The sequence below is a fragment of the Pseudomonas alkylphenolica genome, from assembly GCF_004025535.1.
Classification (GTDB): Bacteria; Pseudomonadota; Gammaproteobacteria; order Pseudomonadales; family Pseudomonadaceae; genus Aquipseudomonas; species Aquipseudomonas alkylphenolica_A.
The window spans coordinates 57,672-171,142 of record NZ_QJRG01000042.1 but is presented as its reverse complement, the minus strand read 5'-3'; the positions used below and the strand labels follow the sequence as shown (position 1 = coordinate 171,142).

General features: G+C 60.6%; 105 protein-coding genes and 1 pseudogene (1 of these 106 only partly in view). 52 read left to right on the top strand and 54 right to left on the bottom strand.

The genetic code is table 11. From position 1 onward, the window contains the following. Window positions 1–212: 212 nt before the first annotated feature. The 3 genes from DM813_RS12030 to DM813_RS12020 form a co-directional block, all read right to left on the bottom strand. On the bottom strand, window positions 213–1,148 hold the full coding sequence (locus DM813_RS12030; protein WP_128323615.1) for a Ppx/GppA family phosphatase: 936 nt from the start codon (window positions 1,146–1,148) through the stop codon (window positions 213–215). Window positions 1,149–1,547: 399 nt separating this feature from the next. After that, complete coding sequence (gene katG, locus DM813_RS12025; protein WP_128323614.1) at window positions 1,548–3,800, bottom strand: catalase/peroxidase HPI; 2,253 nt, start codon at window positions 3,798–3,800, stop codon at window positions 1,548–1,550. A gap of 416 nt (window positions 3,801–4,216) precedes the next feature. Next, window positions 4,217–4,723 carry a GNAT family N-acetyltransferase gene (locus tag DM813_RS12020; RefSeq protein WP_128323613.1) on the bottom strand — a complete coding sequence of 169 codons (507 nt, stop codon included), beginning with the start codon at window positions 4,721–4,723 and terminating at the stop codon, window positions 4,217–4,219. 122 nt (window positions 4,724–4,845) lie between these two features. Here DM813_RS12020 and DM813_RS12015 point away from each other — a divergent pair, with 122 nt between their 5' ends. Beyond that, entirely contained in the window at window positions 4,846–5,487 is a 642-nt protein-coding gene (locus DM813_RS12015; RefSeq protein WP_128323612.1) for a LysE family translocator, read from the top strand. A gap of 15 nt (window positions 5,488–5,502) precedes the next feature. Here the strand turns inward: DM813_RS12015 and DM813_RS12010 are convergent, their stop codons facing one another. After that, on the bottom strand, window positions 5,503–5,949 hold the full coding sequence (locus tag DM813_RS12010) for an NUDIX hydrolase (RefSeq protein ID WP_128323611.1): 447 nt from the start codon (window positions 5,947–5,949) through the stop codon (window positions 5,503–5,505). Between the two features lie 127 nt (window positions 5,950–6,076). On the opposite strand from DM813_RS12010, the gene DM813_RS12005 reads away from it, so the two are divergent. Next, window positions 6,077–6,514, top strand: a complete 438-nt coding sequence (locus DM813_RS12005) for an NUDIX hydrolase (RefSeq protein WP_128323610.1) — start codon at window positions 6,077–6,079, stop codon at window positions 6,512–6,514. Window positions 6,515–6,658: 144 nt separating this feature from the next. Continuing rightward, window positions 6,659–7,900 (top strand): DUF1835 domain-containing protein, encoded by a 1,242-nt coding sequence (locus tag DM813_RS12000; protein WP_128323609.1) that lies wholly within the window; start codon window positions 6,659–6,661, stop codon window positions 7,898–7,900. A 75-nt stretch (window positions 7,901–7,975) separates the two neighbouring features. Here DM813_RS12000 and DM813_RS11995 read toward each other — a convergent pair whose 3' ends face one another. Further along, window positions 7,976–9,226 carry an MFS transporter gene (locus DM813_RS11995; RefSeq protein ID WP_128323608.1) on the bottom strand — a complete coding sequence of 417 codons (1,251 nt, stop codon included), beginning with the start codon at window positions 9,224–9,226 and terminating at the stop codon, window positions 7,976–7,978. Between the two features lie 135 nt (window positions 9,227–9,361). Between DM813_RS11995 and DM813_RS11990 the strand changes: the two genes are divergently transcribed. Then, window positions 9,362–9,832 (top strand): winged helix-turn-helix transcriptional regulator, encoded by a 471-nt coding sequence (locus DM813_RS11990; protein ID WP_128323607.1) that lies wholly within the window; start codon window positions 9,362–9,364, stop codon window positions 9,830–9,832. Window positions 9,833–9,867: 35 nt separating this feature from the next. Here DM813_RS11990 and DM813_RS11985 read toward each other — a convergent pair whose 3' ends face one another. From DM813_RS11985 to hisN, 6 genes are all read right to left on the bottom strand, one after another. Then, the gene (locus DM813_RS11985; protein ID WP_128323606.1) at window positions 9,868–11,193 is read right to left on the bottom strand and encodes an LLM class flavin-dependent oxidoreductase; all 1,326 of its coding nucleotides are present in this window, start codon (window positions 11,191–11,193) and stop codon (window positions 9,868–9,870) included. A 7-nt stretch (window positions 11,194–11,200) separates the two neighbouring features. Continuing rightward, on the bottom strand, window positions 11,201–13,555 hold the full coding sequence (locus tag DM813_RS11980) for a TonB-dependent receptor (protein ID WP_128323605.1): 2,355 nt from the start codon (window positions 13,553–13,555) through the stop codon (window positions 11,201–11,203). A 113-nt stretch (window positions 13,556–13,668) separates the two neighbouring features. Next, complete coding sequence (locus tag DM813_RS11975; RefSeq protein ID WP_128323604.1) at window positions 13,669–14,748, bottom strand: AraC family transcriptional regulator; 1,080 nt, start codon at window positions 14,746–14,748, stop codon at window positions 13,669–13,671. 42 nt (window positions 14,749–14,790) lie between these two features. Continuing rightward, window positions 14,791–15,411 carry a glutathione S-transferase C-terminal domain-containing protein gene (locus DM813_RS11970; RefSeq protein WP_128323603.1) on the bottom strand — a complete coding sequence of 207 codons (621 nt, stop codon included), beginning with the start codon at window positions 15,409–15,411 and terminating at the stop codon, window positions 14,791–14,793. A gap of 15 nt (window positions 15,412–15,426) precedes the next feature. Beyond that, window positions 15,427–16,479 (bottom strand): ABC transporter substrate-binding protein, encoded by a 1,053-nt coding sequence (locus DM813_RS11965; RefSeq protein WP_128323602.1) that lies wholly within the window; start codon window positions 16,477–16,479, stop codon window positions 15,427–15,429. Window positions 16,480–16,718: 239 nt separating this feature from the next. Continuing rightward, window positions 16,719–17,510, bottom strand: a complete 792-nt coding sequence (gene hisN / locus DM813_RS11960) for a histidinol-phosphatase (RefSeq protein ID WP_128323601.1) — start codon at window positions 17,508–17,510, stop codon at window positions 16,719–16,721. Between the two features lie 181 nt (window positions 17,511–17,691). Between hisN and DM813_RS11955 the strand changes: the two genes are divergently transcribed. From DM813_RS11955 to DM813_RS11930, 6 genes are all read left to right on the top strand, one after another. Further along, window positions 17,692–19,392, top strand: a complete 1,701-nt coding sequence (locus tag DM813_RS11955; protein WP_128323600.1) for an FAD-dependent monooxygenase — start codon at window positions 17,692–17,694, stop codon at window positions 19,390–19,392. Between the two features lie 10 nt (window positions 19,393–19,402). Then, window positions 19,403–19,591: a DUF2783 domain-containing protein gene (locus DM813_RS11950; RefSeq protein WP_206617379.1), complete on the top strand. Its 189-nt coding sequence runs from the start codon at window positions 19,403–19,405 to the stop codon at window positions 19,589–19,591. 86 nt (window positions 19,592–19,677) lie between these two features. After that, window positions 19,678–21,018, top strand: coding sequence for an MFS transporter (locus DM813_RS11945; protein ID WP_128323598.1), 1,341 nt, complete (start codon window positions 19,678–19,680; stop codon window positions 21,016–21,018). A gap of 70 nt (window positions 21,019–21,088) precedes the next feature. Beyond that, window positions 21,089–21,898: a helix-turn-helix transcriptional regulator gene (locus DM813_RS11940; RefSeq protein WP_128323597.1), complete on the top strand. Its 810-nt coding sequence runs from the start codon at window positions 21,089–21,091 to the stop codon at window positions 21,896–21,898. A 169-nt stretch (window positions 21,899–22,067) separates the two neighbouring features. Beyond that, window positions 22,068–23,237 carry a p-hydroxyphenylacetate 3-hydroxylase oxygenase component gene (locus DM813_RS11935; protein WP_128323596.1) on the top strand — a complete coding sequence of 390 codons (1,170 nt, stop codon included), beginning with the start codon at window positions 22,068–22,070 and terminating at the stop codon, window positions 23,235–23,237. 70 nt (window positions 23,238–23,307) lie between these two features. After that, window positions 23,308–24,237 (top strand): p-hydroxyphenylacetate 3-hydroxylase reductase component, encoded by a 930-nt coding sequence (locus tag DM813_RS11930; protein WP_128323595.1) that lies wholly within the window; start codon window positions 23,308–23,310, stop codon window positions 24,235–24,237. A 105-nt stretch (window positions 24,238–24,342) separates the two neighbouring features. Here DM813_RS11930 and DM813_RS11925 read toward each other — a convergent pair whose 3' ends face one another. The 6 genes from DM813_RS11925 to DM813_RS11900 all read right to left on the bottom strand — a co-directional run bounded on the left by DM813_RS11925 (window position 24,343) and on the right by DM813_RS11900 (window position 30,019). Further along, window positions 24,343–26,088: an alkyl/aryl-sulfatase gene (locus DM813_RS11925; protein WP_241653167.1), complete on the bottom strand. Its 1,746-nt coding sequence runs from the start codon at window positions 26,086–26,088 to the stop codon at window positions 24,343–24,345. A gap of 469 nt (window positions 26,089–26,557) precedes the next feature. Next, the gene (locus tag DM813_RS11920) at window positions 26,558–27,496 is read right to left on the bottom strand and encodes an autotransporter domain-containing protein (RefSeq protein WP_206617378.1); all 939 of its coding nucleotides are present in this window, start codon (window positions 27,494–27,496) and stop codon (window positions 26,558–26,560) included. A 101-nt stretch (window positions 27,497–27,597) separates the two neighbouring features. Then, the gene (locus DM813_RS11915; protein WP_128323593.1) at window positions 27,598–28,221 is read right to left on the bottom strand and encodes a LysE family translocator; all 624 of its coding nucleotides are present in this window, start codon (window positions 28,219–28,221) and stop codon (window positions 27,598–27,600) included. A 70-nt stretch (window positions 28,222–28,291) separates the two neighbouring features. Continuing rightward, window positions 28,292–28,699, bottom strand: coding sequence for a DUF2000 family protein (locus DM813_RS11910; RefSeq protein WP_128323592.1), 408 nt, complete (start codon window positions 28,697–28,699; stop codon window positions 28,292–28,294). Window positions 28,700–28,745: 46 nt separating this feature from the next. Next, complete coding sequence (locus DM813_RS11905; RefSeq protein WP_128323591.1) at window positions 28,746–29,603, bottom strand: AraC family transcriptional regulator; 858 nt, start codon at window positions 29,601–29,603, stop codon at window positions 28,746–28,748. A 32-nt stretch (window positions 29,604–29,635) separates the two neighbouring features. Further along, window positions 29,636–30,019, bottom strand: coding sequence for a tautomerase family protein (locus tag DM813_RS11900; RefSeq protein WP_128323590.1), 384 nt, complete (start codon window positions 30,017–30,019; stop codon window positions 29,636–29,638). Window positions 30,020–30,133: 114 nt separating this feature from the next. Between DM813_RS11900 and DM813_RS11895 the strand changes: the two genes are divergently transcribed. Both DM813_RS11895 and DM813_RS11890 read left to right on the top strand, forming a co-directional pair. Beyond that, a complete protein-coding gene (locus tag DM813_RS11895) occupies window positions 30,134–30,580 on the top strand; it encodes a MaoC family dehydratase (RefSeq protein WP_128323589.1) in 447 nt (148 codons plus the stop codon). 4 nt (window positions 30,581–30,584) lie between these two features. Next, on the top strand, window positions 30,585–31,184 hold the full coding sequence (locus tag DM813_RS11890) for a TetR/AcrR family transcriptional regulator (protein WP_128323588.1): 600 nt from the start codon (window positions 30,585–30,587) through the stop codon (window positions 31,182–31,184). Window positions 31,185–31,247: 63 nt separating this feature from the next. Here DM813_RS11890 and DM813_RS11885 read toward each other — a convergent pair whose 3' ends face one another. Together DM813_RS11885 and DM813_RS11880 are read right to left on the bottom strand one after the other, a co-directional pair. Then, window positions 31,248–31,796 carry a hypothetical protein gene (locus DM813_RS11885; protein WP_128323587.1) on the bottom strand — a complete coding sequence of 183 codons (549 nt, stop codon included), beginning with the start codon at window positions 31,794–31,796 and terminating at the stop codon, window positions 31,248–31,250. 12 nt (window positions 31,797–31,808) lie between these two features. Then, entirely contained in the window at window positions 31,809–31,997 is a 189-nt protein-coding gene (locus tag DM813_RS11880) for a hypothetical protein (RefSeq protein ID WP_128323586.1), read from the bottom strand. Window positions 31,998–32,088: 91 nt separating this feature from the next. On the opposite strand from DM813_RS11880, the gene DM813_RS11875 reads away from it, so the two are divergent. The 4 genes from DM813_RS11875 to DM813_RS11860 all read left to right on the top strand — a co-directional run bounded on the left by DM813_RS11875 (window position 32,089) and on the right by DM813_RS11860 (window position 36,120). Beyond that, window positions 32,089–33,171 carry a helix-turn-helix transcriptional regulator gene (locus tag DM813_RS11875; RefSeq protein ID WP_128323585.1) on the top strand — a complete coding sequence of 361 codons (1,083 nt, stop codon included), beginning with the start codon at window positions 32,089–32,091 and terminating at the stop codon, window positions 33,169–33,171. A 149-nt stretch (window positions 33,172–33,320) separates the two neighbouring features. Continuing rightward, complete coding sequence (locus DM813_RS11870; RefSeq protein ID WP_128323584.1) at window positions 33,321–33,839, top strand: nuclear transport factor 2 family protein; 519 nt, start codon at window positions 33,321–33,323, stop codon at window positions 33,837–33,839. Further along, entirely contained in the window at window positions 33,832–34,698 is an 867-nt protein-coding gene (locus DM813_RS11865; RefSeq protein ID WP_128323583.1) for an SDR family NAD(P)-dependent oxidoreductase, read from the top strand. Before DM813_RS11870 ends, DM813_RS11865 begins: the two co-directional genes overlap by 8 nt. Before the next feature lie 201 nt (window positions 34,699–34,899). Then, complete coding sequence (locus DM813_RS11860) at window positions 34,900–36,120, top strand: OprD family porin (protein ID WP_241653172.1); 1,221 nt, start codon at window positions 34,900–34,902, stop codon at window positions 36,118–36,120. A 35-nt stretch (window positions 36,121–36,155) separates the two neighbouring features. On the opposite strand, the gene DM813_RS11855 is transcribed toward DM813_RS11860, so the two are convergent. After that, on the bottom strand, window positions 36,156–37,184 hold the full coding sequence (locus DM813_RS11855; RefSeq protein WP_128323581.1) for an AraC family transcriptional regulator: 1,029 nt from the start codon (window positions 37,182–37,184) through the stop codon (window positions 36,156–36,158). A 117-nt stretch (window positions 37,185–37,301) separates the two neighbouring features. Between DM813_RS11855 and DM813_RS11850 the strand changes: the two genes are divergently transcribed. The 3 genes from DM813_RS11850 to DM813_RS11840 are packed head-to-tail and all read left to right on the top strand — an operon-like array spanning window position 37,302 to window position 40,405. Continuing rightward, window positions 37,302–38,240: a 3-keto-5-aminohexanoate cleavage protein gene (locus tag DM813_RS11850; RefSeq protein ID WP_128323580.1), complete on the top strand. Its 939-nt coding sequence runs from the start codon at window positions 37,302–37,304 to the stop codon at window positions 38,238–38,240. 44 nt (window positions 38,241–38,284) lie between these two features. After that, a complete protein-coding gene (locus tag DM813_RS11845; RefSeq protein ID WP_128323579.1) occupies window positions 38,285–39,601 on the top strand; it encodes an MFS transporter in 1,317 nt (438 codons plus the stop codon). A gap of 12 nt (window positions 39,602–39,613) precedes the next feature. Next, window positions 39,614–40,405, top strand: a complete 792-nt coding sequence (locus DM813_RS11840; protein ID WP_128323578.1) for an SDR family oxidoreductase — start codon at window positions 39,614–39,616, stop codon at window positions 40,403–40,405. Between the two features lie 60 nt (window positions 40,406–40,465). Here DM813_RS11840 and DM813_RS11835 read toward each other — a convergent pair whose 3' ends face one another. Beyond that, window positions 40,466–42,325: an ABC transporter ATP-binding protein gene (locus DM813_RS11835; RefSeq protein ID WP_128323577.1), complete on the bottom strand. Its 1,860-nt coding sequence runs from the start codon at window positions 42,323–42,325 to the stop codon at window positions 40,466–40,468. 242 nt (window positions 42,326–42,567) lie between these two features. Here DM813_RS11835 and DM813_RS11830 point away from each other — a divergent pair, with 242 nt between their 5' ends. Beyond that, window positions 42,568–43,374: a lytic transglycosylase domain-containing protein gene (locus DM813_RS11830; protein WP_128323576.1), complete on the top strand. Its 807-nt coding sequence runs from the start codon at window positions 42,568–42,570 to the stop codon at window positions 43,372–43,374. Window positions 43,375–43,390: 16 nt separating this feature from the next. Here the strand turns inward: DM813_RS11830 and DM813_RS11825 are convergent, their stop codons facing one another. After that, window positions 43,391–44,251 (bottom strand): CAP domain-containing protein, encoded by an 861-nt coding sequence (locus DM813_RS11825; RefSeq protein ID WP_128323575.1) that lies wholly within the window; start codon window positions 44,249–44,251, stop codon window positions 43,391–43,393. Between the two features lie 248 nt (window positions 44,252–44,499). Here DM813_RS11825 and DM813_RS11820 point away from each other — a divergent pair, with 248 nt between their 5' ends. From DM813_RS11820 to DM813_RS11795, 6 genes are all read left to right on the top strand, one after another. After that, window positions 44,500–45,969, top strand: a complete 1,470-nt coding sequence (locus DM813_RS11820) for a DUF1254 domain-containing protein (RefSeq protein ID WP_241653166.1) — start codon at window positions 44,500–44,502, stop codon at window positions 45,967–45,969. Window positions 45,970–46,091: 122 nt separating this feature from the next. After that, window positions 46,092–46,634, top strand: coding sequence for an adenylate kinase (locus tag DM813_RS11815; RefSeq protein WP_128323750.1), 543 nt, complete (start codon window positions 46,092–46,094; stop codon window positions 46,632–46,634). 149 nt (window positions 46,635–46,783) lie between these two features. Continuing rightward, window positions 46,784–47,713 (top strand): malate dehydrogenase, encoded by a 930-nt coding sequence (locus tag DM813_RS11810; protein ID WP_128323573.1) that lies wholly within the window; start codon window positions 46,784–46,786, stop codon window positions 47,711–47,713. A gap of 299 nt (window positions 47,714–48,012) precedes the next feature. After that, window positions 48,013–48,528: a sigma-70 family RNA polymerase sigma factor gene (locus DM813_RS11805; RefSeq protein ID WP_128323572.1), complete on the top strand. Its 516-nt coding sequence runs from the start codon at window positions 48,013–48,015 to the stop codon at window positions 48,526–48,528. After that, on the top strand, window positions 48,515–49,501 hold the full coding sequence (locus tag DM813_RS11800; protein ID WP_128323571.1) for a FecR domain-containing protein: 987 nt from the start codon (window positions 48,515–48,517) through the stop codon (window positions 49,499–49,501). Before DM813_RS11805 ends, DM813_RS11800 begins: the two co-directional genes overlap by 14 nt. Before the next feature lie 120 nt (window positions 49,502–49,621). Continuing rightward, window positions 49,622–52,033 (top strand): TonB-dependent siderophore receptor, encoded by a 2,412-nt coding sequence (locus tag DM813_RS11795; protein WP_128323570.1) that lies wholly within the window; start codon window positions 49,622–49,624, stop codon window positions 52,031–52,033. Window positions 52,034–52,104: 71 nt separating this feature from the next. Here the strand turns inward: DM813_RS11795 and DM813_RS11790 are convergent, their stop codons facing one another. Further along, a complete protein-coding gene (locus DM813_RS11790; protein ID WP_241653165.1) occupies window positions 52,105–53,367 on the bottom strand; it encodes a serine hydrolase domain-containing protein in 1,263 nt (420 codons plus the stop codon). Window positions 53,368–53,639: 272 nt separating this feature from the next. On the opposite strand from DM813_RS11790, the gene DM813_RS11785 reads away from it, so the two are divergent. Further along, window positions 53,640–54,476, top strand: coding sequence for an SDR family NAD(P)-dependent oxidoreductase (locus DM813_RS11785; protein WP_128323569.1), 837 nt, complete (start codon window positions 53,640–53,642; stop codon window positions 54,474–54,476). Between the two features lie 69 nt (window positions 54,477–54,545). Here the strand turns inward: DM813_RS11785 and DM813_RS11780 are convergent, their stop codons facing one another. From DM813_RS11780 to DM813_RS11770, 3 genes and pseudogenes are all read right to left on the bottom strand, one after another. Then, on the bottom strand, window positions 54,546–55,484 hold the full coding sequence (locus DM813_RS11780; protein ID WP_197875016.1) for a cyclase family protein: 939 nt from the start codon (window positions 55,482–55,484) through the stop codon (window positions 54,546–54,548). A gap of 67 nt (window positions 55,485–55,551) precedes the next feature. Next, a pseudogene (locus DM813_RS11775) lies at window positions 55,552–55,737 on the bottom strand (MFS transporter); the annotation flags it as partial. 168 nt (window positions 55,738–55,905) lie between these two features. Continuing rightward, on the bottom strand, window positions 55,906–56,634 hold the full coding sequence (locus DM813_RS11770) for a tellurite resistance TerB family protein (RefSeq protein ID WP_128323567.1): 729 nt from the start codon (window positions 56,632–56,634) through the stop codon (window positions 55,906–55,908). Between the two features lie 169 nt (window positions 56,635–56,803). Between DM813_RS11770 and DM813_RS11765 the strand changes: the two genes are divergently transcribed. Then, window positions 56,804–57,421, top strand: a complete 618-nt coding sequence (locus DM813_RS11765; protein WP_128323566.1) for a hypothetical protein — start codon at window positions 56,804–56,806, stop codon at window positions 57,419–57,421. Between the two features lie 87 nt (window positions 57,422–57,508). On the opposite strand, the gene DM813_RS11760 is transcribed toward DM813_RS11765, so the two are convergent. The 5 genes from DM813_RS11760 to DM813_RS11740 form a co-directional block, all read right to left on the bottom strand. Beyond that, on the bottom strand, window positions 57,509–58,417 hold the full coding sequence (locus tag DM813_RS11760) for a DMT family transporter (protein ID WP_128323565.1): 909 nt from the start codon (window positions 58,415–58,417) through the stop codon (window positions 57,509–57,511). A 200-nt stretch (window positions 58,418–58,617) separates the two neighbouring features. Beyond that, window positions 58,618–60,108 (bottom strand): aldehyde dehydrogenase, encoded by a 1,491-nt coding sequence (locus DM813_RS11755; RefSeq protein ID WP_128323564.1) that lies wholly within the window; start codon window positions 60,106–60,108, stop codon window positions 58,618–58,620. Between the two features lies 1 nt (window position 60,109). Next, the gene (locus tag DM813_RS11750; protein ID WP_128323563.1) at window positions 60,110–61,012 is read right to left on the bottom strand and encodes a dihydrodipicolinate synthase family protein; all 903 of its coding nucleotides are present in this window, start codon (window positions 61,010–61,012) and stop codon (window positions 60,110–60,112) included. A 49-nt stretch (window positions 61,013–61,061) separates the two neighbouring features. Next, complete coding sequence (locus DM813_RS11745) at window positions 61,062–62,390, bottom strand: MFS transporter (protein ID WP_128323562.1); 1,329 nt, start codon at window positions 62,388–62,390, stop codon at window positions 61,062–61,064. A gap of 30 nt (window positions 62,391–62,420) precedes the next feature. Then, window positions 62,421–63,740 carry an NAD(P)/FAD-dependent oxidoreductase gene (locus tag DM813_RS11740; RefSeq protein ID WP_128323561.1) on the bottom strand — a complete coding sequence of 440 codons (1,320 nt, stop codon included), beginning with the start codon at window positions 63,738–63,740 and terminating at the stop codon, window positions 62,421–62,423. A gap of 470 nt (window positions 63,741–64,210) precedes the next feature. On the opposite strand from DM813_RS11740, the gene DM813_RS11735 reads away from it, so the two are divergent. The 6 genes from DM813_RS11735 to DM813_RS11710 all read left to right on the top strand — a co-directional run bounded on the left by DM813_RS11735 (window position 64,211) and on the right by DM813_RS11710 (window position 69,841). Further along, the gene (locus DM813_RS11735) at window positions 64,211–65,062 is read left to right on the top strand and encodes a glycine betaine ABC transporter substrate-binding protein (RefSeq protein ID WP_128323560.1); all 852 of its coding nucleotides are present in this window, start codon (window positions 64,211–64,213) and stop codon (window positions 65,060–65,062) included. Between the two features lie 75 nt (window positions 65,063–65,137). Further along, window positions 65,138–66,256 carry a quaternary amine ABC transporter ATP-binding protein gene (locus DM813_RS11730; protein ID WP_128323559.1) on the top strand — a complete coding sequence of 373 codons (1,119 nt, stop codon included), beginning with the start codon at window positions 65,138–65,140 and terminating at the stop codon, window positions 66,254–66,256. Beyond that, window positions 66,253–67,113: an ABC transporter permease gene (locus tag DM813_RS11725; protein WP_128323558.1), complete on the top strand. Its 861-nt coding sequence runs from the start codon at window positions 66,253–66,255 to the stop codon at window positions 67,111–67,113. Before DM813_RS11730 ends, DM813_RS11725 begins: the two co-directional genes overlap by 4 nt. Further along, window positions 67,100–67,951 (top strand): ABC transporter permease, encoded by an 852-nt coding sequence (locus DM813_RS11720; RefSeq protein WP_128323557.1) that lies wholly within the window; start codon window positions 67,100–67,102, stop codon window positions 67,949–67,951. The genes DM813_RS11725 and DM813_RS11720 overlap by 14 nt, the downstream gene beginning before the upstream one ends. Window positions 67,952–68,022: 71 nt before the next feature. Further along, complete coding sequence (locus DM813_RS11715) at window positions 68,023–69,054, top strand: GlxA family transcriptional regulator (protein ID WP_128323556.1); 1,032 nt, start codon at window positions 68,023–68,025, stop codon at window positions 69,052–69,054. Window positions 69,055–69,124: 70 nt separating this feature from the next. Next, the gene (locus DM813_RS11710) at window positions 69,125–69,841 is read left to right on the top strand and encodes a GntR family transcriptional regulator (protein ID WP_128323555.1); all 717 of its coding nucleotides are present in this window, start codon (window positions 69,125–69,127) and stop codon (window positions 69,839–69,841) included. 51 nt (window positions 69,842–69,892) lie between these two features. On the opposite strand, the gene DM813_RS11705 is transcribed toward DM813_RS11710, so the two are convergent. Then, window positions 69,893–70,402, bottom strand: a complete 510-nt coding sequence (locus DM813_RS11705) for a ProQ/FinO family protein (protein WP_128323554.1) — start codon at window positions 70,400–70,402, stop codon at window positions 69,893–69,895. Between the two features lie 223 nt (window positions 70,403–70,625). Here DM813_RS11705 and DM813_RS11700 point away from each other — a divergent pair, with 223 nt between their 5' ends. Both DM813_RS11700 and DM813_RS11695 read left to right on the top strand, forming a co-directional pair. Continuing rightward, entirely contained in the window at window positions 70,626–71,297 is a 672-nt protein-coding gene (locus DM813_RS11700; protein WP_164897236.1) for an SOS response-associated peptidase family protein, read from the top strand. 29 nt (window positions 71,298–71,326) lie between these two features. Continuing rightward, window positions 71,327–71,767: a CopD family copper resistance protein gene (locus tag DM813_RS11695; protein WP_128323552.1), complete on the top strand. Its 441-nt coding sequence runs from the start codon at window positions 71,327–71,329 to the stop codon at window positions 71,765–71,767. A 276-nt stretch (window positions 71,768–72,043) separates the two neighbouring features. Here the strand turns inward: DM813_RS11695 and DM813_RS28555 are convergent, their stop codons facing one another. After that, window positions 72,044–72,184 carry a hypothetical protein gene (locus DM813_RS28555; RefSeq protein ID WP_206617377.1) on the bottom strand — a complete coding sequence of 47 codons (141 nt, stop codon included), beginning with the start codon at window positions 72,182–72,184 and terminating at the stop codon, window positions 72,044–72,046. Window positions 72,185–72,208: 24 nt separating this feature from the next. Between DM813_RS28555 and DM813_RS11690 the strand changes: the two genes are divergently transcribed. Further along, window positions 72,209–73,033, top strand: a complete 825-nt coding sequence (locus tag DM813_RS11690) for a GGDEF domain-containing protein (protein WP_206617376.1) — start codon at window positions 72,209–72,211, stop codon at window positions 73,031–73,033. A gap of 90 nt (window positions 73,034–73,123) precedes the next feature. On the opposite strand, the gene DM813_RS11685 is transcribed toward DM813_RS11690, so the two are convergent. The 6 genes from DM813_RS11685 to DM813_RS11660 all read right to left on the bottom strand — a co-directional run bounded on the left by DM813_RS11685 (window position 73,124) and on the right by DM813_RS11660 (window position 81,480). Next, entirely contained in the window at window positions 73,124–75,532 is a 2,409-nt protein-coding gene (locus DM813_RS11685) for a TonB-dependent siderophore receptor (RefSeq protein ID WP_128323550.1), read from the bottom strand. Between the two features lie 81 nt (window positions 75,533–75,613). Then, window positions 75,614–76,639, bottom strand: coding sequence for a FecR domain-containing protein (locus tag DM813_RS11680; protein ID WP_128323549.1), 1,026 nt, complete (start codon window positions 76,637–76,639; stop codon window positions 75,614–75,616). After that, window positions 76,609–77,115 carry a sigma-70 family RNA polymerase sigma factor gene (locus tag DM813_RS11675; protein ID WP_128323548.1) on the bottom strand — a complete coding sequence of 169 codons (507 nt, stop codon included), beginning with the start codon at window positions 77,113–77,115 and terminating at the stop codon, window positions 76,609–76,611. The genes DM813_RS11680 and DM813_RS11675 overlap by 31 nt, the downstream gene beginning before the upstream one ends. A gap of 145 nt (window positions 77,116–77,260) precedes the next feature. After that, window positions 77,261–78,565, bottom strand: a complete 1,305-nt coding sequence (locus tag DM813_RS11670; RefSeq protein ID WP_128323547.1) for an OprD family outer membrane porin — start codon at window positions 78,563–78,565, stop codon at window positions 77,261–77,263. A gap of 125 nt (window positions 78,566–78,690) precedes the next feature. Further along, window positions 78,691–80,145: an amidase gene (locus DM813_RS11665; RefSeq protein WP_128323546.1), complete on the bottom strand. Its 1,455-nt coding sequence runs from the start codon at window positions 80,143–80,145 to the stop codon at window positions 78,691–78,693. 15 nt (window positions 80,146–80,160) lie between these two features. After that, on the bottom strand, window positions 80,161–81,480 hold the full coding sequence (locus DM813_RS11660; RefSeq protein ID WP_128323545.1) for an MFS transporter: 1,320 nt from the start codon (window positions 81,478–81,480) through the stop codon (window positions 80,161–80,163). A 154-nt stretch (window positions 81,481–81,634) separates the two neighbouring features. Between DM813_RS11660 and DM813_RS11655 the strand changes: the two genes are divergently transcribed. Beyond that, window positions 81,635–82,558 (top strand): LysR family transcriptional regulator, encoded by a 924-nt coding sequence (locus DM813_RS11655; RefSeq protein ID WP_128323544.1) that lies wholly within the window; start codon window positions 81,635–81,637, stop codon window positions 82,556–82,558. A gap of 304 nt (window positions 82,559–82,862) precedes the next feature. Continuing rightward, complete coding sequence (locus DM813_RS11650; RefSeq protein WP_128323543.1) at window positions 82,863–83,867, top strand: sensor domain-containing diguanylate cyclase; 1,005 nt, start codon at window positions 82,863–82,865, stop codon at window positions 83,865–83,867. Window positions 83,868–83,970: 103 nt separating this feature from the next. On the opposite strand, the gene DM813_RS11645 is transcribed toward DM813_RS11650, so the two are convergent. From DM813_RS11645 to DM813_RS11620, 6 genes are all read right to left on the bottom strand, one after another. After that, a complete protein-coding gene (locus tag DM813_RS11645; protein WP_128323542.1) occupies window positions 83,971–84,414 on the bottom strand; it encodes a potassium channel family protein in 444 nt (147 codons plus the stop codon). Continuing rightward, window positions 84,408–85,460, bottom strand: coding sequence for a DUF2955 domain-containing protein (locus DM813_RS11640; protein ID WP_128323541.1), 1,053 nt, complete (start codon window positions 85,458–85,460; stop codon window positions 84,408–84,410). Before DM813_RS11640 ends, DM813_RS11645 begins: the two co-directional genes overlap by 7 nt. Next, entirely contained in the window at window positions 85,450–86,547 is a 1,098-nt protein-coding gene (locus DM813_RS11635; RefSeq protein ID WP_128323748.1) for an HlyD family secretion protein, read from the bottom strand. Before DM813_RS11635 ends, DM813_RS11640 begins: the two co-directional genes overlap by 11 nt. A 17-nt stretch (window positions 86,548–86,564) precedes the next feature. Continuing rightward, on the bottom strand, window positions 86,565–88,073 hold the full coding sequence (locus tag DM813_RS11630; protein WP_128323540.1) for an efflux transporter outer membrane subunit: 1,509 nt from the start codon (window positions 88,071–88,073) through the stop codon (window positions 86,565–86,567). Window positions 88,074–88,087: 14 nt separating this feature from the next. Then, a complete protein-coding gene (locus tag DM813_RS11625; RefSeq protein WP_128323539.1) occupies window positions 88,088–89,233 on the bottom strand; it encodes an AI-2E family transporter in 1,146 nt (381 codons plus the stop codon). A 163-nt stretch (window positions 89,234–89,396) separates the two neighbouring features. Then, window positions 89,397–90,530 (bottom strand): aminotransferase class V-fold PLP-dependent enzyme, encoded by a 1,134-nt coding sequence (locus DM813_RS11620; protein ID WP_128323538.1) that lies wholly within the window; start codon window positions 90,528–90,530, stop codon window positions 89,397–89,399. A gap of 213 nt (window positions 90,531–90,743) precedes the next feature. Here DM813_RS11620 and DM813_RS11615 point away from each other — a divergent pair, with 213 nt between their 5' ends. Then, a complete protein-coding gene (locus DM813_RS11615) occupies window positions 90,744–93,449 on the top strand; it encodes an AAA domain-containing protein (RefSeq protein WP_128323537.1) in 2,706 nt (901 codons plus the stop codon). Between the two features lie 14 nt (window positions 93,450–93,463). On the opposite strand, the gene DM813_RS11610 is transcribed toward DM813_RS11615, so the two are convergent. The 3 genes from DM813_RS11610 to DM813_RS11600 all read right to left on the bottom strand — a co-directional run bounded on the left by DM813_RS11610 (window position 93,464) and on the right by DM813_RS11600 (window position 96,205). Next, on the bottom strand, window positions 93,464–94,018 hold the full coding sequence (locus DM813_RS11610) for a YdeI/OmpD-associated family protein (protein WP_128323536.1): 555 nt from the start codon (window positions 94,016–94,018) through the stop codon (window positions 93,464–93,466). Window positions 94,019–94,112: 94 nt separating this feature from the next. Next, window positions 94,113–95,249 carry a polyamine ABC transporter substrate-binding protein gene (locus DM813_RS11605; RefSeq protein WP_128323535.1) on the bottom strand — a complete coding sequence of 379 codons (1,137 nt, stop codon included), beginning with the start codon at window positions 95,247–95,249 and terminating at the stop codon, window positions 94,113–94,115. Between the two features lie 38 nt (window positions 95,250–95,287). Continuing rightward, on the bottom strand, window positions 95,288–96,205 hold the full coding sequence (locus DM813_RS11600; RefSeq protein WP_128323534.1) for a LysR family transcriptional regulator: 918 nt from the start codon (window positions 96,203–96,205) through the stop codon (window positions 95,288–95,290). 103 nt (window positions 96,206–96,308) lie between these two features. Here DM813_RS11600 and DM813_RS11595 point away from each other — a divergent pair, with 103 nt between their 5' ends. The 5 genes from DM813_RS11595 to DM813_RS11575 all read left to right on the top strand — a co-directional run bounded on the left by DM813_RS11595 (window position 96,309) and on the right by DM813_RS11575 (window position 103,759). Beyond that, window positions 96,309–98,051: an amidohydrolase gene (locus DM813_RS11595; protein WP_128323533.1), complete on the top strand. Its 1,743-nt coding sequence runs from the start codon at window positions 96,309–96,311 to the stop codon at window positions 98,049–98,051. Between the two features lie 98 nt (window positions 98,052–98,149). Next, window positions 98,150–98,902, top strand: a complete 753-nt coding sequence (locus DM813_RS11590; RefSeq protein ID WP_128323532.1) for a TorF family putative porin — start codon at window positions 98,150–98,152, stop codon at window positions 98,900–98,902. A 96-nt stretch (window positions 98,903–98,998) separates the two neighbouring features. Continuing rightward, entirely contained in the window at window positions 98,999–100,348 is a 1,350-nt protein-coding gene (locus tag DM813_RS11585) for an MFS transporter (protein ID WP_128323531.1), read from the top strand. Between the two features lie 391 nt (window positions 100,349–100,739). After that, entirely contained in the window at window positions 100,740–102,080 is a 1,341-nt protein-coding gene (locus tag DM813_RS11580) for an alpha/beta hydrolase (RefSeq protein ID WP_128323530.1), read from the top strand. A 260-nt stretch (window positions 102,081–102,340) separates the two neighbouring features. Beyond that, entirely contained in the window at window positions 102,341–103,759 is a 1,419-nt protein-coding gene (locus tag DM813_RS11575) for a DUF1254 domain-containing protein (protein WP_128323529.1), read from the top strand. Window positions 103,760–104,091: 332 nt separating this feature from the next. Here DM813_RS11575 and DM813_RS11565 read toward each other — a convergent pair whose 3' ends face one another. Next, the gene (locus DM813_RS11565) at window positions 104,092–104,532 is read right to left on the bottom strand and encodes a helix-turn-helix domain-containing protein (RefSeq protein ID WP_128323528.1); all 441 of its coding nucleotides are present in this window, start codon (window positions 104,530–104,532) and stop codon (window positions 104,092–104,094) included. A gap of 79 nt (window positions 104,533–104,611) precedes the next feature. On the opposite strand from DM813_RS11565, the gene DM813_RS11560 reads away from it, so the two are divergent. Both DM813_RS11560 and DM813_RS11555 read left to right on the top strand, forming a co-directional pair. Continuing rightward, window positions 104,612–105,121, top strand: coding sequence for a DUF2938 domain-containing protein (locus DM813_RS11560; protein WP_128323527.1), 510 nt, complete (start codon window positions 104,612–104,614; stop codon window positions 105,119–105,121). Between the two features lie 36 nt (window positions 105,122–105,157). Next, window positions 105,158–105,553 (top strand): DUF6632 domain-containing protein, encoded by a 396-nt coding sequence (locus tag DM813_RS11555; RefSeq protein WP_128323526.1) that lies wholly within the window; start codon window positions 105,158–105,160, stop codon window positions 105,551–105,553. Here the strand turns inward: DM813_RS11555 and DM813_RS11550 are convergent. The 3 genes from DM813_RS11550 to DM813_RS11540 form a co-directional block, all read right to left on the bottom strand. Next, the gene (locus tag DM813_RS11550) at window positions 105,546–106,586 is read right to left on the bottom strand and encodes a DUF1254 domain-containing protein (RefSeq protein ID WP_128323525.1); all 1,041 of its coding nucleotides are present in this window, start codon (window positions 106,584–106,586) and stop codon (window positions 105,546–105,548) included. The two genes, DM813_RS11555 and DM813_RS11550, sit on opposite strands and share 8 nt — an antisense overlap. Before the next feature lie 349 nt (window positions 106,587–106,935). Further along, the gene (locus DM813_RS11545; RefSeq protein WP_206617375.1) at window positions 106,936–107,391 is read right to left on the bottom strand and encodes a DUF5990 family protein; all 456 of its coding nucleotides are present in this window, start codon (window positions 107,389–107,391) and stop codon (window positions 106,936–106,938) included. A 520-nt stretch (window positions 107,392–107,911) separates the two neighbouring features. Next, window positions 107,912–109,018 (bottom strand): tRNA-dihydrouridine synthase, encoded by a 1,107-nt coding sequence (locus DM813_RS11540; RefSeq protein WP_128323524.1) that lies wholly within the window; start codon window positions 109,016–109,018, stop codon window positions 107,912–107,914. Between the two features lie 121 nt (window positions 109,019–109,139). Between DM813_RS11540 and DM813_RS11535 the strand changes: the two genes are divergently transcribed. Beyond that, window positions 109,140–110,015: a LysR family transcriptional regulator gene (locus DM813_RS11535; protein ID WP_128323746.1), complete on the top strand. Its 876-nt coding sequence runs from the start codon at window positions 109,140–109,142 to the stop codon at window positions 110,013–110,015. A 407-nt stretch (window positions 110,016–110,422) separates the two neighbouring features. On the opposite strand, the gene DM813_RS11525 is transcribed toward DM813_RS11535, so the two are convergent. Next, window positions 110,423–110,677, bottom strand: coding sequence for a hypothetical protein (locus DM813_RS11525; protein WP_128323523.1), 255 nt, complete (start codon window positions 110,675–110,677; stop codon window positions 110,423–110,425). A 195-nt stretch (window positions 110,678–110,872) separates the two neighbouring features. Here DM813_RS11525 and DM813_RS11520 point away from each other — a divergent pair, with 195 nt between their 5' ends. From DM813_RS11520 to DM813_RS11510, 3 genes are all read left to right on the top strand, one after another. Further along, window positions 110,873–111,322, top strand: a complete 450-nt coding sequence (locus DM813_RS11520) for a GNAT family N-acetyltransferase (protein WP_128323745.1) — start codon at window positions 110,873–110,875, stop codon at window positions 111,320–111,322. A gap of 5 nt (window positions 111,323–111,327) precedes the next feature. Continuing rightward, entirely contained in the window at window positions 111,328–111,849 is a 522-nt protein-coding gene (locus DM813_RS11515) for an HIT family protein (RefSeq protein WP_128323522.1), read from the top strand. 159 nt (window positions 111,850–112,008) lie between these two features. Then, a complete protein-coding gene (locus DM813_RS11510; RefSeq protein WP_128323521.1) occupies window positions 112,009–112,527 on the top strand; it encodes an isochorismatase family protein in 519 nt (172 codons plus the stop codon). Window positions 112,528–112,575: 48 nt separating this feature from the next. On the opposite strand, the gene DM813_RS11505 is transcribed toward DM813_RS11510, so the two are convergent. After that, complete coding sequence (locus tag DM813_RS11505; protein ID WP_128323520.1) at window positions 112,576–113,094, bottom strand: RNA polymerase factor sigma-70; 519 nt, start codon at window positions 113,092–113,094, stop codon at window positions 112,576–112,578. On the opposite strand from DM813_RS11505, the gene DM813_RS11500 reads away from it, so the two are divergent. Next, window positions 113,093–113,471: the 5' portion of a FecR family protein gene (locus DM813_RS11500; protein WP_241653164.1), read on the top strand. It continues 767 nt past the right edge of the window; the window shows 379 of its 1,146 coding nt (coding positions 1–379); it begins with the start codon at window positions 113,093–113,095; its stop codon lies beyond the right edge, outside the window. The two genes, DM813_RS11505 and DM813_RS11500, sit on opposite strands and share 2 nt — an antisense overlap.

The following is a 113,471-nucleotide window of genomic DNA, read 5'->3' as shown; positions in this document are numbered from 1 at the left end:
TTCGAATCCTGGCGAGCGTATGCGCGGTTTCCACGGTGCGCAGCAGTCGTTATATAGCGCTATTGATCAGCAGCCAGTCAGGGGAGTGAAGGAATAGAAATAACCGTAGATGGTTATCGCCAAGTTACAAGCTGTGGCAAAGGACAACCGTGCAATTTTTCGGCAGGCGATGACGGCGCGGCGGGGAGGGATAACCGGCCGCGCAGTGCTGTTCAGCGCTGTTGCATCAAGCCGTGCAATACGCCGAAACGCAGGCCTGGTTCGGAGGGGGTCATGTCGCGGATGGCGAATACCTTGAACGCGGCCAGCATCACTGCAAGCCCGCCCGGCAACACGCTCTGGCGATGCGCTTGCAGGCCGCCCAGCTTGATGTTGCCGACGTGCCCGGCCTCAAGCAGCAGCAACGACAGGCGCAGCAGGCCGCTGTAGGTGATGCCACCTTCGCCATAGTCGTTCAGGGCATTGGCCCTGAGCACCTTGGCCAGCATGCGTGCGGTGCCAGAGGAACCGATCGCCTGCTGCCAGCCCAGCTGGCGGTAGCGGCGGGCGACCGTCTCAAATTGCAGGATGGCATTGCGCTCGGCCTGCTGCAGCGCCTGCGGCGAGACATGGCCGCCAGGAAAGAAGCGCGTGCTCCAGGTACCGCTGCCGACGTTGATGCTCTCGGTCAGCAAGGGCTGGTCACCCCAGCCCAGGATCAATTCGGTGGAGCCGCCACCGATATCCACCACCAGGCGCATCTTGTCGGGAGAGGGGCTGCGGTGGGTGACGCCGGTGTACACCAGGCGGGCTTCTTCCTGGCCGGAGATGACGTCGATGGGAAAACCCAGGTGACGCTCGGCGTCACCGAGAAACACCTGGGCATTGGCTGCCTCGCGTACGGCGCTGGTGGCTACCGCGCGTACACGGCCGGCCTCGAAGCCACGCAGCTTTTTGCCAAATCGCGCCAGGGCCTGCCAGCCCCGGTCCAGCGCCGAGTCGTCGAGGGCACCGTCTTGCAAACCTTCGGCCAGACGGACGGGTTCGCGCAAGGATTTCACCTCCTCGATCACGAACTGGCGATTGCGCCTGGCCGGCTGACCGATCATCAGACGAAACGCGTTCGAGCCCAGGTCGATGGCCGCAAAAAGAGAGGTGTCTCCTTTCATTGGGTGTGTCCTTGCAAGTTCATCCGTCAGCAGACAGAGGCTCTCTGGCGAGTTGCGGAGATCTTCCACCCGGTTGATGACATAAAGATGACAGCCGATGACAGAGGTCCGGCTGTCATCGCTGATTTTTTACAAAGACTTCAGGTGCTTACGCCTTACAACGGCGAAATGGTCCCCAAGGCGCCAATGCCGATGGCGAGCAGCAGAAAACCGACCACGAAAATCGCAAGCTTGCCCATATGAACTCCGAACGGTGAGGGTGCTTTATTGTCGGAGTGTGCGGGCATTCATTACAGATGCAGATAGCGCATAAAAATACGGATCAGAATGAAAACGCCCCGAGCTGAGCGAACAGGTCGGGGCGTTTTTCTACGCGGCGGTATGGCCGGGGCGGTGGTGTTACGCCAGGTCGAAACGGTCCAGGTTCATGACTTTGTGCCAGGCGGCGACGAAGTCATTGACGAACTTCTGTTGCGCATCGCTGCTGGCGTATACCTCGGCCAGCGCGCGCAGTTGCGCATGCGAGCCAAACACCAGATCAACGCGGGTACCGGTCCACTTCGGCGCACCGGTTTTGCGGTCGTGGCCCTGGAAGCTGTCGTTGGCGCTGGAGGTGGGTTTCCATTCCACGTTCATGTCCAGCAGGTTCTTGAAGAAGTCGTTGGTCAACTGCCCAGGCCGCTGGGTGAACACGCCATGTGCGCTTTGCCCGGCGTTGGCCCCCAGTACGCGCAGGCCGCCGATCAATACCGTCAGTTCCGGTGCGGTGAGCGTCAGCAGTTGTGCTTTGTCCAGCAACAGCGCTTCGGGGCGAACCTTGACCCCGGCTTTGACAAAGTTGCGGAAACCGTCGGCAACCGGTTCCAGGAAGCCGAACGACTCGACGTCGGTCTGCTCCTGGCTGGCATCGGCACGGCCGGGCGAGAAGGGCACGGTGACGTTGAAACCGGCATCTTTCGCAGCCTTTTCGACACCGGCGCCACCGGCCAGCACGATCAGGTCGGCCAGGGAAATCTGCTTGCCGCCACTGTTGAACTCACCCTGGATGTTTTGCAGCACACCCAGCACCTTGGCCACTTGCGCGGGTTGGTTGGCTTCCCAGTCCTTTTGCGGAGCCAGGCGCAGGCGCCCGCCGTTGGCGCCACCGCGTTTGTCAGAACCGCGGAAGCACGATGCCGCTGCCCATGCGGTAGACACCAACTCGCCAACAGAAAGCCCCGAAGCCAGCACCTTGCTTTTCAGCGCTGCCACGTCGGCGTCGTTGACCAGGGCATGGCTGACGGCCGGGATCGGGTCTTGCCAGAGCAGTTCTTCGGTGGGATTTTCCGGGCCCAGGTAGCGCGACAGCGGGCCCATGTCACGGTGGATGAGCTTGTACCAGGCCCGTGCGAAGGCGTCGGCCAACTGCTCGGGGTTGTCTTTGAAGCGTCGGGCGATGGGTTCGTAGATCGGGTCGAAGCGCAGGGCCAGGTCAGAGGTCAGCATCCTCGGTTCCTGCTTTTTCGACGTGTCGAAGGCGTGCGGAATCTCACCTGCACCGGCACCGTTTTTAGGCTTCCACTGGTGGGCGCCGGCCGGGCTCTTGGTCAGTTCCCACTCGAAGCCGAAGAGGTTTTCCAGGAAGTGGTTGCTCCACTGCGTGGGTGTCTGGGTCCAGGTCACTTCCAGGCCGCTGGTGATCGCGTCGGCGCCCTTGCCGGAACCAAATGAGTTTCGCCAGCCCAGGCCCTGTTCCTCCAGACCTGCCGCTTCCGGCTCGGGGCCGACGTTGTCAGCGGGGCCTGCGCCGTGGGTTTTGCCGAAGGCATGACCGCCGGCGATCAGCGCCACGGTTTCTTCATCATCCATGGCCATACGGCCAAAGGTGTCGCGGATGTCCTTGGCCGAGGCGATCGGGTCGGGGTTGCCTTCGGGGCCTTCGGGGTTAACGTAAATCAGGCCCATCTGCACGGCAGCCAGCGGGTTTTCCAGGTTGCGCTCGCCACTGAGGTTGCGGCTTTCTTCCTCGCCATGTTTCGACGGGTCGGCCACCACCGGTGCATCCCCGGGAGGCTGGGCTTTGCCGTAGCGGGCGTCGCCGCCCAGCCAGACGGTTTCGGTACCCCAGTACACGTCTTCATCCGGTTCCCATACATCGGCGCGACCGCCGGAGAAGCCGAATGTCTTGAAGCCCATGGATTCAAGGGCAACGTTACCGGCCAGCACGATCAGGTCGGCCCATGAAATGTTGCGGCCATACTTTTGCTTGATCGGCCAGAGCAGGCGCCGGGCCTTGTCCAGGCTGACGTTGTCGGGCCAGCTGTTGAGCGGGGCGAAGCGCTGCTGGCCGGAGCCGGCGCCGCCACGGCCATCACCGGTACGGTAGGTCCCGGCACTGTGCCAGGACATGCGGATGAACAGTGGGCCATAGTGACCGAAGTCGGCCGGCCACCAGTCCTGGGAATCGGTCATCAGGGCCCGCAGGTCCTGCTTGAGAGCAGCGAAGTCGAGGCTCTTGAAGGCCTTGGCGTAGTCAAAGTCCTTGTCCATCGGATCGGACAGAGACGAGTGTTGATGCAGGATCTTCAGGTTCAGCTGGTCGGGCCACCAGTCTCGGTTGGTGGTGCCGCCGCCAGCGCTGTGGTTGAACGGGCATTTTGACTCGTTTGACATGACTGTTTCACCTCTGGATGGACTCACCCCACAATCCGACCCGTCGTGCCAACCGGGTAGAGATGAGTGAAATCAATGACATCGGTTCAAGGCCAGCGGTTCGATCAACGAATCGGTGATGGCCATCACGGACAATGGAGCATAGCGGCAATCTCGTTATCGGACAGTTGCAACACGGCGAAGAGGACGGCTGTAGCCGCTTTATTACCGCCTCCCCAGAAGCCAGCCGGCCGGTTCAGTGCAGCGATAAATATAGGCTAGACCTGGGTAAGCGCGAGGGCTAATAGCGCCAGTATTGGGTGTTGATAGAGGCGCTCTTTCAATGTGGGGGGTGGTTTGGGAAATCTGCGAGTGCTTCGCACTCGATCGCAGGCTGCGCCAGCTCCCACAAAGGTCCCACCTGCACCGCCCCTTGATCAACAGGTGGCGTCAAACGCCGGGTGATACTTGACCGTACCTGTCGGCACCTCGCCGGCAAACGCCAGTGCCTGAAAGTACTCCGCAGGAACGCCGGGCAACTCAAGGCCCGGGTGAGCCTTGAAGCCGAAGCGGCCATAGTAGCCAGGGTCGCCCAGCAGCACGCAACCGGCAGCGCCCATCTGGCGCAGCGCGTCCAGAGCCGCGTTCATCAACGCTGCGCCTATGCCTTGACCCTGACGATCCGGCCGCACCGAAATCGGGCCCAGGCCATACCAGCCGCGTGCACCCGAAGAAACGGTCACCGGTGACACGGCCACATGACCGATGATCTCGCCATTCTCCACGGCCACCAGCGAGATGCTCAACTGCTCGGCGTTGCGCAACGCATTGACGATGAACTGCTCGGTATGACTGCTGTGTTCGGTGTGCTCGAATGCAGCCTCGGTCAGCTGTGTAATGCTATCGATGTCTTCAGGCTGCTCGTTGCGAATCAAGATATTCATGCGCTCTGTCATTCCGGGGTGGTGAGTGGTGTTTGAAAGCCAGCCCTCGCCAGGCTTGGCGTGCTCTGCGGGCATTGTCCTTGTAACATGCCTCACTTGCCCATCATGTTCGAGCCTGAAAAATGGATGTTCACGTGTTGCTCACCTATGTTCTGGTTGCCGCGATTGCCATCGCCAGCCCCGGCCCGGCCACGTTGATGGCGATCAACAACAGCCTGGCCTATGGCCCGCGGGCTGCGCTGTGGTCGTCCATTGGCAACGCCTGCGGGCTGTTTTGTCTGTCGGCTGCGGCGATGCTTGGGCTGGGTGCCTTGCTGGCCAGTTCCGAGTGGATGTTCAACGTCGTGAAGATCGCCGGTGCCGGCTACCTGTTTTACCTGGGCGCCAAACAGCTGTTGCGCAAAGCGCCGATGCTGGCGGCCGAGGGGCTGGCCGATCAGACCGCCAGCCGGCCGTCCCGCCTTAAACTGTTCAAATCGGCGTTCCTGACTGCCGCGACCAACCCCAAGGCGACCATGTTCTTCTCGGCACTGTTCCCGCAGTTCCTCGACCAGAGCGCCGCCTTGCTTCCACAGTTCCTGTTGCTCACATCGATCTTCATGGGCCTGTCGCTGACCTCGCTGACGCTGTATGCCGCGTTGGCTTCACGCGCCAAGGGCGTACTGACACGGCCACGGTTCTCGCTGTGGGTGAGCAGGGTGGTGGGGTCGACCTTCATCGGCTTTGGCGCAGCCATCCTGGCCATGCGCAGGCAAACGGCCTGAGGGGAGGGGCCGTCTTCACTGCAGCAACGAAGCGGCCTTAAGCAGATCGAACAGCCCTTCAGGGACCAGTGGTGAGTCATCGGTGAAACTGCCGCCGTCGAGCCACATGGCCTTGAACGCCGCACCATCGGATTCGTGGCCGATCAGCCAGGGCTCTGCATAGAGACTCATGTCGCTGAAACGTGCGTCGTATACCTGGACGATCTCGTGACCGGGTTTGCCGTCGTAGGTGAAGATGCTCTCCAGCGTTCCGATCAGGCGAATATCGGTGATCACCTGGTTCAGTTCTTCCTGAACTTCCCTGGCGACGGCGTCGATGCTGCGCTCACCGAATTCGATGCCGCCACCGAGAGGGCGGTGGAGCGTTTGCAGGGTTTGCGTGTCGACAAAGCGGTTGACCAGGATCTTGCCCTGATGATGAAAAATACACAGGGCGAGGGCGCGAATGCGGGGGGCTGACACGGGCCAAATTCCTTTTGCGAGTGAGCGGCGCGCGAAGATACGTGAAGGGCCCAGCTTCGGCAATTATTTGGCGTACGCGCCCGAGTGGGTATGATGGCCGGCCGTCATTGCTGATAAGGAAATCGCCATGCGCCCTGACAAGGCCTGCCCCGTGGTGCTCTCACGCGCGCAGGTTCCCGGAATCCTGTTGTTCCGCCATCCGTTGGCAGGGGTGCAACTGGTCAAAGGCACCATAGAACAGGGCGAATCACCGCGTGAGGCCGCCTTGCGTGAACTGAGAGAAGAGTCCGGCATCGGCCCGGCTACGATCAGCGATGACCTGGGCTGCTGGGAGGCGGGACATCGTGGCCAGGTCTGGTCGTTCCACCTGTGTGAGACAGGGGAGGCACTACCTGAGCAGTGGTCGCACCAGACCACGGACGACTACGGTCACCGGTTCGCGTTTTTCTGGGCGCCGCTCGATCAGTTGCCCTATGCCGATTGCCACCCCGTCTTTCAGCGCGCGCTGGACTTTTTATCTGCCGCACTGAAAGCGCGTGGCCACTGGGTTGAGGCGCAGCGTTGATTCATCCAGCGCTTGGCGCTAAAGTTCGGCCTCGGGCGTACGCTGCGCCCGCGGTCCGCGCGAAGGGGTAACCCAGGCATGCTTGAACCCTATTTCATTCCAACTCCCGGCTTGTCGGCGGACCGAGCCCTGTAAGGAGTTGGCATGCCTGCCACCTATACTTCCCGTCATCACGGACTGCTCGATTTACCTTCACTGCGCAAGCGCGCCAAGCGTCTTCTCAAGGCCCTGAAAAACAACGAGGCAGATGATGCCCGTGCGCAACTGTCCGCACTGGGGTTGCCCGGTCCTGACTATCGCCTCGCCGACACGCAGTGGCTGGTGGCGCGCGAGGCGGGTTTTGCCAGCTGGCCGAAGCTGATCGCTCATGCCGATCGCGTTGCTTTCACCGCCCGCCATCCCGATTTTGCCGCGACGGGGGAGGCCACCGTTCAGCACTGGCGTTGTGGTAACGACATCGAGCACAGGCTGCGCACCGCAGGTTTTTCGGGGGCGTTTCAAATGTTCGATGACCCGATGGTGATGGGCCCGGTGCCTGCGCTGCCCGATGATGAGTACTGGGCGGTGCGGGCCGCTTATGCACAACAGGCGTTCGCGCTGTCTGCCCGCGATATTGCCCAGCGACAGGCGCCGCAGCGTGAGGCACTGGCGCGATTGAACGCAGACAGTGAGTTGGTGCTGTGGTGCGAGGCTGACGCCTACGATCAGCTGTTTCTGATCCGGGTACTGGCAAGCCTGCCCCGTGTGCCGCGTCGGCTGGAACTGATTGAAACCAACCAGGTACCCGGGGTGCAGCGCTTCATCGGCATTGGCCAACTGGCGCCGGACCTGCTTGCCTGGCTCTGGCCGCAACGTCGCGCACTGGGTGAGGACGCGCTGGCGCTCGCGCGTGAGGCGTGGGCAGCGTACACCGCCTCAGACCCAAGCGACTGGGCGAACCTGGCTGCGCGACAGCATCCCGTACTGCCTTTGCTGGGCCCCGCGCTGGCGCGGCAGTTGCAGGAGCTTCCCGGCGTCGACGATGGCTTGAGCCTGACGCTACGGCTGGTGCTGCGTATCCTCGCCGCCGAGGGGGAGCTGGCGGCCGGTAAGGTGTTTGACCATTTGATGATGAGCTACGATCCCTTGCCTTGTTTGGGTGACCTGATGTTTCACGCACTGCTGCAGCCATTGATCCATGCCCCCAGGCCGCTGCTGGCCGAAACACCGGGCAACGATTGGCGACAGCGCCACCTGCGACTGACTGAACTCGGCGAGCAGGTGCTGCTCGGGCGCTCGAACTGGCTCGACCTGTCGCCGGCAGATCGCTGGGTGGGCGGTGTGCATGTCGTTGCCGATCAGTCGCCGTGGGTGGTAAGTGTGAAAGGTGAAGTAAGGCGTCGCTGAGGCGCATCTTCCGGGGCGCGGCGCTGTACCTGCAGGAGCGGCTTCAGCCGCGAACTCGGGCGCAGCCCGCGGCATTCACCTCGCAGCACGAACATCCTTGCGTCGGGCATGCAATTGTCTATCTCCACGGCGCAAGCTCCAAACAACCAGAGCACTGGCGCTGATCAAGGCGCCCAGCAGGCTGACAGCCATCCACCCCCATCGGGCATAGACCAGTGTCGCAGCAGCGGCACCCAATGCGCTCCCGATCGAGTAGAAGCACATGTAGGCGCCCACCAGGCGGCTGTGGGCGTCGGGCCGTGCGGCGAAGATGATGTGCTGATTGGTGACATGCACGGCCTGCACCGCGAAGTCGAGCAGGATCACGCCACCCACCAGTGCAACCAGTGAGGTCTCGGCAAACAGGATGGGCAGCCACGACAGCGTCAGCAGCCCTAATGCGATGCCGGTCACGCGTTGCCCCAAGCCCCGGTCGGCCCAGCGGCCGGCGCCTCTGGCCGCCAGCGCACCGGCGACACCCGCCAGGCCAAACAGGCCGATGGCCGTGTGCGAAAGCGACAGCGGCGGGGCGCTCAGGGGCAGTACCATGGCGGTCCACAGTATGGAAAACGCAGCGAAAATCAGCAACGCCAGCAGGCCGCGGGCGCGCAAGGTGGGCTCAGTGATGAACAGGGTGAACAGCGACCTGATCAGCGCCGGGTACGAGGCACGATGCCTGGGCTCTGTGGCGGCAGGCACCATTCTCCACAACACCATGGCGAGGGTCAGCATCAGCGCTGAAGACGCAAAGTAAACGGCACGCCAACTTGCAATGTCCGCAATCAGCCCTGCGGTAAATCGCGCCAGCAGGATGCCCAGAACGATGCCACTGGTCACGGTGCCCACGGCCTGCCCGCGTTGCGATGGTGTAGCCAGCGCCGCGGCAAAGGCCACCAGCACCTGAACGACCACGGCCAGCAAACCCACAACGGTCATGGCACCGAGCAGGGCCAGCCATTGTTGTGATGCACCGACTGCTGCCAGCGCACCGGCAGAGAGCACGACTTGCGTCAGGATCAGCCGTCTACGGTTGAGCAAATCACCGAGCGGAACGATGAACAGCAACCCCAGGGCGTAACCTGCCTGAGTCGCGGTCACCACCACCCCGATCATGGACGGGGCTACACCCAGGCTCTGCGCCATTGAGTCGAGCAAGGGTTGTGCGAAGTAAACGTTGGCGACGGCTAGCGCACAGGTGACAGAGAACAAAAACGTCAGCGACGCAGAAAGCCCCGGAGCTTGCTGACGGGGGCCGTGTTGGATAGCTGAGTCGGCATCGGCTGTCATGTACGCCTCCATGGCGCTAAACTGGTTTCAATTCAGAACTGGATTCATTGTTACGGTTTCTGGTTTCAAATTGCAACCACTTTACCCGGTCCGCTGCAAAGCGCTGGCGCATCAGTCGTCTGGAAGGTCAACACGATGGTCGAAGAAACTTCACTGCAACGTACGGAATGCCCGGTGGCCAGAACGCTTGAGGCAATCGGCGATCGCTGGTCGCTGATGATCATTCGTGACGCGTTTGATGGGATCCGCCGTTTCAGCGAATTTCAGAAGAGCCTGGGCGTGGCCAGGAATATTCTGGCAACACGGCTGAAAACACTGGTCGAGGTCGGCGTATTCGTCGTTCAACCGGCATCCGATGGCAGCGCCTACAAGGAGTACGTGCTGACGGAAAAAGGCCGGGAGGTGTTTCCGGTGGTCATCAGCCTGCGGCAGTGGGGCGAGCGCTTTTTGTTCCAGCCGGGCGAGGTACGTTCTGTGCTGTTGGACAATGCGTCGGGCCAGCCGCTGATGCCGCTGGAAGTTCGCTCATCAAGCGGTGAAAAGCTCGAGCCCGCGCAGTGCCACAGGGTGAGGTGCGTCGATGGCGGGCCCCTCGTCGCTGACTGACAAGGGGCCCGCTATTGCGTTCAACGAATGATCTTTTATCGCTCGTAACGACTGCCCGGTCGTTGCAGCCCTAGGTGATCGCGCAAGGTGGTGCCGCTGTATTCACGGCGGAACAGCCCGCGCTGTTGCAGCAGCGGCACCACACCCTCGACGAAGTCATCCAGCCCTTCGGGCAGGAACGGCGGCATGATGTTGAAGCCGTCGGCGGCCTCTTCAAGGAACCATTGCTCCAGCGTATCGGCGATAGTCTCGGGCGTGCCGATCACGGTGTGGTGCCCGCGGGCACCGGCGACCTTCAGGTACAGCTGGCGGATGCTGAGGTTCTCCCGGCGGGCCAGGTCGATGAACAACGCCTGGCGGCTTTGCATCGAGTTGCTCAGCGGCAACTCCGGCAACGGCCCGTCCAGGTCATAGCCGGACAGGTCGAAGCCACCGGCCATGCCCGCAAGCATCCCGAGCCCGACACGCGGCTCGATCAGGTCCTGCAGCTGTTGGTATTTATCTTCCGCTTCGCTTTGCGTGCGCCCGATCACCGGTGAAATCCCCGGCATGACTTTCAGTTGCTCCGGGCGCCGTCCGTAGCCGGCGAGGCGGCCTTTGACGTCGGCATAAAAGGCCTGGGCATTACCCAGCGTCTGCTGTGCGGTGAACACCACTTCGGCAGTGCGTGCCGCCAGTGCCTTGCCCGGTTCCGAAGAGCCCGCCTGAATCAGCACCGGGTAGCCCTGTGGCGTGCGTGGAATGTTCAGCGGCCCACGCACGCGATAGTGTTCGCCCTGGTGATTGAGTACGTGCAGCTTTTCGGGCTGAAAAAATACCCCGCTGGCTTTGTCGCGGACAAAGGCGTTGTCTTCGAAGCTGTCCCATAGCCCGGTCACCACGTCGATAAATTCTTCGGCACGCTGATAGCGGTCGCCGTGGTCGAAGTGCCTGTCGCGGCCAAAGTTCAACGCTTCCAGGTCGGTCGCCGAGGTCACCAGGTTCCAGCCGCTGCGGCCGTTGCTCAGGTGGTCGAGGGAGGCGAACTTGCGTGCCAGCAAATACGGCTCGTTGTAGCTGGTCGACACGGTCGAGACCAGGCCGATGCGCTCGGTTACAGCCGCCAGCCCCGAGAGCAGCACCAGCGGGTCGAAGACATCACCGGCGGTGGTGTACTGGCCGAGCTCCGGCGAGCCCATCAGCGCCAGGTTGTCGGCGAAGAATATCGCATCGAACTTGCCGCGCTCTGCAGTTTTCGCCAAGTGCCTGAAGTGCTGGAAATCCAGGCCACCGCCAGCCCACGCACGCGGGTGGCGCCACGCCGCCAGGTGATGGCCGCTGCTCATCAGAAACGCGCCAAGGCTCATTGTTTTAGCTGTCATACGCACCTCAGAAGTCATAACGCAAGGTCGCACCGGCAGTGCGGGGTTGGCCCGGGGAGGCGGTGTACAGGCCGTTGGAACCCGTGCCGACCGCCAGGTAATACTCTTTGTCGAAGGCGTTCTTGACCCAGAGTGAGGCGTCCAGCAAGCCGTCACCAACGTCAACACGAGCACCTACCGAGAAGTTAGCCAGGCCATAGCCGTCGATCTTCGCCAGGTCGGAGTTGTCCAGGGTGCCTTCGCTGTCGGAGCGATAGGCGTAGCTGCCGGTGGCATAGGGTTCGATGCCATTGATGCGCGGCCACTTGTATTCACCGTTGACGTTGCCGATCCAGCGCGAAGCACCGGCCACGCGTTCGCCGCTCAGGTCGCAGTTGGTCGCGCCGGGTGTTTCGGCGGGGCAGGGTGCGTCTTTGAACGAGAGGTAGGTGACATCGTTGAACGAGCCGTTGATGTTCAGGGTCAGGCCGCGCACCGGCACGGTGGTCGCCTCGAACTCGACGCCGCGCGAGCGCACCGTGCCGGCGTTGGTCAGCAGCTGGTAGCCGGTCAATGATCCTGGCGGTTGGTAGTAAGTGGTCGCCTGGTAGCCGTTCACGCCAGTCCAGAACACGTTGGCGTTAAGCTGCAGGCGCTGGTCGAACAACTGGCTTTTGATGCCCAGCTCGGCATCGTTGGCGCGCTCCGGGCCGACCAGCAGCGATTCTGCGCCGGCGCTGGGCGCGGAGCCGACCGCCAGGTTGACGCCACCGGATTTCTCGCCGTGAGACAGCGAGGCATAGCCGAGCACATCATCGTTGAAGTGGTAGCTCAGGCTGGCCAGAAACGACGGCGCGGCGTTGTGCATGTTGAGGTCGCCGGTGTCATAGGCGCCGACCTGGCTCTCGCGTATCGCATTGCCGTCGACCACGCCGGGAATCACCACCGCAGTACCGCCACCGGTGGGCGCAAAGCGCTGGACGTTGGCGGCTTTCTCTTCATAGGTGCCGCGTATGCCGGCGCTGAAATCCAGGCGCTCGCTCAGGTGCCAAGTTCCTTGGGCAAACAAGGCATAGCTCTCGGTGTCGATCTTGCCGTTGGTCTTGCTGTTGACGTTGTTGAGGGCGTTGAGGTTGACGCCGATCAGGTTGAGATCCGCCAGCGGGCCGAGGTTGGTGAAGATCCGGTTACCCAGGTCTTGCTTGAACGCGTAGGCGCCCACGACGTAGTCGAAGAACTCACCCTTGGGCGAGGCCAGGCGGACTTCCTGGGAGAACTGGCGGTCGTGCACTTCGTAGCCAAAGTCCTTGATCACCGGCACCTCAAGCTGGTCACCGTCGTTGGCAGGGTTGAAGTGCCAGCTGCGGTAGGCGCTGATCGAGGTCAGGGTGTAGCCGCCGGCCAGGTTCCAGTTGGCTTCGACGGAGCTGGCGTTCTGGTGCACGCTGACGTTCTGGCGGCCATCAATGTTGGTTTTGCCTTCTTGCGGGTGGGCGCCGACCAGCGCCGCGCGCCGCCAGAATTGCGGACCGGCGCCATAGATCACGCTGCTGCCGCTGCTGGAGTTCTCGGTGTTGTATTCGTTGATCCAGCGCAGGCTGAAATCCTCGTTCGGCTTGAACAGCAATTGCCCGCGCAGGCCTTCGCGCTCACCGCCCAGCAGGGTGCGGTCGTCATGGAGGTTGTTCAGGTAGCCGTCATCGCGGGTGCGGTAGAACGACAGCCGGCCGGCAACGGTATCGGTCAACGGCCCGGAGACACTGCCTTTGCCTTGAAAGTAGCCGTCTTGCCCGCCGGACACCTCGAAGCTGCGTTCCGGAGTGAAGGTGGGGCTGCGGGTGGTGATGTTCAGTACCCCGGCGGTGGTGTTCTTGCCGAACAGGGTGCCTTGCGGGCCGCGCAACAGCTCCAGCTGCTCGACGTCGAGCATGTCGAACGCAGCCATGCCGGGGCGGCCCAGGTAGACGTTGTCCAGGTAAATGCCGGCGCTGCCTTCCAGGCCGTCACTGGCCGGGTTGTTGCCGATCCCGCGCACGGCAAAGCTGGACACGCGAGCGTGGACGTAGGCGACGTTGACGCTGGGCAACGCCTGCTGGAGGTCCTGGATCTTGTAGATGCGCTGGCTTTCCAGATTCTCGCCACTGAGGGTGGTGATCGGCGTCGGTACGTCTTGCGACTGTTCTTCGCGGCGGCGAGCGGTGACGGTGACCTGCTCAAGGCGCGGGGTGGTGTCATCGACCTGGGCGGTGGTGGCAGGCGTGTTGGTTTCATCGGCGGCAAAACTCTGGGTTGTTGCGCACAGGACACCGGGCAGCGCCAGCCAGAGGGAAAAGCTCAGGGGCTTGAGGCGATGGGCCGTAGTGGCCGGGTAACGTAATAGCATGGACAGGGGGCTCCTCATTGCCGCGCGACGCGGTATGAGGGCCATGCTAGAGCGTGCGATGCCGGGAAAAGGGGCCTGCGCGGACAACCTATGGTCCGCGGCAGACACGCAATTCAGACCGCGATGGCGAATGCCTGGTCAAGCGCCGCAGGCGCAGGCAGTGACCGTGGCAGAAAGCGCTCGGGCAACGCTGGCACATCGTCACGGCGCCACTTGCCGGGGCTCTCGCCGGTCCAGCGGCGGAACGCGCGGTTGAAGCTGCTCGGCTCGTTGAACCCCAGGCGATAGCAGATCTCGTTGATCGAGCAGTCGGTCTGGCGCAGATAACTGAACGCCAGTTGCCGGCGGCAATCGTCGAGCAGTGCCTTGAAGCTTGTAGCGTGCTTGAGCAAGTACCGGTGCATGTTGCGCACACTCATGCCCAGTTCCTCCGCAACCCGGCTTTGCTGCACCTCGCCCAGCGGCAGGTAGCGAATGATGGCGCTGCGCACCTGTTGCGGCAGGTTGAGGCGTTGCTGGCGCTCCAGGTAATCGTTGAGCACACTGTCCAGCCCCTGGGCCACCGCCTGGTTGGCGGTGGTCAGGGGGGCATCGAGCCAGCGGCTGTTGTACTCGATGGCGTTTTCGCCGGCGTCGAAGCGTACCGGACAACCGAGCAAGCGTGCCCAGCGCTGCGGATCCTGCGGGGCAGGGCGAGCCAGGCGCACACCGTGCACGATCGGCAGGTCGACCCAGGTCTGGCGGGTGAAACGTACCGCACAGGCTATCGACGCCTCGGTGGCAACTTGCTCCACCTCGGCGCCGGCGGCCACCCCGTAGATCATCCGCGTGGTGTGCGGTCCACGCACCAGGCGCAGCGCCGCCGAGGTGGTGATCACCGGGGCGAAACGCACGCCGCGCTCCAGCGCCTCGATCACCGTCGCGCTGCTTTGCGCGGCGAAAAACAGGCCGTGAAAGTCGGTCGGGTAACTGTGCTGCGCCGCCAGCAGGCCGAAGCACTCGTCAGCGCTGACACGCTGCGCCGCCCGCCAGAACGCACTCATGGCCTGGAGGGCGATGCGCTGGTTGGGATCATGCAGGTTACAACGGCTGATACCGGCCTCGCGCAGCAGCGGGGCAGCGGCAATGCCCCGTGCTTCGAGCGTGCGGGCGATGACCTGGGCCCAGGTGGCAATGGTATCGATGGTAGGCATGGGGGTTCTCCGGCTCGCTCAGGTTTCGGTCCTCGGTGGGGCTCAGGCCAGGCCTTCGGCGCTCAGGGCCTGCGCCACCGATTCGTGCGCGCGGTAGCGGCCCAGAAACGCCTGCAGTGCCGGGAAATCCGCCAGCAATGCACCGGCGCGGGCACTCCAGCCGACGAACACGCCGAGGTAGATATCCGCCAGGGTGAAGCGGTTGCCCACCAGGTACGGCGTGGTTGCCAGGTGCGCTTCGATAGGCTTCAAGGCGTTCGCCAGCTGTTGCAAACCGCGCTGGCGGATGCCCGGAAACGCCGCTTCATCGGTGCTGAAACGCTCGGGGCGGTTGATCAGACGAAACGCGCCGACATGCACCTCGGTGGCCAGGTAACCGAGCCAGCTCTGAATCTGCGCGCGCTCCACCGAACCTGCCGGTGCGAACAAAGACGTGCCGGGTTTGAGGTCGGCCAGGTACGGCAGGATCGCTGTGTTTTCACTCAGCAGGGTGCGGTCATCCAGAAGCAGCGCGGGCACGCGGCCGGCCGGGTTGATCTGGCGATAGGGCGAATCCTCGCGATTGAGCAGCACCTGCTCGACGGTAATGGGCAATTGCAATTCACGCACGACAACGTGGGCGGCGAACGAGCAGGCACCTGGAGCAATGAACAGCGTGGTCATGTGAAATCCTTGTTATCAGCGGCTGGCTTGTGGGGATTGGGTGGCAGTGACTGGCTGTTGCAGGGCGGCATCGAGAAAGCGCGGGTCAGCCCACGGCTTTACCTCAAAACCCTTGCGGATCAATTTAGCTTCAAGTGCCAGATTTACACTGTGCTGCAGGTTGTCGAGGAACGGCGCGTCGAGTTGCGGCGCGAAAATTTTCACCAGCGACTGATCTTCAGCGTCGGTCTCGAGCAATTGCGCCGGGAAGCTGGCGAGTCGCGAAACCAGGTTGATATAGTCCTGCTTGTGGGCGTCGTTGCGCAGCCATTCAATGGCCGGCTGCTGCGCCTTGATCAGGCGGGCGACCAGTTCCGGGTGCGCATCGACAAAGGCGCCACGCCCCAGCAACACCGCCTGCATGCTGCCGGCGCCGTTCAGGTCGACGGTGGTCAGCGGCACTTCGGCCAGGCCGCGCGCCTTCAGGGCGATTACGTTGGCGCCGGCCCATGTTGCGTCGATCTGCTTGGCGGCCAATGCCGCGTTGGCGGCGTTGTAGTCGAGGTTGACCACCTTGAAGTCGCTCTCTTTCAGGCCCTGGTGGGCCAGCGCCGAAGCAAATGAAAGCTGGGTGGCGGTACCACGGAAAATGGCCACGCGCTTGCCTTTGAGGGCTTCGAATGTGGTGATGCCGGAACCCGGTTGCACCGCCAGGTAGAGTTTCACGTCACGGGCGACGGCACTGAGCAAACGGGTGTCCAGGCCACTGGCCTTGCCGATGATGGCCGGGAAGTCGCCGAGGTAGGCAAAGTCCTCCTGGCCATTGGCCAAGGCTTCGTTGATTGCCGGGCCGGCGCCTTTGAAAAAGTCCCAGCGTATCTTGATGCCGTCTTTGGCAAATTCCTTTTCCAGGTCCTGCCGCTCGCGCAGCACGTCGACAATCCCGGCCCCGCTGGGTGTCGGGCCGGCGCTGATGTCAGGCACGGCAATACGAATCTCTTTGACCGTATCCGCCCAGGCCAGGCTGGATACCAGTAACGCCGCCAGGGTAAGTGCTGCCTTGGGAAGGAATGATTTCGCTCGACTCATGCGGATGCTCCTGCAAATGCCAGCGGGGGTGCTGGATAGAGGACGCAGGTATAACGGGCTACAGTTTGAGAAATAAAATAATTAAAAAATTATTTTTAGTCGTTTTGGGTATATATGCGGAAGTACAAAGCCTGCGTGTGCAATGCCTGCAAGGCATAAAAATTATGCACGGCAGCGAGCGCTGGCAAATCAGCCCCGGCGTGGACTGACTGCCAGTATCGAGCGGTAATTTCTATCGTTTACGCCGCGTGACGCAGCAACTCGACCAGCTGCGCATGCAGGGCACGATCGCCACAGGCAATCACGGCGCCACCGTTGTGGGCCGGCGAGCCGTCCCAGGCGGTCATGACGCCGCCGGCGCCTTCGATGATCGGGATCAACGCCTGCACGTCGTAAGGTTGCAGGCTGGCCTCGATAATCACGTCAACGAAGCCCGAGGCCAGCATGCAGTAGGCATAGCAGTCGCCGCCAAAGCGCAGCAGTTGCGCCTGGGACGATACCGCGTCGAACGCCGCGCGTTGTTCTGGCTTGTCGAACATGTCCGGGGTGGTGCACATCAACCGTGCCGAGGCGAGGCCGGCGCAAGCGCGGGTCTTGAGCGCCGCGCCATTGCGCCAGGCACCCGCCGGCGTGCCGATGTAGCGTTCGCCGGTGAAAGGCTGGTTCATGACGCCCAATACCGGACGCTGACCATCATTCAGGGCGATCAGCGTGCCCCACAGCGGCAAACCGGTGATGAAGGCGCGCGTGCCGTCGATGGGGTCAAGCACCCAGGTCAGCTCGCTGCTGCCGACGGTGGCCGCTTCTTCTTCACCGAGAATGCCGTGGGTCGGGTAGCGCGCGCGGATCAACTCGCGCATGGCCCGTTCGGCGGCCTTGTCGGCCACGGTAACCGGGTCGAACAGGCGACTGCCTTTGTCCTCGACCTCCAGGGTGGCGCGAAAATACGGGGCAATGGCCTCGGCTGCGGCGTCCGCCAGTTGTTCGGCGAAGGCCTGGAATTCTGCGAGTTGATCTGCGGTCAGCGGCATCGAATGTGTCCTCGGGTCGGTGCAATGGCAGCGATCATAGCCGATGCGCAGCCCGCCCACGATTGGCGCCGGTGCAAAGTTGTCTCCTCAAGGGGACATCGATTTGTCGTGCAGCGCTTACAGTCCTCTGCAATTCCGAACGGCTCAGGCCAATAAACATAAAAACCGGAGATGCACTGCGATGCACACACCGCTCGCCGAGCCTCGTCGCTCAATCTATTTCGATTATCAGGTTTACCCTGCCCATACTGCCAGCGTGAACGCCGCACAGGTCGAGCGTCGCCCCGTGGTGATCGTCGGTGCCGGCCCCATCGGCCTGACCACGGCACTGGACCTGGCCCGCTATGGCATTCCGTCGATCGTGCTGGAGGCCGAACGCCAGGTCAGCGAAGGTAGTCGCGCGATCGTCTTCACTCGCCGCTCCCTGGAGATCCTCCAGCAGGTCGGTGTTGCCGAGCAGGTTACGGCGGCGGGGCTGGGCTGGCGTTTCGGCAACTCCTTCTACCGCAACCAGCGCGTGTTCCGCATGGAAGCGCCCCACGACGCGGACGACCGCTTTCCGCCGATGACCAACCTGCAACAGCCTTGCCTGGAGCAGTTCCTGGTCGACGCCTGCCAGGCCAACCCGTTGATCGAGTTGCGCTGGGGCAACAAGGTCACTGCACTGGTTCAAGCCGGCGACTACGCGACGCTGGACATCGATACGCCGGTCGGTGACTACAGGCTCGAAGCCAACTGGGTGATTGCCGCCGACGGTGCGCGCTCGGCCATTCGCGGGCTGCTCGGCTTGCAACTGGAAGGCGCCGCCTATGAAGGGCGCTTTGTGATTGCCGACATCAAGATCGAACTCGACTTGCCCACCGAGCGCCTGGCCTACTTCGACCCGAACTGGAACCCGGGCAACACCGTGCTCATGCACCGGGAACCGGGCAACATCTGGCGCATCGACTATCAGTTGCCGCGCGACGAAACGCCGGAGCAGGCATTGTCTGCCGACTCCCTGCGCGAGCGCATCAATGCCCAGCTGGCCATCGTCGGGGTACAGAACCCGCAATGGGAACTGGACTGGTGCTCGGTATACTCGGCGCGGGCGCTCACCCTGCCGAAATACATCCACGATCGGGTGATTTTTACCGGTGATGCCGCGCACTTGTTGCCGATCTTCGGCGTTCGTGGGGCCAATACCGGTTTTCAGGACTGCCATGACCTGGGCTGGAAACTGGCCCTGACCATCAAGGGCGTAGCCGGTCCCGGCCTGCTGGCTTCCTACAGCGCGGAGCGGGTAGGGGCCGCGCGCGAGATCATTGCCGAAGCCGGTAAAAGCACGCGCTTCATGACGCCGCCAACGCCGGGCCATTGCCTGGTGCGCGATGCGGTGCTGTCGCTGTCACTGACCCAGGAATTTGTGCGTCCCCTGTATCACTGGCGCACCTCCCGGCCCCATGACTACGTTGACTCGGCGCTTAACTGCAAGGGTGACGACAACGGCCTGTACACCAGCGGCCCTCACCAGGGCGCACCGCTGTTGAACATTCGACTTGGCGATGACCAGTTCCTTTTCGACTGCCTGGGCGCGTCGTTCTACCTGCTGTATTTCACCGATGCCAATGAGGTGCCGGGTGACATTCAGGCGCAGGTGCAAGCGTTGCGCGAGCAGGGTGTGCCGCTGCAGGTACTGGCGGTGACCGGCAATCGGCAAGGCGCAATCAGCGGTGCGGATGGAGTGATCGACGACCACAGCGGTCACCTGCGCAGCAAATACGGCGCGAGAGCGGGCAGTGCCTATCTGGTGCGGCCGGACCAGCACGTGTGCGCACGCTGGCAGCAACTCGGCGGCCAGGCACTGCGCGCGGCCATCGTAACGGCCCTGGGCAATGAGTGAGGACAACCGCATGGACAATAAACAACTGACCATCACCGATCTTGAAACGGTTTACGACCAACTCGCCGACGCGCTGGATCAGGCCGCTGAAGGCAAGCGCGAACTGTTTCTTGTGAAGCTGGCGCTGCTCAGTGCCCAGGCCCTGGGCGATGCCGAGCAGTTCATGACGTTGACCCGTACCGCGTTGCTCGACCTGTAATCAACAGACTGCCTTATGTGCAATTGCCACCGGCTTGGACAACCAGGCCGGTGCGCCTACCTATAACAATAATCAGGAAGTCCCCAATGACTCGCAGCCCCCTTGTCAGTGCTGCCACCTCGAGCGTGGACGGTGCGCAAGATCGCTACCAGCAGGTGTGCAAGAAGGTCTCGAAAAGGCTGATCGGCTTTTTGTTTGTCTGCTTTGTGCTGTCGTTTCTGGACCGCATCAACATCGGCTTCGCCGGCCTGACGATGATGGGCGACCTGGGCTTGAGCGGCACCCAGTTCGGTCTGGCCAGCACCTTTTTCTACGTCGCCTACATTGCCTGTGGCATCCCCAGCAACATGGCCCTGGCACGTATCGGCGCACGGCGCTGGATCGGCAGCCTGATGATTGCCTGGGGCCTGGCTTCCACCTGCACGCTGTTTGCCACCGATGCCACCTCGCTCTACCTGTTGCGTATTCTGGTCGGGGTGACCGAGGCAGGGTTTCTGCCCGGCGTGCTGCTGTACCTGACTTTCTGGTTCCCGACGGCCTACCGGGCCCGGGCCAATGCGCTGTTCATGATCGCCATGCCCTTCACGGCGGGCTTCAGTGCCGCGCTGTCGGGCCTGATTCTGGGGCTGGACGGCGTGTGGGGGTTGAAGGGCTGGCAATGGTTGTTCCTGCTCGAAGGCCTGCCTTCGGTGCTGATGGGCTGCGTTGTGTTTGGTTACCTGGATGACCGCCCGCAACAGGCGAAGTGGCTCGATAACGAAGAAAAAGCGTTGCTGCAAACGGCGCTGGATAACGATCGGCAGGCGTCAGCGCCAAGTACTGCGCAGCCTGCGCGCAGTGTCTGGGCCGAACTGGCTTCACCGCAAATCCTGCTGTTCTGCCTGGTGTATTTTTGCCTGGTCAACACCCTGGCAATGATCGCAGTGTGGACGCCACTGATCGTCAAAAGCTTCAACACCGGGAGCAGTAACGCATCGATCGGTCTTCTGGCCGCCATTCCGCAAGTCTGCACCATCATTCTCATGGTCGTCTGGGGCCTGCACTCGGACCGTACCCGTGAGCGTCGCTGGCACCTGGTGCTGCCGATGCTGCTGGCAGCGGCAGGCTGGGTATTTACCGCGCTCTCGAACGTTGCCGTGGTGCAACTGCTGGGCGTGTGCATGGCGGCCAGCGGCTCCTACAGCGCCATGTCGATCTTCTGGACCACACCGGACCAGGCCTTGAGTTTGCGTGCACGTGCCGTGGGCATTGCAGTGATCAATGCGGTGGGCAATATCGGCTCGGCCGTCAATCCGCTGGTGATCGGCTGGCTGAAAGACCTGACCTCAAACTTCGGCTCGGGTTTTGTCTACGCGGCCGTGTTGATGATCGTCGGGGCGCTGTTGGCGCTGCGACTGCCCATCGCCGGGCCAGAGACTTCGCGCTGAACGATGATAAAGTGCCGGGCAGGTGGCAATCACCACACCACCTGCGCCCGACACCCGGAGAGAACCTGTCATGCAGTACTGGCCCTTGCGTCCCGGCAGCAGCGAACACAGCCTCAACCTCGGCCACACCGCCAACCTGCTGGCCAGGATCGGGGTGAACCGCAGCCGGTTTCTGGCCGCCGATCTGCTGCAGGTTATCGGCCCGGGTGTACCCCTGGCGCAGTGCACCATCTTTGCCTACCCAAAGCGGCGCAACCCGGAGGTGTTCTCCTTCGCGGACCGGGCGCGGGAAGTGTCGCTGCCGGTGATTTCCAACAAATATGTGCAGCGCTTCTTTGGCCTGGATGGCAACCAGCAGGCCATGAACCAGAGCAGCGCCGTGCACAACACCATCGTCCAGCGCCAGTCCATCGATGACATTGCCCATGGCGAGTACCGGCGCATCTGCTACGAACAGCCACAGATTTCCGAGCGGGTGGCCTTGCTTACCCATTGCGAAAGCAACCGCTGGCTGTCGGTGAACTTCTACCGGGGCCGCGAACACGGACGCTTCTCGGAACGTGAAGTGAACTACCTGGAAACCCTCGCGCCGCTGCTGATCCAGGCCGTGCGCCTGCACTACCACGCCTACGTGCAGGCTAACGAGATGCCGCTGTTGCTCGCCGAGCGGGTGATCAGGCAGCAGCACGTGGAGCTGACCTTGCGCGAACAGGAGTTGTTGCGCCTGATGCTCAGCGGCCTGGAGGTTGACGACATCGCCGAACACCTGGGCGTTCGCCCGGTCAGCGCTGCCACCTACGTCAAACGCCTGTACCGCAAGCTGGGCATCAATGGTTTGCGTGAGTTGTTCGGGCTGGCCACGCGGGCCGAGTGGGCCTGACCACGGAAAGTACAATTTTCCGTCCGGAACGTGCATTTTTCATCGCGGCCTGGCTACGCATACTGACCCGGTAAACAGGACGGATCGCCGTTACTCCCTGCGCCGCAAGCGACAACGGTGCGCGGGGCTGCACGGGATTTGCAGACGCCACAATAACAAGAGTCACGCCATGAAAAAGCCAAACCCTCTGCTCGAAGACCTCAAGCCCCTGCTGCCTGCCATTGCCGCCAAAGCGTTCCAGGCCGAGCAGGATCGAACCGTGCCTGCCGAGAACATCGCGCTGCTGAAAAGCATCGGCATGCACCGCGCCTTCCAGCCAAAAGCCTTCGGCGGGATGGAAATTTCCCTGCCGCAGTTCGCCGACTGCATTGCCTTGCTGGCAGGCGCTTGCGCCAGCACCGCCTGGGCCATGAGTCTGCTCTGCACCCACAGCCATCAACTGGCAATGTTCGCCGCCAGCGCCCAGCAGGAAATCTGGGGCGACAACCCGGATGCCACCGCCAGTAGCAGCATCGCCCCCTTCGGCCGCACCGAAGAGGTGGAGGGCGGGGTGATGTTCAGTGGCGAGATGGGCTGGAGCAGCGGTTGCGATCACGCCGAGTGGGCCATCGTCGGTTTTCGCCGCCCCAACGCTGAAGGCACCCAGGACTATTGCTTTGCCGTGCTGCCCCGTCGCGACTACGAAATCCGCGATGACTGGTACGCCGTCGGCATGCGTGGCAGTGGCAGCAAAACCCTGATCATCGACCAGGCTTTCGTGCCCGAACACCGCATCCAGAAAGCCAAGGACATGATGGAAGGCAAGTCGGCCGGGTTTGGCCTGTACCCCGACAGCAAGATTTTCTATTCGCCTTACCGGCCGTATTTCGCCAGCGGCTTCGCCACCGTCAGCCTCGGTGTAGCAGAGCGCATGCTCGAGGTGTTCCGCGAAAAAACCAGGAACCGCGTGCGCGCCTACACCGGCGCTGCGGTCGGTGCGGCGACGCCGGCGCTGATGCGCCTGGCCGAATCCACCCATCAGGTGGCGGCCGCGCGCGCCTTCCTGGAGAAAACCTGGCAGGAGCACGCCGAGCATGGCGAGCGCCACCAATACCCGAGCCGGGAAACCCTGGCGTTCTGGCGAACCAACCAGGGTTACGCGACCAAAATGTGCATCCAGGCGGTGGATCGCCTCATGGAGGCAGCCGGCGGTGGTGCCTGGTTCGAAACCAACGAACTGCAACGGCTGTTCCGCGACGCGCACCTCACCGGCGCCCATGCCTATACCGACTATGACGTTTGCGCGCAGATCCTCGGCCGTGAGCTGATGGGCCTGGAGCCTGATCCGACGATGGTCTGATCTGCTGATACGCTCAATCCTGTGCCTATAACAATAACTGCGGCCTTCAGCGAAGGCCCAGGAGTCTTGCATGTCTACTGCTTTGGATACCCGCGCGTTTCGCCGCGCCCTGGGCAACTTTGCCACCGGCGTCACGGTGGTGACCGCCGCGAGCGCGGATGGCCGCAAGGTCGGCGTCACGGCCAACAGTTTCAACTCGGTGTCGCTGGAGCCGCCGCTGATTCTCTGGAGTATCGACAAGCGCTCCAGCAGCCACGAGGTATTTGAAGCCGCCAGTCACTTTGCGGTGAATGTGCTGGCGGCCGATCAGATTGACCTGTCGAACAATTTTGCCAAGCCCAAAGATGATCGGTTCGCAGGCATTGAGTTCGAGGTGGGCGAGGGCGGTGCGCCGCTGCTTGTCGACTGCGCCGCACGTTTTCACTGTGAAAAGTACCAGCAGGTCGACGGTGGCGATCACTGGATCATGATCGGCAAGGTGGTAGCCTTTGATGATTGCGGGCGCTCGCCGTTGCTCTATCACCAGGGTGCCTATTCCATGGTCTTGCCGCACACGCGCATGACCCGCCGCGAAGAAGGCCAGCCGCCCAGCAGCCATTTCCAGGGCCGCCTGAGCCATAACCTGTATTACCTGATGACCCAGGCACTGCGCACCTATCAGGCGAGTTACCAGCCGCGTCAGTTGTCCACCGGGCTGCGTACCAGCGAAGCACGCATGCTGATGGTGCTGGAAAACGATGCGGGCCTGAACATGACTGACCTGCAGCGCGAAGTGGCGATGCCGGCGCGGGAAATTGTCGAGGCGGTTGCCAACCTCAAGCGCAAGGGCCTGCTCACTGACGAAGGGGATCGGGTGCGGCTCACCGTCAAGGGCATCGATGAAACCGAAGGCCTGTGGACGATTGCCCATGAGCAGCAGCAAAAAGTGTTCGCCCAGTTTGACGCGGCGCAGATCGAGGCGTTCAAAGCGGTGCTAAAGGGTGTGATTCAAGGGGCTTGATGGGGCGAGGGATGAGCGTCAATTGCATCGGTATTGAAGAAAACAGGCAAGCCACTGGCAACTGCCAGTGGCTTGCCTTGATGTCATCAGGCATCAGTAAGAGCGCTAGGGCGTGACGATCGGGAACCAGAAATCGAAGTTGTCCATGTAGCTCATCAACTCCTCAAGCTTGCCCTCGTTGCCGTTCACCTTCACGTCGCCTTTGCTGACAGCGTCCTTGAGCGTGGTCTGCTTGAGCATGATGTTGTTCAAGGTGTCACGGGTCAGCGTGATGGTCGCGTCGGCGTCCTTCGCTTGCGCGCCCTCGGTGTGGTTGAGTACACCGTTGACCATCTCCAGGGTGTACTTCTGCTTCAGGTCAGTGAAGTCCAGGTTCAAGGTGATGTGCTTGTCGCCCACCTCAGGCCCTTTCAGACGCATGGCCAGGAAGTCGAAGAACAGGTCCAGGTCCATCGCCTTGACGGTGTCGGGGCTGGCGGTGTCCGGTGTTGGCAGCTTCTGCACGCCATTGCGCAACTCTTGCGCACCGGTCAGGTAGAAGTTGCGCCACGGTCCGCTCTCGGCCTGGTACCCCAGTTGCTCCAGGGTGTCGGCTTGCAGGTTCTTCGCCGCCTGGTTGTTCGGGTCGGCGAACACCACATGGTTGACCACTTCGGCCACCCAGCGGTAGTCACCCTTGTCGTAGTATTCCTTGGCCTTTTTCAGCACGGCATCGGCGCCGCCCATCATGTCGACATAGCGTTTGGCCTGTTCATCCGGTGGCAGCTCCCACAGGGTTGCCGGGTTGCCGATAAACCAGCCCAGGTGCAGCACATAGGTGGCCTTGACGTTGTGGTTCAGCGAGCCGTAGTAGCCACGGTTGGAGAAGCGGTCGGCAATCGACTTGGGCAGTTTCACCTGTTCGGCGATTTCGGTCATGGTGTACCCCTTGTTGGCCAGACGCAGGGTTTCATCGTTGATGTAGCGGTACATGTCGCGTTGCGACGACAGCTGATCCTTGACTTCCTTGTTGCCCCAGACCGGCCAGTGGTGCATTGCGTACATCACCTGGACGTCGTCGCCCCACATCTTCAGCGCTTCGTTGAGGTACTTGGACCACGGCAGCGGCTCGCGAATTTTCGCGCCGCGCAGCGAGTAGGTGTTGTGCATGGTGTGGGTGGAGTCTTCGGCCGTGTTCAGGGCCTTTTTTTCCTTGATGTAGTAGAGCATCTCGGCCGGCGCTTCGCTGCCCGGCGCGTAGAGGAACTCATAGGTGAGGCCGTCGATGACATGCTTCTCGCCGGTCTTCTCGATGATGTCGGTTGGCGGGATGAGGGTGACGGTACCGGCCGAAGTGGTGGTGCCCAGACCGGCGCCCAGTTGACCGGTCTCGTTCGGCGGCAGCAGGTTGCCGTACATGTAGCTGGCGCGACGGCTCATGGCTGTACCGGCCATGACGTTCTCGGCTACCGCATGCTCGAGGAAGCCTTTTGGTGCGTAGACCTTGACCTTGCCGGCCTTGACGTCTTCTTCATTGATCACGCCGCGTACGCCACCGTAGTGGTCAACGTGACTGTGGGTGTAGATCACCGCGACCACGGGCTTTTTCGGCCGGTGTTTGTAGTAGAGATCGAGTGCTGCCTTGGCGGTTTCGCTGGAGATCAGCGGGTCGAAGATGGTGATGCCTTCCTTGCCTTCGACGATGGTCATGTTCGACAGGTCGTAGTTGCGCACCTGGTAGATGCCATCGGTGACTTCGAACAGTCCGGAGATGTTGATCAGCTGCGATTGGCGCCACAGGCTGGGGTTGGTGCTGGCCGGTGCGGTTTCGCCTTCCTTGATGAAACCGTACTTGTTCGGGTCCCAGATCATGTTGCCGTTCGGGCCCTTGATCGGCTCGGAGGGCAATGGGGCGATAAAGCCTTTGTGCGCCAGCTCGAACGAAGTCTTGTCGTTGAACGGCAGCTCTTTGAGCAGTGCATCGTTAGCCGCTTTGGTGGCCTCGGTGGCGGGTTTTGGCGATTCAGCAGCCTAGGCCTGGCTACTCATGGCAATGGCCGCTGCGAGCAGGACCGAGGAACTGAGTTTCCAGATTCCCGTCGAGGCGTTAGTGGCAGGCGAGGATCGAGCGATCACTTTCATTTCAAGTTCCTTCTTGCTTGATGCGCTGTACCCTTTGAGGCAACTGCCAGCACTGGAAAATTTCTGGTGCGTACGTTCAGCCCGGTATTGACTAGCAAGAGCCTAGTAGTGAACCTAATGATTTCAACTTGTTGTGCGCGGAAACTGCGTTTTAGCGCTCATTTCAAGACGCTGGGAATGGGCTCGGATCAAGGTCGCTTCAGAAACTGCAAGCCAGTCCCACGGACACGCCGGACACGTGATCGCCCATGACATGCCTGACCACCAGGCGCGTACGGGTGATGAAAACGTCATACGCACTGGAGTCCAGTTCCAGCCCCAGCCCTACGGTTGAAAGCCGATCAAACCCCAGCACTCCACGCTGATCGCCGAGGTACTCGGAGTGAGACACTTCCACCACATAACGTAACGGCCGCTGCAGTGCGGTGATTCCGGTGGGCGCCCGCCATCGCGTGTAGAGGTTGACCGAGTCGGCAATGGCCTGGCCGTCAATATCGTTCTTGCCCCCCACGTTGCGCAGGTTCATGTAGCTGTAGCGCAATTCGACATCCAGTTCGTAGTCAGGCCTGACGCGCTCAAGGTCGAGCATCAGCGCACCGCCCAGCCCTACGGCGGTCATGTGCCCGTTGTCGAGAAACTGGATGTCCCGGTCAAAGCGCCGGTTGATGAACAGGCGCGCGGCGTTGATGTCGCTGGTCAGGTAACCTGCGGCAAAATTGAATATCGGCCGCAGGGCCAGTTCATCGGTCAGCGCAAAGTCCCAGCCGATACCGCCAGTGGCGGAAATCGAGTTCCATTTCACCGGAATGGTTTGTGTCTGCTCACCATTGGTGGCGACAAAGCGCGGGTCATAGCGGCTGTAGGCGACGGCGCCTTCCAGATAAAGCGGCATCTCCTTGCTCATGGTCGCGCCGCCGCCAGCCTGCGTCATGGTCAGGCTCGGATTGCCGGCGCTGTTGTCGTTGATGCTCAGCGAGCTGGAAGTCAGGTCGGGCGTCATGGAGTAGGACATCAAAGCCAGCATGCCGTTGGCGCGTTCTTCCAGTTTTACGTCGCGCAGGCGCAAGGTGTCGTCGGCATTTGCTCCGGTTGCCATGAGCAGCCCAAGCAGGTGCACGGTGTAACGCGATTTGCCCATAAAAGCCCCTCCAGCGAATCGCTACCTGACTGCGCTTTCAGCGGAGGTATCGAGTCAGGCAAGCGTAGATCCCGTAGTGGGAAGTGCCAGCGCCCAGGTGCTTACAGGGCTCCGATTGCCCGATACAACAGCAACGTCGCCAGCACCAGCATGATCGCACCGGAAATCCGCCCGATAGCCCGGGCAGCGCCGGGGCGCGCTCGCAACGTGGCATTGGCGCCGAAACCCACCATCAGGTAGACCACCGCGCAACTGGCGGTATACACCACGCCCAGCGCCAGGATCTGTAGGCCAATGCTCCAGCTGGCAGCGGTCGAGGTCCACGGCGGCAGGAACGCCAGATAGAACATGAACGCCTTGGGGTTGAGCCCGCTGACCAGCGTGCCGTTGATAAAGCTCCGCACCTGGCTGCTGCCCGGGCCTTGACTGGCAGCGGCCTGCGGTACCGGTGGGTTGCGCAGCATGGCGATGCCCAGCCAGCCGAGGTAGCCTGCGCCAGCGATGCTCAGCGTCACCATCAGCACCGGGCTTGCGGCCAACAGCGTGCCGATGCCCGCCGCTACGATAACGGTCAACAGCACGTAGCCGGTCACCAGCCCGAGCACGGCGCTGAAAATGCCCTTGCCGCGTATTCCCGCCCCGATGGCGTAAGCCCAGTCTGCGCCTGGTGTGATGACGAACAGCAGGGCAAACGCCCAGAAGCTGAGGAGGGTGGCGGCACTCATTGGCCGACCTGCGGTACACACATGGTTGATCTCCGGGGGAATGAGGAATCGACAAACACAGGGGCGGGCATTACGGGTGCAACGACAGCCCTTTGATGGCTTTGTCGACGGCTTTCTTCGCACCGCGCAGCACTATGCCGACCAGGTCCATGTTGTCTGGCGCCTGTTCCAGGAACACCTGGCGGTTGGCCGCGTCATGGCCGGTGGAGAACATCGGGAACACGTAGGGCAGCAGGGTGAGGTCGCGCTCAAGGCCGATGCGATGGGCCTTTTGCAGCCCCGCGAGGTCGGCTTCGAACACCACCATGGGCTGGCCCGACATGTTCCCGTAGTGGTGACCATCGGCGTCGATGTAAGGCTCGCCCATGATCTCTGGCGCCGCCGAGGCGATGCCGGTGGCCAGGAAGGCAACGACGTTCATGCGCTGCCAGGTGGCAAGGTCGTTGCGGACGATAAAGGCGATTTTGGTGTCGAACATGGGCAGCTCCATAAGTACCGGAGCGCCATCATCGGGTGGGGCGGGGTTAGCGGTCTGTAAGATTTGTGCACTGGCGCTGATAACTCGCCGGTGTGAGCCGGTAAGCGCGACGAAACCACAGGCCCAGATGGCTCTGGTCAGCGAATCCCACCTGCGCAGCGACTTCGGCGGGCGCCTCGCCGCGGGCGAGCAAGGCCCGGGCGGCACGCAGGCGTAGCCTCACCAGGTAGGCATGCGGGGTCTGGCCGAAGGCGCGCTTGAACTGCCGGGTGAGCCGGAAACGGTCAATACCCGAGTGCGCGGCCAGTTCATCCAGGCCCACGTCATCGGCCATGTGGGCGTGCAGGTATTCCCTGGCCCGGTTAAGTACCAGATCGTGTTCCATTCGCGGTGAAGGCGGCGTGCGGTACAGGTGCCGGGACAGCATCGCCAGCAACTGGTCGAGCGTCTGGTCGCGGGCGAGCTTGCCTTCATTCTGGTGGATCGCCATGAACGCCTGGTAGATGGCGGCGCTCAGTGGCGGGTCGTCGGCCAGGGTGCTGTGAAACGCCGCTTCGAGCGCCGAGGCATCGCCCAGCCCAAGCCGGCCGGTCATGCCCGTTACCCATGGCTGTGGCAAATACAGCATTGCGTAGGTGAAACCTTCGGGCTCCGGTGCATGGCCGTCATGCACCGCACCCGGTTCGATGAGCATGGCCCGGCCCACTGTGCTGGTGTGCAGAGAACGGTGGCAGCTGAAGCGCTGCACACCTTGCAGGGTGACCCCGACCAGCACTTCGTCATGGTCATGGGGATCGTAGGCGTGGCCCTGAAAATGCGCGTGCACGCTTTCGATGCCGGTATCGAGGTCGCGGCCGATGTTGATCCAGTCGCTGTCGGCAGGCTTTTCGGTGGAGTGGGTCATGTGCACTACCTTGACCGGTTCGCCGCCGCCATTCAAGTGGCGTACTGGGCGATGCCGTTACCGAACGACCAGTTCTCCTTGCGAACCTCGACCAGGCTGATGAACACATCCTCCAGGCGCACTCCGGCTTCGCGGTTGAGCCCTTCGGCGATGGCCTGGTACAGCGCCTTCTTCTGCTCCGTCGTTCGCCCCTCGCTGAGGGTGATCTGGATGAACACCTGGCCATCGGTGCGCTGGATTCCCAGGTACTGCGGGTCGTACACCAGGCGGTCGCCGTCGTGCTCGGTCAGGACCTGGAAGTTGTCGTGCTCCGGGACATTGATCGTATGCCGCAGTGCGGCATAAACGACCTTGCCGAGGGTTTGCAGATGAGCGGGGTCGGGGTGTCTTTTGATGTCGATGCGTACCAGAGGCATGGGAGGCTCCTTGGACAGGTGATCAGACGAGACGCTAAACCGGGGTTGCGAAAATTAAGATAATGGACGTAATCTATTTGCGCAAGCCTCTGCAATTTCCCAAGGAGCCAAGCCATGAGCGAGCCGATCTATCTGGAAGACCTGGCCCCAGGCGATACCTTTACCAGCGAACCGTACCCGCTGGATGCCGAGCAGATCATCCGCTTTGCCCGCGAATTCGATCCGCAACCGTTTCACCTGGACGAGACGCTGGCCAAGGACACGTTTTTCGAAGGGCTGGCGGCGAGCGGTTGGCACACCAGCGCGATCACCATGAGGTTGCTGGTGGCCAGCCTGCCGTTTGCCCGTGGCGTGATCGGAGCGAATGCCGACGTCACCTGGCCACAACCGACGCGCCCCGGCGACCAGTTGCGTGCGCACAGCACCATTGTCAGCGTGACGCCGTCGCGCTCGCGGCCCGACAGGGGCATGGTGGTGGTTGAGTGTGTTACCTCGAACCAGCGCGGCGAGGCGCTGCAGCGTATGACCAGCAGGATCCTGTGCTTCAAGCGGGAGGCGTAAGGCCGTGGGACGTTCGTCGCAGGTAAAAGCCCAGGAAAACCGGGCGAAAATCGTCGAGACTGCCTGCCGGCTGTTTCGCGAGTCGGGTGTCGAGAACGTCTCGGTGGCCCAGGTCATGGCGGCCAATGCCATGACCGTGGGTGGCTTCTACAAGCATTTCGACTCCAAGGATGCGCTGGTAGCCGAGGCGTTTGCGCTGGCTTTCGATCAGTCGCAGCAGGCGTGGGAGCAGGTTTACCAGCGTGCCGACGCGGCGGCCGAAAGCCGTTGTGCGGCACTGGTACGCCAATACCTGCGCAATCGCGCAACCAGCAACCGTTGCCCGCTGGTGGCGTTTGCAGCGCCGGTGGTAACCGGTGAGGTCAATGAGGCGTGCGCCGAGGCGTATGTGTCGGGGACGGAGAAGCTGTTCGAAACCTTTGTCAGCGAGATGACCGGTGCCGATGGCAGCCCTCCCGACGCTGAGGATGAGGACAAGGCCAGGGTGCTGTTTGCCGCGATGGTGGGGGCGCGACTGCTGGCGCAGGCAGTGGGCGATGCGCCCTGGGTCAAACAGATGGAGGCTGCTGTGAACAAGGCGGCCAGCCGGCCTCATCGCGGCTGAAGCCGCACCTGTGGGAGCGGCTTCAGCCGCGAACACGGGCGAAGCCCGTGCCATACGCCGCCGTCAGTCGCGCATCTGCCAGAGTATGAAATCCACTTTCTTCAGATCGGTCAGCTTGCCGTGCTCGGGTACCTGTTCATTGAACTGGGTGACCCAGCTGACGCCTTCATCAGACGGCAGGAAGCGTTGGTACCAGCGCTCGATGTCCGCGTAGCGCTCCTTGGCGTCCTCGACCTTGGTTTTGGACTTATAGTCGGGCGCCTTCTCGCCGACGTTGCGCAGCACATGAATGTCCCAAACAGGCTTGTCCGGACGTAGCGTCGCGACCAGTTTGCTGGAGAACGACGGTTCGTAGCGCTCGGTGGCGGCGTACAGATGATCGAGAATCTGAGCAAACGTGGGCTGGGTTCCCTTCAACTGCTCCATGAGGCTGTAGTAGGTGTCGTACCAGTCGGGCGCTCGCCGCTGCACCCGATAAAACCCGTTGTAGGCCCGCCGAAAATCGGCATCCGTCGAGACATTCACCTTGTTCACCCGATCCATCAGGGCCAGGTATTTCTGGATGCCCCGCTTGGCGTTGATAATCGCCGACTTCACATCTTTACTTGCCACAGCTTCCACTCCTTATTCGTTGCGCGCTCGCGCTTTTGCGATCATGGCATCAAGTTGGCTGATCAGCTCGTCCACATCGATCTCATGAAACTCCTCACGCGATGCTGCGATAATCTTTTCTGCAAATTCCGCGCTGTATTCCAGCGGGCTATCTTCAGGGGGCGGAAAAATCAGCGTTTGCAACCGCTTGATGTCGCTCATGGTCATGCTTCCTTCGAGTGCCTTGCCAATGAGGAACATCTTGAACTTCAATAGGGACACTTCTTGTCCCGAATTGCCTTGAACCTAAAAAATGATCAACCGTACTCACCGTCGCGATTACTTGCGACAAATTCTTCGCGCCGCCGGCAAACCCGTTTCTACCGCAGACATTCACAAGAAGCTCGCCAGCTGGGTTGAGCGCCACGGTGATGAGGGTGAAATCCATCATGAAAAAACCACCAATCGGGATTTGAAGGTCCTGAAGGAACTCAAGTACGTTCAGTCCGAAAAAAGCACGACAGACAAGCGGGAGCTGCTCTGGAAAGCGGTGGGACGAAGCCATTCGCTGGTCCTTTCACCGTCGGACGCGATGTCGCTGACGGCGATCTTCCAGCATGCCGAGCGCTTTGGCCTGCAGTCAGCCACCCAGGAGCTTCAGGGCCTGCGGGACTACGCCGAACTGGTCATGCACGATGGCGCCAAGCGCAAGCTGGATTTCGGCAAGCGTATCACCACCGGAACCCGCTTTACCGTGCTGCAGCCGGGCAAGCACGACCCCGAGCACCTCAAGTGTCTGCAGGACGCCATCCTTGAAGACAGGCCCCTGGAAGTCTGGTACCGGCCGCGCGACACCGACGACGTTGAGTGTGTCTACCAACTCAAGCCACTGGGGTTGTCGCACCAGGACTCCAACATTTATCTCTCCGCTTTTGTTGCCGAAGAACAGTGGCTGGGCAAGGCGCCAGATGCTGACGCCCCGCGAGGCAAGTACAGCAGCAACGGGCCCAACCGGCTGTGTGCGCTGATGCTCCACCGCATCACCAGGGTCGAGCCTGGCAAGCGCACGATCGATGACCCGCAGGGTTACGATATTCACTCGGACGAAGCCCAGAAAGACCTCGTGAGCCTGCACACGCCGCCCCAGCTAACGCGGCTTCGTCTGAGTGACAATCTGTACAACCGGCTTTCGGAAAACCCGCTCGACAAGGACCAGACGCTGGCCCCTGACGGAGACAAATGGGTGCTGACCTGCACGGTCCGCGACACCCAGGGCCTGCGGTTGTTTCTGATGGCCAATGCGGCAGACATCGAGGTGTTGGCACCCCAGCCCCTGAGGGATCATGTCCACCAGAAACTCGCTGCTGCGCTGAGCACCTACGAAGCTTGCCTGTAGGAGCGGCTTCAGCCGCGAACACGGGCGCAGCCCGTGCCATTCACTGCGGATTGAAAAAACCACATCGTCTGTTTGGGTGATAAGCCACCGCGCCCGCGCTTGTACCATGGAGCCCGGATACACGGGCCGGTACCACTCAAGGAGACGCCATGACCGCGATCGATCAACTGGAAGCGCGTTTGCGCACGCTCGAAGACGCCGAGGCGATTCGTCGGCTCAAAGCGCGGTACCTGGCTTGTTGCGACGAGAAAAATCCGCAGGGTATGCGCGACTGCTTCGCGCCTGGCCCGGTGCATATCGACTACGGCCGCATCGGTGTGTTCGAAGACCGCGACCAACTCGTCGCAATTTTCGAGGCGCTGGGCTGCCATCCTCACGTGGTCGAGATGCACCACGGTGTCAACCCGCAGATCGAAGTGCTCGATGACACGCGGGCCAACGGCACCTGGGGCCTGCACTACCAGATGATCGACACCCGCGAGCGCACTATCACGCAACTCGGCGCGCACTACGAAGACGCCTACCGCAAGATCGATGGCCAGTGGAAGATCTGCGCCACACGCTGCGTAGTAACCTCCACCTTGGTGGCCAGTTACGAAGACACTGCACCCGGCGTGCGTTTTGCCGGGGTTCAACCGAGCGCAGCACAGGAGAGCGCCGATGAGTAGCCACCACAGCAAACCGGTCGCCGTCGTCACCGGCGCCTCGCGCGGTGCCGGCAAAGGCATTGCCCTTGCGCTCGGCGCGGCAGGAGCGACGGTGTACGTTACCGGCCGCTCGCAGAACGAGGGCGATGCGCCGCTGCCAGGCACGATCCACGCGACCGCGCGCGAGATCGACGCGTTGGGCGGCAAAGGCATCGCCGTAGCCTGTGATCATGCTGATGACGCGCAAGTGCGATCGCTGTTTGAACGGGTCGAACGCGAAAGCGGGCGGCTCGATATCCTGGTCAATAACGCGACGTTTCTACACGATCAACTGATCGAGCCCGGCCCGTTCTGGGAGAAGTCGCTCGATCTGGTCAACATCCTCGACGTCGGCTTGCGCTCGGCCTATGTGGCAAGCTGGTATGCCGCACCGCTGATGGCCAGGCAGCGCGGCGGGCTGATCGCCTTTACCTCCTCGTTCGGCTCGAACTGCTACATGCATGGCGCGGCGTATGGCGCGCAGAAGGCCGGTGTCGACAAGTTCGCCAAAGACATGGCGGTAGACCTGCGCCCCTACGACGTCGCAGTGGTGTCCCTGTGGATGGGCCCGCTGCGCACCGAGCGCACTACCCGCGCACTGCAAGACCATCCGGAACGCTACGAGGAGTTTTCGTTCGTGATGGAAAGCCCGGAATTCACCGGCAAGGTCATTCACGCGCTGTATGCCGACCCCGATCGCATGACGCAATCCGGGCAAGTGCTGATCGGCGCAGAAGTGGCCTTGGCCTATGGCATTGCCGACCTCGACGGCCAGCAACCTCCTTCGTATCGCGATGTGCTGGGTAGCCCGGTGCAGGCTCACCCGGCGATTGTCGAGTAACGGCGTGGCACGGCCGGCAACCGGCCGTGCCACCTGTTTGCGCTGAAATGTCCCTTTAGGATCTCATGCTGTCTGCTATTGATCTTTGCATCAACGGGATTCCCATTAGTATCGCTTGACTCTGCTTGCTCCCAATAAAAACAAAAGAGAGTCCACATGCGATATTGCGCCCTGATCAATACCCAGGCTGTTTCGACGTCGATGAAGTTGCTGGTCGTCAGCAGCGCGTTGACGAGTCTTCCGGTGTTTGCCGAAGGCTTTTTTGACGATGCCCATGTCAACGCCAACTTCCGTAACTACTACATCAATCGTAACTTTACCGAGAGCGCCTACCCGCAAGGCAAGGCCGAGGAGTGGACGCAAAGTGTGATCCTCGACGCCCGTTCCGGTTTTACCCCGGGGGTGGTCGGTTTTGGCGTCGATGCGCTGGGGCTCTATTCGCAAAAGCTCGATGGCGGCAAGGGTACGACCAACACGCAGTTGCTGCCGGTTCACGATGATGGCCGGCCTGCCGACAATTTCGGCCGCCTGGCGGTGGCCGCCAAAATGCGGTTTGCCAACACCCAGGCCAAGGTCGGTGAATGGGTGGTGGCATTGCCGGTGATTCGTTCCGACGACGGTCGCTCGCTGCCGCAGACGTTCCGGGGCGCGCAAATCACCTCCAAAGACCTCGACAACTTCACTTTTTACGGCGGGCAGTTTCGCGGTAACAGCCCGCGCAACGATGCCAGCATGGAGCGCATGTCGATGTTCAATCGCCCGGACGTGACGTCGGACCGGTTCAACTTTGCCGGTGCGGAGTACGCGTTCAACAACAATCAAAGCCAGGTCGGCGCCTGGTATGCGCAACTGGAAGACATCTACCACCAGCGCTACTTCAACTTCACCCACAACCAGAAAGTCGGCGATTGGCTGTTAGGGGCGAACCTGGGCTTTTTCAGTGGCGAGGATGACGGTAACAAGCTCGCAGGGGAACTGGATAACAAGACCTATTCGGCGTTGCTGTCTGCACGTTTTCGCGCCAGTACGTTCTATCTCGGCCTGCAAAAGGTTGATGGCGATAACTGGATGCGCCTGAACGGGACGAGCGGGGCGACGCTGGCCAACGACAGTTTCAGCAACAGTTATGACTTTGCGGACGAACGTTCCTGGCAACTGCGCCACGACTTTGACTTTGCCGCCCTGGGCGTTCCGGGCCTGACCCTGATGAACCGCTACATCCGTGGCTCGAATGTGCATTCTGGCGGCGTTACCGATGGCAAGGAATGGGGGCGCGAGTCCGAGTTGGCCTATGTCGTGCAAAGCGGTGCTTTGAAGCAGCTGTCGCTGCGCTGGCGCAACTCGGTGATCAAACGCGATTTCAGCCTGGCTGACTTCAATGAAAACCGCTTGATCGTCAGTTACCCGTTGTCGATTTTCTAAGCCTGCCAGACCCACGTCAGGGGTGAAGCATGGCTTCAGCCCTGACGGTATTCCTTGGTGGTTTTCCCGGTCCAGCGCTTGAACGCCCGGCGAAAGTTGGTCGGCTCGGAAAAGCCCAGCAGCAGGGCAATGTCGTCGGTGCTCATGATCGTGGTCTTGAGGTATTCCATGGCCAGCGAGCAGCGCACGTCATCGGTGATGGTCACGAACGAGGTGTCTTCATCCTGGAGTTTGCGGCGCAGGCTGCGGGTGGTCATGTGCAGTTTTTCTGCCACCGCTTCCATGCTGGGAAACTCGCCAGGTGTTTGCATCATCATCTGGTACACCTCGCCGGAAATACCCGAAGACACCTTGGCCTGGCCGATCAGGCGATCGCACGTCTCTTGCAGCACGGTCGCCGTCAGCCGGTGAGCCAGGTGCGGCTTCTGATCGAGGATCGCACTGTCGTAATGCAGTTCGCACTGGTCGTGATCGAAAATGCACGGGCAGCCCAGGTACTGCGCATAGATCGCTGCGTGGGCCGGCGCCGGGTATGAAAAACAGGCTTTGGTGGGCGGGCAGCTTTTGCCGAACACATCCTGCAGGTGGGTCACGTGTTGGGTGAACTGCTGCTCGATCAGGAACTGTTTGATTTCCCGCGAAGGGCTCGGGGTGGAGGCGTCCGGGAATGTCCATACCGCTTCGTCTTCGTACTCATGCCATTCGATGGTCAGCGTTGGCGTGGCCAGCGAGTGGTACTTCACGCCAAGGCGGAAGTAGTCGCGCAGCGACAGGCAGGACATCAGCGCATAACCGTACATGCCATACGCGGACAGGTGCAGGCGCGAGCCGGTCTTGAACGGTGTTTCGGGATCGCTGGACAGCGACAGCGCATTGCCGCACACCGTTGCGTACTGGCGCACCGAGGTCAGTGCCGTGGCGTCGTAGATGTCGGCCTCGTCGACACCACTGCCTTTCAAGCTGTCGGCAGGTGCGATGCCCTGTTCGCTGAGTACTTCCACCAGCGCGGCAATCTTGTACGGCGCGTAGATGCGTTCGTTGAATAACGGCATTTTCGGTGGCATGCGGGCTGTCCCTTAAGGATTCATTGCTGTCCGCTAATGATCTTACCGGTGCGCAGAAAATTCAATAAGCTGGGTACCACGCAACTGCAAAGCCCAATAACAATACAGGTCAGCCCCATGAGTCAGCCAAGCCGAAAAGTCATCATTTCCTGCGCGATCACCGGTGCGACGCACACCCCATCGATGTCCGAATACCTGCCGCTGACGCCTGCCGACATCGAGCGCCAATCCATCGAAGCTGCCGAAGCCGGTGCGGCGATTTTGCACCTGCATGCCCGCGACCCTCTGGATGGCCGGCCGACCCCGGACCCGGCGGTGTTCAGCCAGTTTGTTCCGGCCATTGCCCAGGCCACCGATGCCATCATCAACATCACCACCGGCGGCAGCACCCGCATGACCCTGGCGCAGCGGCTGGCCTACCCGCTGCTGGCCAAACCGGAGCTGTGCTCGCTGAACATGGGCTCGATGAACTTCTCCATCCACCCGATCGCGCGCAAGATTTCCACCTGGGAGCATGCCTGGGAGAAGGAGCACATCGAAGGCATGGAAGACGTGGTGTTCAAGAACACCTTCAAGGACATCAAGGGCATCATGCAGGAGCTGGGTGAGTATGGCACCCGCTTCGAGTTCGAATGCTACGACGTCGGCCATCTCTACAACCTGGCGTACTTTGTTGAACAAGGGCTGGTCAAGCCGCCGCTGTTTATTCAGTCCTGCTTCGGTATCCTCGGCGGCCTCGGTGCCGACCCGGAAAACATGACCATCATGCGCGCCACGGCGGATCGCCTGTTCGGCCGCGAGAACTATGAGTTTTCCATTCTGGGCGCTGGCCGTCATCAGCTGCCGTTCGTGACCATGGGCGTGATCATGGGCGGCAATGTGCGCGTCGGCCTGGAAGACAGCATCTACCTGGCCAAAGGCGTCAAGGCCAAGACCAACGCCGAGCAGGTGCGCAAGGTCCGTCACATTCTCGAAGAGCTGTCCTATGAAATCGCCACACCTGACGAAGCCCGGAAAATGCTCGGGCTCAAGGGCAAGCACAACGTTCACCTGTAAGCGTTTTGCCAAAACCCAGAAAAATAACAACAAGAGGTTCCACTATGACGATCATGCTCAGTACCGCTGAGACGCATTGGCTCGCCACCCGGCGGGCAATGACCCGGCTGATCCCCCTGATGTGCGCGATCTACTTCATGTCGTATCTGGATCGCACCAACGTTGCGCTGGCCAAAACCGCGCTGAGCGTCGACCTCGGCATCAGTGCTGCCGCCTATGGCTTGGGCGCGGGGATTTTCTTTATTGGCTATGCCTTGCTGGAGGTGCCGAGCAACCTGCTGGCCCACCGCATCGGGCCGCGGCGCTGGATCGCCCGGATTGCCGTGAGCTGGGGCACCTTGTCGTCGGCGATGATGTTCGTGCAGGGCGAGTGGTCGTTCTACGTGCTGCGCTTGCTGTTGGGCATCGCCGAAGCCGGCCTGTTTCCCGCGCTGATGTACATGGTCACGCTGTGGTTTGCGCCCAAGGACCGTGCAATTGCCATCGGCTGGATCTACCTGGCGCCGGCCCTGGCATTGGTTATCGGCAACCCCATCGGCGGTGCGCTGATGAAGATGGATGGCATCGGCGGGCTGCACGGCTGGCAATGGATGTTTCTGCTTGAGGGCCTGCCGAGCATTGTTGTCGGGGTGATCCTCTGGTTCAAGCTGCCGGAGCGCCCACGCGATGCCCGCTGGTTGACCAAGGCCGAGGCCGATTCCCTCGAGGCTCACGCGTTGCTGCCGGGCCATGCCGACTCGCACGAGTACTCGGGGCATTGGGTCAAGGCACTGAAACGCCCGACGACGATCCTCATCGGCCTGATTTACTTCCTCAACCAGGTCGCGTTCGTGGGGCTGGTGTTCTTCACGCCGTCGATCATCCAGCAAATGCAGATTACCTCGCCACTGACCGTCGGGCTGTTGTCCAGCAGCGTCGGGATCGGGTTTCTGGCCGGCGTATTGGTCCTGCCGCGGATTCACCGGCGTATCGCCCGCGATTGCTACTGCCTGGGTCTGTTTACCTGCGGCCTGATCGCAAGCTCCCTGGCATTCACCCTGATCGATGAGGCTGCGGCACGTATCGCACTGTTTACCGCCACGGCGTTTTTTGCCGGTGGGGTGTTGCCGATCTACTGGGCCATTGCCATGAAACGCCTGCAAGGCATTCAGGCGGCGGCCGGGCTGGCTTTCATCAACACCATCGGTTTGCTTGGCGGCTTTGCCGGCCCTTACCTGTTCGGCCTGGCGGAAAAGGCCACAGGCTTGAGCTCATCGGGTTTTTACGTGATCGTGGGCGCCGCGATTCTGGGGCTGCTGCTGGTGCCGCTGCTGGCCCGGGCGATTACTGCCGAACCGACGCCGCAACCGGTCAATGAATAAGAGGAGTTGATCATGAAGATTGTTGATTTGCTGACACCACCGCCAAACCTGAAGGTGATCATCACCGGCGGCGCCGCCGGGATCGGCGCGGTCATCGCCAAGGCGTTTCATGAGGTGGGTGCGCATATCTATATTTGCGATATCAACGCCAGCGCCGTTGAGCGCATGAAACGTGAATACCCCGGCATGCACGGCGGCGTTGCAGATGTCGGCGACAAGCCACAGGTCGACCGGATCATGGATGAAGCGATTGCGTTGCTCGGTGGCCTCGATGTGCTGGTCAACAACGCCGGTATTGCCGGGCCCACCGGTAACATTGAGGACCTGGATGCAGCGGCGTGGGAACAGACGGTTTCGACCAATCTCAACAGCCAGTACTACTTCCTCAGCAAAGCGGTACCGTACCTGAAACAGTCGGAGCAGAACCCGCACATCATCGCCATGTCATCGGTGGCCGGACGCTTGGGCTATCCGTTCCGCACGCCGTATGCCGCGACCAAATGGGCGATTGTCGGTTTGATGAAATCGTTGGCCAACGAGCTGGGCCCGGACAACATTCGCGTCAATGCCATCCTGCCCGGCGTGGTGGCAGGGGAGCGCATGGACCGGGTGATCGATGCGCGCGCCAAGGCGCTGGACATCAGCTTCGAGTCCATGCGTGAGCAGTACCTGGAAAAAATCTCGTTGCGCCGGATGGTGACGATGGAAGACGTCGCCGCCATGGCGCTGTTTCTGTCTTCGCAAGCCGCCAGCAACATCACCGGGCAGGCCATCAGCGTCGACGGCAATGTCGAGTACCTCTGACTGATCGTGTTTGACCCGACGTCGGGACTGCCGCCTCGGTAGGCGGCAGTTGCCGATTGCTTACGCCTGATCCATCGCCTCGGCCACCCCGCGGTCCTCACCGAGAAACCCGCCACTCTGGTGGTGCCACAGCTGTGCATAGACGCCGTTCCTGGCCAGCAGTTCGGCGTGTGTGCCTTGTTCGATGATGCGCCCTTCATCCATGACGATCAGCCGGTCCATTGCCGCAATCGTCGACAGCCGATGGGCGATGGCAATCACGGTTTTGCCCTGCATCATCTCGTCGAGGCTTTCCTGAATGGCGACTTCGACTTCGGAGTCCAGCGCGCTGGTCGCCTCGTCGAGCAGCAGGATGGGCGCGTTCTTGAGCATCACCCGGGCAATCGCGACGCGCTGACGCTGGCCGCCCGACAGTTTGATGCCACGTTCACCCACCAGGGTGTCGTAGCCAGTGTGGCCCTGGCGGTCGCTGAGCTGGCTGATGAACTCATCGGCCTGGGCACTGGCGGCGGCACTGCGCACTTGTGCGTCGGTGGCATCGGGGCGGCCGTAGGCGATGTTGTCGCGAATGGAGCGGTGCAACAGTGAGGTGTCCTGGGTAACCATGCCGATGGCGCTGCGCAGGCTGTCTTGCGTCACGTGGGCGATGTCCTGGCCGTCGATGCGGATCTGCCCGCTGTCGACATCGTAGAAGCGCAGCAGCAGGTTGATGAGCGTGGACTTGCCCGCGCCGGAGCGGCCGACCAGGCCGATTTTTTCGCCCGGGCGAATGTTCAGGCTCAGACCGTCGAGCACCTGGCGTTCGCCGCTGTAGTTGAAGCTGACATTGTCGAACGTCACCGCGCCGCCCGTGGTCACCAGCACGCCGGCATCCGGCGCATCCTTGACCTTGGGGCCGCGGGTGAGGGTGGCCATGCCGTCCTGCACGGTGCCGATGCTCTCGAACAGCGAGGTCATCTGCCACATGATCCAGTGCGACATGCCGTTGATGCGCAACGCCATGGCGGTGATAGCCGCCACTGCACCGGCACCGACCTCACCCTGGTGCCACAGCCACAGGGCATAGCCACCTGCAGCCATGATCAACGCCACCACCAGGGCCTGGTTGACGATCTCGAACTGGCTGACCAGGCGCATCTGGCGAAAACCGGTTTGCTTGAAGTCTTCCATCGCGGCGCGGGCGAAATGCGCTTCACGGTTGGAGTGGGAGAACAGCTTCACCGTGGTGATGTTGGTGTAGGCGTCGGAGATACGTCCGGTCATCATCGAGCGCGCATTGGCCTGCTCCTGCCCGACTTTGCCTAGGCGCGGCACGAAATACAGCATCGCCAGCCCGAACAACGCTACCCAGATAACGAACGGCAGCATCAGCTTCAGCGCGAAACCGCCGGCCAGGGCGATGATTGCAATGAAATACACGCCGATCCCGGGGGCGATCTCGATCAGGGTGAACAGCAGGTCGCGCACGGCCAGTGCCGTCTGCATCACCTTGGTGGTCACCCGGCCGGAAAACTCATCGGAAAAGAACGACAGGCTTTGCCGCAGCATCAAGCGGTGGAAGTCCCAACGCAGGCGCAACGGCAGGTTAATCGCCAATATCTGGTGCTGCACCATGGTTCGCAACGCCACCAGCCCGATGCTGCACACCATCACGATACCCATGCCCCACAACACGCGGCTTTCCTGCGCCGCCGCCTCACCCCCGGCCTGCCAGGTGGCGAGCAGATCGACGACCTGGCCGAGGAACGAAAACAGCCAGGCTTCGTAGATCGACACGCTGGCGCTGAGCAGCGCAAATGCGAGGATGTAGCCGCGCGCCCCCCGTGTGCACGCCCACAGGAACCGCGCCAGGCCCACGGGCGGTGGCGGTACCTCGTCAGGCGGGAAGGGGTCGAGCCTTCGCTCAAATGCTCCAAGCATGGTGATCTCCAGAACGGTCAAATTGTGGAGATTCTGCCACTGAACGGGGGGCTTGAGGGATTTGTGAGGCTGGGGAGTGGAGCTGTTGACCTGGCAGTCCGTACGTCAACGCACCCTCCAAGGCCGGTTACACGGGGTGTTACAAGGGGTATAACTACCAGAACAACTGACGGGTCACCTGCAATGGGCCATCTAACTGTAGCGCCCATTCCAGATCGGTGCCTGCGGCGCGGAGCGATGTGATGAGTTGCAGAGCATGGCGGTGGGCTCTCAAGGGTCTTCCTGGCAGCATCGCGCTGGCCTTGCTGGTCGCGCCGCTGTGCGCCAGCGCCATGTTCAAATGCCAAGCCAGCGACGGGACCGTCAGCTACACCAGCCAGGCCATCGCCAGCGCCCGCTGCTCGCGCGTGAATGGCACGGCGGGCGCCGCTGCCGGCGCCAAGGCCATGGCCCAGCCACGGGTAGTGCGGGGCGACGACCCAGGCGCGGTACGGGTGCGAGTGTTCACCTTCATGCACCGTGGCGTTCGCCAATATGTAAGCCGGCGCCCGGTCGGGATCTCCGCACGGGTCGATGTTCTTGAGCTCTATTACATCAAGGGCTGCTACCTGTGCATGGCACCGAAGGACTTCAAGGTTGCCTCGCTGCGTCTGGACACCCAGTCCTATCGCCGCGAGATCGAGGCCGCTGCGGGTTTGTATGGCGTCGACAGGGCACTGGTGCGCGCCGTGATACACGCCGAATCGGCGTTTCGCCCCAACGCCATTTCCGTCGCCGGTGCCCAGGGGCTGATGCAGTTGATGCCCGCCACCGCCGAGCGCTTCGCCGTGGTCGATCCGTTCGACGCACGGCAGAACATACGTGGCGGCGTGCGCTACCTGGCCTGGCTGCTCAAGCGCTTCAACGGCAACCAGATGCTGGCGTTGGCAGGTTACAACGCCGGCGAAGCGTCGGTGGTCGAGTACAACGGGGTGCCGCCCTACGCCGAGACACAGACCTACGTCACCCGCGTGCAGTCATTGACCGAACGCTATCGCAACCAGCGCTAGTACCGCAGGGCGCCCCTCAAGGCGCGCCGAACAGCATCGTCCAGTACACGCCTTTATCGCTGCGCGGGTTCGCGGCATAGGCCGCACCCACTTGGGTAAACACCGGGTTCATCAGGTTGGCGCAATGCCCGGGGCTGGCCAGCCAGCCTGCCATTGCCTTGCTAGGGGAGCCTTGCCCGGCGGCGATGTTCTCGCCGATCTGACGGCCACGGTAGCCGGCATCCCAGGCTCGGTCTGCCGGCATATCACCGTCGGGGTCACGGTGCGCGAAGTAATTGCGGTTGGCCATTGTCCGGCTGTGCTGCTGCGCCGCCGCCCCCAGAGCGGTATTCCAGGTCAACGGGCGTGCTGCGGCGAAGCGTTGGCGGCCGCACAGGCGCGGCTTCGCCCGTGCCGCGTTGACCTGTGCCAGCAAGGCTTTGCTCGCGGATCGTCCATCGCCGAGCTGGGCATCGAGCACGGGGCGCGCCAGCACCACCCGCCATTCGTTGCGGGCGCGAGTCACGCCGATATCGGCAAATTGCGTATCGAGCAGGGCGGCGCAGTAGTCGCTCTGGAGCATGTCAAAGGCCTCCTCGGCATCGTACGCGCCGACCAGGCGGATGGACCGCACTGTCACTGCCTGATAACCGGCAGCCTTCAGCCTTTCGCGTAAACCGCCGCCATAGCCGACTGGCAACGCGAGGTTCGGCTTCAACACCAGCGGCGTCGAGACCTTGACCATGCGCCGCTCGCAGCGCTGGGGCTGGGCGCGGTAGTCGTTGATGGCCTCCACCAGTTGCCGTTCCCCGCTGGCATGCACGGGGAGGGCAAACAGGGGGAGCAGGGGAATCAGGCACAGCGAGACAACGCGGGAGCAGCGAACGGCTTGACGCATGGGCGAACAGCTCGGAGGGGAAGAGGGTGGTTATGCCGATAAATGGGCTCGGCTAGGACTGCGGTCCTCAACACAAAGTTCACAGCGGGCGTTCACTGCCCTCCTGAAAACCTCAACTACACTGCCTGCAAATTCACTGTAGTGCTCACTTATACGCCTGCCGCCGACAAACGAGTGGCCAGGTGCTCGGTCTTCTGAATTTTTTGCTTGTCCTCCAGGAGTTTCCAATGAGAGCCGTAGAGGGATTGATGACTCGTATGACCACCCGCCTGTTGCCTTGTCTGCTGGCCTGCGCGATCGCCACCTGTGTCATGGCCACCGCGCAGGCGGCAACCGAGCCGCTGGGTGGGCAACCGCCACAGGGCTCGGCGCCGTCGGTCAAGGACTTCGACTACCAGATCAAATACCAGCGTGCCTTCGAAGCCATCCTCTGGAACATGCCGGCAATCGCCATTTACTCGTTCCGCCGTGCCGCCGAGAAGGATCTCGGCTACAAGGACAACGACATCATTGCCTATTCGGCAACGGCCACCCCGCAACTCGAAGCCATTACCGCTAACAGCACCACGCCTTATATCGCCGCCTACACGGATCTGCGCAAAGGCCCGGTAGTCCTGGAGATTCCTGCTGCGGGTGCTGATGGCAGTCTTTACGGCCAGGTGGTGGATGCCTGGCAGCTCACTATCGCAGACGTCGGCCCGGCCGGACTCGACAAAGGCAAAGGTGGCAAGTACCTGTTCACGGCACCTGACTACAAGGGTGAAGTCCCCAAGGGTTATATCCACGTCAGCTCGCCGAACTACCGCATCGCCCTGGCCTTCCGCTCGGTGCCGCCAGCGGGCAAGACCGCCAAGGATGCCTACGCCTACGCCAAACGGCTGCGCATGTACTACCTGTCTGAAGCCAAGTCGCCACCCCGGCAGACGTTCATCGACCCTGCACATGAACGCTACCCGACGCTGCCGTTCTACGACGAACGTCACTTTGAAGACATGCACGCGATCATGAGCGTTGAGCCGGTGCGCGAACAAGACAAAGTCATGATGGGCATGTTGTCGTCTCTGGGCATCGTGAAAGGCAAGCCCTTCGCACCCGACGACACGGCTAAGCGGGCCATGCACCAGGCCGCGATCGATGCCTGGTTCTATCTCCAGCAATGGTTCGACACGGAGATGGCCAAGCGCGTGTATTGGCCGGACCGGCACTACGTCTCGCTGTTGCAGACAGACGCCAACAGCGAGTTCAAGTTTGTCTACAACGATCGCATCGACCTGATCGAGCGCGCAGCGGAATACTTCTGGTGCACTTACATGCCCAAGGTACTCAGTGCCTCGCCGGCGACTTCGTACCAGATGGCGATGGCCGACAAGGACGGAAAACCGCTGGAAGCCGGCCAGCTCTACAAAATTGAAGTGCCCAAGGATATGCCGGTCAAGCAGTTCTGGGCGCTGACGGTGTATGACCGCGCAACCTTCTCGTTTATCTACAGCGACAGCAACCGCACCACGCTGTCGTCGTTCGATGTCGACAAGATGAAGAAGAATGCCGATGGCGGCGTGACGATCTATGTCGGGCCGCAGGCCCCGCTAGGCGAGGAAGCCAACTGGATTCCCACCTCGGGCAAGCGCCCGCTGCCGGCAATGCGCTTCTATGGCCCCACCGAAGCGTTCAACAGCAAGACCTTCAAACTGCCCGACTTCGAGCGGGTCAACCCTTGAGTACGGAGTGCGATTAACGGAACGACCTGCCGTGGCCCCGCGTGCGCAGATAACGGTGAGAACAGCCGGGAAACAGGGTATCTTCCCGCCCCCTTAACCGGCTTGCATTCATGGAGGAAGCAGTGCGGATCTACATTACAGGCGCGTCGTGCGCGGGCGTGACCACCTTGGGCCAGAACCTGGCCACGCAGCTTGGCGTACGGCATGCCGACGTCGATGATTATTTCTGGATGCCTACCAATCCTCCCTTCACCACCAAGCGGCCTGTCAGTGAGCGCGTGCCATTGATCCAGCAAGCCCTCGGTGGCGACCATTGGGTGCTGACCGGCTCGTGTATGGTCTGGGGCGATGCGCTACTGGCTCAGGTCGATCTGACCGTGTTCGTTGTGACGCCGACAGTCGTTCGCCTGGAACGGCTGGCCGCGCGTGAAAAAGCGCGCTTTGGCGATCGTATTGCCCCCGGGGGTGACATGCATGAAATACACATGGCCTTCAGGGAATGGGCTTCGCAGTATGACAATCCGGACTTTTCAGGCCGCAATCGGGCGTGGCACGAGCGCTGGTTGGCGGGGCAAACGTCTCCGGTCTCGCAGATTGACGGGGCAGGCCGTGCTGAAGAGATGGTTGAGGCAGTCATCCAGGCGTTGTCGCACGCGGCGCAGTAGCCAACGCTGTACGGCCCGGCGCCTGGCATTGGCAAAAAGCACGCAACACTGCAGCAGGTCGCCTTGAGTGGCCTTTTAGCGTATGCGGGCAATACTTCTCTCTATACGCGGGCGTGTAGCTGATGACGCGGGCCGCGGGGAGGTGTCAGGTGAACAAGCTATCCATTGTAGGTGCCGGAATAGTGGGTGAAGCGGCGGCTCAGGTCATCGCTCGCGACGAGTTCTGTCGTGAGTTGATGCTCATTGATGTGCAGGGCGAGTTGGCGCAGGGCAAGGCGCTGGATGTCTGGCAGGCGGCGGTCGAGTCCGGTTCGGATACCCGGGTGTACGGCGGCGCCAAAGCCGAACTGCTGCAGGACTCCGACCTGGTGGTGATCACTGCGGGTGTGCCGCGCAAGCCGGGCCAGTCGCGTCAGGATGTGCTGAGTATCAACCTGCCGATTCTCGACGGCATCATGGGCGATATCAAGCGCCATGCGCCGGCGGCGACGGTGCTGGTGGTGTCGAACCCGGTCGACGTGCTGACCTATCGGGCCTGGAGCCTCAGTGGGCTGGGGCGCAACAAGGTGTTCGGGCAGGCGGGGGTGCTGGATACCGCGCGCATGAAGTGCTTCATCGCCGAAGAGACCGGGTTCTCTGCACGGGATATCACCGCGCTGGTGCTGGGCGGGCATGGCGACAGCATGGTGCCGCTGATGCGCTACTGTGCGGTCGGTTCGGTACCGCTGTCGCACTTCCTGTCCGATGAGCAGATAGAGCGGATTGTGCAGCGCACACGTCAGGGTGGCGGCGAGATTCTTGGCTTGAAGAAGGTCGGCAGCGCCTGCGATGCGCCGGGCGTGGCGATTGCGCAGATGGTCGATGCCATCGCCAATGGGCGAAACAGCATTTTGCCGACGGTGGCGATTCTCGAAGGGGAGTACGGGCGCACCGACATTGCCATGGGTGTTCCCTGCGTGCTGGCAGCGGAGGGGCTTGCGCGGGTGATCGAGATGCCGCTGGATGCGCAGGAACAGGCGATGTTTGATCGTTCTGCCGACCAGGTGGCGCGGGATATTGCTGAGATGAAAGCGTTGTGAGCGCGGCACTATGGGGCGTTACGGGTAGCTCGCCATAAAGCATCGTTGTCCGCCCTCGGGGCTGCTACGCAGCCCATCGCAGGCTACGCCAGCTCCTACAGGTACATCACTGTCCTCAAAATCCCTGCAGCACCTGTAGGAGCGGGTTTACCCGCGATGAATTTCGGAAATTGGCGCGTGTCGAATTAAGCCTGCTGAAGAGACCCACGGAGATAGAACAAAGGTCAGATTCATTGCTTGAGGCTTATCGTCTGAGTAGAATGCGATTAATTATCAATCATGTACTCACCGGGATGCCGATGCGCAGCGACGATACACTAGGTATTGCAGATCTAGGGCTGCTCTATCGCACCCACCACTCCTGGTTACACGGTTGGTTGAGCCGACGTATCGGGTGCCGTGAAAACGCGGCAGATCTGGCCCAGGACACCTTCGTACGTCTGCTCAAATCCCGTCAGTCCAGCCCGTTGCGCGAACCGCGTGCCTACCTGAGCAGCATCGCCCGTGGTCTGATGATCGATCAGTACCGTCGTCGCGAACTCGAACGTGCCTACCTGGAGAGCGTCTCGTTACTGCCTCAACAAGAGGTGCCCTCGGAAGAAAGCCGGCTGCTGATTCTGGATGCGCTCGAACGTATAGATCGCATGCTCGATATGCTCAAACCGCGAGTTCGCCAGGCATTTCTATTGGCTCAGCTCGACGGTTTGACCTGCCCGCAAATTGCCGAAAAGCTGGGTGTTTCCCGCGCGACGGTGGAACGCGACCTGGCCAAGGCCCTGCAGCACTGCTATCGCTTGCGTTATGTCGAAGGTTGAGCCTCAGGCGCTGGATCCGGCCGTTGTCGACCAGGCCATTCACTGGCAGGTCTGCCTGCGCTTCAATCAGGCCGATGAGCAAACCCGGCGCACGTTCGAGCACTGGTTGCAGCAGCGCCCGGAGCATGTGCTGGCGTGGCAGCGTCTGGAAGCACTCGGGGATGAGTTCGCCGGCATTCCAGCGCAATTGGCCCGGCACACCCTCAACGGCACAAACCATGGCATGCGTCGACGGGAAAGCCTGAAACTACTGGGCCTGTTGGCCACTGTTGGCGGAGCAGCGTGGCTCGGCCGCGATTACACACCGCTGCCGGCCATGCTTGCACAGCAGAGCAGCAGCACCGGCGAGCAACGCAGCTTCCAGCTCGATGATGGCAGCCTTGTCCAGCTCAATAGCGACAGCGCTGTCGACAGCGATTTCGACGCACAACGACGCCTGATCATTCTGCGGCGCGGTGAAATCATCGTGAATGTCGGCACGGATGAAAACCGGGCGCAACCCCGACCCTTCTGGGTACAGACACGCGACGGGGTCATGCGCGCCCAGAGTCCCCGCTTCCTGGCGCGCGAGCGTGACGACGGCACCTTGCTCGCGGTTCAAGGGGGGGCAGTTACCGTGTTTCCAGGATCCGGTCAAACCCTTGCCGATGGCAGCAGCAGCGTCCAGGCCAGTGATCAGCTGCTGTTCACATCAAGCGGTGCCCGTGAGTTCCGGGATAACGGCCTTGACCTATGGAGTTGGAGTGACGGGGTGATCAGCGCGCGCAATATGCGCCTGGGTGATTTCATTGTGGAGTTGTCGCGCTATCGCCCGGGTGTGTTGCGATGCGCCGAAGCGGTTGCTGGTCGTCGCGTTTCCGGCACCTTTCAGCTCGCCGACAACGATCAGGTGCTGGCATTGGTCGCGCAGTCACTGCACTTGCGCGTTGATTATCGAACCCGTTTTTGGGTGACATTGAGCGCCACCAGCTGAGTTCTCGTGCACCTTGTGCCTACCTGAAAAAATAATGAGGTGATTTCTCATTCTCGTTCGACCTGTAAGGAAAGCCCACAGACAGGCCTCCCTGCCGAACCCCTTACACGGAGCGAGAAAATGAGTTCGTCCCCGGTTTCACAGCGCCATCCTTTGAATCGTGCCTTACGCGGTGCGCTCTTGGGGTTGATCGTCAGCAGCTACGCACTGCCGTCGCTGGCGCAATCTGCGAGCGCTGACCAGAGTAACCAGCTCCGGCAATGGAACATCACTGCCGGACCACTGGCGCCGGCGCTCGACCGTTTTGCGCGCGAAGCCGGCATCAGTCTTTCCTTCGATGCATCGAGCGTAGCCAACCGCACGACGCAGGGTGTCAATGGCACGTTCGAAACCTCGGCAGCACTGTCAGCGTTGTTGCAGGGCAGCGAGTTGCAAAGCGAGCAGCAAGGCCCGAATGCGTACCTGCTAATACCGCAACAAAAACCCGCCGGCCCGCTTGAACTGGACGCCACCGACGTCGAGGACTACCGCCTGGCGCCGCTTATCATCAATGCCAAGGTCAAGGTCAATGCCGACGACGACACCAACTCGGTCGTCGCCAAAGAACTCTGGGTTGGCGGCAAAGTGGCGACCAGCATTCTCAACACACCGGCATCCGTGTCGGTTGTTACCCGCAAGGAAATGGAACAACGCAGTGTCAGTACCACGGAAGAGGCGCTGCAATACACCCCGGGTGTGGTCAGCGACTTTTATGGTACGGACGATCGCAACGACTATTTCCAGATCCGCGGCTTCCAGGCCACCACCTACCGCGACGGCTTGACCCTGAGTTCGATGCGCGGCGTCCGCGAAGACCCGTTCGCCTATGAGCGCATCGAGATTCTGCGTGGCGCCAACTCCACACTGTTTGGCCCGGCGGACCCAGGTGGTTCGGTGAACTTCGTAACCAAACAGCCGCGCTTCGAGCAGTTTGGCCAGGGCTATGTGACCTACGGTTCCTTCAACCATGTCGAGACCGGCATCGATGTCGGCGATGCGCTTAATGAAGAAAAAACCGTGGCCGGCCGCTTTACTGCCAAAGGGCAGAACAGCGATCGCGAATACGACCACTCGCAGGACGACAACCAGCTGTTTATGGGAGGGCTGACCTGGGCGCCAACCGATTACACGTCGGCGACGATGGTGCTGGACTACCTGAAAACCGAAAGCTCGCCCAACAGCGGTGGTTACCCGCTGGACAAGGAATACGACCGCAGCGACTTTTTCGGTGAGCCGAGCTACAACTTTCACGATGTCGAGCGCACCAGTATCAGCGGTAACGTCACCCACGACTTCGACAACGGCTTCGTGTTACGCAGCAACCTGCGTTACAGCGAGTTGAGCGATGACTATGGCTACGTTTACCTGAGCGATAACGCCTCACGCGTCGGCACCACGATTCCACGCTACCTGCTGGGCACGGACAGCGACGCCAACCAGTTCAACGGCAACCTGATGCTGCAGTACGATGCCCGCTTCGAGCACATCGACAGCAGCACCTTGGTGGGCGTGGAGTATCTCGATTCGTCGACCAAAGAAAGCTCGGTGTATGACCTGGCGTCGCCAATCGACATTGCCAACCCGGTGTTCACCGGGGTTTCAAGCGCATTCACGCCGTATACCGCGAAAAAGAACGACGCAACGACCAAGGCTGTATTTCTCCAGCAGAACCTGTCGTTCTACGAGCGTTTCATCGTCACCGCTGGCATGCGCAACGACTCGATGGAGCTGTCCAGCAAGGGTTACAACCTGTACTCCAGCCCGGTGCAGTTTGATGATAACGACAGCTTTTCCGAAACCTCCTACCGCGGTGCGTTGACCTATATCGTCAACGATGAGGTTTCCACCTACGTGAGCATGGTGGAATCCGTCTCGCCGCCCCAGGTGGGCGTAACTCCGCAGACAGGCAGGCAGTACGAAGTGGGCGTGAAGTATTCGCCTATGGGAATGGACGCGCTGTTCTCTGCAGCCGTTTATGACCTGACCCAGGAAAACGTCACCATCGCCGTGGTTCTGCCGAGCGGCATCATTGAGCAGCAGACGGTGGGCGAGTCGCGGGTGCGCGGCCTCGACCTGGAGGCCAAAGCGCAAGTCACGCAGAACCTCAGCCTGATTGGTGGCTACTCCTACATGGAGTCCGAAGTGCTGCGTGGTTCGTTGTACGACGGCAGCTCCCTCAAGGGTAATGAGTTCACCACGGCGCCGAAGCACTCCGCTTCGCTGTGGAGTTACTACGATGTGCCCGGCACCGACGTGAGCGTTGGCCTGGGCGCACGCTACGTCGGTGCCTATTATTTGAATGCCGCCAACACCGATAAAAGCGATGGCACGACGTTGTTCGACGCCGCCTTCAACTACCAGATTGCCAAGGGCACCGACCTGGCGGTAAACGTCAGCAATCTGCTCGATGAGCAACACGTGGTCGGTTCCGGCACGGCAAACTATTACAACCCGGGGCGCGAAATTACCGCCAAGGTGAGTTACAGCTGGTAAGCCTTCATTTCATTTAGATGTGGCGCCCGCTGCGGCGGGCAACACCAACCCTCGGCACATGCAGTCCAGGCTTACCGGCTCATCAAGTACCTGGCGACAGCATCGTAGGCGGGCAAAGTTGTCGCATCGTTAGCCGCGTTGGCGGCAGTCGGGTGGCTGGCGAATCGCGCGATCACCACTTCGGCCTTGGGATCAACATACAGCGACTGGCCAAAGACACCCCGGGCCATGAAGGCACCGTGCTCGTTATGGGTGTGCCACCACATGGCGTGGTAGCTCCAGCCAGCCAGCTGCGGGTAGCCCGCTTTGGCAAAGTCCTCTTTGCTGGCACCGCGACGAATGTCGTCGATGGCCGCTTTTGGCAGGATTTGCTGGCCGTTATAGCGCCCATCGTTGCGGATCATTTCTCCAAACCGGGCCAGGTCACGCAGCCCGGCATTAAGGCCGCCGCCAGCAAACGGCGTACCGGTGGAGTCGACTGTCATATAAGCGTCCTGCTCCGCCCCGAGTTTGCTCCAGATACGCTCGGAAAGCAGTTGTGCAACGTTTTTACCACTCACCCTCGCCAACACCCAACCCAGTGCGTCGGTATTGACCGTGCGGTAATGAAACGCCTCGCCGTGAGCCCCTTCTGGCTGCACGGTTTGCAGGTACTCATGGTATGAACGCGGCCCGGTGTAGTCTTGCGGCTTTGGCAGCGGGTTGCCGGCGGCGGCATGTGCCCAGACGTCAGCCTTCGGGTCGGCATAGTTCTCGCTGAAGCGTATGCCTGTGGTCATGTCCATCAGCTGGCGTACCGTCGCACTGCCAAACGCCGACTTGCCCAGCTCGGGTACGTATTCAACTACCTTGCGTTCAGGGTCGAGCGTGCCTTCGGCCACCATCATCGCCGCCAGCGTGCCGACAAACGTCTTGGTCACCGACATCGCTGCATGCTGGCCATCCGGTTTCAGCGCGCCGAAAAAGCGTTCATACACCACGCGGCCTTTGTGCAGCACGACGATACCATCGGTGTAGTTCACCAGCAGCGAATCACCCCAGGTCATCGGGCGCTCACTGCCCGTTGGAACAAAGCTCACCTTATCGATACCCGGCTGCAGCGCACGCGCCAGTGTGCTGGGTGCGCCAAGGCCACGCGAGACGTTGGTTGTCGGCATCAACTCCCTGAAGTGCGCGACACTCCAGCGCATCTGCGGAAACTGAAAATAACTGCCGTCCTCGAAGCGAATCATGCGCTCCGGTGGTGGTGGCGAACCGATCATCCAGCCCATTTTTACCGGGTCGCTTTCCAGTGCATCGGGGGGAGGTGAGCTACTGAATGCGGCGCTCGGCATCAGGATTGCCAGCACTGCAAAAACTAGGGGCAAAGGAACAGCGCGTTGCATCCGACCAGGCTTCATAGCTCAACTCCCTTTTGATTGATCGTCACCATGGTAACCCGTGGTCACATGCTCAAAACACGGCCGTTTGGATTAGGACCGCGGATGAAAATGAATCGTCCCTTAGTCCTGTCGGACGATGTTCTCTTGCGGGATAAAGAATCTTCTTGCTGCGGCGACTCGCCTGACGGGCGAGCACGATTCCTGTTCAATGGAGAGGAAGTGATATGTCGTACATATTGACCGGTTTTGAGGGCAAGGTCGCGGTCGTTACCGGTGCAGGCCGAATGCGCAGCATCGGCCGACCGATTGCGCTGGCATTGGCCAAGGCGGGGTGTGACATCGTGTTGACCGGCACGGGGCGGCCTGCGGAGCAGTATCCGGAGGATGAACGCGCGGTGAACTGGCGGGATATCGAATCGGTGGCCGACGAAGTTCGCCAACTCGGTCGGCGCGCCTTGCCGGTGGTGTCCGATGTCAGCAGCCCGGAGGCGGTGGAGGCGTTACTGGAGCGGGTGGTAGCCGAATTCGGTCGAGTGGACTTTCTGGTGAACAACGCAGGCGCAACGCGCGGCGGTGATCGCGTGCCGGCAACGCAGATGTCGATCGAAACCTGGCAACGGGTGATGAACACCAACCTGAACGGTACGTTTTACATGTCCCGGGCGTTTGCCAGGCGCATGGGGGAACAGGGGGAGGGGGGCGCAATCATCAATATTTCGTCGCTGGCGGCGCAACTGCTGGCCCCCGATACCAGCGCCTACGCTACCACGAAAGTCGCCATCAACGGGCTGACGACCATCATGGCGCGGGAACTGGGGCCAAAAAAAATCCGGGTCAACGTCGTTGCCCCCGGGATCGTCGAGACGAGCCGCCTGGACGACGTACCGCGGGGTAAGGTATGGGATGACATGGTGGCGGCCTACATCTCGCTGGGGCGCGCAGGTACGGGCGACGATATCGCGCACCTGGTCACGTTCCTGTGCAGTGATCAAGGCGAGTGGATCACCGGGCAGAATATCTATGTTGACGGCGGGCATCTGCCAACGCCTCGACGTCAGTGAGCCTTTCAAGGTGAGCCAGGCCCGTTGCGAGAGCGCTCGCAGCGGGCAGGGATCCCGCTGGTAGCGCGATCAGTGAATGGCAACCGGATTGATGTTTACTTGAGTGGAGCCAACATACAGCGGCTGGCCGAGCACGAACAGGAACTCCCAAACCTTGTCGTGCACCAATGCACGGCTGTCGATCAGCTCGAGGTTGTAGATACCGCGCTTGGCCAGCATGTACTGGTTGACCGGGAATTCGTCCTTGCCTTGCGGGCTCGGATAAACCTCGGAAGCCCAGGTGTCACCGCCGAAGGCGACGATGCCCTGATCGGCCAGCCACTGCGCTGCTTCCATGCCGATACCGGGTTCCACGTCCAGAAACTGCTTGTTGTCCTTACCGATCAATTCCAGCCAGCCGGTGTTGAACAGCACCACATCGCCCTTGCGCAGGGTGATGCCTTGCTTTTTCAACACCGCCTGGATGTCGGCCACGCTGAACTCGGTGCCACCGGGCACGATGGCCTGGTTGTAGTAGGCGGTCATGTCCAGCACAACGCCACGGGTCACCATCGGCGGCACTTTCTCTACGCCGAGCTTGGTGACGCCATCGACCGTCACAAAGTCGGCCGCCTTGTTGCCGTTGTAATACACGTTGTCGATGCCGATATGGCCAATCCCGTTGAGTTGGGTGCCAACACCGGTCCAGGCATTCACCAGTTCATCGTTGAAGGTGAACTTGTTCGGCCCCAGCGACTTGCCGGCCTGCTGCCCGACCTGCACGTTGTACAAGCGGAAACTGCGATGGCGGTATGCTGGAAGACTCTTGTCCACGGGCACAGCCAAGGGGTATGTCTTGCCCGTCTTGACCAGAGCGACCGCCTGTTTCACCACATCCGGGGTCAACAGATTGGCAGCGCCGATCTCATCGTTCGGACCATAGGCAGACGGGTACCAGTCAGCTGCGCTGGCAGCCTGCATGGTAAGCGGTAGCAGGGCCGCCAGGGCGAGCGTTGAAAAGGATTTCATCATGTATCTCCAGTATTACAACGAACAAATAACGTGCTCAGGCTTGAACGGGCTGGGCCGTGGGTGCGCGCCGATCCAGCCGGCCAGTCAACCGGCGGGCTACGCCAAGTGCATAAAGACTGACCAGTAAGCCCGCGGAAGGTAGTGAAACACTCAGGTCTGCAGCGATGGTCGGGATGAGGCCGACGACAACGAATTCAGTAGTACCGATGGCGAAGGCCGCCAAGGTAAGGGCGAGGGGTGCAAGGGGCATGATGCGATCCAGTGGGGTAAGCAATGGTTCGCAGTGTGCGGGGCTTACACATGCAGATTAAGCCTTGAAATAGCCAAACTTATTTGCGTTGAGGTCAAGAATGGCAATTTGCGGGGGCCCTGCCTGCGCGGGCTTCAGGTGATGAAGCGCGCAGGCATCTTGGCCTGGTCAGGCAGTGCCCTTGGCCTGCTGTTCCAGGTGCAGTTGCAATGTCGGGTCGATTTGCAGTGCGCCGGCCAGTTCGTCAAGGTAAGCCCGCTCGGCGTCCTGCTGGTCATCCACCAGCATCACGCTGGCCAGGTACATTTCCGCGGCCATGGCCGGGTCCTGGGCCGACTGCGCCACCTCGGCCGCATCGAGGGGCTTGCTGACCTCCTCATCCAGCCATTGCTGCAGCTGCGGGTCGTCGGTTTGACGTTTGATTTCAGCGTAGATCAACTGTTCTTCCTGCTTGTCGATGCGCCCGTCAGCCTTGGCTGCCGCAATCAGCGCGCGCAAGATGGCGTGGCTGTGATCCTCGGCCTCGGGGCCGGACAATTGATCGACTGTACGTACTGCCTGTTGCGGGGCTGCCGCCTGGCTGCGCTGCCAGCTTTGATAGGCCTGGAACGCCATCATGCCCAACGACGCCAGGGCGGCGTAGTTGGTGCCACCCCCGGAGCGCCCCTGGGTATAGCCGCCAGCGCTGGCGCCACCACCACCGCCACCCAACAGGCCGCCCAGTAAACCACCCAGGCCACCACTGCCACCCGCTGCACCGCCGCCGCCCAGCAGCCCGCCGAGCAAACCGCCCAAACCGCCCAGGCCGTCTTGCGATGACATGCCGCCGCTCCCTTGTTGCGCTTGCGAGCCTTGCCCGGCCCGAAGTAATTGTTCGAGTAGATCACTGGTGTTCATGGCGCCTCCCTCGGTCGGTAGTCGTTGCCCAGACAAGCAACGATAGCCCCCTCAAGGCGATCTGCCATGACCGTCTGGCCGACGGGAAACCCGGGGCTTACTGCGCAGGTCAGGTTTGTGTGAGCATATCCACCCTGTGCCCCCTGTCCGATGCCCACTGAGAGGCTGTATGTCGATTTTCAACAAAAGAACCCTGACGCTGACCCTGGCCGTTGTCGGCCTGTTGGGGCTGTCGAATCTGCATGCCGCCAGCAAACCCGCCACCAAGCCGAAACCTGAAGTTCAGGTCGCAGTGCTCGGCGGCAAGTTCAGCTTCAAGCTGCCGGCAGGCTTCGAGGCCAGCCCGTTGAGCGCCGATGAACAGAGCAGCGAAGGCGCCGACGCTGTGGGCACCCTGTATGCCAATGCGCAGGAAAAGCGCGTGGTCATGGTGATCGAGAAACCGCTCCCCGAAGCGTCGCGCCCGGGTGACAACGACGATGCCTTCCTCGACGGCGCCGTCACTGGCTTCGTCGACCGCCAGAGCGCCGGGCTACCGGACTTTCGCCAAACCGGCGAATTGCGCCTTAGCCGCAATGGCCTGGGTGTGCGACAGGTCGACAGCACAGCAACCCTGGGTGGCGGCAAAACCTTGAACAGCACCTTTATCGCAGGCTCCGGCGATCGCATGGCCGTCATCCAGGTCATCTCCCGTAGCGACGACGCCAGCGGTCATGCGGCGCTGGTCAGGCGAATCGCGGGTGAGTCCTCGACGCCGATGTCGGAGCCGACGAAAAAAGCACGGTAGACAGCATGCAAGCCGCTATGGCTTGCAACGCCTTGGCAATGTCCGGCATTTACTTCTTTTGGGGGATCGCCCTCGATCAGCTTCACCTCAATGCCCGCAGGCTTGCCCCGAACTGCTCCATGCCGACACAATCGTCGCCACGATGATCAGTACCGCCCCCAGCACCATTCGCAACGACGGCTGCTCACCGAACAGCCACCAGGCGCAGGCGATCGCATACACCGGCTCCAGCGCGATGATCATCCCAGCACTACGGGCCTCCAGGCCTTCCAGGCTCTTGACGAACAGGTACTGTGACAGCCCGGTGCACACCACCCCGAGCACGCCCAGGTAAACCCAGTCGTTCACCGTCAGCCCCTGCACCGCGAAGTGCGACACGACAAACGGTGCCACCAGCACAGCCACGATCAGGTTCTGCCAGAAGGCTACCCGAATCGCATCCATGCCCCGCGCTGCACGGCGGTTGGCGATGGCGAGCAGGGCGAACGACAGGCCCGAGGCCAAGCCCCAGAGCAGACCGACCGTGCCCTGGTCGAGCAGGTCGAACGATGGCACCACCAGCACCAGACCTAGAGTCACCAGCATCAGCAACAGGCCTTCGCCAGCCTTGATCCGCGCGCGGAACACCAGCAAGTCGATGACCGCGATGAACGCCGGAAAGCTGGCGAAACCCAGGGTGGCGACGGCGATGCCGCCCACTTTGATGGCAATGAAGAAGGTCACCCAGTGCGACGCCAGCAGCGTCCCGGTCAGGCCCATCAGCCCGAACTCGCGCAAGCGCAAGCCGGTGAAGAGTGAACGTCCCTGCAACTGGGCGACGAGGCCCAGGGCGATAAAGGCGAAGGCCGCACGGCCGAAGGTGATCACTGTGGCGTCGGCATGGATCAGCACACCGAGGATCCCGGTGAGGCCGAACAGCACCGCAGCGATATGGGCATTGATCAAGGCATTGCGATGGACGAGCGTAGACGCCGTCCCGGTTTGTGTGGCGAACATGGCAGTTTCCGGATATCCGTAGAAATCAGTGTTTGGATAGGTGTGGCTGCCGAGGATTCGGCCGCCGAAAGCGCCGCAGCGTTGTTGTGCTCATCGAGCCTTGCTGCTTATTCGCCGTAAAACAGGTTGGCCCCCGCTTGCGTGGAGCGGGGGCCGGTTTCGGTGCCGAACGCCGTCAGAACAGCACCTGTCCATGCAGCCTACGCAGCGTTGATCCAGATGGTCTTCAGCTCCGTGTACTGGTCATGGGCCCAGATGGACTTGTCGCGCCCACCGAACCCGGACTCTTTATAGCCACCGAACGGCGTCGAGGCATCGCCCTCGCCGAAGCAGTTCACCGTCACCACTCCCGCGCGGATCTCCCGCGACAAGCGCAGGGCGTTGCGCAGGCTACCGGTATAAGCGGACGCCGCCAGGCCGTAAATGGTGTCGTTGGCCAGTTCGATGGCCTCGTCAATCGTCGAGAAACTGGTCACGCTCAGTACCGGTCCGAAGATCTCCTCGACGAACAGGCGGCTGTCGCGGGTCACACCGTCGATGATGGTCGGCTGCACGAATACGCCCAATTCGGTCTCGCCACCCTGGACGACGCTGAGCTTCTGCTCGGTGGCATACTCCAGGTAGGCGCGTACCTTGTCGAAATGCGCCTTGCTGACCATGGCACCCAGACGGTTCTGCGGGTCGAGTGGGTCGCCCAGCTTCCAGTCCTTCAGGTGCTTTTCGATCAGTACCAGCAGCTCGTCCTTAACGTCCTTGTGGACGATCAGGCGCGAGGACGCCGAGCAGTTCTCGCCCATGTTCCAGAACGCGCCAGCGGTGACGAACTGGGCGACTTCGTCCAGGTCTTCGCAATCGTTCATCACCACGGCCGGGTTTTTGCCACCCAGTTCCAGTACCACGCGCTTGAGGTTGGACTCGGCAGCGTATTTGAGGAACAGCCGCCCGGTGTCAGTAGAGCCGGTGAAGCTGACCATGGCGATGTCCATGTGCCGGCCAATGGCTTCACCGGCTTCGCGACCGCCCCCGGGCACGATATTGAACACCCCCGGCGGAATGCCGGCCTGGTGCGCCAGCTCCACCACGCGCAAGGCGCTGAGGGTGGTTTCCTTGGCCGGCTTGACCACGATCGAGCAGCCGGCGGCCAGCGACGGTGCGATTTTCCAGGCGAGCATCAGCAGCGGGAAGTTCCACGGCAGTACCAGGCCGACCACGCCGATGGCTTCGCGTACTACCATGGTCACCGCCGCCGCACCGGTCGGCGCGGTACTGTCGTAGATCTTGTCGATCAATTCGGCGTGCCAGCGAATGGTGTGGATGGTCTCCGGCACGTCGACGTTCTGGCATTCGCTGACCGGCTTGCCGCTGTCCAGGCTTTCCAGCACGGCCAGCTCATGGGCGTTTTCTTCCAGCAGGCGGGCGAAGTCCAGCAGGATGTGCTTGCGCTCACCCGGCGACAACCTGGCCCAGCGGCCGCCCTCAAAGGCTTGCTTGGCAGCGGCCACGGCCAGGTCGACATCCTGCACGTCGCAGGCGGCGACTTCTGCCAGCTGCTCGCCAGTGGCGGGGTTGGTGGTGACGAAGGTACGGCCCGAAATGGCATCGCGAAACTCGCCGTCGATGAATGCCCGGGTGCGCAACTCGAGCTTCGAGGCCAGCGCTGCGTACTGTTCCTTGCTGAGCAATTCGGCCATGTCAGGCTTCTCCAGTGATCTGCGCGATAGTGCGCTTGAGGGTGGCGACCACGTCCTTCAGTGCTTCTTTCTCTGCGCCATCCAGGCCTTGCAACGGGGCGCGTACACCGCCGGTGCGCAGGCCCTGCAGCTCGCTGCCGTACTTGATTGACTGGACGAACTTGCCGCCTTCGAGGAAATCCATCAGTGGCATCATCGCTGCCATGATCCGGCGGCCCTTGGCGAAGTCTTTCTCCAGCACGCAGGCTTCATAAAGCGCCACGTGCTCGCGCGGGATGAAGTTGGAGCCGGCACATACCCAGCTTTGTGCGCCCCAGGCGAAGAACTCCAGGGCCTGGTCATCCCAGCCGCAGGACAGGGCGATGTTCGGCCGCTGGATAGCCAGGCGGTGCAGCTGGGCCATGTCACCGGAGCTTTCCTTGATGGCAACGATGTTCTTCACGTCGGCGACCGCGTCGAAGAATTCTTCGCCCATGCTTACGCCCATGCGGCCCGGGTAGTTGTAGAGCATGATCGGCAGGTCGGCGGCCCGGTCCACAGCCTTCACGTGGATCGCGATCTCTTGCTGGGTCGGCAGCGCGTAGGGCGGGGTGCCCACGAGCAGCGCATCGGCCTTGATTTCACGGGCGTGGCTGGCGAACGCCACCGCGTCTTCGGTGCGGATGCCACCGGTGCCGATGATCAGCGGCAAGCGGCCGTTCAATACGTCCTTGGCCTGGGCGGCCAGTTCGATGCGCTCCTGGGCGGTGTGGGCATAGTACTCGCCGGTAGAGCCGCCAATGATGACGCCATGGATCTTTGACTCGACGAGGAAGTCCAGGACGTTGGCGAAGGCCGCCTTGTCGATGGAGCCGTCAGCGGCCAGGGGAGTGATTGCCGGGGTGTAGATGCCTTCGAATTTCACGGTTGATTCTCCAGTGCAACGGTCAATTGGGGTTGGTTCAGATTCAGCTTCAGCCCAGCGAAGCGGCTTGCTGCAGGTTCAGCGAACGGGTTTCCGGGGCCAGTGCCCAGGCGAAGGCCAGGCCTACGAAGGTGACGACGGCGGCAGCCAGCATGGTGTTGGCAATGCCCAGCGACTCCAGCGACATCGGCACCAGCCAGGTGCCCACGGCCGCACCGATGCGCGACAGCGACGTGCCGACGCCGACGGCCTGGGCGCGGATTTCGGTGGGGAACAGTTCGTTCGGGTAGACCAGTTGCAGCACCTGGGCGCCGCCAATGAACAGCGCGTAGGCGCCGAACAGCACCAGGATCAGCAGCGGTGCACTGTCGTGGAAGGCGCCCAGGCCGAGCAGGGCCAGGCCGGAGAACAGGAAGCTGTAGATCAGCATGCTGCGCCGGCCCATGCTGTTGATCAGGCGGGTGGCAATGACACAGCCGATGACGAACAACAGGGTGATCGCCACCGAGCCGAACGAAGCCCATTCGCCATTGAGGTTCAGCGCCTGCAGTACCTTCGGTGCGAAGGCGTACACGGCGAACACCGGGATCACCGAGCAGCTCCAGAACATGGTCACGAACAGCATCCGCTTGCCGTAGCCGGAATGCAGCAGGTTCCACACCGAGACCTTCTGCTCCTTGGGCTGTTCAGGCAGGTTGGCCAGCGAGAAGTCTGCGCCGTACACCTGCTTGATGATCTGCTCGGCTTCGGCGCTGCGGCCCTTGCTCAACAACCAGCGTGGCGACTCGGGCGTGCCCAGGCGCACGATGAACAGGGCAACACCGATCAGCGCGGAGCTGGCCAGCACCAGGCGCCAGCCATTTTCGCCACCGACGTTAAGGATGAAATTGCCGAGCACGTAGGCGAACGCGGCACCCGCGAACCACATGATCGTCAGCATCGCCAGGCGCGGGCCGCGGTATTTCTTCGGCAGGAACTCCACCAGCAGGGACGTCGCCACCGGGTATTCGATGCCCACTGCGATACCGATCAGAAAGCGCAGCAGGAACAGCGCCACGGCCGATTCCACCCAGTACTGCGCCACCGACGACAACACGAACAGGGCAGGGCCGATGAAAAACACCCGCTTGCGCCCCAGGCGCCCGGTGAGCCAGCCGCCGAGGAAGCCGCCGAAGAAGATGCCGATCAGCGCCGAGGCGGCGATCATGCCTTGCCAGAAGCCGCTCAGGCCAAGGGCATTGGTCATGTAAATGAGCGATACGCCGATGATGCTCAGCACATAGCCGTCGACGAACGAGCCGCCCGCCGAGCGCACGGTCAGAAGTTTGTGGAAGCTGTTGAGCGGTACGTCTTCGATGGAGCGATTATTTATTGTCATGGTAACTCCGCTTCTTCGTGGATCTTGTTTTTAGCTTTCCTTGCCGGCCCGGTATTGCCCCCACGCCAGGTTCAGGTTCACCCCCATGGAGAGGAATGGCTGTGGCGGGTTGCTGTTGGGGCCGGGGGAATCCAGCAGGAAATCAATCAGCGTGTTGCGCTCGCCGGCCAGCCAGTCGGCCAGCAGCTTGCCGGTGGCGGTGCCGCGGGTTACGCCCAGGCCGTTGCAGCACAGTGCGCCGTAGACGTTGCGCGCCAGCTGGCCGAACTGGCTGGTGTGGTTGCGCGACAGGGCCAGCGAGCCGCCCCAGGTGTAGTCGAAAGTGACTTCTGGCAGCATCGGGAAGCGCTGGGCGAAAGAGGCCCGGTGGCGGCTCGCAAAGCGCTCCAGGTACTTGGCGTTGCTGCGCCCGTCGGGGTTGAAGCTGAAGCTGTTGCGGATCAACAGGCGCTGGTCCGGCGTGCGCCGCACCGTGGTGCCGAACGGGTCGGCCGGAATCACGCCCCAGTAGGGTTTGCCGCCCAGGCGCGCCTGCTCCTCGCGGGTCAGCTTCCGGGTCAGGCTGGCGTAGGTGAAGATCGGCAGCATGCGGCCTTGGAGGAAGCCGAAGCTCATGCCGAAGGCGTTGTTGGCCAGGATCAGCTTATTGGCGGTGATGCTGCCGCTTGCGTGTGTCAGGCGCACCTTGTCGCCGTACTCCACGTCGAGGATCGGCGTGTTCTCGCATAGCCGGACGTTCGCCGGCAGGCTGTCGGCCAGGCCCTTGACCAGCGCGGCCGGCTGCACCAGGGCAGTGCCCGGGGTGAACAGCGCCTGGCGGTAGAAGGCGGTGCCGATATGCCCCGGCAGGTCCTGCTCCTCGATCATTTCCCAAGGCTGGCCGAGCTTGTCCAGGCCACGGCGGTAGGCGTCGAGTACGGCGATGCCGCGTGGTTCGATGGCCGCCTGGTACTTGCCGCAGTGCTTGAACTGGCAGTCGATGTCGAACTGGCTGACCAGTTCCTTGAGCGACGATTGCCCGGTGAGATTGAGCTGCATCGACTTCTTGGCAATCTCGATATCACCGATGTAGTCCTCGGCACCAATGTCGTGGGGCAGGTCGATGGCAAAGCCGGCGTTGCGCCCGGAGGTGCCGAAGCCCACCTCCTGGGCCTCCACCAGCAGGATCTGCTCATCGGGGAAATGCAGTGCCAGCTGGCGGGCAGCGGCAAGGCCGGTGAAGCCGGCACCGACGATGCACCAGCGAACCTCGCTGTGGCCGCTGTGCCGCGGTGTGGGCGTGCGCGGCGGGCTGAGGTGATACCAACCGCAGGTGCGGTCATCGGCAGGTAAAGACGTGATTTTTGTCATTGTTAACGGCTCGACTTCAGTACCGGTTTGAAGGGCACGGCCCGGTGGATATGCTCCGCTCCAAGGCTATGTCTACAATTCGTCTACTGAATATATTGCTCGATATACAATATGTCTATCGGCATTTCGACGAGCGGCATCGTGCTGTTTTCAACGATGTCAATAAGCGACTTCGGCATGTCAAAAGACGACGTTTTTGTGGACTGAAAGCTGCTAGCCATCTAAATAAATCGTTATAAATCAATTAGATAAAATTAATTCACATTGATTTTTATAAGTATACAGTTAGAAGACAATTGCGTTGACGGTGACCGGATCTCATGCCAGCCTCTTGAGAAACCACACTGCCAACAGGGGTGTGGCCAGGGATTCCGGTGCTTTGTGTCGGGGAAGGGATTTACTCAATAACAATAACGAAGCCCGTCTCCTGTAAAGCGGGCTTGCTCTCGATCTGCGAGCGAGGAAGGGATATGAGCATCATGCGTAAGGCGTTGTGTGCGTTGGCGGTGGTCGCGATGACGATCTTTCAGGCGCAGGCCGAAGAGAAGGTCATCAACATGGGCACGCTGTCCTGGGAAGACCTCACGCCGATCAGCGGCATCACCAAAAAGGTACTCGAAGATTCCGGCTACACCGTGAAGGTAACCTCCTTCTCCGAATGGGGCATCGCCTACGCCGCCCTGGGCAAGGGCGACATCCAGATTCTCGCCTCGCAGATCGACTACGTGGCCCAGGACTACTGGAACAAGAACAAGAACAAGCTGGAGAAGATCTCACCTGTTTCCCATGGCCTGTACCAGGCCATCGCCGTGCCCAGCTACGTACCCATCGACTCCCTCGAACAGCTCAATGAGAACGCCGACAAGTTCAACGGCAAGATCATCGGCATCGAGCCCGGCTCGGGCCTGATGAGCGAGGCGGCCGAGGCGGTGAAGCAGTATGGCCTCACGCTTGACCTGCTCGAAGGCAGCACGGCGGCCATGACCGCTGCGCTGAAGTCCGCCGTGGACCGCAAGGACTGGATCGCCGTCACCGTCTGGGAGCCGTCGTGGATGGCGCAGAAGTTCGACATCAAATTCCTCAAGGACCCCAAAGGCGTTTTCGCGCCACCGCAGGGCTACTACTGGATCGCCAGGAAGGGGTTCAGCGCCGAGAACCCCCAGGCCCGCGAAGCCATTGCCAGCGTCTACGTGCCGCTGACCGCCATCACCTCGATCAACGGCGCGGTGAAGGATGGCAAGAGCATGGACGAAGCGGTGAAGGACTGGACCGACAAGAACGCCGAGCTGCTCAAGCGTTGGGAAAACATCAAGAAGTACTGATACGCCTTTGTTAGTTGCTGCTGCCGAACTTGGATTATTCAAACAACCAGAAACTTCTGGTTCGACGGGTGCGATATGAAAACGACAAATGACACGCCTGGCGACGTCTTGGTGAGCTGCCAGTCCGTCTGGAAAGTGTTTGGCAAAAGGGCGCCGGAGGCGATGCGTGCTTACCTGGAACGTGGCCTGTCCAAGAGCCAGATCCTGCAGGACTTTGGCTGTGTGGTCGGTGTCTCCGACGTCAGCATGGAACTGCGGCGCGGCGAGATCTTTTGCATCATGGGGCTTTCCGGAAGTGGCAAGTCCACCCTTATCCGCCTGCTCAACCGGCTGATCACCCCCACTTCCGGGCACGTGCGGGTCAAGGGCCTGGACCTGGCCAGCCTCGAAGCCAAGGCCCTGCGCGAAGTGCGTGCCAAGCATATCGGCATGGTGTTCCAGAGCGTCGCCCTGTTGCCCCATCGCACGGTGCTGGAGAACGCCGCATTCGGGCTGGAAGTGCAGGGCGTGGGCAAGGCCGAACGGCACAAAGTGGCCGAGCAGGCGCTAACCAAGGTCGGCCTGGCCGAGTGGGCAGGTCGCTACCCGGACGAGCTGTCCGGCGGCATGCAGCAGCGTGTCGGTTTGGCCCGGGCGATTACCTCAGACCCTGAGGTGATCCTGATGGACGAACCCTTCAGCGCCCTCGACCCGTTGATTCGCCGCCAGTTGCAGGACGAGTTCCGCCAGTTGACCAAGTCCCTGGGCAAGTCGGCGGTGTTCATCACCCACGACCTGGAGGAGGCGATCCGCATCGGCGACCGCATCGCGATCATGAAAGACGGGGTGATCATCCAGGAGGGCACGGCCGAAGACATCGTGCTCAACCCGAAGGACGCCTACGTGGCCGAATTCGTTGCCGGCATCTCGCGCCTGCACCTGGTGCGTGCCCATTCGATCATGACGGCGGTACACGCCTGGCGCGCGTCCCGGCCGGGGGCAGAGGCGGAAAGCCTGGCGCGGGTTGAGGCCCAGGCCGACCTGGATGAGCTGATCAACCTGATGGTCGGCTCTGGCAGCGATGCGCTGGCGGTGGTGCAGAAAGGCGCGATTGTCGGTGTGGTCACCCAGAGCGACCTGTTGCGTGGCGTGCAGGGGCAGGCCCAGGAGGTGCCGGCCGTTCACGCTGCACCGATAGGGGAGGCATCGCTATGAACGAGCCGACCTTTGCCACGCACTTCGATGAAACGGTCGACGGCGCGCTGGAGTGGGTGTCCGAACATTGCGCCGGTTTCTTCGACGGCCTGAATGCCGTGCTCACGGGCCTGTACGAGGCGGTGTTCTGGGGGCTGAAGGTGGTGCCGTACCCCGGGTTGGCGGTGCTCATCGGGCTGCTGGCCTGGCGGCTTACCGCCAGCCGCGGCTTTGCGCTCGGTGCCACCCTGGCACTGCTGCTGTGTGCCTTCATGGGGCTGTGGCAGGAGACCATCAGCACCCTGGCACTGGTGCTGACCGCGACCACCCTGGCCCTGGCGGTCGGCATTCCGCTCGGCGTCGCGGCCGGGCTGTCGCCGGCACTGAACCGCACCTTTGAACCCTTGCTGGACCTGATCCAGACGTTGCCACCGTATATCTACCTGCTGCCGGCCATCGCGCTGCTGGGCTATGGCACGGCCACTGCGCTGGTTGCCACCTTCATCGTCGCCGTGCCCCCGGTGCTGCGCCTGACGGCCCTGGGCATCAGCCGCACACCCCGGCAGTTTATCGAGCTGGGCGAGGCCAGCGGCACGAGCACGGCGCAGCTGTTTTTCAAGATCCGTGTGCCGTTCGCGTTGCCGAGCATCATGACCGGGGTCAACCAGAGCCTGATGATGGCCTTCGGCATGGTGGTGATTGCCGGCATTGTCGGCTCCGGCGGGCTGGGGGAGGTGATCTACGGGGCGATCCGTACCCTGGACATCGCCCGCTCGATCAACGGCGCCATTGCCATTGTGATCCTTACCCTGATCCTCGACCGGCTGGCGCAGAGCGCAACCCGCGCCGGCAAGGAGGCGCTGCATGAATCTCACTGACCTCAAGCTGTCGCCCGGTGCCTGGCTGGCCCCGGCGGTCGACTGGCTCAACGCCAACTGGCACCCCTTGTTCGCCGTCATCAGCAAGGTCATCGAGGCCATGCTCGGCGGTGTCGAGGCGGCGCTGCTGTGGCTACCGTTCTACCTGATGATTCCGCTGGTGGCGCTACTCGCGTTCTTGGCCATCGGCGTGCGCGCCGCGCTGCTGGCGGCCTGCATGCTGGGCTTCTGCTGGCTGTCGGGGCTGTGGGTGTCGTCGATGCAGACCCTGGCGCTGGTCTCCGTCTCGGTGCTGATTTCGGTGGCCATCGCCTTTCCTCTGGGCGTTCTGGCCTCGCGCATCAAGCGCCTGGAGCGGGCCCTGGGGCCGCTGATGAACGTGATGCAGACGGTGCCACCCTGGGTCTACCTGATCCCGGCGGTGATGGTGTTCAGCCTGGGTAAGGTGCCGGCAATCATCGCCACCATCGTCTACGGCATTCCGCCGATGCTCAGGCTTACCACTCTGGCCTTCAACCAGGTGCGCAAAGACCTGCTGGAGCTGGGGAGTGCCAGTGGTGCCTCGCCGGGCACCATCCTGCTGAAGATTGAACTGCCCACGGCCATGCCGACGCTGTTGTTGGGTCTGAACCAGTGCATCCTGCTGTCGCTGGCGATGGTGGTGCTGGCCGGGTTGGTGGGCGCGGGCGGGCTGGGTGCGGAGGTCACCCGCGGGCTGACCCGCATGGAAATGGGGCCGGGGCTGCGCGCGGGGCTGGCGATCGTGGCGGTGGCGTTGCTGCTTGACCGGCTGTCGCGTGGAGCATTGCAGCGCAGGCATCGCCAGCCTGAGGTGTAACTGTGTTGAGCCTGCTGGCTTCGGTTGGCAGGCGTCAGTCCCGAGCAAGAACAGCGTCGACGAGGCACGCCGTGGTCCAGAGAAGGCAATTCTGCAACACCCTGCAAGGGCGCAACCTGCGTTTCACCGGTGACAACGGGCAACCGGCGGTGTTCAGCCGGGTAGGGTTCCTGTTGCTGGAGCATTTCTCCCTGCCGGCCTTCACCCAGGCGCTGGATACCCTGGTCACCGGCAACCTGATCCTCGCCGACTCCTTCCAAACCCGCACGTTCAGCCTGGGCGGCAAGGTCGTCACCAGTGACCTGGGCCTGGTGATCTGCCCCGACGCGGCCCTCGACCCGGCGCCCCTGGCGCTGGACTTGCTGGTGGTGTGTGGCGGCCTGCGCACGGTGCTGCGCGCGGTGCCCGAACTCAACGAGGTACTCAAGGCCGCCGCCGCGCAAGGTATCGCCCTGGCCGGCCTGTGGAACGGTGCCTGGTTCCTCGGCCAGGCCGGCCTGCTCGACGGCTACCAGTGCGCCGTGCATCCCGAACATCGCGCCGCCGTGGCGGAGATCGCCAGGGAAAGCCGGGTGGTCTGCGAAAGCTTCGTCGAGGACCGCGACCGGCTCACCGCCGCCAGCCCGTCCGGCGCCCTGAGCCTGGTGCTCGGCTGGATCGAGAAACGCCATGGTCGCGGGTTGTCGGATGCCATCGTCGACATCCTGAATTTCGAGGAATCGCGCTACCGCCGTCAAAGCCCGGCCCTGCACGAAAAGGTCAGCGAGCCGTTGCGCGAAGCCATCAGCCTGATGAGTGCGAACATAGAGGAGCCCCTGAGCCTGGACCAACTCTCGCAGCTGGTCGGCCGCTCCAAGCGCCAGCTGGAGCGCCTGTTCCAGTTGCAACTGGGCGCCACGCCGGTGCGCTATTACCTGGAGCTGCGCATCACTGAAAGCCGGCGTCTGCTCCAGCACTCGGACCTGGCACTGATCGACGTGTCGGTGGCTTGCGGTTTCGTCTCGCCGAGCCACTTCAGCAAATGCTACACCTCGTTCTACGGCTACGCGCCGTCGAAGGAAATCCGCCATGGCTGCGTGAAAGCGGCCCGGCAAGCCTTGTAGACCACAAACGGGCTACCGCTCTGAAGTCTACAGATTGTAGTATTGGGGCCGGTCAACCAGGGAGCAAGCCATGAAAGCGGTAGTGGTAAACGAGGGCGAAGGGCCCGCAGTCGATCGCAAGACGGCCTTGGGCCAGACATTGCGCAAGCGGATCCTGAGCATGGAGCTCGCCCCCGGCGCGGTGCTCGACGAAGTCGCTCTGAGCGAGGAGTTCGGCCTGTCGCGCCCGCCGGTGCGTGAATTGCTGCGGCAAATGGCCGCCGAAGGCTACATCGACCTGGAGGCCAATCGCGCGCCACGGGTATCGCTGATGAGCCACCAGACGTTGCGCAGCTTCTTTCTTGCCGCGCCGCTGATCTACGTGGCAACCACCAAGCTTGCCGCACTGCACGCCACCCCGGCGCAGATCGAGGGCCTCAAGCGCATCCAGCAGCGTTTCCGCCAGGCGGTGGACGCCGGTGATGTCGATGGCCGGGTGCTGTACAACGATGAATTTCACCTGGAAATCGGCCGCATGGCCGACAACCCCTACCTGATGCCCAGCCTGTGCCGCCTGCTGATCGACCATGCGCGGCTGGGCAAAACCTTCTACAAGGTTCAGGTAGACCCTGACCTTCAGGCAGACCTGGAAACGGCGGCCAACCAGCATGACCAGATAATCGACGCCATCGAACGCCGCGACGTGGACGATGCCGAGCGGCTGATCCGCGCGCACATGGACCTGTCGCGTCGGCGCATGGCGATGTTCGCAGCGCCCGAAGGCCTGGATGTGCAGTTCGACGCCTGAACGGCATCGCCGACGGCTATGGTCGGCGACGCGGTGCTGGGCGCGTGGGGTTCAGTCCGTAGTCTGTTCCACGGCTGTGGTTGCGGTTGGGGCCTGCACAGGTGCTTTTGACTTCGCACGATTGCGCCGGTCCTGGCTGCGTTGCCGCGCCGCTTGCTGCTTTGCATGAATCGCCTGGGCGGCGGTCACCGTGCCCGCGGCTTGACCGTTCAGGTCCAGGCGCGGTGCATTCTCCACCATGCAGGTCCAGTAACGGGCGCCCTTGCACCAGGTGGCGATGCCCAGCTTGAGCTGTTCGCGGGTTATACCAAGCAGCTCAAGGTGCTGCTCGGCATCCTTGAAAATGCCTTCCTTGAGCGGCACCTTGGGGGCCGGGCTGACAGGGAATGCCAATGGAAAATGCTTCTGCAATGGCCAGATCGCTGCCACCGCCGGATCTTGCTCACGAGGCTGCGCCTTCGGGGCGGATTTGCGTTTGGGGGCGGGCGCAGTCTCGGCCTTTGCCTGCTCTTTTTCAGCCCGCAGGCGGTCGCGTAGCCCAGCTAGTTGTTCAAAACCCATCGTTAATTCACTGCTTCGAAGTTGATTGCGTGGCGCAAGGATATTCCATCAAGCACAAAGATGGCTATGAATAGGGTGGTGCTTATCCCCATAAAGGCTGGCATGGATCAATAAAACCGGTACCTCACGCCGTTGCCCTCGAGTCCGAAAACAGCAATGATCCATGCTTGTAGCGCTCATGGATTGTCAGCGCGCTGGCCACAGTGCGCAGAGGAGACCAGGTATGTGTGAACGACTGGCTCAATTCAGCTCGCCTGTCCAGTTGATCTCGACTTTAGGTTGGCACAAGGAGGTTCGTCAGCAGCAACCGCTGCAACCGCGAACCAGCATTGCACCAGAAGGCGCAGTGGGGCTTGTGCATGGCCAGAGCGATTGTCTGGTCTTCGACCCAGTCCGCTGGGGCTGGTTTCCGCGCTGGGCCAAGGTTAAATCGCCCCAGTTCCATGCGCCGGTCGACAAGGTCACGCACAGTCCTTACTGGAAAGCCGTTTGGCAGCATCGAGCCTTGTGTCCGGTTGATGGCTGGTTCGAATGGAGTAGCAGGGGAACGGATCTTCCTCGCCCCCACTATGTGCGGCGCCGCGACGGCCAGGCTTGCCTGATTGCCGCCGTTGGCCAGTTTCCGCGTACCGGGCGCGAAGCCACTGCCGACGATGGCTTTGTTCTGCTTGTGGGTGAAAAGCGGGGCGGTTTAGTGGACGAGCGGGGTGTTCGGCCATTGATTCTGTCCCCCGAAGTGGCCCTGGAGTGGATCGATGTATCCACTGAAAAAGGCCGGCCACACGAGATTGTCCAGGCTCAAGCCGCGTCTGATGACATTTTCGAATGGTTTCCCGTCGACTACGAGGCGGTCATGCAGGAAACCGTAAGCATCCAGCTACTGAACAATCGCTGAGGTGTTTCCCTCCCGGAAGAGGCGTTGACATGACCTATCTGCTGCTGAAATTCGCCCACCTGGCCGCTGCCGCCTTCTTCGTCGGTGGGGTGTTCTTCGAAGTGATGATCTTGAGCCGGGCAGTGCGCAGCCTGGAGCCCGGGCCGCGTGAGCAGCTGTCCAGGGCGCTGGGGCAGCGGGCACGCAAGGTCATGCACTGGGTGGTACTGGTGCTGTTTGGCGCAGGGCTGGGGTTGGCCTGGCATTACCGCGCCGCGCTGGCCGAGCCCTCTGCCAGCAGTTTCGGCGTGCTGTTGACGCTGAAGATCTGCCTGGCCTTGAGCATCCTCGGGCATTTCCTCGGCGTGGTGTTCCTTATGCGTACAGGACGCATGACGCCGGCACGTTCACGGCTGATCCACCTCAGCGTGCTGGTGCAGATGCTGGGCATTCTGTTTCTGGCCAAGGCGATGTTTCTGCTGAGCTGGTAGGTGTCATCTGCCGCGGCTTTCAGCGCCTGCAGTGACTCACCCGGCAAATCCGGCCCGGCCGTCACTGGCCTATAGCCAGTAGACATTAGGGGCTGCGTCTCGTACCGTGTGGTGCGCGCACGGGGTGTCAGCCTTTTTTTACACCGCGGCGCACGGGTATAAGGAACTACCTAGAAAGCAGGACTCATAAGCGGCTACCAGGAAGCAAGGGATATGCAAGCAAGGCATTCAAACAGCCTGTACAAGCGCGATGCTCGTCCCGAGTTCTGGCAGCTTTCAATGCGTTGCTGCGTATTGGCTGGCAGTATTGACGTAGCCTTTTTCTTTATCTTCCTTTTGCTTGGCTCCCCCATTCTGGCCTGGATAAACGTTATCAGTGTGGCCATGTATGTGTGCGCCTATCGTGCGTTCGTCCATCGGCGAAATCGCCTTGGTTTCGCATTGATCCAAACAGAAGTGCTGGTACATGCCGGGCTGGGAACGGTGCTGGTGGGTTGGGAAAGTGGCTTTCACTATTATCTGCTGATGTTCATCCCCGCCCTGTTCGTCAGCACGCGAGCCCGCATCGCGTGGATCCTTGCTGCACACCTGTGGATCTACTATGCAGGGCTGTATGTCCTCATGTGGTACATGCAGCCGCTGCAACCCATTTCCTCCAATGCCTTGCTGGGCGTGAACATCTTCAACCTGACCGTGGTGTTCTGCATGTTCAGCTATCTGGCGCTGTTCTATGCAGTCACGGTAACTCGCGCGCACACCAGCCTGTCGCGGATGGCAATGACCGACTCGCTGACCGGCCTGTTCAATCGCCGGCAGATCGTTGCCCTGACCGAGAAGGTGCTGGCACGCCACCACAGGTGTCCCACCAACCTCACCTTGATGTTGATGGATATCGATCACTTCAAACAGATCAATGATGAGTACGGGCACGATATTGGCGATCGGGTACTCATTGCCGTGAGCCAGCACCTGCAAAGCCTGATGCGCGAGCAGGATTTTATCGGCCGCTGGGGCGGTGAAGAGTTTCTGGGGGTATTGCCGGACACCGATCTTGAGCAGGCGGCGGAAACGGCTGAGCGTTTACGCAAGGCCATTCAGGTGCTGGAAATTGACAATGACGGCAAGAAAATCCAGGTGACGCTGTCTATCGGCATCACCCAGTACCGTGCTGACGAAGTGCTCAGCAATGCCATTGCACGGGCCGATTACGCGCTCTACAAGGGCAAGTCATCGGGTCGAAACAGGGTAGAAGCCATTCAGGCCTGAATACCTTGTTTTAAGCGAACGCTTGCGAGCCATCGATTTCCAGCAGTGATTGAAACCGATGGCCCAGGTTCTGCACGGAGCGTGCGAACGTCAGAAGCTGTATTTGATACCCGTCATGATGTTTCTTGGCGCGCCGTACATACCATGGTCACCGGCGTAGCTGAGGTATTCGCGGTCGAACACGTTGTTCAGATTGACTGACGCACTCAGATGCTGGTTGAAGTCGTAGCGAGCCAAGAGGTTGGTGACGGCGTAGCTGCCCTGAGTGAAGGTATGCAGGTCGGCACCGGTTTTACTCTGCCAGTTCACACCGCCGCCAAGGGTGACCTTGTCCAGGATTCCTGGCAGGCGATAGCTGGTGAAGGTCTTGAGACTGTGGCGAGGCAGGGTGGTCACGATACGCTGGTCGTCAGCATCGGTGCTGACCGCGTAGGCATAACCGGCGGATGCCTGCCAGCCTTCGGCCAGTTCGCCGTCCAGGGTGAATTCAGCGCCCTTGGTCGTGGTTCCCTGCTCCGACTTGTAGGTGTTGCCGCCCGGGGTATCGATCCAGATCGCCAGGTTGTCCTGCTCGATCTTGAACAGCGCGACGCTGGAGTTCAGCCTGCCGTCAAAGTGGCTGCCCTTGACTCCGACTTCATAACCGGTGCCCTCCATCGGATCCAGTGGTTTGTTGTCGATGTCGCGAACCCAGGACGACTGAGGGTTGAAGATTTTCGTGTAGCTGGCATACAGCGACCACGTTTCGTTGACGTCATACACCACGCCGGCATACGGAATGTAGACGCCGGTTTCCGACTCCTTGGTCTTCGTGTGTTCTGCGTCGTAGGGTTTATCCTCGATGTCACGATGCCAGTCGATCAAGCGGCTGCCCAGCAAGATACTGAGATCGTCGGTGGCGTGCAGGCGCGTGGCGAGGTAGGCGGCGTATTGGGTTTCGTCGGTAGTGGATTTACCCGTGACGTTGAATTCCGGTTTCAGCGAATCACCGTTCCAGTTCAGCAGGTTGTCGATCGCGCCGGCCGGAGAGCCGGAATAGTCGTATTTCCAACCGCCGTAGGCGGGCACGTTCTCGTAGTAGTTGGACAAGGTCACGCCGGCGATCAATTCGTGCTCGCGGCCCAACAGGTCGAACGGGCCGGTCAGGTAGGCGTCGATGTTGTTCTGGCGCGGGATACCGGAGAAACGCACTGGCAACTGCGTGGTGCCACTGCCGTCCGGGTTGAGGCTGCCGTTGACGTAGTTGAAGACTTCGTCAAACTTGTTTTCGGAGTGGGTCAGTTCGATCTTCCCGCTCCAGCCATTGGCAAACTGCTGTTCGATCGAGGTGAAAAAACTGGTTTGTTCATGGTCGTTGTATGACCAGGTCTGAGCCGAATTGAGCGAGCGTTTGAGGTTGGTGCGCGAGCCGTCGGTGAAGCGGGTCGGCAGGCCGGAGCGCATGGGGGAGTCGACGTCGGTGCGTTGATAACTGAAGCCCATGGTCAGCAGGGTGTCTTCAGTCAGGTCAAACTCGGTAATGCCGTAGATCAGTTGCGAGTCCTGCTTGTAGCGATCGACCCAGGACTGCTCGGTCTTGAAGTCGGCGACCAGGCGACCGCGTACGTTGCCGGTTTCGGTCAGCGGGCCGGATACATCAAAGCCGGTGCCGTAGCGGTCCCAGTTGCCGGCTTCAGCGGTGATGCTGGCCTGCGCCTCGGCGGTCGGACGCTTGCGGATCAGGTTGATGGTCGCTGAAGGGCTGCCCAGGCCGCTGATCAGGCCGGTCGCACCGCGTACCACCTCCACACGGTCATACATGGCCATGCTCTGGGTGTAATTGTCCATGCGCTTGACGGTGGGCACACCATCGATTTCAAAGTTCTGAATCTCGAAACCGCGGGAGAAATAGCCGTCGGATTCGGCACCCAGTCCGTCGCGCAACACGATGATGCCCGGTGTGGCATCGAGGGTATCGCTGAGATTGGTCAGGCGCTGGTCATCCAGACGCTGGCGGGTCATGACGGTCAGCGACTGCGGGGTTTCTTTTGGGGTCAGGTTCAGGCGGGTCGAACTGCTGGATGAGTAAGTGGTGTAAAGCCCGGTGCCCTCTGTGGTCGACCCGGGCGCTTTGCCCGAAATGGAAATGCTCTGAAGCTCCACACCGGTAGTGACCGGCGCCCGCTCGAGGGTGTATCGCCCATCCGGCTGGCGAACCGCAACGAGTTGGCTGCCCTCAAGTAGCGCCTGTAAAGCACCGTCGACCGTGTAATCACCACTGACGCCAGGGCTGTTTTGTCCGGCAATCAAGTCATTGGGAAAGGACAACAGCAAATGGGCTTGCTGGCCCAGTTGATTGAGCGCGGTGCCCAGTGACGCCGGGGGAATTTCGTAGTGTTGCACGCTGCTATCGGCAGCTGCCAACACCGGCGATGAAGTGGCGATCAGTACCGCTGCGGCGCAACCAAGGGGGGTGGCGAGCGAGGTTGCGGAGTAGGACGAAACACTGCGGTGATGCATGTGGAGTTTCCCGATGATTTTTGATGTATGGCCTATGAGTCTCGCCAGAAATCAAAACGGCTCATCGAGGACGAAAAAACTTCAAACGTTAGCGGGCGAAGGGCGCAAGTTGATCCACAGGCGAGTGAAGCGCTGCACATCCAGCTTCAGTGTCTGGGCGACGGCATCGATGATTCGATCGCTGTCTGCCAGTGGGTAGGTACCCCATACGCGCAGATTGGCCAATGCAGGGTCGCACCCGAGATGGCCATGACGATACCGGCCAAGTTCATCGAGGAACGCCTGAAGCGGCTGGCCGTTGGCGACGATCATGCCTTCGGCCCAGGCGGGAGCGGATGCTTGCATTGCACCCTGATCGAGCATCCCGAGCGGCCCGAAACGAGCCAGCTGTCCGGCCTGCAGGGCAGTCCAGGTGCTGGCTTGAGCCGGGATTACTTGAAGCGAGCCACGATAGACCGCCAACTGGGTTGAGCCATTGTCAAACTGCCGTACCGTGAAGCGCGCCGAGGTTGTTTGCGCCCGAATCTGAGCGGTATCGATAAAGAGAGCCGGGTTCACGGCAGTGTCGATCAAGACCTCGCCGCTGAGTAATCGAAGGTGCCAGCGATCGTCAGTCACGTTGGCATTTATCGCACTACGGGTATTGAGTTCAACCGACAGATCCGGGGCCAGCGCCACACGTCGTTGCTCGCCCACACCCGTGGTGTAATCGGCACTCATGCGCGACATCATTTCGCTGTCCCGACCCGACCAGGCGCCGGCACTCACCGTCAGCAGCAACGCCAGGCCCTTGATTGCCCTACGCCTGCTCAGCCCTTCCTGGGCGGGGAGCAACAGGGCCTGTCGGGCAAGGTTTCGATCGCTTCGGGTGCGCAATGATTCGAGCTGCTCCCCCAGGGCCAAGGCTTTTTCCCAGGCCATCTCATGCAAGGGGTGTTCACTACGCCATGCCAAAAAGGCGGCCTGTGTGGGTGAATCGAAACTGGCCTCCTGCATGTCGAGCCACCACGCCATCGCCTCCTCACACATTTTCGGTGAGAGTGATGGTTCGCGAGTAACGGCGTTTGCGGTGATAGTCATTTCAGCGCTTCCATCACCAGCATGCATTGAGCACCCGCCTTGATGATATGGCGTTTGACGGTAGCGATCGAAATACCCAGGCGCTCGGCAATTTCCCCGTGGCTGAGCCCATCGAGTTGCGACCAGAGAAACGCTTTTTTGACGGCGACATCCAGTTCGCAGAGTGCCTGGTCGAGTCGAACCAGCGTCTCGAAAATAATCAATTGGGTCGCCAGGTCCGGCAGCACGCTTTGGTCTTCGGTCTGGAGCGCATCCAGATAGGCTTTTTCCAAGCGTGCGCGGCGGTAGTGGTTGGACAGGACACTGCGCGCCACCTTGGCCAGAAAGGGGCGAGGCTGGCGGACTTCAAACGTCTCGTTGCTGACCAGCAGGCGCATGAAGGTGTCCTGCATCAAATCAGCAGCGCGGTGTGAGCAGCTCAACTGCCGATACAGCCAGCTACGCAACCAGCGGTGTTGCTGTTCGTAGAGCGCAGTGAGCTGAGCGGTATCGACGGAGGTCATGAATTGCCACAGAATCGATGCAAATGAGACGTAGTATCATATTTGACTAATGAAGTGGCGACAAGAACGCAGAAGGATGCAGTGCATGACTGGCCGCATCCTGCTTACGTTGGACAGGATCGTGGTGACCTTCCGGTTGGCGGAGTCAGAAGTTGTACTGGTAGCTGAAGTACAGTCGGTCGGCATCCTGAGTCAGGATACCTGCGGGTCCACGGCTTGCGATAAATCGCGTGACACCATCAGGTGAACCCTGGGTCTCGAACTCTTCGTGCAACCATATGGCACTCAAACCTTTGAGAGGCCCCTGGAAGGCATATTGCAATACGGTCTGAAGATCGTTACGCGAAAAGCCGTTGTAGCCTGCCGCATGGGTGGACATTGCATAATAGGTATCAAAGGTGAGGCCTGGCATGCCAAGTCCTGCGAAATTCACACCCGCGCTGACCTTGTACATCTCTTCATCTTTCAAGCCGAAGTAGTAAAACGCTTTGGCACTGCTATCCCACGTGCCATGATCCTTTGCAAAAAACAGACGATCATAGTCATCCCCCCAAACTTTGTTGTAGTTAAACCCGACGTAGTAGGGGCCGGTACGGTACTTTACCGAGAGGTCCATGTAGCGTGCGTCATGGGACTGTTCAGGCTCGTACAGGCCTTTCACGCCACCATATTCGAACAACTTGCCGGCATCCTGCTGGTTACCGACGGTTGCATAAACATCAATACCCCGACCTGAACCGAGGTTGAAGGTATGCTCGACTTTTGCCATCGCTTCGCGCAAATAGTCGGCGGACTCTGCATATTCTGCACGCAGGGTGCTACCGACTGGCGTTTTCCAGGAAAGTGCATAGAGGCGAAGATCATCGATTTTATCGCCGCGGAAGTTGGTCAGTTCATCCCCCCAGCCGTTTTCCTGACGTGGGCTGAATGCATGAATGCGGCTGTAGCGCGCCTCGACTGCATTCACTCGATACGCGAGGTCGTAACCGACCGTGGCGGCAGGAAGGATACGCGTAATGTCATCGCGATATTGGCCGTAGCGGCGGATCTTTTTGCCCGCGCCGACATTCAATTCGCCCGCACCTGCGGTGAACTTGCTACGCAGATAGGCCTCCAGCGGTTTGGCGGTGCCGTGCGGGTCTGTCACCGAACGTCTTGCTTCGAGGTTGCTGATGCTGGTGGTGTTTTCGCCAATATTCAGGTCATTGGCCAAGCCGTAGCTGTAGTCGACACCAAACATGTCGTTGTACCAGCCCGAGTTAAAACTCAACTGGGCAGCTTGCACCCATTCGTCCCGGGTCTGACCTACGCCACCACTGTCGTTTTCATTCCAATAGAACTGGCTGTAACGCAGTGATGTTTTGCTGTCCTCGATAAATCCGGCAGCCTGGGTGCCCGTAGCCAGCATGCAGCACCCCAATCCAGCCAGAACGTTCCGTTTAATCAGCATGAATCTACCTCTTGTTATTAGATTTTTAGGGCAAGTCAAAGCCCGGGCGAAGTGCGCACACCTCGCCCGTCGATCCTTGGCGGATCGCAATCAGTTTGTTTTTTGGCTAAACCGCAGTAGCTGCGTTACAGAGCGTTTGCCGGTGCCTGGAAGGCTTGCCACTCCAGCTCAAGCCACTGGGCGAAGTGCATCGCCGCATGGTCGGCAAACGCCGGGGCGATAATCTGCGCTCCGAAAGGCAGCCCGCGCGGGTCGAGGCCCAATGGAATCGCTGTTGCCGGTAGCCCTACGACACCGGGGTAGCCCGCCCAGAACATGGAGTCGGTGCTTTCCTGAGGCTGCCCATTGACGTCGAGCATTCGCTCCCAGCGTTCGCCCTGCTGGTTGTGCGCGAAGGCTGGGGTGGTAGCAACCGGGCAGATCAGCAGGTCGAAATCCTCGAAGAACGCCTCCCATTGCTGACACAGTCTGGCCCGGCGCTGATCCCAGGCGAACCAGTCCCGGTGCGTGAGCGTAACCCCCCGGTAGTGGCAGGCCCGGTAGCTCATATCGGCCGGATCCAGCCCGCTGGCGACTTTCTGGGCCGCTTCATAGTCCTCGTCGGAGAAGAATGCGCCGGTCGCCGCCCGCACCTGGTGCAGGTACACGGCGCGGGCCTCCACGCTATCCACCGGGCGGCGGCTTTCGCTGACATGGGCTACTTTCTGGCGCAGGAATGCCGCCAGCTCCTGCAATCGGTCGACGATTACGTTAGAAACGCGAGCCACCGGGTCGTCGCACATGACGGCGATGCGCAGCGCTGTGACCGGTCGCCCGCCGCGTTTCCAGTCCGTATTGCGCCAGCCGTGGCGGCCAAAGCTTTGGGCGCGCGGTGCGAGGATGTCCATGGCCACCTCGAGGTCAAATGCACTGCGCGCCATGGGCCCGGCTACACCGATATCCAAGGAGTCGATACAGGCGATACCCGGTAGCGCATGGCCGGCCATGGGGACCAGGCCCCATGTGGGCTTGTGGCCATAGACGCCACAATAATGTGCCGGATTGCGGATGGATGCGCCGATATCGCTGCCCAGTTCGAGCGAGGTATAGCCGGCGGCCAGCGCAGCCGCTGATCCTCCTGAAGAACCGCCCGGGCTAAGGTTCACGTCCCACGGGTTGCTGGTTGTCCCATAGACCGGATTGAAGGTCTGCCAGTCCGCCAGTGAGACAGGTACGTTGGTCTTGCCGAAGATGATCGCACCGGCATCGATCAGACGCTGGACGGCCACGGCGTTAGTGCTGGCGATATTGTTCCTGAACGCCTCATAGCCCCAGGTAGTGGGCAGTCCTGCGACGTCGAACGATTCCTTCACGGTGATCGGCAAGCCATGCAAGGGCCCCCAGCTCACACCTCGAGCCCGGTCTGCGTCCGCTTCGGCGGCACGCGCCAAAGCACGCTCGCTATCCAGCACGGCAACCGCATTGACTGTCGCGTCGGCCACCGAGACACGGGCTAACTGGGTACGCAGTAGCTCGACACTGGTGATTTCGTTGTGGTCCAGGTGCTTCAAAAGCTGGCGGACCGATTGATAGTGATTCATTTGCTGCTCCTGTGTTCAGCGATTGACTAACGGCTTGGGAATCAGGAGCACCGCGATGCCGCCCAGAGCGAGGCATGTGGAGAGAAGCCCCAGCCCGAGTGACACACTGCCCGTGGTCGAAGACAGCCAGCCAAACAACGACGGGCCGCTGAATCCGGCCAGTTGCCCGAACGCGTTGACAAAGGCGAGACCGACAGTGGCCGCGACGCCCGACATGACTGCTGTCGGCAGATTCCAATACAGCGCGTTGGCGATCACATTGCCGCCGATGGCGCCGACACTGGCGATAACTAGCAGTGTCGGGTTTTGCAGGGCGAACGGCATGACGGCCACGCTCAGCGCACCGACTAAAGCGGGCACAGCGCAGTGCCAGCGGCGCTCGACGAACGCATCAGAGGTGCGGCCGAGGACGAGCATGCCAATGATCGCCAGTACATACGGCATTGCTACCATCAAGCCGATGTCCACGGTGCTGGTCACGCCTGCGGTGCGCAACATGGAAGGCATCCAGAACGCCAGCGTGATACCGGCGAGGAAAGCGAAGTTGATGAACGCCAGCAGCCAGACCAGCGGTGTACGGAAGATATCGCGCACGCGGTGAGCACTGGAGTGCTTCACATCCTCGGCGATTCGCTGCTCAAGCAACTGCTGCTCTTCAAAACTGAGCCACTTTGTCTGCTTGATCGAGTCGGGTAACAGACGCAGGGTGAGCAGGCCAAGAATCACTGCCGGTACCCCCTCGATCAGGTAGAGCCACTGCCACGCCGCCAGGTCTCCCTGATTGGCAAAGGCTTTCATGATCCAGCCCGACAGCGGGCTGCCGAGAATGCAGGAAACAGGAATCGCCGCCATGAACAGGGTGATCACGCGGCTGCGTCGGGCGGCCGGATACCATTGGGTCAGGTACAGCATGACGCCGGGGAAAAAGCCTGCCTCAGCTGCGCCGAGCAGTAGTCGCACGACATAAAACTGGGTGGGCGTCTGCACGAACAGGGTGCAGATGGACAGCAGTCCCCAGGTCACCATGATGCGGGCAATCCAGCGCCGTGCACCGAAGCGTGCCAGCAACAGATTGCTCGGCACCTCCAGAAGGAAGTAGGTCAGGAAGAAAATGCCCGCACCCAACCCGAAAACAGCTTCGCTGAAACCGAGATCAGCCTGCATGCCGAGCTTGGCGAAACCGACGTTGATACGGTCAAGGAAGGCAAAGATGAAGCAGACGAAGAGGAAGCTGACAATGCGCCGCGTCACTTTGGTATAGAGGGCATCCTCACTGACTGGAAGTCTGTGGATGACCGGTTCGGATGTGGCCTGGTTGCAGATCTGGGATTGCATGACATCTCCTTTCTTATTCGATAGCCAGAGGTCTCGGCATCCCGCCATCGTAGAAACTCACTCCTGGTTTAACTACTGAATAGATTTCATAGCGAACACTTTTAGAGTTCACTAAAGTCTCCGTTAATTGGATGCTGCCAAGGGGGCCAACCAGATGAAGAACAGCCAACTACGGGTTTTTGTCGCGATTGCCGAGCACGGCACCATCCGAGCGGCAGCCCGGTCCTTGGCGCTGTCCCAGACAGCCGTGACGAAGTCGTTGAGGGAACTGGAGCTCGATCTCCAGACACCGCTGATGAGTCGAAGCCCACAGGGCGTACGCCTTAATGAAGCCGGGCTGGAGCTGCTCAGGCGTGCCAAGCTCATCCTGGCCGAGGTGGGGGACGCACGGGCAGCAATCCAGAGCCTGTCAGGCCAGGGTGTGGCGCGCGTCCATGCAGCGGTGACGCCCGCATTCTCACTGCTGTGCCTGCCCGATGCGCTACAGCGCTTTCACAACCGTTACCCCGATGCCCGGCTGACCATCCGTGACGCCTTCGTGTCAGAAATGCTGCCGATGCTGCGCGATGGGACGATTGATGTGGCCATTACATCCTTGTTACCGGAAGTGCTCGGCGCGGACCTGAGCTTCGAGCCGCTGGGGGAAGTTGCTGTAGCGATCTGTGCCCGAGCAGGCACTTTCAGCCGGGATGCTTATCGTCTGGTCGATTTGACCGAGTCGGTCTGGCTGCTCGACCATTCGCACGGCGGAACCAGCGAAAGGGTTCGTCGGTGGTTCACCGAACACGATGTGCCTTTGCCGCGGCAGATGATCGAATGCCCGTCATCCATGGCCTCGCTTGTGCTTACAACCCAAGGCAAGGCGATCGCCCCGGTTCCGCAGGCCATACTCTCACTACCCTGGCTGGCGCCTTTGTTGTGTGAGATCCCCTTGGAGGAGCCTCTGCCGACCTTGCCGATCGGGTTCGTTAAGCGCAAAGGGTATGTGCTCGATGCACCCGTCAGTTGGTTCGTCGAATCTGCTCGCCTGGCAATCGCGGCAATGCCCGGACTGAACATTGGCAGGCGGAGCGGATGAGGTCGATAACACCGAGTCAGGGGGAGGGCGAGTGAGGTCCTTTGATCATTGGGTTTAAAAAAGCCAGTCAATCTCAAAACGCAGGCGTTCGATCTAGTCATCCTCGTCGGGAGCGATTGTCTTGCCCGATTTCTGATGCATTCGCCATTTCTGTGGGAGCGTACTGGGCAAGTAGCCGCGTTGGGTCGGTAGCTGCTCTTCGCCACAGGCAGCTATCGGCCAGAAGCGATCGTTCAGTAATTACCCACGGCTGACTGCTTCAGGCTAGAGTGGCTTATTGATATCGATCTGAGGGCTATTGCCTATGTCCGATGTAAGCGAGTTTGTTAATGACAGTGGGGTGTACAGAACCTTGCTGGAGTCGACCAAGGCGATTCCCTGGAAGATTGATTGGGCCACGATGAAATTCGCTTATATCGGTCCTCAAATCGAAGCGTTGCTGGGCTGGAGTCCTGAAAGCTGGGTGAGCGTGGAAGACTGGGCTATGCGCATGCATCCAGAAGATCGCGAATATGTGGTGAATTTCTGCGTGTCCCAATCCCAGGCTGGCGTGGACCATGAGGCGGACTACCGAGCGCTGACCAAGGACAACGGCTATGTGTGGATTCGCGACGTTGTGCACGTGGTGCGCAATGACAGGGGCGAGGTCGAAGCACTGATCGGTTTCATGTTTGACATCAGCGAACGCAAGAAGACCGAGGACCAACTGCTGAGCTTGCAGAAAGAGCTAGAGGTGCTTTCGTTCAAGGACGGTTTGACGAATATCGCCAACCGCCGCCGCTTCGATAGCTGTTTTGAGTTGGAGTGGGAACGTGCGCGCCGCGAGCGCCAGCCACTGTCCCTGTTATTGCTGGACGTCGATTTCTTCAAGCAGTACAACGATTTGTACGGCCATATCCAAGGCGATAAATGTTTGATAGCGATCGCCCAGACGCTGAGTTTGGCGTTGGATGGTCCTCGCGATCTTGTCGCTCGCTATGGAGGCGAAGAGTTTGTCGTGCTGCTGCCCGAAGCCGATGCCGAGGTGGCGCGTAAAGTTGCTGACCGTTGCCAACGGTTGATTCAGAAGCAGTCCATCGTGCATGCGCTATCGCCACATGGCCACCGCGTCACTGTCAGCATCGGAGCGGGCTCGGTGGTGCCAGGTGAGCTGGAAAAACCTACAGACTTCATCAAAGCCGTAGACAAGCAGCTATATGCGGCTAAAAACAATGGTCGGCACCGAGTTGAATACGTGCAGTTGGAAGGGTTGGCGTGCCGGTCTGTCGTTGAAAGTGCAGAAGAACAAACAACTACCAGTCATTCATAGAGACCACCTTTGAGCACCGGCCGATGACCCGGCAGGGCACTGGCCGGACTCAGGGTGATTTGGGGCACTATGCGCTAATGCCGGGGTGAAGGTCCGTAGGCCTCTATCGCTTTGCATGCTCGCCAGACGTGTGCTGTTTGATGATGTCCATCACCGCAGCGGTCATGATTGCGGTTGAAACACCGAACATGAGTATGCCATTGGCCGCCTCCAGTGGACTGAGCAAGCGCCATTGCGGGCTGAGGACCACATCGCCATAGCCCAGGGTGGAGAAGGTCACTCCGGAAAAGTACAGCGCGGTGATGAAGTCATCGAACTCACCGAGCAGCAGGAACAACAGCGCCCATAAAGCCATCTGCACGTAGTTGCCGATGAGCATCACCACCATGACCATCGACAGCAAGCGCACGTCATCGCTCCAGGAGGGGCTCAGGTTCATCTTGCGTCGCAGCGACACATAGCGACGCGCACACAGGGCTAGAAACACTGCCTGCAACACGACACAGAGCACGATCACCGGCAGGCCTACCAGAAAATTGATCAGCATGAGTGGCCCTCTTCAGCAGGTAGCTTGGAAGCATTTCGACGTTGCCGGCGCTTGTCGAGCAGGTAAACCATCGCACAGGCGTACAGGGTGACCAGGATGAACAGCCCCATGCGGATGGCGAAGGCGGTGTAGACATCCTTGCCGGCGGCGCTGTCCTGCACCGACTGGCCGAGCAGAATGATCATGGTCGTCAGGCTGTTGAGCCAGAAGCCCGGCGTGTAGCTGCCCGGGCTCAGCCCGTAGAGCTTTCGGGCCAGCACCAGCCCGAACAGCAGCATCCACAGGAAGAACATCCACAGGTTGACGAACAGGCCCAGGGCGAACCAGAAGAGAATCGCCATCAGGCCGCCGAGCAGGGTCGAGCCGAGCAGCTCCCGCCCGGCAGTGCGTGCACGGGTGGCGGTGCTCTGCTGGCCGAGGTTGACCGACTTCATGATGATCGGCATGTAGCTGGCCGGATCGATCAGCGCCAACAGGAAGGCGGGCATCACCACCAGTGCTGCGCGCAAAGCCAACCAGCTGATTTCATCGGCCGACAGGGCAGGGGTGGGGGCGGGCGGCTGGGCGCCGAGCGGGTCAGGGAGCAGCCAGTGGCTGATCGACACCACCGTGACGGCCAGGAGCAAGCCCTTGACCAGCGACACGATCACCTGCAGTGCCAGGTCGAACTCGGTAGCGCCGGCCGCGCTGATCATCGTCAAGCCAACCACCATGAAGGTGGCGACCAGCGAATTGCCGCCACTCATGCCATAGCGGAACACCAGAAACAGGCACAGGCCGACCAGTATCACACCGGTCAGCGCGTAGTAATGCAGCAGCGGTATCAACAGCAAGCCGCTGCCGGTGGTCACCATCAGCACCACCGTCAGGCCCAGGCTGGCCTTGAACGGCAGTGGTCGATTCATCGCCGCCAGCATCGTCAGCGCCAGCATCGGTGCGATGAACGGGATCGGCAGGGCCAGGCCGAAGCTTGCGGCCAGGCACAGCGCAGTGCCAGTGGCCAGGCGCAGGGCGCGCCTGGCACGGACTTGTTGCTCAGTAGGCATACGACATCCAGCTCATCACGCGCAGGAACAGCCGGCCGAGCAGGTTCAGCGGGTTGCCTTCGCTGGGGAACGCCATGACCTCGGCCTGGCCACCGACACGGATGCCGCTGAGGTCGCTCAACTGGCCGGGCGCAAGCTCGATGATCACTGGAAAACGCTGAGCCGGGCGCAGCCAGTCACGGCTGTTCTGCACCGTGGGCAAGGTCCCGGCTGGCGTGCTCTGGCCGGTACTCACGCCATAGCCGATGCTGCGCACACGGCCTTCGAATACCGTGCCGGGCAGGCTATCGAGCACGATGCGCACCGGGGTCCCGGGCCTGACCTTGCCCAGGTTGTTCTCCGTCATGTCGGCCGTGACCCACACATCGTGGATGGCGATCAAGGTCATCAGCGGCGCACCGGCTGCGGCGAACTGGCCAACATCGGTGCGCAGGTCGGTGACCAGGCCATCCGAGCGGGCACGAACCGAGCTGTTGGCCAGGTCCAGCTCGGCCTTGTCTACAGAGGCAATGGCGCTGAGCAGCTGGGCATTTTTCTCGTCGCTGCCACCTTGGGTTTCTCGGGCGCGTTCTACTTCCGCCCGCGCCGCGGCGACATGGGCGACGGCCGCATCGAGGGTGGAGCGGGAAATTTCCAGCCGGCGCACGGAGATGGTCCCAGGGTCTTCCTTGTACAGACGCTCAAGGCGTTGGAGGTCCTTGCGGGACATGACCTCGTTGGCCTGGGCCGCTTTCAGCGACGCCACCTTGGAGTCGATGCCAGCGGTGTTGGCGCCGATCTGTTTGCGGGTGCTCTGCAAGTCGGCACGCGCGCGGTCGACAGCGATCTGGTAGTGCTGCGGGTTCACCTCGAACAGGACGTCGCCGGCCTTGACGTCCTGGTTGTTGCGAACGTTGACTTTGGTGACCGTGCCCGCGACCTCCGCCGCCACCGGAACGACAAATGTCTGCACCCGTGCCTGTTGCGTGTAGGGGGTATAGCGGTCGGCCAGCAGGTACCAGACCAGGCTCAGGACGATCAGCACAGCCACCCAATTCAGCGCTTTTTTTGCCGGGTCGGCCACAGACGACGGTGCGGTTGCTTCCATCTCTTGTTGGCGGTCACTCAATTGACACCTTCCTTCGCTTCATCGAGCAGGTTGCCCCAGTCGGTGCGTTGCTGCATCTGTTGGCGGGTGGCGGGGTCGAGCAGCGGACGGTCACTGTACCAACCGCCGCCGAGGGCCTTGTACAGAGCGATCAGGCTGTTAACGGCCGTGTTGCGATTGACCAGGTAGTTATCCTGCTGGGCGAACAGGGCAGCCTGGGCATCGAGTACCCGCTGGAAATCCGAATAGCCTTCACGGTACTGGGCATTGGCCAGGGATACCGAGCGCTCGGCGGCAATCGACGCTTCGCTGAGGATACGGTCGCGTTCCAGGGCCTTGACCAGCCCCGTCGCCGCATCGTCGGCCTCACGTGCCGCCTGGCGAACGCTGTCCTGGTAGACGACTATCAATTGTTGCAGGCGGGCATCCTGGATGCGCACGTTGTTGGTGATTCGGCCATGGTCGAACACGTCCCAGCGCAGGCTCGGCCCGCCGATCAGGTCCAGGGTGTTGGACGTGCCGTTCAGAGAGCTCGCAGACCAGACGATGCTGCCCAGCAGGCTGATGGAGGGGTAAAGGTCGGCCTCGGCGACACCGATCAACGCTGATTGGGCTGCGACCTGTGCTTCTGCGGTGCGAACATCCGGGCGGCGCAACAACAGGTCTGCCGGCACACCCTGCAGCACGGCACGGTCGACCAGGGGCACCATTCCGGTGTTGCTATGGAGTTCCGGCATCGCGCCGGGCGGGCGGCCTATCAAGGTGGACAATGCATTGCGTGTGCTTGCGACCTGCGCCTCGAGATCGGGAATGGTGCTCAGGGTTCCCAGGTACTGGGTCTTGGCCTGTTGCAGGTCTAGCTCGGCATTGTCACCGCTGGTAAACAGGCGCTCGGTAATCTCATAGCTGCGCTTCTGCAGTCTGGCGTTGTTCCTGGCGATCAGCAGGCGCGCCTCGGCGGTACGCAGCGCGTAGTAGGTTTGCGCCACCTGAGCGTGAAGCAGCACCAGAACGTTTTCATAGTTGCTCTGGGCGGCGAACCAGGCAGCGTCCGCCGACTCGATGGCGCGGCTGAATCGGCCCCAGAAATCCAGTTCCCAGCCGATGTCGAAACCCGCGCTGTGTTGCCACAGATGGCTGTCCTGCGGGTTGTCGCCGCCCCATTGGCGACGCTTGAGGTAGACGCTGTCGGCGCTGACCTGCTGGACTTGTGGGTAGCGGTTGCTTAATGCGATGCCCAATTGAGCGCGGGCTTCCATCACCCGCAGACCGGCGACTTCCAGATCGGCGTTGTGGGCATCGGCCTCGGCGATCAGATGGTCGAGCACCGGGTCGGTAAATACGTGCCACCACTGCCGGCTATCGGGCTGCGTACGTTGCTGGCTGACACGCTCCAGGGCCTCAGTGTTCCAGTGCTCGACCCAGGCCTGGGTCGGTGACTGGAAGTCAGGGCCCAGGCGCACACAGCCGCCCAGGCCCAAGGCGCCACACAGCAGCAGCCGGCTCATGCGAGCAGGAGACGACATCAAGCGCACTCTCCTCAGCCCGGTGGATGCTCGTTTGGTTTCTCAAGTCGTGTTTGCTCATCGCGCGATTGTTCATCCAGTACGTCGATTAGCGATTTGTCCTCGACCCATTGCCAGAACAGTTGATAGGCGACCGCCAGTACCACCGGCCCGATGAACAGCCCGATGAATCCGCCGCTGACCATACCGCCCAAGGCGCCAATCAGGATCACCGGCATCGGCACATCGACGCCGCGGCCCAGCATCAATGGCTTGAGGATGTTGTCGGCCATGCCGGCAATCAGGCTGTAGATGGCAAACACGACGGTGGCAAGCGTGGTTCCTTCAGTAGCAAAGACATAGGCGATTACCGGCAAACTCACGAGAATTACCGGCAACTGCATGATCCCCATCAACAACGCGAGCATAGCCAGCAGCCCGGCACCGGGCACCCCCATGAGTACGAAGCCGACTCCCACCAGCAGCATCTGGATAAAGGCGATACCCACCACGCCCTGGGCGACCGCGCGGATGGTTGCGGTGCACAGCTCGGTAATGCGCGGGCCGCGCGTGGGGCCGGAGAGGCGGGTGGCGATAGCGATGGCGCTGCGTTCGCCGTTTTCACCGTAGGCCATGAGCACACCGGCAATGATCAGTGCACCGATGAACAGCAGAAAGCCCACGCCAACACCGGCCATCTTGCCCAACAAGGTCAAGCCGACCGTCTTGATGTAAGGCATCAGCTTCATCAGCACGCTGCTCATGTCGGTCGCCGACTGCATCCAGAAGGTGTAGAGCGGTTTACCAATCAGGGGCAGGGCGGCGATCTTTTCGCTCGGCAGCGGAATTTCCAGGCTGTCGGACCTGAGCACGGCCAGGGTGCCTTCGATCGAATCGCTGATCGAAGTGCCCAGCAGGTAAATCGGTACCATCAGCAAGCCCAGGGCGACCACTACGATCAGGGTAGCGGTGCGACCGTCCTTGTTACCCAGTTTGCCCTTGAGCATGTTGTGCAGCGGGTACAGGGTAATGGCCAGGATTACGGCCCAGAGCATCAAATTGAGGAACGGATGAAAGATCTGGAAGCAGAACAGCACCAGCACCGTGATCAGACCGGCTCTAATTAAGACATCGAGCAACCCACCGGACAGCGCCCTTGCAGAAATGTTCGTGCGCAACATTGTCTAGTCCCTCGCGATTCGCACCAGGATCGGGATACGCTTAGGCAGCATAGACGTTGATTTGCCGGGAGCTCCAAGCGCTCGCAACGGTAGCTGCCCTCCGTGAAGGGCAGCTATGGGTAGACGCACAGCGCCATGGGCTGGCTGCTGGCAAGATGAGGGCTTAGTTGACTATCACTTCGTCCAGGGCCTGCTCCAGGGTGCTGACCGTACGCTCGATATTGTGCAGCTTTTCGAGCCCGAACAGCCCGAGGCGGAAGGTCTGGAAGTCGGCGGGCTCATCGCATTGCAACGGTACGCCGGCGGCGATCTGCAGGCCGTGCTCGGCAAATTTCTTGCCGCTTTTGATGTCGGCATCATCGGTGTAGCTCACCACCACGCCAGGGGCCTGAAAGCCGGCGGCGGCCACGCTTTTGATGCCTTTGCCGGTCAACAGTGCGCGCACCCGGTCGCCCAGCGCCTGTTGTTCATCGCGGACCTTGTCGAAACCGTAGGCCTGCATCTCTTTCATCACGTCGTTGAAGCGCGCGAGGGCATCGCTGGGCATGGTCGCATGGTAGGCATGCCCGCCCTGTTCGTAGGCCTGCATGATCTGCAGCCACTTTTTCAGGTCGCAGGCAAAGCTGCTGCTTTGCGTGTGCTCGATACGCTCCAGAGCCAAGGCACTGAACATCACCAGGGCGCAGCACGGGGAGGCGCTCCAGCCTTTTTGCGGTGCGCTGATCAGCAGGTCTACGGCGCACTTGTGCATATCAACCCAGATCGTGCCCGAGGCGATGCAGTCCAGCACGAACAGGCCACCCACCGCGTGCACGGCGTCGCCGACGGCCCGCAGGTAGTCGTCGGGCAGGATGATCCCTGAGGAGGTTTCAACGTGGGGAGCGAAGACAATCTGCGGCTTGTGCGCCGCAATGGCGGCCAGCACATCGTCCAGCGGGGGCGGCGCGTAGGCGGCCTGGCGACCGCTGTCGACCGGTCGGGCCTTGAGCACCGTGGTAGCCGCCGGGATGTTGCCCATCTCCAGGATCTGGCTCCAGCGATAGCTGAACCAGCCGTTGCGTATCACCAGGCATTGCTGGCCGGTGGCAAACTGCCGCGCTACCGCTTCCATGCCGAACGTACCACTGCCCGGCACCACCGCAACTGCCTGGGCGTTGTAGACCTGTTTCAGGGTGCTGGAAATATTCTTCATCACGCCTTGAAACTGCTGCGACATGTGGTTGAGCGAGCGGTCGGTGTAGACCACCGAGTACTCGACCAGCCCCTCAGGATCGATGCTGGGATATAGCTTTGACATGCGGTGACTCCTTTGGCAGAGATGTCCGTGGTATCGACCCTGCCTCAAGCTTTGGCAAATGACAAGATTGCTTGGCCACCGGCACGGAATTTGGCCAGATGCATGAGCCGGCTATCGACCCTGCGCGCGATAATGGCAAGATGAACCATCATGGAGAAAGTAGCATTCGGCGCCAGGCGAAGCCGGATACCGTGCGCATAGGAATGAGGGAATATGGCTTCGATTCATGTGGACGGTGAAGACAAGACCGCTGAAATCAGCGACTGGGCTATTTTCTGGAGCGATAAGTACCAGGCTCTGCTACTGACTTGTCGTTACCCCTTCGGGAAAAAATCCACCCACCCGCTCAGTGACTGCCGAATTTCCCCCATTCGCGAGTTGAGCAACATGCTGCTGACCAAGCCCGGCAGCACAATCTTCAAGCCCATTGCCAAAGCCACGATCTACGGCGAGCGCTATGCCGTTGTGCACTATCCGGGAGGGGCCAAACCCTATGTCTACAAGACGGACGGCATCGGCTTTACCGCCCCGACGTCGATCAAGAACACACCGGTCTTGCGCTATCTCACTGCTGTGGCGAATGCCCGACAGCATCACGCTGAGTCGAAGGCAGATCGGGAAATTGCCAACAATGTTGTGCGCCAGCTTGAAAAACTGCCTGCCATCGACAGCACCGCCTTGCAAGCCTATTGCACGGGGCACAATGGCACACGAGAGGCGGGCCAGGGGCTCATCTATCCGTTCGGGCTGAACGAAAGCCAGGTCCAGGCGGTCGAGCGGGCGTTCAGCGCGCAAATCAGTGTGATCGAAGGCCCGCCGGGGACCGGCAAGACCCAGACCATCCTTAATATCCTCGCCAATATCTTGTTACGCGGGCAGACGGTAGCGGTGTTGTCCAACAACAATGCTGCCGTGGAAAACGTATACGAAAAGCTGGAAAAATACGGCTTGGGTCACTTGGTCGCCAAGCTCGGCAACCAGGACAACCGCGAGGCATTCTTCGCCGACCTGCCTGCATGGCCCTCCAGCACGCCCGAGCCGGCGCCGTCCCTGGATGAGATCCAGGTCCTGGTAAGCCGCTTGAAGCAGCACCTGCAGGACCACAACAAGGCAGCACAACTGCAAATCGAGCTTGACGAGCTGGTCATCGAGCGCCGCTACCTGCAGCAGTGGCAGGGGCATAGCGATGGGCAAGCCACAGGTTCGTTGGACAAGTACGGGCTGACTCCGCGCAAGACTGCAGACCTTATGGCCTACCTGGCCAACCTCGGCGAGCGCCGCATTCACCTCAAAGACCGTATCGAGCTACTGTTCAAATTCAGGATACTTCGTGCCAAACCTTTCTCTCAGGGCGAGGCGCGCATGGCCATGTTCCATGCCCTGCAGATGCATTATTACGACAAGTCGCTACGGGACAAGGAAACGGAGTTGCAGGCGTGCCGTGAATCGTTGGCAAACGCAAATTTCACGGCGTTGCTGAAAGAACTGACAACAGCATCGATGCACCATCTGAAGCAGCATCTGCAACGACAGGTACCGCCGTCGGACAGTTTCGATGCCAAAAATTATCGCAGGCATTTTGATGCCTTCGTGCGACGCTTCCCTATTCTGGGAAGCGGCACGCACTCCATCGTCAACTCGATCGCACCGGGGGCGATCCTCGACTACGTGATCATCGACGAGGCTTCATTACAGGACATCATGCCAGGCATCCTGCCACTGGGCTGCGCGAAGAACCTGGTTGTCGTTGGAGACAACCGCCAGTTGCCGCACATCCCCGTGAAACTGGGACTTCAGGCGCCTGCCGAGGCCTATGATTGCGAGCGTTTCAGCCTACTGGATTCGTGTATTGCCGTTTTCCAGCACACGCTGCCCAGGACCCTGCTGAAAGAGCATTACCGTTGCCACCCCAGGATCATCCAGTTCTGCAACCAGCAGTTCTACGACAACGCACTGGTGCCGATGACCGAGGACAAGGGTGAAGCCCCCCTGCGCCTGGTGGTAACGACCAAGGGCAATCACGCACGGCAGAATACCAACCTTCGGGAACTGGACTCCCTGCTCAAGGTGCTTGAGGACGAGGGGCAGGCCGTCGGAATGGACGGCGAAGGCCGTGGTTACATCGCCCCGTTCCGGGCACAGGTCAACCTCGCCGGCACGCGCCTTCCGGCAGATTTCGTCAAGGACACCGTGCACAAGTTTCAGGGGCGAGAGTGCGACGAGATCGTCTTCTCCACCGTGCTGGACAAGAAACACTACAACCAGGCGCGCAGACGCCTGGATTTCGTCGACGACCCCTGCATGATCAACGTGGCAGTATCCCGGGCCAAACATCGCTTCACCCTGGTGACCGGTGATGAGGTGTTCACCGACAACAATGGCCACATCGCCGCCCTGATCCGCTACATCAGTTATTACGCGCAGGACGAGCAGATCGTGCGCGCGCCGGTGGTATCGGCATTCGATGTGCTGTACCGCGAGTACGACCAGTCTCTTGCGCGCTTGAACGCTCGTCTGCGGCCCAGGGATTCGCGCTTCAAGTCGGAGCAGATCCTGGAGCAACTGCTGCGCGAAGCGTTATGTGCCCCGGCGTACAAGACATTGATGTATCACACTCAGATCAAGCTGGATCAGCTTGCATCGCCGGTTAACCCACAATGGACAGAGCGCCAGAGGGCCTTCTTGAGGCGCGCCAGTTGCGATTTCGTCATCTATTTCAAAGTAGGCAAGACCCCGCTAGGGGTAATCGAGGTCGATGGCGGTTACCACGACCGACCCGAGCAGGCGGCCCGGGACGCCTTGAAGAACGACATTCTGGCTAAAACCGGTATTCCCATCCTGCGGCTGCGGACAGTCGAGAGTGACATTGCGCAGAGAGTCGGCGACTTTATCGACCAGTGGGCTAGCCCTGGCCCATAAGCAGCATCATTCTTTTAAAACTGTTCTGCCTCAGGCGCACGGAACGCCTTGCTGTAGTAACCGGACGGGTCGAAACAGCACACGTGCTTCTTGCCCGATGCAAGCATGTCGCAGGCATCGCCGATGCGTTTTGCGCGCGTCTTGAGTTGCTTGGCTGAAGTAATCCAGTGAATCCAGTCGACGCGTGCGAGGGTGGTCGTACTGTCCCAGACTGAACGCGCCGAAGGCGCGGCTGCCAGCGCCTCCTGAAAGTCTGGCGGGATGTCGGGCTCGGGCTCCTGCTTCACAGGGGCCAGCTCAAATGTAACGAGATCCCCAACGGCCGCACCTGCGGCTTCGAGCAGCGCTGTACTTATCTGCAGCCAATGGCTCAGCTGGCCATCCGGCTCGAGGGTTGCCTGGAAAGGGTGCCCATTGAGCGTGCCTTCAACGGATGTCCTTCCACGCCTGGGAAGCTGCTCGCTCGCGTCTTTTGGCAGTACTACGAACGCCCACGACCTACCGTCTTCAGGCTTTGCCGGGCGAAGAAGCGTTGCTTCGAATCGGGATTTCACATCGATTGCTTTCATGGCAACGCCTCCAGCTATTACGCCAGGCTCAGCGACGATAAAGACTCAGTACAGAAGGAAATCTCTGGAACCGCCAGGCACTGCACACCTTGCATCACTTCCCATTGCGAAGCCCCATCCACAGGCGAGTTATAAACCGATCGACCTTTGGTGGCATGGGCTGCTGCAAGAACAAACCGCTACGTGCCTGGGCCGAGATTAAAAGACCTTTCTCTGCAGCCGTCGCAGGATCAACATAGGCGGAGAAGTCTGCATTCGGATTTGCGTAGCCAATTTCCATCGAGATCTTGGCAATGACCCTGGGCTCCAGGATGTAATTGATGAATTCTTCTGCCTCCGCCTTGTGCTTGGCCCCCTGCGCGATGGACATGTTGTCGGCCCACATCAATGCGCCTTCGCGGGGTGATGCGATCGCTATCTGCACGCCGTTATGCGCCGCCTCGGCAGTACTCCTGGCAAGCATGAGCCCGCCCGAATACCCGACTGCGATGCAGATATCTCCGGACGCGAGATCGGTCACAAAGCGCGAAGAGTGGAAATATTTTATTCCCGGACGTAGCTGCATCAGCAGCTGTTGCGCCTTGAAATAGTCATCCGGCTTAGTGCTCGCGGGGTCCAGTCCCAGATAGTTAAGCGCTAGCGCATAAACCTCGGCCCCGGAGTCCGGAAAAGCCACGCCGCAGGCACTCAGGCGCGCTATGTTTTCCGGTTTGAACACCAGCCCCCAGGACTCGGTTTCGGAAACGTCACGCCCCAGCACCTTCTTCACCGCTTCGACGTTGTAGCCGATGGTGGTGGTGCCCCAGAGGTAGGGGACGGCATACCTGTTGTCCGGGTCCATCCGGGCCAGCTCCACCAGGAACGCCGGGTCCAGGTGCGACCAGTTCGGCAGTCGGGTCTTGTCGAGCGGCTCCAGGGCTCCCGCCTTGATCAGCTTGGGTAGCTGGTTGTGCGAAGGGAAGACGATGTCGTAGCCCGAGTTACCTGCGAGCAGCTTGGCTTCGAGCACCTCACCGGTGTCGTACACGTCATAGGTGACCTTGATCCCGGTGCTGCGCTGAAAATCCTCCAGCACCGACTGCGGCAGGTATTCGACCCAGTTGTACACCCGCAGCTCTCTGACGTTGCCAGCGGCGTGGCAGTAGCCGCCGAATGAGGCCCACAGCACCAGCATCGACAGCAGCGTACTGGCCCAGCGGGCAGACGCTGCCCGTGCGAATGGAGGTTTCATGATGCTTGCGCCATAACGGGTACCTGCTGCAGCCTGAGTCAGGCACTGTTGAGGTGTGACAGATGGGTCTGCAGGTAATCGACGAAGGCGAGCACCTTGCGGCTGGCGCGGCGATGGCTGGGATAGACCGCCAGAATGTCATCGCCGAAGGCCTCCGGCCCGATGACGTAATCCTCCATCAGCCGCACCAGGCGCCCATCGCGCAAATACCTGTCCACACTCCATTGCGGTGTATGCAGGATGCCGCGCCCGGCCAGCGCATTCTGCAGCAGCAAATCATAGCTGTCGCTTTCCAGGCGGACCCGCTGCGGATAGGGCAGGCGAATCCTCCCTGCTTCCGACTGGACCCACCAGAACTTCATATCCAGCGCGGGGTGAAGGTACTTCAACCAGTCGTGCTGGTTACAGGTGTGCGGCGACAGCGGCAGCGGATTGCGCGCAACGTATTCCGGGCTGGCACAGAGGAAGATGCGGTTCTGGCCGACCACCCGCGCAATCAACCCCGGCAGATCGCTGCGCCCCTGACGGATGCCCAGGTCGTAGCCGGCCTCGATCAGGTCGACAAAGTCATCGGACAATTCGACACGCAACTGGATATCCGGGTATTCCTCCAGAAAACCCGCGCACACTTCGCCCAGAAAGGCGCGTTCGAAGGCCAGGGGCGCGGTCATCCGCAACGTGCCGGACAGCCCCTGATGCAGCTGACTGATCTCTTCTCCGGCCTCATGCAGGCTACGCAAGACCTGCCGCGCCGTCTCCAGGTAGAGGCGGCCCGACTCGGTGAGCACAATGCGCCGGGTGCTGCGCTCGAACAGCAGGGTACCCAGTTGCTTTTCCAGCATGCTGACGGCCTTGGTCAGGGCCGAAGGCGTCTTGCCCAGCATTTCTGCCGCACGGCTGAAACTGCCCTGATCAGCCGTGGCAACAAACATCGATATCGCACCGAGCGTGTCCATATTTTTTCCAAACTGGCAAAAAGCTTTTTAGCGAAGTGGCCATTCTGGAAATAGCATGACACAGATAGTCTCGCCGTCGCCAACAACTACAAGAGGGCAGCACATGATTCGGTTCGTTCCGGCGCTACTGGCACTGGCAGTCGCTTTTTCCTCATCGGAATCCATGGCGGCGGCAGACTTGATACTGGTCAACGGCAAGATCTTCACCGCCGACCCGGCCAACCCCCAGGTTCAGGCCATCGCCGTTGACCACGGCAAAATCGTCGCCGTGGGCAGCGACGACGAGGTGCGTGGCTTCGCTGACAACGCCACTCAGGTCATCGATCTGGCAGGCAAGCGCGTCACGCCTGGCCTGATCGACTCCCACTCCCACTCGGTGTTCGGCGGCCTGGAGCTTGCGGCGGCGAACATGGAGGGCGAATCGGTCAGCGTCGACGAGCTGGAACAGCGCCTGCGCACCTGGCGCGCTGATGGCCGCGCCAAGCTGGGTGAGTTCCTCCAGGTGGTGGGCATGAACTCCAGCGACTGGTCCAAGGCGCAGGCGTTCGGCGAGCGTTTCAACCACGGTGAGTGGGCAAACACCCCGATCGTCTTCGTCGGCGGCGACCACCATACCGCCTGGGCCAACAATGCCATGCTCAAGCGTGCGGGAATCGACAAGGCACTGGTTGCCGGCCTGAGCAAGGCGGACAGCGCCACCATCGGCACCCTGAAAAACGGCGAGCCAAGCGGCTTTCTGGTGGACGCGGGCTGGGACCGTGTCGCCGCCGTGCTGCCACCGGTCGATGCCGCCGGCCTGCTGCGCGCGGCCGAAGCTGCGGTGCACTACAACAACAGCTTCGGCATTACCGCCTGGATGGACCCGGCCGCCAACGGTGCGCCCGGCGAAGCGATGTTCGCCATCAAGCCCACCGAGAAAACCGTCGGCGTGCTACCGGCCTACAAGGCGCTGGCGGAGAAAGGCGGGCTGACCGCGCACGTGGCCGCGCTGCTGGTGGTCAACCCGAAAAGCCGCCCGGCCGACCTGGACACCATCGACAAGGTGCGCCAGCAGTTCACCGGCATTCCCAACCTGACCCTGCCCGGGATCAAGGTGTTCGCCGACGGCGTGCTGGAGTACCCGGCGCAGAGTGCGGCACTGCTCGACCACTACAGCAACAGTCACAAAAGCGGCGAGCTGCTGCTGGACCCGCAGCACTTCGGCGAGCTGGTCACGGCGGCCGACAAGCGCGGCTGGCTGGTGCATGTCCATGCCATCGGCGACCGCGCCGTGCGTGAATCGCTCAATGGCATCGAGCAGGCGCGCAAGGCTGGCAACAGTGGTATCACCCATTCGATCACCCACCTGCAGCTGGTCAACCCGACGGAGTTCGCCCGCTTCAAGCCGCTCAACGTGATCGCGTCCATGCAACTGCTGTGGGCCGCCGGCGACGAGTACACCCTGGATATGGTCAAGCCCTACGTCGACTCGGCAGCGTATCGCTACCAGTACCCGGCGCGCTCGCTGCTCAAGCATGGCGCGACCATCGCCGGCGCCAGCGACTGGCCGGTCTCCAGCCCCAACCCCTGGCTGGCGATCGCTCAGGCCGCTTCCCGCGAAGGCCCCAAGGGCGTGCTGAACGCCGAAGAAAGCCTGGACCGCGAGACCATGCTGTACGCCTACACCATCAACGCTGCCAAGACCATCGGCCTGGAGCAGCAGATCGGCTCCCTGAGCAAGGGCAAGCAAGCCGACTTCGTCATCCTCGATCGCGACGTGCTCACGGTCAGTGACAAGGACGTGAGTGAAACACAGGTACTGGCTACCTACTTCGGCGGTCAGCCGGTTTACACCCCCGCCAAGTAACCCCCTGAGACACACCCCATCTTGCCCCGGGAATGGGGCGGGGTGCGGCCCCCTATTGCCCGAAACACTGCCAACTACAACTAAAAAACGAGGCGACCATGAACAGCAACAACCTAGCAGCCAGCATCGCCCTGATGGCCGGACTTTGTGCCATCGCGCCCCAGAGCCAGGCGCTGGCGCTCAATGATGATTTCTTCCTGAAACTCGACGTGACCGCCGCCAGCGACTATCGCACGCGTGGTATTTCGCAGACTCAAGGCGACCCGGCGCTGCAGGCCGGTGTTGTACTGGGCCATTCCAGCGGCCTGTATGTAGGTGCCTGGACCTCCAACGTCGATTTCGGCTTCGATATCGACACCCGCCAGGAAGTGGACTATTTCGGCGGCTGGTACTGGCAGCCCACAGAAGCGCTGTCGCTGGACCTCGGCTACATCAAGTATGCCTATCCGAAAACCAGCGGTTTCAACCAGTCCGAGACCTATGCGGTGCTGGGCGCCTACGGCTTCAAGGTGGCAGCCTTCTACTCCAGCGATGCGCCCACCATCCACGGCGAGGACCAGGACTCCCTCTACAGCTGGGTCGGCTACGAGACCCAGCTCCCGCTCGAGGTCGGCCTGGAGCTGCGTTATGGCCGGATGGACTTCAAAGACCCGATGTTCTGGTCGTCGAGCGGCGACTCGAAAGATTCCTACCACGAGTGGGAAGCCAAGATCACTCGTGACTTTTTGGGCGTGACCTGGGGCCTGAGCTACATCGATACCGACCTGTCGAAAACCGAATGCGCCAGCTCCTACGGCTTCGACGACGTCTGTACCGCCACCGTGGTGGCGAGCGTGCGCAAGGAGTTTTAAGCGCTGCGCAAAGAGGCACCAGGGCCCGCTGCGCCCTGGTCCACTGCACCGCCGTTACGCATGCCCGGCGCGATAACAAGCACTACAGGATTTTCCATGAACAATGCTACCCGGCTTACCGGCACCTCCAGTCTGGATGTGCAGTCCTTTATCAACCGCCAGCCCTTGTCGCGCTATCAGTGGCGCATCGTGCTGCTGTGCTTTCTCATTGTTTTTCTCGATGGCCTGGACACGGCGGCCATGGGCTTCATCGCCCCGGCGCTGAGTCAGGACTGGGGGATAGACCGCGCCAGCCTCGGCCCGGTGATGAGCACCGCGCTGATCGGTATGGTGTTCGGTGCCCTCGGCTCAGGGCCGCTTGCCGACCGCTTCGGCCGCAAGTTGGTGCTTGTAACGGCGGTGCTGCTGTTCGGTATCTTCAGCCTGCTCTCGGCCTTCAGTGGCTCGGTCGAGCAACTGCTGGTACTGCGCCTGCTCACCGGTATCGGCCTGGGCGCAGCGATGCCCAATGCCACTACCTTGCTGTCCGAATACACCCCCGAACGCCACAAGTCGCTACTGGTCACCAGCATGTTTTGCGGCTTCAACCTGGGCATGGCCAGTGGCGGTTTCATCTCGGCCAAGCTGATTCCGGCCTATGGCTGGCACAGCCTGCTGCTGCTCGGTGGCGTGCTGCCGCTGCTGCTGTCTGCGGTGCTGTTGTTTCGCCTGCCCGAGTCGGCGCGCTTTCTGGTGGTACGCAATCGCGATGAGAAACACGTACGAAAGGTGCTGGCACCGATCGCCCCGGACGAGGTTGCCATGGCGCATGCCTTTAGCGTGCCGGAGCAACAGACGGTGCAGGGCGGCAACGTGTTCCGCCTGCTGTTGACCGGGCAGTACAGCGCCGGCACCTTGCTGCTCTGGCTGACCTATTTCATGGGACTGGTCATCGTCTACCTGCTGACCAGCTGGCTGCCGACCCTGTTGCGCGACGGCGGCGCCAGCCTGGAGCAGGCCGCCTTCATTGGCGCGCTGTTCCAGTTCGGCGGCGTGCTGAGCGCAGTGGCTGTGGGCTGGGCCATGGATCGCTGGAATCCGCACAAGGTCATCGGTGGCTTCTACCTGCTGGCCGGGGTGTTCGCCTACTGCGTGGGCCAGAGCCTGAGCCAGGTCACTTTGCTGGCCAGCCTGGTACTGCTGGCGGGCATGTGCATCAACGGCGCGCAATCGGCGATGCCTTCACTGGCCGCGCGCTTCTACCCGACCCAGATGCGCGCCACCGGGGTGTCGTGGATGCTCGGCATCGGCCGTTTCGGTGCCATCCTCGGCGCCTGGGCCGGAGCTTCACTGCTGGGGATGGGCTGGAGTTTCGAGCAAGTGCTCGCCGCCTTGGTGCTGCCGGCAGTCCTGGCAACGGCCGCGGTTCTGATCAAGGGGCTGGTCAGTCATACAGACGCAACTTGAAAAAAGATGCCAAGCCGCTCAGCCAGCGTGGTCGCTGGTTGTGCGGTGTCTGGGGGAGGGTGGCGGGACTGCGGTGGGGCAATCCGGTTTGTGGCGCGAGAGGTGGGTCGAAGTTCGCATATTTCCCCGACAATAGTGGCAGCAATCGACTAAAGGCAGTCGCTTCTGTTGGTCTGCTCCCGGCCAGAAACGGACGCTCACCATGGATAGGAATCGGCAAACGGCACCAGTTACATGTCACCCCCGTTTTGAGTGACAAACAGCCTTCATTCGTCAGACTCACCTTTTTGCTTAAGAGGATCGTCTACCGTTATTTCTGTGACATTGACTCGATTGAGGATCACCAGCCTGGCATCGCTAACGGACCCGGCGGTCATTCAGGGGAAGATGCATGAAACCGCCCTTTGTATTTACGTTGATCCACGGAACGTTCAGTCCGAAAGCCGCCTGGATCCGAACCGACTCATTGATGTGGAGGTTCCTGGAGAGCCGATTTCCTGGCTGCCTCATCACTGCGCCGAAATGGCCCGGGATCAACACACATAAGGGGCGTTTGAAGGCATCGGATGACATTGTCCAGGTATTACTGCAGCAACATCAAGAACATCCAGATGCCAAGCACTTCATCATTGCGCACAGTCACGGTGGAACGATCGCACTTCACGCATGTGAAAACGAACGGGTTCGAAGCTCTTTAAGTGGCGTCATTACACTAGGCACTCCCTTCATTCACTCCCGGCGACGAGACCTGAGAGTACCGGTCCGTGTGTATGAAGAAATCGTTAAACTTGGTCGAAACCTTTGGCTCGTAGGGCTGTGGACAGGTGCCTTTTTACTGCTGGGAGTGGTGAGCTTAGCGTACGACGCAGTCAACGCAATCACTGCAATCAGTGCAGTCGATGTTTTCTGTCTCCTCCTGTTCATTGGGCTTGTGTTGTTTTCCACCAAGCTGCGCTTGGGAAAAAGTTCTCTGCGCGCGTTAATCGCTGCCCCCTTGAAGAAAGCCAGGGCCAAGCAGCGTATTCTTTACGCTTCTATGCGCGAGCCCTATTGCTTTTTATGGGACCTAAGGCTATTTGCTATTTCCGTCGACTTTGACGAAGCACGCATATACCTGCGAATACTGCGTGGCCTAGGTGGGCTCGCGCATTTCGCCCACGACGTTTTGTCTTACGCCATTCGGCCGGCTATTTATATTTCATTCGTGCTCGGCTTTGCCGTTCTTTTGAAACGCTTGTATCTGTTCTATGAAAGAACTCCGGACGTCTTTGGATTTCTGATCAACTCAATCTACGGGATTGTGACATTTCAGTTCTGGGGACTTTTATGGGTGCTTGCGTTGTCTATTTTGCTTCATGGCCTGATGATCCTCTGGCCTCTTATCAGACTTCACCAATACGGCTATGGAGAAATGTCTCTTTGGCTGAATTGGTTGCTGGATATTCATGACAGAAAATCACCCGGTTTCGGTCCAAAGTGGTCGTTCTGGATGGCGCGAAGCCGGGCCAAACCAGGAAAACGTCACAGCTTCTTCTACAACGACCAAGTCGTTCTGGAGAAGATCGCCGAGTGGATCGAGTCGCCAGAATTGTTCACGTCAGTCGTCGGGCCTGGGTCAGAGACGGGTAAGCGGCAGTCCGCGTCGATCTTCGTCCGCGTCGTTTCCTGGATCTTGCTCATGGCGCTCGCCATATGGCTTTGGCTGGACCCGAGCATGATCTATCACATTTGATTGGGCGGCGAATGCTTCACCTCCTCACTCGGTAGACTGCTGGACGACCGTATCGGATCGAGTACGGTCATTGGTAAGCGACTGCTATCGACCCTTTGCAGTCATTGGACAATAGGGCGGTAATGGGCGGGCTGGAGCCGCTCCAGTAGTGCGCTTTCTCACTTTGGATCCTTGCTTGGCCCCGAATAAAAAATCCCGACTACTGTTAATGGTCGGGGTGATTCGTTGCCACTTGGAATGTTCAAAAGAGGAAGAGAACCATGGGCTTTTTTGTAAGGCGTGGGGTCACAACGTTGGCACTGGGCATGATATTAGCCAGTCAGGCACACGCGGATGGAAACTTTCCTGATCCGCTGATATCCACGCCTCCTACACCCGAGACAATTCAAAAAGGCCTGGAAGCAGATGGCTACAGCCAAACCATCAACGGCTACATCTGGGGCTATCCGCTGGTTCGAATGGAGCGAGTAATTCGCGATTACATTGATGTCTCCAAACCGCAACCCGCCACCAGCTACCGGGCGCCTTTGAACCAGATCGGCTGGGCGAAATCACTCGCAGACCCTTCGGTCAAGGACATGCCGACCTCGAACAACGACACCCTGTACATGAGCGCTGTCGTCAACCTGACCGAACCCTACGTGCTGACCGTTCCCGACACCCATGATCGATACTACGTGGTCGATGTATTCGATATGTGGCAAGAACTGGAGCATTACATTGGTCGTCGCTCCACGGGAACCAAGGCTGGCAAGTTCGTATTGGTGCCTCCTGGTTGGAAAGGCGAGCTGCCCAAAGATGCCAAACGCCTGGACGTTAGCACCTCCAAAGTCTGGCTCTGGGGCCGGCTACATGTCATCGAGGGTGAAGACATGGCCCCAGTAACGGCACTGCAAAAGCAATTCGAACTCACGCCGTTGAGTGGCAAACCTCACAAAGACGAAACGCTGCCGCCGTTGCCAGCGATTGGTGATGATCCTCAAGGGTTCTTCACACATTTGGCGGCCGCCCTCAAGGACAACCCCGTCAAACCGGTGGATACCGCCCTGTATGGCCAGCTGTCGCGTATTGGTTTGACGGATGCTGGCTTTGATCCAAGCAAGTTGCCGGAAGCAACACGCAAAGGCATCGCCGATGGATTGAAAGATGGCCCCAGCGTCGCCTACTCGTCGCTTACCAGCAATGCCGTGATCCGTAACGGATGGACATGGGCCACCAGCCTGGACGACTTCGGCTACAAGTATCCACTACGCGCCATGGTTGCTGGCCCTTACCTGGGCGGGCAGGGCGAGAAAGAAGCCATGTACCCTACGCGCTCTGCTGACAGTGCCGGTAAAGCTCTGGACGGCAGCAACGGCGGTACTTACGAAATCAAGCTCAGTTCTGCACCACCGGTCGATGCATTCTGGTCACTGACGATCTACAAGGCGACCGATAAACTGCTGGTCGACAATCCGATCAATCGATACAAGATCGGCCCCACCACCAAAGGCTTGAAGACCGCGGCCGACGGCTCAATCACCATCGTGATTTCACACGACAAGCCGACAGGCGAAAACGCCAGCAACTGGCTACCCGCACCGGATGGAGTTTTCACATTGTTTCTGCGCCTGTACCAGCCTTCGGATGCCATCCTGAATGGGCAGTGGCCGTTGCCGCAGGTAGTCAAGATTAAGTAACCGTACGGTCAACGGCGTAAGGAGATATAACCTCATCAGTCTGTTCCACGACAGATGATGAGGTTACGACCGCTTCTGGCCGGTAGCCGCCGCCAAGAAGGCGCCGGGAGGAGTTACACCTCAGTCTGCTCCGCCATCTCCAGGGCATCATCGACCTCGATATCCACTCATCCAACTCATTTGCAGGGCGACGCAGCATTCATTCAATCTGGCCTATGGCAAAAATTACACAGACAGTGACCCTCTTTTTGAGTCACTTCGAAACCTCCTTGACGAGGACACCAAAGAAAAAACTAAAAAGGTGTAAGTGTAGAAGTCGGCATGTGACCGTTTCAGGCGCCTCGTCTGCGTAGACTGCCCTTGCCGGCTTTTCTCTTGATATCCCCTGTACCCATAACGACCAGCATTTTCTGGAACGTCGGGCATTCGATATGACGGGGAGCAGGGCACGCCGCAGCACGACGAAGCTCGTCGCGTATGGCACTGAGGTGTTCGATGGTGCGGTCCAGTTCGTCAGCCTTTTCTGCAAGCCGCTTGTGATCGATGGCTAGCTGACCGCCCGCACCCAGCATGGCGGCGATATCGTCCAGTGAAAACGCTGCAGATTGACCGAGCGCAATCAACGACAGCCGCTGGAGTACATCCGCACGAAATACCCGGCTCAGGCCACGACGGCCTATCGAGTGGATAAGACCTTTTTCTTCGTAGTAGCGCAGGGTTGAAGACGGCACACCGGAGCGTCGTGCCACTTCACCGATATCCATCTCTTTCATGCTTGACCTCAAGTCGACTTGAACTTGCAGACTGCCTGGATCAAACCGCCAATTCAGGCTGAAGGCAAGGAGAAATACCATGGGAGTAGGTGAGGCATTACTGCGCATTCTGTTCGTTGGAATGGGGGCCACGCTGATCATGGATGTATCGGCGTTTATTCAAGCGCGGGTATTTGGCATGGCGTCGGTTGACTATGGGCTCGTCGGCCGTTGGTTGGGCCACATGCTAAAAGGGCGGTTTCGTCACGCCTCGATTGTGACGGCGCCCCGTGTCCGCAATGAGCGCCTGGTGGGCTGGGTGTTTCATTACATCACTGGCAGCGTCTTTGCGATGATGCTCTTCGGTGCTCAGGGGCTTACCTGGTTCTGCAACCCCTCGCTGATGCCCGCGCTGATGACGGGTGCGATCAGTGTGGTTGCACCGTTCTTCATCATGCAGCCTGCGTTCGGTTTTGGCATCGCCGCTTCGAGAACAGCGGCACCGAACAGGGCAAGGCGCAGAAGCGTCATCGCTCATCTGACGTTTGGGGTCGGGCTTTTTGTAGCCGGGTGGCTATTGATCCGGCTATTTCCGGCTCCGCTATGCTAATGGATAACATGAAGTCAGACCAAAGAGGAGTTCGTCATGACCGTCGTCGATCGCCTCAGGTATTTGCGCGTTGTGCTGGTTTTGGCAGGCCTTGCGTGCCTTGCTCTCTACCCACTTATGCTGTTCTGGCCGTCTGGCTGGGCCTGGCACACCGGTCACTCGGACTACCCGATGATGATCGTTGGCCTATACGCCACACTGGGCGTGTTCTTGATCCTGGCCGCACGGGATCCACTAGCCAATCTGAGTCTGATCTGGTTCACCGTGTGGTCTAGCGCTGTACACGGCGGCATCATGGCTGTCCAGGCTGTCACCCAGCCGGGGCAAATGGGGCACTTGGTGGGTGACGTGCCAGCGCTGTTCATCGTGGCGGTTGCCTTGGCCATCCTGACGCCCGCTCGCAACGGGTCGAATCCAGCGAGTATTAATTGATCGGTTTGGCCTCGGGAAACTTCCACGATCCATTGAGAATTTCGGCTTTGGGCCTGTACAGCCTTACGGTGTAGTTCCAGCCTTTCATGGTCGGCAGGCAATTGGGACGATTCGACTCGCAGTCACCGAACTGGATGGTAATCGAGCCATCATCCGATTTTTTCGCAGTCAGATTGTTCAACGTGTAGGCGTTTGCCGCGTTCTTCTCGTAATAACCTTCAGCGTTGTAGAGGCTGACTGACCAGAAGCCATCGACGGGAACGTCTTTGACGGTAAGGCGATACACGGTTTTTCCGTCGTTTTTAACCGGCGTCACGTTCAGGTAAGTCGCGTCTTTGTCTGGATTTCCTCCCCAGGCGGCAGCCGAACCCAACAAGTGGCGAACAGGATCCACGTCTGCCTTGGTGCCAAAAGCTTTTTTGAAATCGGGGATGGTCGAAGACAATACCAGCAGCGCATCTCGCACTCTCTTCTGGCTTGTGGCTTCCCACTGTGGCAGCTCCAGCGCGCCAGGGTTCTTTTGGCTCACTCGGATGGCGTCTTGCAACGCGTGGACTTGTTTGATGTCGTCCGGGCTATTGGGGTCGACCAACGTGCGGATAGCGGTGACCACATAGCGAGTGCCAACGTTTTCGCGGGTTAGGGTGTGAGTACCTGCGCCGTAGAAAACATTGGGGGTGTAGTGATCTTCATTGATGATCTGCAGCGCCATGTAACGCTTGCCTGGATCGGGCAGTGTAATGGTCACCGGCCCGGCGTCGAGATCGAAAACGCCCGAGGTATATAAGGTGTCCCGGTTGAGTCGTATGACGGTCTGGTGTTCGATGTCGGCGGCTTCGCGACGATGAAGCAGCTTGCCGAGGCCCCCCTGTTTTGCCAATGAGCCGATGTACATGTCTGACTCGGCGCGTGCGAAGTTATCGACCGTCACTGGCGTTGCGCCTGGCAGGGTCGCCACTTCACTGGCTTGAGCCGAGAGCATCCACGTGACCGTAGCGCATGCGAGAAGGGGGACAACAGCGTTCTGCTTCATAGGGTTCTTTCCAGTCAGCCGAGTGACCTGCTCAAAGGCGGTGTTGAGCTATTAGCTTTGACACTATAGTCGGAGGAGGGCCAAGAGGATGTTTGCTATTGGCCGATTTCTGCCTCTCGCAAAGGGCTGCAAACGCCCCAAATTGCGTGGTCATTGTCTGGTTAAAACGCCTTTTTGCAATCTGCTTCGTGAAATCCGAGTCCAGAGAAGCCTCTACCAAAAGTAAAAATTTCGCTCTCAGGCGCGTACTTTTCCGATACGCAAACCATGGGTCGACTGTTTTCAACAGGATCGTTTGACATGAGCTGCATGACCCGCCCTGCCGGGGCAAGTCAGCTCGATGGAAGGGTTAAGCAATATTCTGCACAAGGCGCCATACGACTGTTTGCGGCTTCACTGAGGCGCAAACCGGCCCGCCATCGCCCATGGTGCCGGGAACGCGAACCTCGATGATTGCCTCAGCCTTAGTGGCGGCACCTTCGACGATTGAGTGCGGAATGGAGGCCAGTTTCAGCTTTGCACGACGTGACCAGCAGGACTCGGTTTGGCCTGCAAGGGTGCCTGAGTTGACGTAGACGAAGCGATCCGAGGGCGAGCCCTGCGCAAACTCACCAAGTAAATTGGGACCTTCCGGTAGAGGTGATCCCAAGCGAAGCGAGAAGTCGAATTGAATAGCATCGACATTCTCTGCGGACGGTTCAAGTAGCTCCGACCTACCTCGTTGAACAGCGAATCGGACACCAGGTGGCGGCGCGACAACAATGACCCTCATGCGAACGGTCTGAGTTGGCTTGTCTTTGCTCAAGATGGACCTCTGTTGGGTAACTATTATTAGGTGACATTGCTGTCGCGTAACATCTCGAGGGGTGTTGAATATCCATTCAGCTGACCTTGCTGTGATACCAGACAGCAGTACGTTCATTATCAGCTTGGGATTTTCGTATTTCGAACTGTCGTGAATAGCTTAGGACATGCCTCCAGCTGCTGTAGCTGTAGCTGTAGCGCGGGTGCCTGCTCTGGATAGGTATTACCGATCCAGTGAATGGCTGCTTCCATCGTGATGAAGACGGTAGCCACAGTCAATCTGCCTCGCTACCTCACTGAGTTTCGTGAGTGATTCCCGAATCCATCGGAAATATCAAAAGCGTAGCAGAACGGACAGCGCTAAAAATTGCTTCGAGTTGTTTTTTGCCATGACTAACTGCTTTTGGCCGATTACTGCCCGGCTCGAAGGACGGCAGTCGACCCTTGGCGGTCTTTCGTTTGGATGACGCTAGGCACAAGCGGACATCCATGACGTCCGCTCGACCGTTTTCAATCTGTCGTCACGCCAACGCCAATTCACTGTCCTTGATGTTCGCAATCGGCCCCAGAATCGAGGCGTCAAACTCGGCAAGGGTTGTGTGAGTTGCCAGGCGACTGGGAAGATCCGGGTTGGCAAGAGCCGCTTTGCCCAGCGCGATCATATCGGCGCCGTCTCGCAAAACTTGCTCAGCGTGGTGCGGTACATCCAGCCCCCCATTGGCGATGATCGCAACCTGGGACGCATACCGGCGAGCCAGCTCAACCAGACTTGCATTTCCTTCGATGAATGCCGGTTTCCATGCCTCAAACTCCGTCACATGGATAAAGTCCACACCTGCGTCCTTCAGCGAGCCGAAAATGACCTCGGCGGCAGCTTCGCCTTCTGCCCACTTATGTTCATAGTCGTTCACCTTGCTTTGCGAGATGCGCACACCGACAGGAGCGAGCGTGCCGACAGCGGCCCTGACTGCCTTGATGACTTCCAATGTCAGTCTAATCCGTGCCTGTACATTTCCGCCCCAGCGATCGTCTCGTTGATTGGTATAGTCAGTCAGAAATTGGTCTAGCAGGTAGCCGTTCGCCCCATGGATTTCAATACCGTCGAATCCAGCGGTATGCGTGGCCAGCACAGCGGCTTGTGCAAATCCCGCAATGGCATCGGCGATGTCCTCGTCACTCATCGCCTGGGGTAGCGGGTACTGTCCCTCACCGTAATAGAACTTCATCTGCGTTCCTTTTGGTCGAACAGCCGAGGGTGCAGCGGTAGCCGTTTCAAAACGGTTGCCCTGATTCAGCGCTCCAGCATGCATGAGTTGAGCGAATACTGAGCCATTGTGGGCACGAACCAGATCTGTCACGCGGCGCCACGCCTTGGCCTGTTCGACATCACTGAGCCCAGGTTGGAAGGGGTAGCCCTGAGCATACTTCTGATCGGTGTACAGCCCTTCGGTAATGACCAGGCCAAATCCCCCTTTGGCAAATCGCTCGTAGTAACGCGCGATCTCAGCGGTTGCCAGGCCCGCCTCGGTGCCACTGACACGCGTCATGGGCGCGACAGCAAGACGATTCCTCAATCTGCGGTTGCCAATATCATAGGGAGTTAAAATCTGCTGGTTGTAGTCAATCATGTGGTCAGTCCTCATTTATCCGAAAGGCTTTAAAAATCGATGTAAAGGACAGTAAGCTTGACCCGAAGTGTTGAGAAGCCAGCAACAACGATAAGCCGCTTTATCACAAATGGATGTAATGATGCAGATCCCGGATGTGGAAGTGTTTAGCGCCATTGCTGGGAGTGGCAGCCTGTCAGCCGCCGCCCGACGACTCGGCTTGGCACCCATGACAGTGTCGCGCAGACTGGCAGCTCTCGAAGGCGAGCTAGGGGTTCGGCTGTTTCATCGAACAACTCGCGCCGTGTCGTTGACAGCTGAAGGCGAAACATTTCTCCCCTTTGCAACGACGCTGTTGGAAGCCAGCGAGGGAGCAAGGGTCAGTTTGAAATCCTATGCTGGTACTGCCAGCGGTGTTTTGAAGGTAACTGCGCCCACCGTATTCGGACAGTCAGTGATCATGCCGCTGATTCCCGTGCTCTTGGCAGAACACCCGGCACTGCGCCTTGATCTGACACTGTCGGACAGCATCGTGGATATTGTCGGGCTCGGGATCGATGTCGCAATTCGCATTGCGACCCTGCGAGACTCGGCCTTGATCGCGCGCACCCTCGCACCGAATCCTAGAGTGCTGTGTGCCAGTCCGATGTATCTGGAGCGTCATGGAGTGCCAACTACGATGGACGCACTATTGAGCCACCGCCGCATCGCTTTGCATGGAATGCCTTACTGGCCATTCATTCGTGACGGTGAAGCGGTTGCCATGAGGGCGGAGGGCGTTTTTTCGGCAAACAGTGTCGAGGCGGTGCGCACGGCAAGTAGGCAAGGTTTGGGGGTGGCGATGCTTACGTACTGGGACGTCCTTGATGATCTGGATGCTGGAACCCTTCGTCTGGTCGAACTGGAGGATGTCAGCCCGGAGCAACTCTTCATCACCGCGATATTGCCTACTCGCCAGCATGTGCCACACAGAGTAAGAGTATTCCTTATGCATCTGGAGGCAGTGCTGAATTCCTGAGCCCGAACATCAATGACACGACCACTTGTGTGCTATACCAGCCATTGAAAGGAGCGTCCGCTTCTGGCCGATTGCTTCCTTTCGCCACCGGCAGCTTTGGGTCGAAAGCGGCCCTTCGTGGAGGACAGCTACCGACCAAAAGCGGCGGTATCATCGCCTTGAATTCTGACTGACCTCGGCCGAACGCCTTCGTGTGCGTTGGCGTTGATCAGCGCAGGCGTAGCCCGCGTGCATGTGGCAATGCTTGACCCGGATCCGCGTAACGCTGGAGCAGGCATCGAAATGCTCCGCCAGGCTGGTATTGAAGTCACAGTCGGGCTTCTCAGCGACCAGGCTCAACAGCAGCTAACGCCATACCTGTGCAAGGTGCTTTGAGAGCTTCATGCCCGCCGTTCGAGCGTCCTCGTTCAGTACTTGATATCCCGGGCTTTTTGACGGCCTTCCTGCTTCGTTTGCCGCTTGTCCTGCCGACAACGGGGATTGCTTTGGGCATCGGCCGCTCGACAGTCCTGTTTCGTCTCACGCGCATCCTGGCGCGTTTCCTGCCGGACATCGCGCGCAGCCCGACGCGTCTCGGCGCGGTCGGTGGCCGCCCAGGCTGCCCCGTTCGCCACCAGCAGAACAATCATGGCTACCCAGCCAAACGTCTTGTGCGCGCTCATGATTTGATCTCCAGCCGCTCGATGTCGAATATTAAGTACAGCTGATTTCCGAACGTCCCGCAGGCCGAGGGACTGCCATTCATCCAGGCGACGCCTGTCATTCGGACCTAAAAGGGCAGTGGGTAAGCATCATTTTTTTGCTGACGCGAATTGTTATGCTGCCAGGCACACCCGCATCAACAAGGACGTTTCATGATGACCACAACCCTGCGCCTGGCCTCACCCAGCGACATCGAGTTGCTGTTCGACATTCGTACCAGCGTGACGCAGAACCATCTGTCCCGTGAACAACTGCACGAGATGGGCATTACTGCGGATGCACTGCGCGATGCCATGCACAAAGCCCCCTGCGCCTGGATTGCCGAATGGCAGCAAGAGGCTGCCGGTTTTGTCATGGTTGATCACGACGAAGGGGAATTGTTCGCGCTGTTCGTGCGCCCGCAGCATGAAGGCAAGGGCATCGGCCAGCTACTGCTACATCAGGCCGAAGCAGCACTGTTCCAGCGACATGAGGTGATTTACCTGATCACCGATGGCGATGAAACGATACGGGCGAACGGCTTTTATCGGCGACTTGGATGGACTGTGAGCGGGGCTGTCGATGCCCGGGATGTGCGCTTTGAAAAGCGCCGCGCACTGAGCTGACCGGAATGGACATGCCATCTCGCTTCATCATCCACGAAACCCGGCATTGGGTCGTCAATCATCGTATCAACAGTGCGCTGCCCGGGTATTTGATGTTGAGCGCAAAGGCGCCGACCAACGTGCTGGCTGCGCTGCCCATCGAGGCGCAGGCAGAGCTGGGTGTATTGCTGGCGCAAACGCAAAAAATCGTCGAAGACCTTTTGCAACCCAAACGCTTGTACATCGGCCGTTTCGGCCACGACGCCGGTCACTCCATCCACTTCCATTTCATTCCGGTTTACCCGTGGGTAGAGGCGTTGTTCTGGGAGGATGAACGCTACAGGGCTCTGCAGAACTTCGGCTGGGTCGAGAGCGATGTACCGCAAACGGATGGTGCGGAGCTGACTCTGTTCGTATGGCGAGAGTTTTGCGAGCGGCCTGAACCGCCAGCAATTCAGGGTCAATCGGTTGACCAGGTCATTACGGCGCTTCGTGCGGCATTTGCTGGTCAGTGTGCTGCGAAATTGCTAGGGTCTATCCATGACTAAGTATTTGCTCACCCCGACTACCACCACCACGACCGCTGAAAGCGGAGCGTGCGAGGTCTCGTGAGCCAATAGCAGACGAACTTCAAAGGCCCGCCAGCGATGGACAGGGCCTTTTTTCATGCCCTTGTGTCGCTGGCTCAAACGCAAGGAGATGCACCCATGTACGCGCTGTTGATACTCGATGTTCAAGTCGGGCTTGTTCACGGTCCGGAAAAACCATGGCACTGCGAAGCGATGTTGGAAACAGTTAATAGCCTGATGGACAAGGCACGCCGCGCTGGCGCTGCGATTTTTATCGCGCGCCACGTCGGGCCCGTTGGATCTCCCATCGAACCAGGCAGCCCGTTGACCAGGGTTGCGCAGGAACTGAAGCTTCTGGGTGGCGAGGTGGTATTCGAAAAGCGGCGGCCCAACGCCTTCGAAAAGACTGATCTGGCGGAGAGTTTGCGGTCTCGCGGGGCTACCGGTGTGGTGATCACTGGCATGAAAACTCAATACTGCGTTGACAGCACCTGTCGGGCCGCCCGTGATCTTGGCTTCGATGCAGTACTGGTGGCCGAAGGTCATACCTGTTCAGACACGCCGGTGATGAAAGCCGAGGACATCGTCGCGCATCACAATGCAACGCTAGACGGGCCGTTCTGCCGGCTCGTCAAGGCTGAGGAGTGGCGCTTCTAGCAGGGCCCGAAGCTGCGGGGAAGCGCATGGCTTGCCGTAAGCAAAACATCAAAGCGCTTTCTGCCGACAGTGGAGCAGGGCCTCGCTGATCATGGCGTGGACCAGTGCTGGAGAAACGCCAAGGATCTTGGCGATTTCATTCTGTTTCATGCCATGAATGCGGCACATTTCGAATGCATAGCGCGTGCGCTCAGGCAAGTCGGCCAGTACTTCGGACACCCTTTCCAGCACCTGTTGATCCGACACCAGTGTTTCTGGTGTTTCGGTCCGTGGACCGGACACCTCGCTGCTGTCCTCTTCGTTGACGATCCAGCGTTCTTCAAACTGGCGGCGACGGTAATGATCAATCGACAAGTTACGCACGGCACGTGTGAGGTACGAGGCTTGTGACCTGATCGGCTCACTGGCGTCGGCTTCACCCACTTTGAGAAATGCCTCATGGACAATGTCTTCGGCATGGCTACGGCATCCGGTGATTCGAGCCGCGAGCCCAATCAAGCGCTGACGTCGCTCAAAGAACACTTCAAGCAATTGGGAACCGTTCCCCGCCGTAGTAGGCTTTTGCATGATGCACCTGGATTGTTTTATGGATGTGCCGGCGAAGGGAGTGAATTTATTCTTATTAAGAATTATTAGCAATAATGCGCCAGTCAAAGCCGAAGGCGATTTCAACGGTTTGGTGGAACCGAACCAAAACCACGGGACATGGAGTAAGCTTGCCGAAATTTTCCTGCTATCCGCCACGATGACCAATCTTCCCCGCCCGCAGAAATCAACCAGCGAAATGGCTGCCGACTGGTGCGTGCAGCTGCATTTCGGTGAGTGCACAGACGCCGATCGTGCCGAGTTCCGGCGCTGGCATGACGCTGATCCGTCCCATGCGCTGGAATACACGAAAATGTGCCGAATCTGGCAGGTGAGCGAGCAGTTACCCGCCAGCTTCG

Excerpts from the sequence above, each read along its gene's own strand:
- DM813_RS12030 (WP_128323615.1), bottom strand. The coding sequence starts at position 1,148 with ATGAAAGGAGACACCTCTCTTTTTGCGGCCATCGACCTGGGCTCGAAC.
- katG (WP_128323614.1), bottom strand. The coding sequence starts at position 3,800 with ATGTCAAACGAGTCAAAATGCCCGTTCAACCACAGCGCTGGCGGCGGC.
- DM813_RS12020 (WP_128323613.1), bottom strand. The coding sequence starts at position 4,723 with ATGAATATCTTGATTCGCAACGAGCAGCCTGAAGACATCGATAGCATT.
- DM813_RS12015 (WP_128323612.1), top strand. The coding sequence starts at position 4,846 with ATGGATGTTCACGTGTTGCTCACCTATGTTCTGGTTGCCGCGATTGCC.
- DM813_RS12005 (WP_128323610.1), top strand. The coding sequence starts at position 6,077 with ATGCGCCCTGACAAGGCCTGCCCCGTGGTGCTCTCACGCGCGCAGGTT.
- DM813_RS12000 (WP_128323609.1), top strand. The coding sequence starts at position 6,659 with ATGCCTGCCACCTATACTTCCCGTCATCACGGACTGCTCGATTTACCT.
- DM813_RS11995 (WP_128323608.1), bottom strand. The coding sequence starts at position 9,226 with ATGACAGCCGATGCCGACTCAGCTATCCAACACGGCCCCCGTCAGCAA.
- DM813_RS11990 (WP_128323607.1), top strand. The coding sequence starts at position 9,362 with ATGGTCGAAGAAACTTCACTGCAACGTACGGAATGCCCGGTGGCCAGA.
- DM813_RS11985 (WP_128323606.1), bottom strand. The coding sequence starts at position 11,193 with ATGACAGCTAAAACAATGAGCCTTGGCGCGTTTCTGATGAGCAGCGGC.
- DM813_RS11980 (WP_128323605.1), bottom strand. The coding sequence starts at position 13,555 with ATGCTATTACGTTACCCGGCCACTACGGCCCATCGCCTCAAGCCCCTG.
- DM813_RS11975 (WP_128323604.1), bottom strand. The coding sequence starts at position 14,748 with ATGCCTACCATCGATACCATTGCCACCTGGGCCCAGGTCATCGCCCGC.
- DM813_RS11970 (WP_128323603.1), bottom strand. The coding sequence starts at position 15,411 with ATGACCACGCTGTTCATTGCTCCAGGTGCCTGCTCGTTCGCCGCCCAC.
- DM813_RS11965 (WP_128323602.1), bottom strand. The coding sequence starts at position 16,479 with ATGAGTCGAGCGAAATCATTCCTTCCCAAGGCAGCACTTACCCTGGCG.
- hisN (WP_128323601.1), bottom strand. The coding sequence starts at position 17,510 with ATGCCGCTGACCGCAGATCAACTCGCAGAATTCCAGGCCTTCGCCGAA.
- DM813_RS11955 (WP_128323600.1), top strand. The coding sequence starts at position 17,692 with ATGCACACACCGCTCGCCGAGCCTCGTCGCTCAATCTATTTCGATTAT.
- DM813_RS11950 (WP_206617379.1), top strand. The coding sequence starts at position 19,403 with ATGGACAATAAACAACTGACCATCACCGATCTTGAAACGGTTTACGAC.
- DM813_RS11945 (WP_128323598.1), top strand. The coding sequence starts at position 19,678 with ATGACTCGCAGCCCCCTTGTCAGTGCTGCCACCTCGAGCGTGGACGGT.
- DM813_RS11940 (WP_128323597.1), top strand. The coding sequence starts at position 21,089 with ATGCAGTACTGGCCCTTGCGTCCCGGCAGCAGCGAACACAGCCTCAAC.
- DM813_RS11935 (WP_128323596.1), top strand. The coding sequence starts at position 22,068 with ATGAAAAAGCCAAACCCTCTGCTCGAAGACCTCAAGCCCCTGCTGCCT.
- DM813_RS11930 (WP_128323595.1), top strand. The coding sequence starts at position 23,308 with ATGTCTACTGCTTTGGATACCCGCGCGTTTCGCCGCGCCCTGGGCAAC.
- DM813_RS11925 (WP_241653167.1), bottom strand. The coding sequence starts at position 26,088 with ATGATCTGGGACCCGAACAAGTACGGTTTCATCAAGGAAGGCGAAACC.
- DM813_RS11920 (WP_206617378.1), bottom strand. The coding sequence starts at position 27,496 with ATGGGCAAATCGCGTTACACCGTGCACCTGCTTGGGCTGCTCATGGCA.
- DM813_RS11915 (WP_128323593.1), bottom strand. The coding sequence starts at position 28,221 with ATGAGTGCCGCCACCCTCCTCAGCTTCTGGGCGTTTGCCCTGCTGTTC.
- DM813_RS11910 (WP_128323592.1), bottom strand. The coding sequence starts at position 28,699 with ATGTTCGACACCAAAATCGCCTTTATCGTCCGCAACGACCTTGCCACC.
- DM813_RS11905 (WP_128323591.1), bottom strand. The coding sequence starts at position 29,603 with ATGACCCACTCCACCGAAAAGCCTGCCGACAGCGACTGGATCAACATC.
- DM813_RS11900 (WP_128323590.1), bottom strand. The coding sequence starts at position 30,019 with ATGCCTCTGGTACGCATCGACATCAAAAGACACCCCGACCCCGCTCAT.
- DM813_RS11895 (WP_128323589.1), top strand. The coding sequence starts at position 30,134 with ATGAGCGAGCCGATCTATCTGGAAGACCTGGCCCCAGGCGATACCTTT.
- DM813_RS11880 (WP_128323586.1), bottom strand. The coding sequence starts at position 31,997 with ATGAGCGACATCAAGCGGTTGCAAACGCTGATTTTTCCGCCCCCTGAA.
- DM813_RS11875 (WP_128323585.1), top strand. The coding sequence starts at position 32,089 with ATGATCAACCGTACTCACCGTCGCGATTACTTGCGACAAATTCTTCGC.
- DM813_RS11870 (WP_128323584.1), top strand. The coding sequence starts at position 33,321 with ATGACCGCGATCGATCAACTGGAAGCGCGTTTGCGCACGCTCGAAGAC.
- DM813_RS11865 (WP_128323583.1), top strand. The coding sequence starts at position 33,832 with ATGAGTAGCCACCACAGCAAACCGGTCGCCGTCGTCACCGGCGCCTCG.
- DM813_RS11860 (WP_241653172.1), top strand. The coding sequence starts at position 34,900 with ATGAAGTTGCTGGTCGTCAGCAGCGCGTTGACGAGTCTTCCGGTGTTT.
- DM813_RS11855 (WP_128323581.1), bottom strand. The coding sequence starts at position 37,184 with ATGCCACCGAAAATGCCGTTATTCAACGAACGCATCTACGCGCCGTAC.
- DM813_RS11850 (WP_128323580.1), top strand. The coding sequence starts at position 37,302 with ATGAGTCAGCCAAGCCGAAAAGTCATCATTTCCTGCGCGATCACCGGT.
- DM813_RS11845 (WP_128323579.1), top strand. The coding sequence starts at position 38,285 with ATGACGATCATGCTCAGTACCGCTGAGACGCATTGGCTCGCCACCCGG.
- DM813_RS11840 (WP_128323578.1), top strand. The coding sequence starts at position 39,614 with ATGAAGATTGTTGATTTGCTGACACCACCGCCAAACCTGAAGGTGATC.
- DM813_RS11835 (WP_128323577.1), bottom strand. The coding sequence starts at position 42,325 with ATGCTTGGAGCATTTGAGCGAAGGCTCGACCCCTTCCCGCCTGACGAG.
- DM813_RS11830 (WP_128323576.1), top strand. The coding sequence starts at position 42,568 with ATGAGTTGCAGAGCATGGCGGTGGGCTCTCAAGGGTCTTCCTGGCAGC.
- DM813_RS11825 (WP_128323575.1), bottom strand. The coding sequence starts at position 44,251 with ATGCGTCAAGCCGTTCGCTGCTCCCGCGTTGTCTCGCTGTGCCTGATT.
- DM813_RS11820 (WP_241653166.1), top strand. The coding sequence starts at position 44,500 with ATGACTCGTATGACCACCCGCCTGTTGCCTTGTCTGCTGGCCTGCGCG.
- DM813_RS11805 (WP_128323572.1), top strand. The coding sequence starts at position 48,013 with ATGCGCAGCGACGATACACTAGGTATTGCAGATCTAGGGCTGCTCTAT.
- DM813_RS11800 (WP_128323571.1), top strand. The coding sequence starts at position 48,515 with ATGTCGAAGGTTGAGCCTCAGGCGCTGGATCCGGCCGTTGTCGACCAG.
- DM813_RS11795 (WP_128323570.1), top strand. The coding sequence starts at position 49,622 with ATGAGTTCGTCCCCGGTTTCACAGCGCCATCCTTTGAATCGTGCCTTA.
- DM813_RS11790 (WP_241653165.1), bottom strand. The coding sequence starts at position 53,367 with ATGCCGAGCGCCGCATTCAGTAGCTCACCTCCCCCCGATGCACTGGAA.
- DM813_RS11785 (WP_128323569.1), top strand. The coding sequence starts at position 53,640 with ATGTCGTACATATTGACCGGTTTTGAGGGCAAGGTCGCGGTCGTTACC.
- DM813_RS11780 (WP_197875016.1), bottom strand. The coding sequence starts at position 55,484 with ATGAAATCCTTTTCAACGCTCGCCCTGGCGGCCCTGCTACCGCTTACC.
- DM813_RS11770 (WP_128323567.1), bottom strand. The coding sequence starts at position 56,634 with ATGAACACCAGTGATCTACTCGAACAATTACTTCGGGCCGGGCAAGGC.
- DM813_RS11765 (WP_128323566.1), top strand. The coding sequence starts at position 56,804 with ATGTCGATTTTCAACAAAAGAACCCTGACGCTGACCCTGGCCGTTGTC.
- DM813_RS11760 (WP_128323565.1), bottom strand. The coding sequence starts at position 58,417 with ATGTTCGCCACACAAACCGGGACGGCGTCTACGCTCGTCCATCGCAAT.
- DM813_RS11755 (WP_128323564.1), bottom strand. The coding sequence starts at position 60,108 with ATGGCCGAATTGCTCAGCAAGGAACAGTACGCAGCGCTGGCCTCGAAG.
- DM813_RS11745 (WP_128323562.1), bottom strand. The coding sequence starts at position 62,390 with ATGACAATAAATAATCGCTCCATCGAAGACGTACCGCTCAACAGCTTC.
- DM813_RS11740 (WP_128323561.1), bottom strand. The coding sequence starts at position 63,740 with ATGACAAAAATCACGTCTTTACCTGCCGATGACCGCACCTGCGGTTGG.
- DM813_RS11735 (WP_128323560.1), top strand. The coding sequence starts at position 64,211 with ATGAGCATCATGCGTAAGGCGTTGTGTGCGTTGGCGGTGGTCGCGATG.
- DM813_RS11730 (WP_128323559.1), top strand. The coding sequence starts at position 65,138 with ATGAAAACGACAAATGACACGCCTGGCGACGTCTTGGTGAGCTGCCAG.
- DM813_RS11725 (WP_128323558.1), top strand. The coding sequence starts at position 66,253 with ATGAACGAGCCGACCTTTGCCACGCACTTCGATGAAACGGTCGACGGC.
- DM813_RS11720 (WP_128323557.1), top strand. The coding sequence starts at position 67,100 with ATGAATCTCACTGACCTCAAGCTGTCGCCCGGTGCCTGGCTGGCCCCG.
- DM813_RS11710 (WP_128323555.1), top strand. The coding sequence starts at position 69,125 with ATGAAAGCGGTAGTGGTAAACGAGGGCGAAGGGCCCGCAGTCGATCGC.
- DM813_RS11705 (WP_128323554.1), bottom strand. The coding sequence starts at position 70,402 with ATGGGTTTTGAACAACTAGCTGGGCTACGCGACCGCCTGCGGGCTGAA.
- DM813_RS11700 (WP_164897236.1), top strand. The coding sequence starts at position 70,626 with ATGTGTGAACGACTGGCTCAATTCAGCTCGCCTGTCCAGTTGATCTCG.
- DM813_RS11695 (WP_128323552.1), top strand. The coding sequence starts at position 71,327 with ATGACCTATCTGCTGCTGAAATTCGCCCACCTGGCCGCTGCCGCCTTC.
- DM813_RS28555 (WP_206617377.1), bottom strand. The coding sequence starts at position 72,184 with ATGGACGAACGCACGATAGGCGCACACATACATGGCCACACTGATAAC.
- DM813_RS11685 (WP_128323550.1), bottom strand. The coding sequence starts at position 75,532 with ATGCATCACCGCAGTGTTTCGTCCTACTCCGCAACCTCGCTCGCCACC.
- DM813_RS11680 (WP_128323549.1), bottom strand. The coding sequence starts at position 76,639 with ATGCATGCTGGTGATGGAAGCGCTGAAATGACTATCACCGCAAACGCC.
- DM813_RS11675 (WP_128323548.1), bottom strand. The coding sequence starts at position 77,115 with ATGACCTCCGTCGATACCGCTCAGCTCACTGCGCTCTACGAACAGCAA.
- DM813_RS11670 (WP_128323547.1), bottom strand. The coding sequence starts at position 78,565 with ATGCTGATTAAACGGAACGTTCTGGCTGGATTGGGGTGCTGCATGCTG.
- DM813_RS11665 (WP_128323546.1), bottom strand. The coding sequence starts at position 80,145 with ATGAATCACTATCAATCGGTCCGCCAGCTTTTGAAGCACCTGGACCAC.
- DM813_RS11660 (WP_128323545.1), bottom strand. The coding sequence starts at position 81,480 with ATGCAATCCCAGATCTGCAACCAGGCCACATCCGAACCGGTCATCCAC.
- DM813_RS11655 (WP_128323544.1), top strand. The coding sequence starts at position 81,635 with ATGAAGAACAGCCAACTACGGGTTTTTGTCGCGATTGCCGAGCACGGC.
- DM813_RS11650 (WP_128323543.1), top strand. The coding sequence starts at position 82,863 with ATGTCCGATGTAAGCGAGTTTGTTAATGACAGTGGGGTGTACAGAACC.
- DM813_RS11645 (WP_128323542.1), bottom strand. The coding sequence starts at position 84,414 with ATGCTGATCAATTTTCTGGTAGGCCTGCCGGTGATCGTGCTCTGTGTC.
- DM813_RS11640 (WP_128323541.1), bottom strand. The coding sequence starts at position 85,460 with ATGCCTACTGAGCAACAAGTCCGTGCCAGGCGCGCCCTGCGCCTGGCC.
- DM813_RS11635 (WP_128323748.1), bottom strand. The coding sequence starts at position 86,547 with ATGGAAGCAACCGCACCGTCGTCTGTGGCCGACCCGGCAAAAAAAGCG.
- DM813_RS11630 (WP_128323540.1), bottom strand. The coding sequence starts at position 88,073 with ATGTCGTCTCCTGCTCGCATGAGCCGGCTGCTGCTGTGTGGCGCCTTG.
- DM813_RS11625 (WP_128323539.1), bottom strand. The coding sequence starts at position 89,233 with ATGTTGCGCACGAACATTTCTGCAAGGGCGCTGTCCGGTGGGTTGCTC.
- DM813_RS11620 (WP_128323538.1), bottom strand. The coding sequence starts at position 90,530 with ATGTCAAAGCTATATCCCAGCATCGATCCTGAGGGGCTGGTCGAGTAC.
- DM813_RS11615 (WP_128323537.1), top strand. The coding sequence starts at position 90,744 with ATGGCTTCGATTCATGTGGACGGTGAAGACAAGACCGCTGAAATCAGC.
- DM813_RS11610 (WP_128323536.1), bottom strand. The coding sequence starts at position 94,018 with ATGAAAGCAATCGATGTGAAATCCCGATTCGAAGCAACGCTTCTTCGC.
- DM813_RS11605 (WP_128323535.1), bottom strand. The coding sequence starts at position 95,249 with ATGAAACCTCCATTCGCACGGGCAGCGTCTGCCCGCTGGGCCAGTACG.
- DM813_RS11600 (WP_128323534.1), bottom strand. The coding sequence starts at position 96,205 with ATGGACACGCTCGGTGCGATATCGATGTTTGTTGCCACGGCTGATCAG.
- DM813_RS11595 (WP_128323533.1), top strand. The coding sequence starts at position 96,309 with ATGATTCGGTTCGTTCCGGCGCTACTGGCACTGGCAGTCGCTTTTTCC.
- DM813_RS11590 (WP_128323532.1), top strand. The coding sequence starts at position 98,150 with ATGAACAGCAACAACCTAGCAGCCAGCATCGCCCTGATGGCCGGACTT.
- DM813_RS11585 (WP_128323531.1), top strand. The coding sequence starts at position 98,999 with ATGAACAATGCTACCCGGCTTACCGGCACCTCCAGTCTGGATGTGCAG.
- DM813_RS11580 (WP_128323530.1), top strand. The coding sequence starts at position 100,740 with ATGAAACCGCCCTTTGTATTTACGTTGATCCACGGAACGTTCAGTCCG.
- DM813_RS11575 (WP_128323529.1), top strand. The coding sequence starts at position 102,341 with ATGGGCTTTTTTGTAAGGCGTGGGGTCACAACGTTGGCACTGGGCATG.
- DM813_RS11565 (WP_128323528.1), bottom strand. The coding sequence starts at position 104,532 with ATGAAAGAGATGGATATCGGTGAAGTGGCACGACGCTCCGGTGTGCCG.
- DM813_RS11560 (WP_128323527.1), top strand. The coding sequence starts at position 104,612 with ATGGGAGTAGGTGAGGCATTACTGCGCATTCTGTTCGTTGGAATGGGG.
- DM813_RS11555 (WP_128323526.1), top strand. The coding sequence starts at position 105,158 with ATGACCGTCGTCGATCGCCTCAGGTATTTGCGCGTTGTGCTGGTTTTG.
- DM813_RS11550 (WP_128323525.1), bottom strand. The coding sequence starts at position 106,586 with ATGAAGCAGAACGCTGTTGTCCCCCTTCTCGCATGCGCTACGGTCACG.
- DM813_RS11540 (WP_128323524.1), bottom strand. The coding sequence starts at position 109,018 with ATGATTGACTACAACCAGCAGATTTTAACTCCCTATGATATTGGCAAC.
- DM813_RS11535 (WP_128323746.1), top strand. The coding sequence starts at position 109,140 with ATGCAGATCCCGGATGTGGAAGTGTTTAGCGCCATTGCTGGGAGTGGC.
- DM813_RS11525 (WP_128323523.1), bottom strand. The coding sequence starts at position 110,677 with ATGAGCGCGCACAAGACGTTTGGCTGGGTAGCCATGATTGTTCTGCTG.
- DM813_RS11520 (WP_128323745.1), top strand. The coding sequence starts at position 110,873 with ATGACCACAACCCTGCGCCTGGCCTCACCCAGCGACATCGAGTTGCTG.
- DM813_RS11515 (WP_128323522.1), top strand. The coding sequence starts at position 111,328 with ATGGACATGCCATCTCGCTTCATCATCCACGAAACCCGGCATTGGGTC.
- DM813_RS11510 (WP_128323521.1), top strand. The coding sequence starts at position 112,009 with ATGTACGCGCTGTTGATACTCGATGTTCAAGTCGGGCTTGTTCACGGT.
- DM813_RS11505 (WP_128323520.1), bottom strand. The coding sequence starts at position 113,094 with ATGCAAAAGCCTACTACGGCGGGGAACGGTTCCCAATTGCTTGAAGTG.